This window comes from Arthrobacter sp. 8AJ, assembly GCF_902506025.1.
Classification (GTDB): Bacteria; Actinomycetota; Actinomycetes; order Actinomycetales; family Micrococcaceae; genus Arthrobacter.
In genome coordinates this window covers 870,022-956,581 of record NZ_LR733289.1, presented here as the reverse complement: position 1 = coordinate 956,581, position 86,560 = coordinate 870,022, and the positions used below count along the sequence as shown (strand labels likewise).

The 86,560-nt window shown below is 66.6% G+C and carries 75 protein-coding genes; 28 read left to right on the top strand and 47 right to left on the bottom strand.

Annotated features, from left to right (window positions below):
- From BACI349Y_RS04410 to BACI349Y_RS04385, 6 genes are all read right to left on the bottom strand, one after another.
- Positions 1-302, bottom strand: a 302-nt coding sequence (locus BACI349Y_RS04410; protein WP_159635193.1) for a DUF1961 family protein, incomplete at its 3' end; no start/stop codon positions are given.
- Complete coding sequence (locus tag BACI349Y_RS04405; protein WP_159630806.1) at positions 302-1,030, bottom strand: rhamnogalacturonan acetylesterase; 729 nt, start codon at positions 1,028-1,030, stop codon at positions 302-304. The genes BACI349Y_RS04410 and BACI349Y_RS04405, both read right to left, overlap by 1 nt.
- A gap of 33 nt (positions 1,031-1,063) precedes the next feature.
- Positions 1,064-1,936 (bottom strand): carbohydrate ABC transporter permease, encoded by an 873-nt coding sequence (locus tag BACI349Y_RS04400; RefSeq protein ID WP_159630804.1) that lies wholly within the window; start codon positions 1,934-1,936, stop codon positions 1,064-1,066.
- 2 nt (positions 1,937-1,938) lie between these two features.
- Positions 1,939-2,913: an ABC transporter permease gene (locus BACI349Y_RS04395; protein WP_159630802.1), complete on the bottom strand. Its 975-nt coding sequence runs from the start codon at positions 2,911-2,913 to the stop codon at positions 1,939-1,941.
- Positions 2,914-4,443 (bottom strand): extracellular solute-binding protein, encoded by a 1,530-nt coding sequence (locus BACI349Y_RS04390; protein WP_159630800.1) that lies wholly within the window; start codon positions 4,441-4,443, stop codon positions 2,914-2,916.
- 123 nt (positions 4,444-4,566) lie between these two features.
- The gene (locus tag BACI349Y_RS04385) at positions 4,567-5,235 is read right to left on the bottom strand and encodes a YesL family protein (protein WP_159630798.1); all 669 of its coding nucleotides are present in this window, start codon (positions 5,233-5,235) and stop codon (positions 4,567-4,569) included.
- A gap of 255 nt (positions 5,236-5,490) precedes the next feature.
- Between BACI349Y_RS04385 and BACI349Y_RS04380 the strand changes: the two genes are divergently transcribed.
- Complete coding sequence (locus BACI349Y_RS04380) at positions 5,491-6,696, top strand: Gfo/Idh/MocA family protein (RefSeq protein ID WP_159630796.1); 1,206 nt, start codon at positions 5,491-5,493, stop codon at positions 6,694-6,696.
- A gap of 44 nt (positions 6,697-6,740) precedes the next feature.
- On the opposite strand, the gene BACI349Y_RS04375 is transcribed toward BACI349Y_RS04380, so the two are convergent.
- The 5 genes from BACI349Y_RS04375 to BACI349Y_RS04355 are packed head-to-tail and all read right to left on the bottom strand — an operon-like array spanning position 6,741 to position 11,862.
- A complete protein-coding gene (locus BACI349Y_RS04375; RefSeq protein WP_159630794.1) occupies positions 6,741-8,009 on the bottom strand; it encodes an MFS transporter in 1,269 nt (422 codons plus the stop codon).
- Positions 8,010-8,011: 2 nt separating this feature from the next.
- The gene (locus tag BACI349Y_RS04370; protein ID WP_159630792.1) at positions 8,012-8,644 is read right to left on the bottom strand and encodes a Poxvirus protein I5; all 633 of its coding nucleotides are present in this window, start codon (positions 8,642-8,644) and stop codon (positions 8,012-8,014) included.
- 10 nt (positions 8,645-8,654) lie between these two features.
- Complete coding sequence (locus BACI349Y_RS04365) at positions 8,655-9,572, bottom strand: carbohydrate ABC transporter permease (RefSeq protein ID WP_159630791.1); 918 nt, start codon at positions 9,570-9,572, stop codon at positions 8,655-8,657.
- Entirely contained in the window at positions 9,569-10,522 is a 954-nt protein-coding gene (locus BACI349Y_RS04360) for a carbohydrate ABC transporter permease (protein WP_159630789.1), read from the bottom strand. The genes BACI349Y_RS04365 and BACI349Y_RS04360 overlap by 4 nt, the downstream gene beginning before the upstream one ends.
- A gap of 50 nt (positions 10,523-10,572) precedes the next feature.
- Positions 10,573-11,862 carry an ABC transporter substrate-binding protein gene (locus tag BACI349Y_RS04355; protein ID WP_159630787.1) on the bottom strand — a complete coding sequence of 430 codons (1,290 nt, stop codon included), beginning with the start codon at positions 11,860-11,862 and terminating at the stop codon, positions 10,573-10,575.
- A 176-nt stretch (positions 11,863-12,038) separates the two neighbouring features.
- Between BACI349Y_RS04355 and BACI349Y_RS04350 the strand changes: the two genes are divergently transcribed.
- Both BACI349Y_RS04350 and BACI349Y_RS04345 read left to right on the top strand, forming a co-directional pair.
- Positions 12,039-14,054, top strand: a complete 2,016-nt coding sequence (locus tag BACI349Y_RS04350; protein WP_159630785.1) for a beta-galactosidase — start codon at positions 12,039-12,041, stop codon at positions 14,052-14,054.
- 308 nt (positions 14,055-14,362) lie between these two features.
- Positions 14,363-15,718 carry an HNH endonuclease gene (locus BACI349Y_RS04345; protein WP_328699839.1) on the top strand — a complete coding sequence of 452 codons (1,356 nt, stop codon included), beginning with the start codon at positions 14,363-14,365 and terminating at the stop codon, positions 15,716-15,718.
- A gap of 191 nt (positions 15,719-15,909) precedes the next feature.
- Here BACI349Y_RS04345 and BACI349Y_RS04340 read toward each other — a convergent pair whose 3' ends face one another.
- The 3 genes from BACI349Y_RS04340 to BACI349Y_RS04330 form a co-directional block, all read right to left on the bottom strand.
- A complete protein-coding gene (locus tag BACI349Y_RS04340) occupies positions 15,910-17,298 on the bottom strand; it encodes an ABC transporter substrate-binding protein (protein WP_159630783.1) in 1,389 nt (462 codons plus the stop codon).
- A gap of 252 nt (positions 17,299-17,550) precedes the next feature.
- Positions 17,551-18,495 (bottom strand): carbohydrate ABC transporter permease, encoded by a 945-nt coding sequence (locus BACI349Y_RS04335; protein WP_159630781.1) that lies wholly within the window; start codon positions 18,493-18,495, stop codon positions 17,551-17,553.
- On the bottom strand, positions 18,485-19,429 hold the full coding sequence (locus BACI349Y_RS04330) for a carbohydrate ABC transporter permease (protein WP_159630779.1): 945 nt from the start codon (positions 19,427-19,429) through the stop codon (positions 18,485-18,487). Before BACI349Y_RS04330 ends, BACI349Y_RS04335 begins: the two co-directional genes overlap by 11 nt.
- A 335-nt stretch (positions 19,430-19,764) precedes the next feature.
- Here BACI349Y_RS04330 and BACI349Y_RS04320 point away from each other — a divergent pair, with 335 nt between their 5' ends.
- From BACI349Y_RS04320 to BACI349Y_RS04305, 4 genes are read left to right on the top strand one after another with little or no spacing between them, the layout of a single operon-like run.
- Positions 19,765-21,060 (top strand): ABC transporter substrate-binding protein, encoded by a 1,296-nt coding sequence (locus BACI349Y_RS04320; RefSeq protein WP_159630775.1) that lies wholly within the window; start codon positions 19,765-19,767, stop codon positions 21,058-21,060.
- 55 nt (positions 21,061-21,115) lie between these two features.
- On the top strand, positions 21,116-22,267 hold the full coding sequence (locus tag BACI349Y_RS04315) for an acetylxylan esterase (protein WP_159630773.1): 1,152 nt from the start codon (positions 21,116-21,118) through the stop codon (positions 22,265-22,267).
- Positions 22,264-24,309 (top strand): DUF6807 family protein, encoded by a 2,046-nt coding sequence (locus tag BACI349Y_RS04310; RefSeq protein ID WP_159630771.1) that lies wholly within the window; start codon positions 22,264-22,266, stop codon positions 24,307-24,309. The genes BACI349Y_RS04315 and BACI349Y_RS04310 overlap by 4 nt, the downstream gene beginning before the upstream one ends.
- Complete coding sequence (locus BACI349Y_RS04305; RefSeq protein ID WP_159630769.1) at positions 24,306-25,421, top strand: M24 family metallopeptidase; 1,116 nt, start codon at positions 24,306-24,308, stop codon at positions 25,419-25,421. Before BACI349Y_RS04310 ends, BACI349Y_RS04305 begins: the two co-directional genes overlap by 4 nt.
- An 82-nt stretch (positions 25,422-25,503) precedes the next feature.
- Here BACI349Y_RS04305 and BACI349Y_RS04300 read toward each other — a convergent pair whose 3' ends face one another.
- The 5 genes from BACI349Y_RS04300 to BACI349Y_RS04280 are packed head-to-tail and all read right to left on the bottom strand — an operon-like array spanning position 25,504 to position 31,420.
- Complete coding sequence (locus tag BACI349Y_RS04300; protein WP_159630767.1) at positions 25,504-26,955, bottom strand: aldehyde dehydrogenase (NADP(+)); 1,452 nt, start codon at positions 26,953-26,955, stop codon at positions 25,504-25,506.
- Positions 26,956-26,992: 37 nt separating this feature from the next.
- Positions 26,993-28,096, bottom strand: coding sequence for a mandelate racemase/muconate lactonizing enzyme family protein (locus tag BACI349Y_RS04295; protein ID WP_159630765.1), 1,104 nt, complete (start codon positions 28,094-28,096; stop codon positions 26,993-26,995).
- Complete coding sequence (locus tag BACI349Y_RS04290; protein ID WP_159630763.1) at positions 28,096-29,001, bottom strand: 5-dehydro-4-deoxyglucarate dehydratase; 906 nt, start codon at positions 28,999-29,001, stop codon at positions 28,096-28,098. The genes BACI349Y_RS04295 and BACI349Y_RS04290 overlap by 1 nt, the downstream gene beginning before the upstream one ends.
- Positions 28,998-29,954, bottom strand: a complete 957-nt coding sequence (locus tag BACI349Y_RS04285) for an NAD-dependent epimerase/dehydratase family protein (protein ID WP_159630761.1) — start codon at positions 29,952-29,954, stop codon at positions 28,998-29,000. The genes BACI349Y_RS04290 and BACI349Y_RS04285 overlap by 4 nt, the downstream gene beginning before the upstream one ends.
- A gap of 8 nt (positions 29,955-29,962) precedes the next feature.
- Positions 29,963-31,420: a Gfo/Idh/MocA family protein gene (locus BACI349Y_RS04280; protein ID WP_159630759.1), complete on the bottom strand. Its 1,458-nt coding sequence runs from the start codon at positions 31,418-31,420 to the stop codon at positions 29,963-29,965.
- 355 nt (positions 31,421-31,775) lie between these two features.
- Between BACI349Y_RS04280 and BACI349Y_RS04275 the strand changes: the two genes are divergently transcribed.
- Both BACI349Y_RS04275 and BACI349Y_RS04270 read left to right on the top strand, forming a co-directional pair.
- Positions 31,776-32,810, top strand: a complete 1,035-nt coding sequence (locus tag BACI349Y_RS04275) for a LacI family DNA-binding transcriptional regulator (RefSeq protein ID WP_159630757.1) — start codon at positions 31,776-31,778, stop codon at positions 32,808-32,810.
- Positions 32,811-32,897: 87 nt separating this feature from the next.
- Positions 32,898-34,247, top strand: a complete 1,350-nt coding sequence (locus tag BACI349Y_RS04270; RefSeq protein ID WP_328699838.1) for an alpha-hydroxy acid oxidase — start codon at positions 32,898-32,900, stop codon at positions 34,245-34,247.
- A 23-nt stretch (positions 34,248-34,270) separates the two neighbouring features.
- Here BACI349Y_RS04270 and BACI349Y_RS04265 read toward each other — a convergent pair whose 3' ends face one another.
- Entirely contained in the window at positions 34,271-34,918 is a 648-nt protein-coding gene (locus tag BACI349Y_RS04265) for an ArsR/SmtB family transcription factor (RefSeq protein WP_159630755.1), read from the bottom strand.
- A gap of 69 nt (positions 34,919-34,987) precedes the next feature.
- On the bottom strand, positions 34,988-36,199 hold the full coding sequence (locus BACI349Y_RS04260; protein ID WP_159630753.1) for an acetoin utilization protein AcuC: 1,212 nt from the start codon (positions 36,197-36,199) through the stop codon (positions 34,988-34,990).
- Positions 36,200-36,303: 104 nt separating this feature from the next.
- On the opposite strand from BACI349Y_RS04260, the gene BACI349Y_RS04255 reads away from it, so the two are divergent.
- A complete protein-coding gene (locus BACI349Y_RS04255) occupies positions 36,304-37,737 on the top strand; it encodes a TrkH family potassium uptake protein (RefSeq protein ID WP_159630751.1) in 1,434 nt (477 codons plus the stop codon).
- Entirely contained in the window at positions 37,730-38,416 is a 687-nt protein-coding gene (locus BACI349Y_RS04250; RefSeq protein WP_026265713.1) for a potassium channel family protein, read from the top strand. The genes BACI349Y_RS04255 and BACI349Y_RS04250 overlap by 8 nt, the downstream gene beginning before the upstream one ends.
- A 17-nt stretch (positions 38,417-38,433) precedes the next feature.
- Here the strand turns inward: BACI349Y_RS04250 and proC are convergent, their stop codons facing one another.
- The 5 genes from proC to BACI349Y_RS04225 form a co-directional block, all read right to left on the bottom strand.
- Positions 38,434-39,267 (bottom strand): pyrroline-5-carboxylate reductase, encoded by an 834-nt coding sequence (gene proC, locus BACI349Y_RS04245; RefSeq protein ID WP_159630749.1) that lies wholly within the window; start codon positions 39,265-39,267, stop codon positions 38,434-38,436.
- A gap of 242 nt (positions 39,268-39,509) precedes the next feature.
- A complete protein-coding gene (locus BACI349Y_RS04240; RefSeq protein WP_159630747.1) occupies positions 39,510-40,499 on the bottom strand; it encodes a Ppx/GppA phosphatase family protein in 990 nt (329 codons plus the stop codon).
- Positions 40,500-40,506: 7 nt separating this feature from the next.
- Positions 40,507-40,926 carry an SseB family protein gene (locus tag BACI349Y_RS04235; RefSeq protein ID WP_159630745.1) on the bottom strand — a complete coding sequence of 140 codons (420 nt, stop codon included), beginning with the start codon at positions 40,924-40,926 and terminating at the stop codon, positions 40,507-40,509.
- Between the two features lie 52 nt (positions 40,927-40,978).
- A complete protein-coding gene (gene topA, locus BACI349Y_RS04230; RefSeq protein ID WP_159630743.1) occupies positions 40,979-43,705 on the bottom strand; it encodes a type I DNA topoisomerase in 2,727 nt (908 codons plus the stop codon).
- Positions 43,706-43,828: 123 nt separating this feature from the next.
- Positions 43,829-45,478, bottom strand: coding sequence for a DUF7059 domain-containing protein (locus BACI349Y_RS04225; protein ID WP_159630741.1), 1,650 nt, complete (start codon positions 45,476-45,478; stop codon positions 43,829-43,831).
- Positions 45,479-45,521: 43 nt separating this feature from the next.
- Here BACI349Y_RS04225 and BACI349Y_RS04220 point away from each other — a divergent pair, with 43 nt between their 5' ends.
- Both BACI349Y_RS04220 and BACI349Y_RS04215 read left to right on the top strand, forming a co-directional pair.
- Complete coding sequence (locus BACI349Y_RS04220; protein WP_159630739.1) at positions 45,522-45,998, top strand: hypothetical protein; 477 nt, start codon at positions 45,522-45,524, stop codon at positions 45,996-45,998.
- A 50-nt stretch (positions 45,999-46,048) separates the two neighbouring features.
- Positions 46,049-46,612, top strand: coding sequence for a hypothetical protein (locus BACI349Y_RS04215; protein WP_224027016.1), 564 nt, complete (start codon positions 46,049-46,051; stop codon positions 46,610-46,612).
- A 51-nt stretch (positions 46,613-46,663) separates the two neighbouring features.
- Here the strand turns inward: BACI349Y_RS04215 and trhO are convergent, their stop codons facing one another.
- On the bottom strand, positions 46,664-47,560 hold the full coding sequence (gene trhO / locus BACI349Y_RS04210; protein WP_159630737.1) for an oxygen-dependent tRNA uridine(34) hydroxylase TrhO: 897 nt from the start codon (positions 47,558-47,560) through the stop codon (positions 46,664-46,666).
- Between the two features lie 159 nt (positions 47,561-47,719).
- Here trhO and BACI349Y_RS04205 point away from each other — a divergent pair, with 159 nt between their 5' ends.
- Positions 47,720-48,412 carry a GNAT family N-acetyltransferase gene (locus tag BACI349Y_RS04205; RefSeq protein ID WP_159630735.1) on the top strand — a complete coding sequence of 231 codons (693 nt, stop codon included), beginning with the start codon at positions 47,720-47,722 and terminating at the stop codon, positions 48,410-48,412.
- A gap of 84 nt (positions 48,413-48,496) precedes the next feature.
- Positions 48,497-50,872 carry a DEAD/DEAH box helicase gene (locus BACI349Y_RS04200; protein WP_159630733.1) on the top strand — a complete coding sequence of 792 codons (2,376 nt, stop codon included), beginning with the start codon at positions 48,497-48,499 and terminating at the stop codon, positions 50,870-50,872.
- A gap of 54 nt (positions 50,873-50,926) precedes the next feature.
- Here the strand turns inward: BACI349Y_RS04200 and BACI349Y_RS20395 are convergent, their stop codons facing one another.
- From BACI349Y_RS20395 to BACI349Y_RS04185, 3 genes are read right to left on the bottom strand one after another with little or no spacing between them, the layout of a single operon-like run.
- Complete coding sequence (locus tag BACI349Y_RS20395; RefSeq protein ID WP_159630731.1) at positions 50,927-51,427, bottom strand: Rv3654c family TadE-like protein; 501 nt, start codon at positions 51,425-51,427, stop codon at positions 50,927-50,929.
- A complete protein-coding gene (locus BACI349Y_RS04190) occupies positions 51,427-51,921 on the bottom strand; it encodes a TadE family type IV pilus minor pilin (RefSeq protein WP_328699837.1) in 495 nt (164 codons plus the stop codon). Before BACI349Y_RS04190 ends, BACI349Y_RS20395 begins: the two co-directional genes overlap by 1 nt.
- The gene (locus BACI349Y_RS04185) at positions 51,918-52,052 is read right to left on the bottom strand and encodes a DUF4244 domain-containing protein (protein ID WP_260680545.1); all 135 of its coding nucleotides are present in this window, start codon (positions 52,050-52,052) and stop codon (positions 51,918-51,920) included. The genes BACI349Y_RS04190 and BACI349Y_RS04185 overlap by 4 nt, the downstream gene beginning before the upstream one ends.
- On the opposite strand from BACI349Y_RS04185, the gene BACI349Y_RS04180 reads away from it, so the two are divergent.
- On the top strand, positions 52,051-52,404 hold the full coding sequence (locus tag BACI349Y_RS04180; protein WP_201302545.1) for a hypothetical protein: 354 nt from the start codon (positions 52,051-52,053) through the stop codon (positions 52,402-52,404). The genes BACI349Y_RS04185 and BACI349Y_RS04180 overlap by 2 nt on opposite strands.
- 271 nt (positions 52,405-52,675) lie before the next feature.
- Here BACI349Y_RS04180 and BACI349Y_RS04175 read toward each other — a convergent pair whose 3' ends face one another.
- The 4 genes from BACI349Y_RS04175 to ssd are packed head-to-tail and all read right to left on the bottom strand — an operon-like array spanning position 52,676 to position 56,425.
- Complete coding sequence (locus BACI349Y_RS04175; RefSeq protein ID WP_159635178.1) at positions 52,676-53,284, bottom strand: type II secretion system F family protein; 609 nt, start codon at positions 53,282-53,284, stop codon at positions 52,676-52,678.
- Positions 53,285-53,289: 5 nt separating this feature from the next.
- Entirely contained in the window at positions 53,290-54,045 is a 756-nt protein-coding gene (locus BACI349Y_RS04170; RefSeq protein ID WP_159630729.1) for a type II secretion system F family protein, read from the bottom strand.
- A 32-nt stretch (positions 54,046-54,077) separates the two neighbouring features.
- Positions 54,078-55,388 (bottom strand): TadA family conjugal transfer-associated ATPase, encoded by a 1,311-nt coding sequence (locus tag BACI349Y_RS04165; protein WP_159630727.1) that lies wholly within the window; start codon positions 55,386-55,388, stop codon positions 54,078-54,080.
- Complete coding sequence (gene ssd / locus BACI349Y_RS04160) at positions 55,385-56,425, bottom strand: septum site-determining protein Ssd (RefSeq protein WP_159635175.1); 1,041 nt, start codon at positions 56,423-56,425, stop codon at positions 55,385-55,387. Before ssd ends, BACI349Y_RS04165 begins: the two co-directional genes overlap by 4 nt.
- Before the next feature lie 297 nt (positions 56,426-56,722).
- On the opposite strand from ssd, the gene BACI349Y_RS04155 reads away from it, so the two are divergent.
- Both BACI349Y_RS04155 and BACI349Y_RS04150 read left to right on the top strand, forming a co-directional pair.
- Complete coding sequence (locus BACI349Y_RS04155) at positions 56,723-58,459, top strand: bifunctional 3'-5' exonuclease/DNA polymerase (RefSeq protein ID WP_159630726.1); 1,737 nt, start codon at positions 56,723-56,725, stop codon at positions 58,457-58,459.
- 160 nt (positions 58,460-58,619) lie between these two features.
- Positions 58,620-58,808 carry a YegP family protein gene (locus tag BACI349Y_RS04150; RefSeq protein WP_159630724.1) on the top strand — a complete coding sequence of 63 codons (189 nt, stop codon included), beginning with the start codon at positions 58,620-58,622 and terminating at the stop codon, positions 58,806-58,808.
- A 3-nt stretch (positions 58,809-58,811) separates the two neighbouring features.
- Here BACI349Y_RS04150 and BACI349Y_RS04145 read toward each other — a convergent pair whose 3' ends face one another.
- From BACI349Y_RS04145 to BACI349Y_RS04135, 3 genes are read right to left on the bottom strand one after another with little or no spacing between them, the layout of a single operon-like run.
- Positions 58,812-59,489 (bottom strand): NUDIX hydrolase, encoded by a 678-nt coding sequence (locus BACI349Y_RS04145; RefSeq protein ID WP_159630722.1) that lies wholly within the window; start codon positions 59,487-59,489, stop codon positions 58,812-58,814.
- Positions 59,486-60,280: an endonuclease III gene (gene nth / locus BACI349Y_RS04140; RefSeq protein WP_159635172.1), complete on the bottom strand. Its 795-nt coding sequence runs from the start codon at positions 60,278-60,280 to the stop codon at positions 59,486-59,488. Before nth ends, BACI349Y_RS04145 begins: the two co-directional genes overlap by 4 nt.
- A 44-nt stretch (positions 60,281-60,324) precedes the next feature.
- On the bottom strand, positions 60,325-61,701 hold the full coding sequence (locus BACI349Y_RS04135) for a hypothetical protein (RefSeq protein WP_159630720.1): 1,377 nt from the start codon (positions 61,699-61,701) through the stop codon (positions 60,325-60,327).
- A 408-nt stretch (positions 61,702-62,109) separates the two neighbouring features.
- Here BACI349Y_RS04135 and acs point away from each other — a divergent pair, with 408 nt between their 5' ends.
- Together acs and BACI349Y_RS04125 are read left to right on the top strand one after the other, a co-directional pair.
- Positions 62,110-64,131, top strand: a complete 2,022-nt coding sequence (gene acs, locus BACI349Y_RS04130; protein WP_159630718.1) for an acetate--CoA ligase — start codon at positions 62,110-62,112, stop codon at positions 64,129-64,131.
- Between the two features lie 95 nt (positions 64,132-64,226).
- Complete coding sequence (locus BACI349Y_RS04125) at positions 64,227-64,988, top strand: DeoR/GlpR family DNA-binding transcription regulator (protein ID WP_159630716.1); 762 nt, start codon at positions 64,227-64,229, stop codon at positions 64,986-64,988.
- 6 nt (positions 64,989-64,994) lie between these two features.
- Here BACI349Y_RS04125 and BACI349Y_RS04120 read toward each other — a convergent pair whose 3' ends face one another.
- Positions 64,995-66,011 (bottom strand): LacI family DNA-binding transcriptional regulator, encoded by a 1,017-nt coding sequence (locus tag BACI349Y_RS04120; protein WP_159630714.1) that lies wholly within the window; start codon positions 66,009-66,011, stop codon positions 64,995-64,997.
- A gap of 213 nt (positions 66,012-66,224) precedes the next feature.
- On the opposite strand from BACI349Y_RS04120, the gene BACI349Y_RS04115 reads away from it, so the two are divergent.
- The 6 genes from BACI349Y_RS04115 (at position 66,225) to aroQ (ending at position 74,455) form a co-directional block, all read left to right on the top strand.
- Entirely contained in the window at positions 66,225-68,288 is a 2,064-nt protein-coding gene (locus BACI349Y_RS04115; RefSeq protein ID WP_159630712.1) for a beta-galactosidase, read from the top strand.
- Positions 68,275-69,210, top strand: coding sequence for a carbohydrate ABC transporter permease (locus tag BACI349Y_RS04110; RefSeq protein WP_159630710.1), 936 nt, complete (start codon positions 68,275-68,277; stop codon positions 69,208-69,210). Before BACI349Y_RS04115 ends, BACI349Y_RS04110 begins: the two co-directional genes overlap by 14 nt.
- A gap of 77 nt (positions 69,211-69,287) precedes the next feature.
- Positions 69,288-70,121 (top strand): carbohydrate ABC transporter permease, encoded by an 834-nt coding sequence (locus BACI349Y_RS04105; RefSeq protein ID WP_159635169.1) that lies wholly within the window; start codon positions 69,288-69,290, stop codon positions 70,119-70,121.
- A 77-nt stretch (positions 70,122-70,198) separates the two neighbouring features.
- Complete coding sequence (locus tag BACI349Y_RS04100; RefSeq protein WP_159630708.1) at positions 70,199-71,527, top strand: ABC transporter substrate-binding protein; 1,329 nt, start codon at positions 70,199-70,201, stop codon at positions 71,525-71,527.
- A 123-nt stretch (positions 71,528-71,650) separates the two neighbouring features.
- On the top strand, positions 71,651-73,858 hold the full coding sequence (locus BACI349Y_RS04095) for an alpha-galactosidase (protein ID WP_159630706.1): 2,208 nt from the start codon (positions 71,651-71,653) through the stop codon (positions 73,856-73,858).
- Positions 73,859-73,990: 132 nt separating this feature from the next.
- A complete protein-coding gene (aroQ, locus tag BACI349Y_RS04090) occupies positions 73,991-74,455 on the top strand; it encodes a type II 3-dehydroquinate dehydratase (RefSeq protein ID WP_159630704.1) in 465 nt (154 codons plus the stop codon).
- A 39-nt stretch (positions 74,456-74,494) separates the two neighbouring features.
- On the opposite strand, the gene BACI349Y_RS04085 is transcribed toward aroQ, so the two are convergent.
- On the bottom strand, positions 74,495-75,679 hold the full coding sequence (locus tag BACI349Y_RS04085) for a MarP family serine protease (protein ID WP_159630702.1): 1,185 nt from the start codon (positions 75,677-75,679) through the stop codon (positions 74,495-74,497).
- A gap of 196 nt (positions 75,680-75,875) precedes the next feature.
- On the opposite strand from BACI349Y_RS04085, the gene BACI349Y_RS04080 reads away from it, so the two are divergent.
- On the top strand, positions 75,876-76,553 hold the full coding sequence (locus tag BACI349Y_RS04080) for a Crp/Fnr family transcriptional regulator (RefSeq protein WP_011775987.1): 678 nt from the start codon (positions 75,876-75,878) through the stop codon (positions 76,551-76,553).
- Positions 76,554-76,609: 56 nt separating this feature from the next.
- Here the strand turns inward: BACI349Y_RS04080 and arfA are convergent, their stop codons facing one another.
- The 8 genes from arfA to BACI349Y_RS04040 form a co-directional block, all read right to left on the bottom strand.
- The gene (gene arfA / locus BACI349Y_RS04075) at positions 76,610-78,148 is read right to left on the bottom strand and encodes an arabinosylfuranosidase ArfA (protein WP_159630700.1); all 1,539 of its coding nucleotides are present in this window, start codon (positions 78,146-78,148) and stop codon (positions 76,610-76,612) included.
- A 55-nt stretch (positions 78,149-78,203) separates the two neighbouring features.
- On the bottom strand, positions 78,204-79,100 hold the full coding sequence (locus BACI349Y_RS04070) for a carbohydrate ABC transporter permease (RefSeq protein WP_159630698.1): 897 nt from the start codon (positions 79,098-79,100) through the stop codon (positions 78,204-78,206).
- Positions 79,101-79,102: 2 nt separating this feature from the next.
- Positions 79,103-80,011, bottom strand: a complete 909-nt coding sequence (locus tag BACI349Y_RS04065) for a carbohydrate ABC transporter permease (RefSeq protein WP_159635166.1) — start codon at positions 80,009-80,011, stop codon at positions 79,103-79,105.
- Between the two features lie 97 nt (positions 80,012-80,108).
- Positions 80,109-81,443, bottom strand: coding sequence for an extracellular solute-binding protein (locus BACI349Y_RS04060; protein ID WP_159630696.1), 1,335 nt, complete (start codon positions 81,441-81,443; stop codon positions 80,109-80,111).
- 215 nt (positions 81,444-81,658) lie between these two features.
- Positions 81,659-82,660, bottom strand: a complete 1,002-nt coding sequence (locus tag BACI349Y_RS04055; protein ID WP_159630694.1) for a LacI family DNA-binding transcriptional regulator — start codon at positions 82,658-82,660, stop codon at positions 81,659-81,661.
- A gap of 62 nt (positions 82,661-82,722) precedes the next feature.
- Positions 82,723-83,634 carry an NUDIX hydrolase gene (locus BACI349Y_RS04050; RefSeq protein ID WP_159630692.1) on the bottom strand — a complete coding sequence of 304 codons (912 nt, stop codon included), beginning with the start codon at positions 83,632-83,634 and terminating at the stop codon, positions 82,723-82,725.
- 15 nt (positions 83,635-83,649) lie between these two features.
- Entirely contained in the window at positions 83,650-84,183 is a 534-nt protein-coding gene (locus BACI349Y_RS04045; RefSeq protein ID WP_159630690.1) for a RidA family protein, read from the bottom strand.
- A gap of 1 nt (position 84,184) precedes the next feature.
- Positions 84,185-84,340 carry a DUF4177 domain-containing protein gene (locus BACI349Y_RS04040; protein ID WP_009359196.1) on the bottom strand — a complete coding sequence of 52 codons (156 nt, stop codon included), beginning with the start codon at positions 84,338-84,340 and terminating at the stop codon, positions 84,185-84,187.
- A gap of 37 nt (positions 84,341-84,377) precedes the next feature.
- Between BACI349Y_RS04040 and BACI349Y_RS04035 the strand changes: the two genes are divergently transcribed.
- Positions 84,378-86,560, top strand: a 2,183-nt coding sequence (locus BACI349Y_RS04035) for a transglycosylase domain-containing protein (RefSeq protein WP_201302387.1), incomplete at its 3' end; no start/stop codon positions are given.

Sequence of the window (86,560 nt, the reverse complement as noted above, 5' to 3'; positions counted from 1 at the left end):
GGGCTGAAGAGGTCCTGCCCGCGGTGTCCGGTGGCCGCGAAGAACAGCATGGCCAGGCCCGGCTCGGCGAGCGGGCGGAATTCCCAGCTGATGCGGATGCCGTCCGGGAAGTTCTCCGGGCACCACAACGTCCAGTGCGCGTGGTCGCCGAATTCCTGGTCGTCCAGCGCACCGGAGAGCTCCAGGGAACCCTTGTGGCTGCCGCCGCGCAACGGCCCTTCCGCTACCCATCCAGCCACGTCATCGGGCCCCGCCAGCGGGTTGCTGTAGAGGATCCGCTCCCTAACCGCTGCGGCCCCCACTAGGCGCGTCCCGCCGTCGTACTCATTCCCCAGGTGCCGGCCGGCTCCGCCTCTCCAGCCGGCCCGTACCCGAGCCGGCGCAGCTGCCGCGCCACCTCCCCGGCCACCAGCGAGGCACCGTGCCGGGAGAAATGCGTATTGTCCGCCAGGCCGCCCGGCCAATGCGCATGCTCCCCCGGCGCGAAGTGGCAGAAGAGCTCCCTCGATCCGTCCCGGCCCAGCCGGAGATACAGGTGGCGGGTCCACTCGTTGAGGTCCACCACGGGGACCCCGAGCTCCTGCCCCAGTTCGCGGACCACCTCCGGATAGTCCTCCAGGCTCTCTGCGAGGACGTCCGACGACGGCCCCTCCCCCGGGTGCCTGCCGTCCAGGAAGTGCCGGCGCTCCACGGAGGTGCACAGCACCACTGCCGAGCCCCGGGCGCGCACCTCCCCCACCATGGTTCGCAGGTTGGCCGCGTAGCCGGTGCGGGCGGCCAGGTGCGGCTTCTTCTGGTCGTTGTGGCCGAACTGGATGAGCACGGCATCGTCCGGGCCTGCTTCGGTGAGCAGCTCCGCCCAGAGCCCCTCAGTGCGGAAGGATTCGGTGTCGGCGCCGCCCTTGGCGAAGTTGTGTACCGTGCCCCACGTGCAGGTGAAGGGTGCCAGCTGCGCTCCCCAGCCGCTCATGGGGAACTCGTGCGTGGGACAGTTGGCAACGGTGGAATCTCCGGCCAGCAGGATTTTCATGGTGGTTCTTTCCTTTGATGCCCGCGGGCAGAGTCAGCCTTTGACGGAGCCGATGAGCATACCCTTGGCGAAATGCTTTTGCAGGAACGGGTAGAAGATGAGGATGGGCAGCGTGGCCACCACGATCACGGCGAACTTGATGCCCTGTTCGGGCGGGATGTAGTTGGGATCAACGTTGCCGGTGCCCAGCAGGTCCGAGGCGGCGGTGACCTGGCGCAGGTACATCTGCAGGGTCCACTTGGAGTTGTCGCTCAGGTATAGCAGGGGTGACATGAAGTCGTTCCAGATGCCCACCGCATAGAACAGGGCAAAGGTGGCCAGGACGGGCTTGGACAGCGGCAGCAGGATCCGCCACAGGATGCCGATCTCGGTGGCGCCGTCCATCTTGGCGGACTCTTCCAGTTCGGCAGGGAGCTCCTGGAAGAAGTTCTTGATGATGATCAGGCTGAACGGGTTGATGGCCGCGGGCAGGATCAGGGCCCAGTAGGAGTTCAGCAGGCCCAGGTCCTTGACCAGCAGGAACGTGGGGATCATGCCGCCGGAGAAGACCATGGCGAAGACCACCAGGGACAGGATGACCTGCCGCCCGCGGAGCGTCTTCTTGGCCAGCGGGTAGGCCATGGTCACTGTGAAGGCCAGCTGGACCAGGGTGCCCACCACGGTGACCAGGATGGTGGTCACCAGGGCGCGCACGAACGCCGGAGTGGCAAAAATGTATTCGTAGGAGCCCAGGGTGAACTGCTCGGGCCAGACAAAGAATGCCCGGCGCGTGATTTCGGCTTCGGTGGCAAACGATCCGGCGAAGACGTACACGAACGGCAACAGGGTGATGAGGCCGATCAGGGACAGGAACACGTAGTTGGCGGCGTCAAAGATCCGGCCGCCGCGGGTGTTGTGGATTTTCATGGCTAGAACAGTCCGCTCTGGTTGAATCGCTTGGCCAGCCAGTTGGTGCCGAAGATCAGCACGATGCCCACCAGCGATTTGAACAGGCCCACGGCGGTGGAGTAGCTGTAGGCGCCCTGCGTGATGCCTACGAAGTAGACGTACGTGTCAAAGACATCCGCCACCTCACGGTTCAGCGCGTTGGTCATCAGATAAATCTGTTCGAACCCGGTGTTGAGCATCTGCCCGATGGCCAGGATCAGCATCACGATGATCGTGGAACGGATCGCGGGAAGCGTGATGTGCCAGACGCGCCGGAACCGGCCCGCGCCGTCGATGATCGCGGCTTCGTACTGGTCCTGGTCCACAGTGGAAAGGGCGGCCAGGAAGATGATGGTGCCCCAGCCGGTGTTCTTCCAGATCTCCTGCAGCACGATCAGTGGCCGGAACCAGGCGGGATCTGACAGGAAGTCGACGTGCGTGCCCATGGCGTTGTTCAGGAACTGGAACAGCGGCCCGATGTCCAGGGCAAACAGCAGGAAGCTCAGCGACGCCACGATGGTCCAGGACAGGAAGTGCGGGATGTACACCAGTGTCTGGACCGTGCGCTTGAGGATGGACAGCCGGACTTCGTTCAGCAGCAGCGCCAGGATGATGGTCAGCGGGAAGGCCACCCCCAGGTTCAGGAAGGCCAGGATCAGGGTGTTGCCCAGCAGCCGCGGGAAGTCCGGGTTGGCGAAGAAGTCCTCGAAGTTCCGGAACCCCACCCACGGGCTGCCGTTGACGCCCAGGAACGGGACGTAGTCCTTGAAGGCGATGCTGACACCGTACATGGGGGCGTAGCGGAACACCGCGAAGTACACCACGCCAGGCAGCAGCAGAAGGTACAGCCATTTGTAGTGCGCGAAATGGACGGAGAACCTGCCCCCGTTCCGGGGAGCGGGAGCGGTCCTGCGCGTCCGCTCCCCGGCGAGGGTGTCAATGACAGGGGCTGCCATTTACTTGTTGTCCTGCCAGAGCTTGTTGATTTCTTCCTTGACCTTGTTGCCGCCGCTGGTGTCCCACAGCTTGATGGCATCCTTGAGGCCCTGTTCATCGATCTGTCCGGCCAGGTACTTGATCCGGGCGTCGGCCACAATGTTGTCCAACTGGGCACCCTTGGCCACATAGGTGGCCGAAACGTAGGGTGCGGCCGGGTTGTAGACGGCGCTCTTGAGGTCTTGGGCCATGACGTCGGTCCGCTTGTCGAAGACCTGCTGCTCGTAGTCGGAGGCCTGCTTCACCGGGTAGAACTCGTTGCCGGCAACGTTCATGCCCAGCTGGGCGTAGCTCTTGATGTCGGTGGTGACGGCCTTGCCCTCCGGCGTCTCCGGTTTGATGGTGGCGGCCTTGCCGGCCTCCACCGTAAAGTTCACGCCCTCGATGCCGTTGTTCAGCAGGACCGCAACATCCTTGCCGTTCATGGTGTTGAGGAAGGCCAGGACCTTGTCCAGTTCGGGCTCGCTCTTGACGCTGGCCTTGGGGATCGCAAGGAAGCCTGAGTAGCCGTCGGTGGGGTGGGCGTGCAGTTTGCCGTCCGGGCCTTCGAGGTTGCCCACGAAGCCCACTTTGTTCTGGAAGTTGGTGGGGTCTGCCTGCTTGAAGAGGTTGATGAGCACGCTCACCCGGGAATCGACGTCGACGATGATGCCGCCCTTGCCGTTGAAGAACGGCTCGTTCCACTTGGTGCTGTCGAAGGTGGCGAAGTCGGGGTTGATGAGCTTTTCGTCAACCATCTTCTTGATGAAACGGTCCGCCTCGAGGAACTCGTCGGTTTCGAAGCTGGGAATGAGCTTCCCGTCCCGCTCCGTCCAGCGGTTCCCGGCGCCGTACCATTCCTCGATCAGGTCGTAGGGGCTGTTGGTGCCCAGCGCACCCCACTTGGGGATGGTGATGCCGTAGGTGTCATTGACGCCATTGCCGTCCGGATCCTGCTCGGTGAAGGCCTTTGCCACCTTGTACAGGTCCTCCGTGGTTTTGGGCGGCTGCAGGCCCAGCTTGTCCAGCCAGTCCTGCCGGAACATGACGGCCGCACGCATGGGGGAACGGCCGCGGAAGACGCCGTAAACCTTGCCGTTGACGCTGGCGTTCTTCTGGATGTCCGGGAAAGTGGTCTTGAGGTTGGGGTACTTGTCCAGCTTGTCGGTGAGGTCCCAGAACGCGCCCGCCTGGGCGTTCTTGACGAAGCCGGGTGTTTTGCCCTGGATCACCATGACCTGCGGAATGTCGGATCCCGCCAGCGTGATGTTGGTCTTGTCCTCATAGGAGGCGTTCGGCGCCCAGTTGATTTTGACCTGTTTGCCGGTGAGCTCCTCCAGCTTCTTCTGCACCGCGCCGTCCGCTGCAGGCGGCTGGGCCTCCAGGAACGGGGCCATGATGGACACCGAAGTGAGGGCCGCGGCCGGGGCGTCCCCGCCGCTGCACGCGGTGAGGGACAGCGCCGTGGCCGTTACGACGGCGGCGGCCAGGGAGAGTTTGCGATGGATCATATGTCGTCCTTTTCCACTTCTTTGGGGTTTGTTGGGCTGGCTGGCCCACGGTTTTGATACGTTTCATTCATGCGTCCGCCCAGGGCAGCGCCCACCATCGGCAACCAAGGGCAGGGAGCAGCGTCAGGCGGCGGTGGCCCCCTGCAGGGCGGTGCGCGCGGCAGGCTCCCCCGCTGCGGCCGCCGACTCGTCATTGGCCGCGAAGAAGCGGTCACACAACCAGCCGGTGAGGTAGAGCCAGGCCCCGATGCTGAAGAATGGAACCAGGCCCGGAAGGCAACTGCTGGCGTAAAGTACCGCGGCGGAAACGAAGAGCAGGATGACCGTTCCCGCCAGGTGCCGCAGGGCGAACCGGGACGACATCAGCAGGTACTGGAACAGGGGCAACTCGTACCGGGCATACATGGGGAACACGTAGCAAACGGCCCCCGTCAGGAAGATGGCGGCAACCAGGATGCCGACGGCCATGAACTGCGCCAGGACTCCCCTGCCTCCCGAAAAATAGTTCCAGTTCAGGACAAGGGCCGCCGCGACGGCCATGACCGGGAGCGCCAGGGCGTTGGCCCGGAGGAAGTTCCGGAAGTATGCGGAGGCAAACCCCCGCAGCAGCGGAACAGCATCGCCTGCGGCCCGCTTGCGCACCGCAATCTGTGCCGCGGCGGTGGCCGGACCTGCACCAAAAATGCCAAAACCCAGCAGGGTGAAGGCGATCCACAGCAGGTTCAGGCCGGCGATCCACACTAGCGTGTCAAAAAATGAGTAGGCGCGCGCACTGAAGGTCCCGGACAGCATGGCACGGCTCCCTTCTGTTCTCCATCGTTGCAGAGGCGAAGCGGAAAGTGTCCCGCATCACGCCGGTAATCGGTTTCTCGAAAATGTAAACCCCCTATCCGGCCGCGGTCAAGCGGAACTTTGAATCGTTACATAGCTGGACGGCGGCTTGCCGTTTGCCGCACACTAAAAGGTGGAAAGCGCTTGCTGACTCGATGCACGCGCAGATGATGCCGGTGCCCGCAAGGCGGGAGCCGGTGGGCAGAACGGAGAACCATGGAAACGGCAACGGAAGCCGCCGGCAGCGCCGCCGCGGCTTCAGCAACAACCCCGGCACGGGTTGCACTGGTGGGAGTGCACGGCTTCGGCACCCACCACCTGCGGAACCTCCAGCGCCTGCAGGCGGCAGGCAGTGTCAGCCTGGTCGCCGTGGCGGACCCGCAGCCCCCGGCACCCGGCGCCCTCCCGCCGTCGGCCGCCGTCTACCCGGGGCTCGAGGAGCTCCTCACCGCCACCCGGGACCTGGACCTGGTCATCGTGGCCACCCCCATCCAGACGCATGCCCCGCTGGCCCTGGCCGCCCTGGCCACCGACGCTGAGCTGTACCTTGAGAAGCCACCCGTCGCCTCCCTGGCCGACTTCAACCGGTTGTGCACGGCAGCCGCCAGGTCCGGCCACGGGGTGCAGATCGGCTTCCAGAGCCTGGGCTCGCACGCGCTTGGAGCCATCGAAGAACTGCTTGCCGCCGGGACCATCGGAACACTGGAGGGCATCTCCGCCACCGGCCGCTGGGTCCGGGACCGGGCCTACTACACGCGCTCCCGTTGGGCAGGAAAACGCAGCATCAATGGCGTGGATGTGGTGGATGGCGTGGCCACCAACCCCTTGGCGCACGCGGTGGCAACCGCCCTCCGGATTGCCGGGGCGCGCACCACAGCAGACCTCGCATCAGTGGAAACCGAGCTGTACCGCGCCAATGACATCGAGTCGGATGACACCTCCGTGATCCGGATCCGCACCGCCTCGGGCCTGCCCATCACCTGCGCCCTGACCATCTGCGCCGCGGAGTCCGTTGAACCGTACGTCACGCTGCAAGGTTCGGCCGGCACGGCGGTGTTCCACTACACCGAGGACCGGCTGACGGTGGAGACGGCGGCCGGGCGCACGGAGGAAACCTTCGGCCGGGACGACCTGACGGAGAATCTCCTGGCCCACCGCGGCCACGGCGTTCCGCTGGCCAGCAGCCTGGCGGACAGCGGAGCCTTCATGCTGGTGCTGGAAGCCATCCGGACCGCACCGCCGCCGGCCCCCATCGATCCCGCCTGCGTCCGCTGGGAAGGCGAAGGAGACGCTGCGCATGCCGTGGTGGTAGGCATCGAGGAAGCCCTGGAGCGCGCCGGCCGGCAGCATGCCACGTTCAGCGAAATTGGGCTCCCCTGGGCTGTGGCCGCGCCGGTGGCCTTCGACATCCCTGTGTCCTGATGCGGTTCAGGACCCGGCGGCGCAGCCGGCCGCCGGGTCTTTCACTATCGTGCAGCAACACCCCGGCGCCGTCCGTGGCGCCACAGGAGCAGGCCCACCACGGCCGCGGAGAGCATGCCCAGTCCGCCGGTGACCACCAGCCCGGTCCGGACGCCGAACTGTTCCGTCAACCAGCCCGCCAGGAGGCCGCCGCAGGCGTGGCCGCCCAGCAGGAGAGGAAGGTACAGGGCCATCACCCGGCCGCGGATGGCAGGCCCGGCCTCGAGCTGGACGGCCGTGGCTGCGCTGGTGAGGAACAGCAACGTCATGATGCCCACCACCGCCAGCAGCGCCACAAACAAAACCAGGGTGGGCATCAGGGCGGCCACCAGCTGGGACAGCCCAAAAAGCCCCGCCGCGGCCACAATGCCCCTGCGGCCCATGGTCCCCAGCCGGGCTGCCAGGAGGGCACCGGCCAGGGCGCCGCCGGCGCTGACCATGTTGAAGAGGCCAAAGCCCTCCACGCCGTTGTGCCACACGTCCTGGGCGAAGGCCGCGAGGACCACCGGCCCGTTCATGCCGAAGGCGCCCAGCAGGCCGGCCAGCAGGATGAGGAGCAGCAGGCGCGGGCGTTCACGGACGTAGCGGAAGCCGGCAAGCACCTGCCCGCGGCCCCGCTCGGCGGGTGTACCGGGATGCAGTTCGTGCGGCCGGATGCCGGCGATCAGGCCCAGCACCACCAACCCGATCACTGCGTTTGAAGCGAAGGCCGCGGCCGGCCCTGCCTGCGCGATCAGCACGCCGCCCAGCGCGGGGCCGGCCATGGCACCCAGCTGGGCGAGGGCGTTGTTCAGTCCGATGGCGGGACGCAGGGCTGCGTCGCCCACCACCTCATTGACGAAGACCTGGCGGGTGGGCTGATCAACCGCCGCGGTGATGCCCAGCGCCATGCAGCTGGCGTAAACAACCCAGACCGTAATGGTGCCGCTGGCAGCCCAGGCCGCCAGCCCAAGGCCGAGCAGCACAATGACGGACTGGCACACCATCATGATCCTGCGCTTGGGGAAGATGTCCACCACCAGGCCGGCAAGCGGCCCCACCACGAGCATGGGCAGGAACTGAAGGGCGACGGCGGCCCCCACCGCTGCCGGGCTCCCCGTCAGTTGCAGCACCAGCCAGTCCTGCGCCAGCCGCTGCATCCAGACGCCAAGGCTGCCGGCGAGCTGCATGCCCAGGAAGAGCCGGTAGTTGTGCTGCTTAAGGGGGTGGAACCAGCGCGGCTGGCTGATACCCGGGCGTGCAGACGGTGCGGGGCGGGTGCGGCGGGACGGCACGGTCAGCGTCGGGCGCGGCTGGAGCGCAGTTTCACTGCGGCGGCGGCAAGGATCAGGGTACCGGGGACCACGACAAAGAGCGCGGCGAGCATCCAGACAAACACCACGGCGCAGAACAGGGCGGCCGCCAGGAGCAGGGACCCCGTCCAGTCGCGCAGGGACACGTCCTTACCCACCTGGAGGGCCTGGTGCCAGGTGTCCTTGCCCGTGGCACCGGAAGCCGTGGCGCCGGACCAGGCGGATGCGGTGCGCAGGAGCAGGATGGCGCCGCAGCCGGCGAGTATCAGCGTGGCTGGAAGGACCACTTCGCGGCCCGGCAGCTGCCCCACCCATGCGAGCAGGAGGTTGAGGACAATCACGACGCCGGCTCCCGCCGTCGTGATTCCCAGCTTCCAGCTGCCCGGCAGGGCAGCCTTGAACAGGCTCCACAGCCCCCGGACGGAATCGTCCCTGCCATTGAGGTGCCGTTCAAGGTGCGCGGTCCCGGCCGCGTAGGCGGCGGGGATGGTGGCCAGCGGTATGGACAGCACCAGCACCAGCACCCCCGCCAGGAGGGTTTCGGAGAACAGGGCGAACCGGTTCACCGGGATTGGTTCGTGGCCTGGGGCGGATGTGGTGCTGTCCATGGCGCTCATTGTCCTTTGCCTAGCCCTTCAGTCCCTGGGTGGAGACGCCTTCGACGATGTAGCGCTGGAAGATCAGGAAGAAGATCAGCACAGGCAGCAGGGCCAGGACGGACATGGCGATCATGGCGCCGTAGTCGGAGGACTGGGTCTGGTCCACGAACAGCCGCAGGGCCAGCGGCAGCGGGTACTTGTCCGGGGTGTTCAGGTACAGCAGCGGGCCCAGGAAATCGTTCCAGCTCCAGATGAAGGAGAAGATGGAGGTGGAGATGAGGGCCGGCTTCATCAGCGGCAGCATGATGGATCCGAAGATCCGGGCGTGCCCCGCGCCGTCGATCCTGGCGGCTTCATCCAGTTCCGCGGGCAGGCCGCGCATGAACTGGACCATCAGGAAGACGAAGAACGCGTCCCCGGCCAGGAACTTTCCGATCAGCAGCGGGACGTAGGTGTCCACCAGGCCCAGCTGCTGGAAGATGATGTACTGCGGGATGATCACCACGTGGAAGGGCAGCAGCAGGGTGGCGATCATCATGCCGAAGAACAGGCTGCGGCCGGGGAAGTTGATCCGGGCGAACGCGTACGCCGACACGCTCGCGGACAGGATGGTGCCGACGACGGCGCCGAGGGCCAGGATCAGCGAGTTGGTGAAGAACTGCAGGGTGGACACCCCGCCGATCCCCTCCATGGCGGTCACGAAGTTATCGAAGCTGAAGTTGTTTGACCACAGCGACGTGTTCTGGCCGCCGATCTCCGAGTTGGGCTTGAAGGACGAGGCGATCATCCACAGGCCGGGGTAGAGGACGATGGCAGTGAGGACAAGGGCCACCAGGTGGAAGATGGCGCTCTTGGCCCGTTTGGCTGCCACCGATTCGGATTTCGGGTTGTAGGCCGGGGCGGCGGCGTCCGGTGTGGACTGGGTGGGGGTTGCCGTGGTTGTCATTTTGAATCACCGCTGTAGTGGACCCAGGACTTGGACGTGCGGAAGAAGATCAGCGTGATGATGCCCACCACGATCACCAGCAGCCATGCCATGGCCGAGGCGTAGCCCATCCGGAAATCGCTGAAGCCCCGCAGGTACAGGTAGAGGGTGTAGAAGAGGGTGGATCCGGCGGGGCCGCCGTCACCGTTGGAGATGATGTAGGCCGACGCGAAGATCTGGAACGCGTGGATGGTTTCCATCAGCAGGTTGAAGAAGATCACCGGGGAGAGCATGGGCCAGGTGATGTTGAAGAACTTGCGCACCGGGCCGGCACCGTCCATTGACGCTGCCTCGTACAGCTCACCGGGGATCTGCTTGAGGCCGGCCAGGAAGATCACCATCGGGGCGCCGAACTGCCACACGGTCAGGAGAATGAACATCGGCATGGTCATCGAGGGGTTGCCCACCCAGCCGCCCAGGTTGATCCCGAAGAAAGACAGGCCCTGGTCCACCGGTCCGGAATCGCCGAACATGGCCTTCCAGACGATGGCGATGGAGACGGACGCACCGATCAGGGACGGGGCGTAGAAGGCAGAGCGGTAGAAGCCCTGGCCGCGGCGCTTGCTGTTCAGCAGCATGGCCACCGCCAGTGCCGCCGCGAGCTTCAAGGGGGTACCGAACACCACGTAGCCCACGGTCACGCCCACGGACTGCAGGAAGCGTTCGTCCTGGAACAGGGTGGTGTAGTTGTCCAGGCCGATCCACTTGGGCGGCTCGAACAGGTTGTAGTTGGTGAAGGACAGGTACAGCGAGGAAATCATCGGCCCCACCGTGAGGGCAATGAATCCCAGCAGCCAGGGCAGCAGGAAGGTATAGCCGGCGCGGGCGTCCGAGCCCCGCTGCCGCGACTTGCGCGGCAGCGGGGAACCGGACGACGCCGGGCGCCTGCTCAGGGTTGGAGTTTGAGTCACAAGATCATTCCGTCAGTCGTAAAACCTGGGTGGGAGTGCACGGCGCCGGATCAGGCGTTCTGCTTGATGAGGTCTTCGGCTTCCTTGAACCACGCGTCGACGGCTCCGTCAACCGTGAGCTTGCCGTAGTTCAGGTCGGAGGCGATCCGGCCGAACGACGCTTCCAGCGTGCCGAAGCCAACGATGGGCGGCTCGGGAGCGTCCTTGAGGTACTGCGCAATTGATTTCTCGTAGTCCACCACGAGCTTGTCGGCGCCTTCGAACGTGGTGCCGTCGCGCTGGGTCTTGGAGGCCGGAACGCCGCGGGAGGTCTTGAAGATCTGGCCTACTTCGGGGTCGTTGACCATGAAGTCGATGAAGCGGGCGGCGGCGTCCTTGAACTTGGTCTTGGCACTGGCCACCATCAGCATGGAGGGCTTCAGGAACAGGCCCAGGTTGTTCGGGTCGTCCGACGGCACCGGAACAAGCTTGAGTGATTTGGCCCCGCTGTCGGCCAGGTAGCCCGCCATGAAGTTGTCCCAGGTGACCTCAGACGCTGTGACGTTGGAACCGAAAGGCGACTTGGGCTTGAGCTGGGTTACCCTGTCTTCCGGGACGAGGGCCTGCGTGCCGCGCAGCTTCGAGTTGAGGTTCCACCAGCTCTTCAGGTCGTCCTTGCTGAAACCAAGCTTCCCATCGCTGTTGAAGGCCTGGATGTTCTTCTGGCGGAGCCAGATGTTGAACTGCCACCACACGCCCGTGAAATCCGTGGAGCCGAACAGGGTCCCGTTCCCCTTGTCCCCTACCTCCTTCAGGAATGCCTGGTATTCCGACCAGGTCCAGCTGCCGTCCGGCTCCGCTATGCCCAGGGAGGCGAGTTTGGCGGGGTCGTAGTAGACGGCGAAGGCGTTGGTGCTGGTGGGAATGCCGTAAGTCTTACCCTTGATCTGGCCGGAAGGCAGGAGTGACTTTTCGAAGGCGTCAGTGTTGATCTTGACCGTGCCCAGGTCCAGGAGCTGGTTGCGCTGGCCGTAGTCCCGCAGGTAGGACAGGTCCCACTGCATGACGTCGGGAAGACCGCCGCCGGCCGCCTCGGTGGCGCGCTTCTGCCAGTAGCCGGCGAAGTCCGTGAAGTTGCCGTTGACCTTGATGTCCGGGTTCTTCGATTCGAAGAGGGCAATGGCCTTGCGGGTGCGCTCGGCGCGGTCGTCGTTGCCCCACCAGGTGTAGTTGATGGTGACGGGTTTGTCGGCCGATCCGGTCTGGCCGGAAGAGCTGGATCCGTTCCCACAGGCCGACAGGGCTGCGGCAGATGCGGTGCCGATGGCCACGGTTGTGAGGAAATGCCTTCTGTTGATCACGGGAGCCTCCTTGCTCGATGTGTGTTGCCCTTCCGCTCCGCCTACAACGTGAGTAGTGAGCTGGCTTACACGGCTTCTGAAACGATACAATATCCGCATTCCCGGAATTGGGCAAGCGTTTTCCAAACGTCTGGCCAATGCCCCCGTTCCGCCTTGCGAGCAGACAAAGGAGTCACATGACACAGCAGGAAACCAGCTCCCCTTCGAGCGTTTGGAACAGGGTTGAGGGCCTGGCCTTCGGAGGTGATTACAACCCTGAGCAGTGGCCGGTGAGCATCCGCCTGGAAGATCTGGACCTCATGCGGGAAGCTGGCGTGAACTTCCTCAGCGTGGGGATCTTCTCCTGGGCGCTGCTGGAACCCGCCGAGGGGCAGTACGACTTCGGGTGGCTGGACGACGTGATGGACAACCTCGCAGGGATCGGCGTGAAGGTGGCACTGGCCACCGCCACGGCCGCTCCCCCTGCCTGGCTGGTCCGCAAGCACCCGGAGATCCTGCCGGTCACGGCTGACGGGACCGTGCTGGGACCGGGCTCGCGGCGGCACTACACGCCGTCGTCGTCCGCGTACCGGCGCTACGCCGCGGGCATCACGCGCGTCCTGGCCGAACGGTACAAGGACCACCCCGCGCTGGCCCTGTGGCACGTGGACAACGAACTGGGTTGCCACGTCTCCGAGTTCCACGGGGAGGAGGACGCCGCGGCCTTCCGTGCCTGGCTGGAGCGCCGGTACGGGAACATCGATGCGCTCAATGCCTCCTGGGGCACGGCGTTCTGGTCCCAGAATTACGGTTCCTTTGACGAAATCCTGCCGCCGTCTGTCGCCCCGTCCACGCTCAACCCGGGCCAGCAGCTGGACTTCCAGCGGTTCAGCTCCTGGGCCCTGATGGACTACTACCGGGACCTCGTGACGGTGCTGCGCGAAGTGACGCCGGACATCCCCTGCACCACCAACCTGATGGCCTCCAGCGCCACCAAGTCCATGGACTACTTCGACTGGGCCAAGGACCTGGACGTCATCGCCAATGACCACTATCTGGTGGCCGCTGACCCCGAACGGCACGTGGAACTCGCGTTCAGCGCGGACCTGACCCGCGGCATTGCGGGCGGTGACCCATGGATCCTGATGGAACATTCAACGTCGGCCGTGAACTGGCAGCCGCGCAACCAGCCCAAGATGCCCGGTGAGATGCTGCGCAACTCCCTGGCGCACGTGGCCCGCGGCGCCGACGCCGTCATGTTCTTCCAGTGGCGCCAAAGCTTCGCCGGCTCGGAAAAGTTCCATTCCGCGATGGTGCCGCACGGCGGACGGGACACGCGGGTGTGGCGCGAGGTGGTGGAGCTGGGCGCCGCGCTGAAGCGGCTGGAACCGGTGCGCGGTTCGCGGGTGCAGGCCCGGGCCGCCATTGTTTTTGACTATGAGGCGTGGTGGGCCAGCGAGATCGATTCGAAGCCCAGTATCGACGTGAAGTACCTGGACCTGCTGCGGGCGTTCCACCGCGCCCTGTTCCTCCGCGGGATCTCCGTGGACATGGTGCACCCGTCCGCGTCGCTGGATGGGTATGACCTGTTGCTGGTGTGCACGCTGTATGCGGTTTCGGATCGGAACGCCGCCAACATCGCTGCGGCCGCCGCAGCCGGGGCCACGGTGCTGGTGAGCTACTTCAGCGGGATCGTGGACATGCAGGACCACGTGCGGCTGGGCTGCTACCCCGGGGCATTCCGCAACCTTTTGGGGGTGCGCGTGGAGGAGTTCCACCCGCTGCTTGCCGGGTCACAGCTTAAGCTCAGCGACGGGACGGTTTCCTCGGTGTGGAGCGAGCATGTCCATCTGGCCGGCGCGGAAGCGGTGCAGACCTTTACCGGGTACCCGCTGGAAGGAGTCCCTTCCCTTACCCGCCGGGCCGCGGGTTCCGGGGCGGCCTGGTACCTGGCCACCTTCCCCGATCCCGAGGGCATCGAGGCCGTCCTTGACCGGCTGCTCGCCGAGTCGGGCGTCACGCCGGTTGCCGACGCCGATCCCGGGGTGGAGCTGGTCCGCCGGATGGCCGCCGACGGACAAAGCTTCCTGTTCGCGACCAACCACACGCATTCGGCTGCCTCGGTTTCCGCCACGGGCACCGACCTGCTGACGGGTGAGCCGTTTGCGGGGACCGTTCCGGCCGGGGGTGTTGCGGTGGTGGAGGAGAGCTAGGCACACGCGTTCCGGGACGTTCGACGGCGGCACCCTCCTTTGGGTGGCGCCGTCTGCGTCTTTGTGCGGGTCCCGGGCGGACAGTGGCCACGTTTTCCACATAGGGGCTTTGGGTGGCTGGGATTGTCACACCCTGGTGGAAGACTTTGGTTATGGAAGCGGTTGTGGAGGCGGCGGCAGTACAACAGGGGGTGCGGTGCGCCAGACCTTCCGGTGTTGGTGCCACGCCATACCCGGCCGCCGTGCCTTCCATTGGGGATGTCCTGAACCTGCTCGCCCGGGTCCCGGTGCCTGCGGATGGTGCGGGCATGATCGAGCAGATTCGTGGGTTGGAGGATCTGAAGTCCTTGGCGGGGGCCCGGCAGGCTGAAACCGCCGTGGCGTTTGATTTGTCCCAGCGGCGGGAGCAGGCCGCTGCCGGGGTTCCGGCCGCCGGGCAGGGTGCCGGGGTCGCGGCGCAGATCGCGTTGGCACGGCGGGAGTCCCCAGCCCGGGGATCCCGGTTGCTGGGCCTGGCCACGGCATTGACCGGCATGCCCCATACATTCGCCGCGTTCCGGGCAGGTTTGGTCAATGAGTGGCGAGCCACCCTGATCGTGAAGGACACCATCTGCCTGAGCATCGAAGATCGGGCCGGGGTGGATGAGGAACTCGCCGCCGACACCGGCGCCCTGGACGGCCTGGGCGACAGGGCCATCATCGCCGCGGTCCGGGCCGCCGCGTACCGGCGGGACCCCGCCTCGGTCGCGAAGCGCGCCAGCCGGGCCGTGGGCGAGCGGTGCGTGAGCCTGCGCCCGGCCCCGGACACCATGACCTGCCTGACCGCGCTGCTCCCCGCCGCCCAGGGCGTCGCCGCGTACGCCGCGTTGTGCCGGGACGCCGACACCGCCCGCTCGGCCGGGGATCACCGGTCCCGGGGCCAGGTCATGGCGGACACCCTCGTCGAACGCGTCACCGGCACCCCCGGCGGCGTGACCGGGGTTCAGATCCAGCTCGTCATGACCGACCACACCCTCCTGCAGGCCGGCGCCGAACCCGCACGGCTGCCCGGCTACGGCACCATCCCCGCCGAACAGGCACGAACCATCGCCCTCACAGCTCCTGGTGAGACCGACTCCAACCTCTGGGTCCGCCGGCTCTACACCGCCCCCGGCACCGGCGAGCTGGTGGCCATGGACTCCACAGCCCGGCTCTTCCCGCCAGCACGGAAACGCTTCCTTCAAATCCGGGACGACACCTGCCGGACCCCCTACTGCGACGACGCCCCAATCAGGCACCACGACCATGTCACCGCCTGGCACGACGGCGGCCCTACAAGCACCCGTAACGGCCAAGGCCTCTGCGAAGCCTGCAACCACACCAAAGAAACACCAGGATGGACCGCAAAAGCAGTCCCCGGCCCGCGGCACACGGTAGCGACCACCACCCCAACCGGCCACACCTACCACTCCACAGCACCACCACTCCCCGGCACCGGCATGGGTAAGCTGCTCAATGAACAGCTTCTGCACGGGGAGTCCTCCCCACCCTGCCCTCCGGCACGAACCCTCTCCGTCCAGGTTCTGGGGCGGGTCCTGCCCTCCGAACCGGTCCGGCGTCCGGCTGAACCGGAACGACGACATAACGAGCTTCGGACCAGGCGAAGGGAACGCGCCGCCCCATAAAAGCTGCGCCATGGAACGCGGCTGCTCAATTCCACCACCCCACCCGGGCAGCCTGACAACTGCGCTTTAAACAGCTCTGCCCCGGAAGGAACCATGGGTTCCTTCCGGGGCAGGGCTGCCACCCGCCGTCGGACAATCCGGATGGGGAGGCATCCATCCAGCCTGTCCGGAGCCGTTTGGCGGGGTGGGGACTAGCTGCTGATGGCGGATTTCATTTCGTCGGTGGCCTTCTTTCCGGCATCTTCCGGGGACAGCCGTTCAAAGAGGACTTCGGAGGTGTAGCGCTTGATGATTTCCTGGATGGCGCCCGCACCCTTCGGCGGCGGCGCCGGCGCCTCACCGAGCTCGTCCTTGATCTGGTCGATGAAGTTGACCACCTTGACGTCAGCCGGGGTCAGTTTCGGCTGGATGGCCGCCCGGACCTCGGAGTTGGGGTAGACGCCGCGGTCTGCAAGCAGGGCCTCGCCGGCCTTGACGTTATTGGTGAGGAAGTTGATGAACTTGGCGGTTTCCTGCGGGTGCTTGGTGCGCGATGATGCTGACCAGAACTGTGAGGCCTTGTACCAAAGCTCGGTGTCCGCGGATGATCCGGTCTTGGTGGGGAACCGCAGGATCTTCAAGTCCCCGCCGCTCGCCTTTTCGAGGGCCGGGGCCTGGTTGGACCACCAGAAGGCCATGCCGTTCTTGCCTGTTGCCAGTCCGCTCTGGTCGAGCGGGGCAGCCTCGGCCTCCACCACCTCGGATGCGGATGGCACTGCCTTGTCCTTGCTGAGCTTCTTCAGGAAGGCCCACCACTCGGCGATGTCGCCCGGCTCGAAGCCCAGCTTGCCGTCGGACGTATACAGTGACTTGCCGTCCTGCCGGAGCCAGACTCCCAGGGAAGCCTCGTCCGTTCCGTAGGCCGCCGCGCCATAGGTTCCCTTGGGCGACTTTGCAGTGATTTCGGCGGCGATGCGGCCAAAGTCTTCCCACGTCCACTTGGTGTCGTCCGGAAGTGGGACTCCGGCAGCCTGGAAGACGGCGGGGTTGGCCAGGATGGTTGCGGCATTAATGCCGGCGGCGATGCCGGTCAGGCCTTTTTCGCCCTTGCCTGCGTTCAGTGCTGCCTCATCCAGCTTGGACGTGTCGATGTCGTACTTGGACAGGTCCAGAAGGGCACCCCGGCTTGAGTATTCCGTGATGTACTTTTCGTCCATCTGGATAATGTCGGGGGCATCGTTGGCCGCCACCTGCGTGGCCAGTTTGTCCCAGTAGCCGCTCCAGTCCCCAAACTCCGGCTTGATCTTGATCTTGGGGTTTTCGGCCTCGAACTGCTTGATTGCTTCCTGCGTGAGCTGCGCGCGCTTATCACCGCCCCACCACGAGAAGCGGAGCTCGACGGTGCCGTCCGCACTTTGCGGTGCGGCTCCTCCACCGCAGGCACTGAGGGCCATAACGGCGGCGACGGCGGCGGCAACCGCGCCGGCCTTGCGGGTCCGGACACTGCGGGTGTGAGCACCGCGGCGTTGGGGGTCAGGGCCTGAAGCGGGTGCCCCTGCTGTTTGCTTGGCAGCAGATGCAGGACGGGGAAAAAGCGGCACTGTGTACTCCGATCTTCGTTGATCCAGGTGCGGGTGATGGGTCTCAGCTGTGTGGTTGAGGGGCAAAACTCGGCGGCGGGACAGCAGCCTCCCGGCTGTGCGAAGGTTCCTGAAAGCGCTTTCTGGTACAGATACTACAAGTTCAATACTTGTAATACAAGATGCGTCGTGGCCGGAACCGGGAATGTCTTGCCCAACGGCAAACGGCCCGCCACCAGGGCGGGCCGTTCAGACCGGGATTGTCTTTGAGGGTTACTTGATGCCCGTAGTCGCGATGCCCTTGATGAGGAACCGCTGGCCAAAGAGGAACACCAGGAAGACCGGCAGCAGCGAGACGATGGACATGGCAAACAAGGAACCCCAACTCGTGGCCGACTGGGAATCCACGAAAGCCCGGAGGGCCACCGGAACGGTGAACATGTCCGGATCCGTGAGATAGATCAGGGCACCAAAGAAGTCGTTCCAGGTCCAGATGAAGGTGAAGATGGTGGTGGTGGCCAGCGCCGGCACCATCAGCGGCAGGATGACCCGCAGGAAGATGCGCGGATGGCCGGCACCGTCAATTCGTGCAGCTTCATCGAGTTCGCGTGGAATACCGCGGATGAACTGGACCATGAGGAAGACGAAGAATGCGTCCGTGGCCAGCAGCTTGGGCACCAGCAGCGGCCAGAAGGTATTCACCCAGCCAATCTGCGAGAACAGGATGTACTGCGGGACGATTACCACGTGGAACGGCAGCATGATAGTGAGAAGCATGATGCCAAAGAACAGTTTCTTTCCCGTGAACTGGAGCCGGGCAAAAGCGTAGGCGGCCATGGAACAGGAAACGAGGTTTCCCAGAATGGAGCCGATCACCACGATGGCCGAGTTCAGCATGTAGTGGCCAAAGGGGTGGGTCAGGGCTGACCAGCCGGAGGTGTAGTTGCTCATTTCCAGGCTGTTGAGCCAGAGGCCCGGCTCCCGGAAGATCATCTCGTTCGGCCGCAGCGACGACACCACCATCCACAGGAGTGGATAGATCATCAGCGCGCCGGCCAGGATCAGGATGCCGTGCTTCATGAGTGATTTGCCCCGCTGGGCCCGGCTGAAGGCCAGGGTTCCCCGGGACTCGCGGACCCGCGGCTTGCGGTTGTTAGGCTTGCCGGCACCCGCGGTCTTCTTGTCCGCGGCGGGCAGCGTCTCCAGGTTAGTCGTCATAGAAAACCCAATACTTAGAAGCGATGAAGTTGATGGCGGTAAAGACGCCGATGATGAGCAGCAGCACCCACGCCATGGCGGACGCGTAGCCCATGTCGAACTGGCCGAAGCCCTTTTGGTACAGATACAGGGTGAAGAACATGGTGGAGTCTGAGGGCCCGCCATTGCCGCCGGAGACGATGAACGCCTGCGTGAAGGACTGGAAGGACCCGATGATCTGCAGCACCAGGTTGAAGAAGATGATCGGGCTCAGCATCGGCATGGTGATCCGCCAGAACTGCTGGAGCGTGCTGGCGCCATCCACCTTGGCGGCCTCGTAGTACATGGCGGGAATCTGCCGCAGGCCTGCCAGGAAGATGATCATGGGTGCGCCGAACGTCCAGACGTGCAGCAGGATGATCGATCCCAAAGCGGTGCTGGGGTCCGAGATCCAGCCCGGACCCTGGATCCCGAACATGGCCAGGACCTGGTTGACCAGGCCCGTGGTGCCAAATATCTGCTTCCACAGGATGGCCACGGCGACGGATCCGCCCAGGAGGGACGGCAGGTAGAACACCGAACGGTAGAACGGGAGGCCGCGGAGGCCCTTGTCCAGCACGAGGGCTATGAGCAGTGCAACGGCGAGCTGCAGGGGGACACCGACGAAGACATAGGTGAAGGTGACCCGCAGTGAGTTGTGCAGCCGGGCGTCACTGAGCATCCGGGTGAAATTGTCCAGCCCGGTCCATTCCGGCGGCTGGAGCAGGTTATAGTCCGTGAAGGACAGGTAGAGCGACATCAGCATCGGGCCGATGGTGATGGCCACCAGGCCCACCAGCCATGGCAGCAGGAAGATGTAGGCGGCCTTGTTGTCCCGCCTGTTGGCCTTCTTTTCCTCGGCGGTGACTCTGCCCTTCCGCCGGGTGATGGAGCTGAGCTCACTGATGGCGCTCACCGAAGCTGCTCCGTCCGAGACAGGCACACTGCGTCCGGCACCAGGGCCGGACGGTGCGTCCTCGGGATGTGTTTTGCGGCCATGTGGTCTCCTTTGGTCATCGTGGCCTCCACGTTGCGGTCATCGCCAGGCGATGGGGTGTGCGGCACCTCCGGCACGGTCAGCTGCTGCCGGGAATGGCTGCGGATTCCGGCGCCGCGGGTGCCTTCTAAAATGCGGCTCCGTACCAAAGTAAACGCTTTCTTGACTCCTGTATAGCCCTTTGTTAGTTTTGAGAAACCGTTTTCTGCTGGACGCATCACTCCACCCTAAATGAGAAGCCGAGGGGCACAACAATGAAGTTTGGTCTCAGAAAATCCGCCGTCGGAGTAACCGGCGCCATTGCCGCCCTGGCCATTGCCCTGACCGGCTGCGGCAACAGTCCCCAGGCGGGAAAGGTGGGGACGGCGGAAGATCCCGTCACCATCCGGTTCGCCTGGTGGGGCAATGACTCCAGGGCCAAAACCACGATGGAGGTCATCAAAGCCTTCGAAGCCGCCAACCCCACCATCAAGGTCCAGGGCGAAAACACCGAATACAGCTCCTACTGGGACAAGATGGCCACCCAGATCGCAGGTGGAACAACGCCCGATGTCATTGCCATGAGCGGCGCTTACCCCAGTGAGTACGCCAGCCGCGGCGTCCTGCTGAACCTGGACAAGGTCAAGGACCAGATCGACACGTCGAAGTTCGCGGAAGGCACCGTGGACCTGGGCAAAATCGATGGCAAGCAGTACACCATCACCGCAGGCGTCAATTCCATGTCGATGGTCCTGGACCCCAAGGTGTTTGAACCGGCAGGCGTCCCCATGCCGGATGACGAAAAGTGGACCTGGGACGACTACGCGCAGATCGCCGCCGAGATCACCAGTAAATCCCCTGCCGGCACGTTTGGCACCACCCCCATGGCCAACGACTCCTTCCTTGCGGTCTGGGCCCGCCAAAACGGCGAGGACCTCTACACCGACGACGGGAAGAAAATGGGCATCAGCGAGGACACCCTGACCCGCTGGTTCGAGCTCAACAAGAAGCTGATGGATACCGGCGGCGCCCCTTCCGCATCACAGACGGTGGAGGACGGGTCCGCGCAGCCCGAGATGACCCTGATGGGACAGGGAAAACAGGGCATGAAGATCTCCTGGAGCAACCAGATGACGTCCTATTCCGGGGCGCCCCTGGTCATGGCCAAGCTGCCCGGCGAAAGCAAGCTGACCGGCGCCTGGCTCCGCTCCTCGATGGAATACGCCATCTCATCCAAGTCCGCACAACCCAAGGAAGCGGCCCTCTTCATCAACTACCTGGTCAACAACATGGACGCCGCTTCAAAAATCAAGAGTGACCGCGGCATGCCCGCCAACACCGAACTCAAGGCCGGCATCACTCCCCTGCTGAAGGAAACCCAGCAAAAGGAAGCCGCCTACCTGGACCGCATTGCCGCCCTCAAAGTCCAGGCCCCCAAGCCGTTCCCGGCGGGATCATCGGCAACCATGGAAGTTTTGAACCGTTACAACACGGATGTACTCTTCGGGAAGATCTCTCCGCGCGACGCGGCCAAGGGCATGATCTCCGAGGTAAACCAGAACCTCTCCTGACCGCAGCGCCCCACGGCGGCAGCAGGCAGGACCATCACCGAAAGGAGCCGGCCACATGACTCCAGCACGGCCCAGCGCCATCGCGGGCTATAACGACTGGCCGGCCTACGTAAGAAACAACCCGCGCCATCAGGCCCCAACCGCCGCGGCGCAGGAGCTTTCGGACGCGCTGGGCGTACCGGGCGCGGGCGCACTGCCGGAGGTCACGGTGCACTGGGAGGAAACGTACGACGGCGCCACCACCTCCCAGCTCAGCTGGCAGTTGGGTTTCGGGCCACGGACCACGGGCTGGCTGGTGCGGCCGGCTGGACGTCCTGGTCCCCTGCCGGGCGTCCTGGCTCTCCACTGCCATGGCGGCAACAAGTTCGGCGGCGCGGACCGGCTGGTGGACCTCCCGGAAAGCCACCCGTCGGCGGCCGCCGCCCGTGCCGGGCTCTATGACGGGCGGGCCCTGGCCACGGACATCGCCCGCCGCGGTTTCGCAGTGCTGGCCCACGACACCTTCGCCTGGGGCAGCCGCAAATTCGACCTCTCAACGCCGCCGTGGCGGACCGCCGCCGCAGCGGCGGCGAGGCAGGCGCAGTGGCGGGAGGACGGCGTCGTACCCACCGACGCGGACCAATACAATGCCGCCGCCGGCTTCCACGAGGACACCGTGGCCAAGGCCGCAGGCCTGCTGGGCACCAGCCTGGCCGGTATGGTGGCGTACGACGACCTCGCAGCCCTGGAAATCCTGGCAGCCCTGCCCGGGGTCGACCCGGAGAACCTGGGCTGCATCGGGTTCTCGGGCGGAGGTGGCCGGTCGCTGGCCCTGGCAGCCCTCAGTCCCCGAATCCGGGCCGTAGTGGTGACCTGCATGATGACCACCTTCGAGTCCCTCCTCCCCGCCTACCTGGATGCGCACTCGTGGCTGCTGCAGACCCCCGGGCTGTGGAGGCTGGGCGATTGGCCGGAGCTTACCGGCCGGTCAGCGGCCGCCCGGTTCCTGGTGCAATACGCCCTGGCGGATGAGCTCTTCCCGGAGGACGGGATGCGCCAGGCGCACCACCTGCTGGAATCCCTGCACGCCGGTACGGACAAGTACACAGGCGCCCTTTGGCCCGGGGGGCATATCTTCACTGGGCCCATGCAGGACGAAGCACTCGAATTCCTGGCCCACACCCTGGCCCTCCGGCCCACCTACAACACATCCCAAGGACCGTTATGACCACACAGCACTCCGCCGCCGCGGACCAGCCGCAGCAGCAGGCCGCTTCCCCAGCCGTCCCGCGGGTAGCCCTGGTGGGCGTGCACGGCTTCGGCGAGCGCCACCTTGCCAACCTGTCCCGGCTCGAACAGGCCGGCGCCCTGGAACTGGTGGCCGTCGCCGATCCCAACCCGCCGCAAGCCGGCACCCTCGCCGCCCCGGTGGCTGTGTTCCCCCACCTGGATGGACTGCTTGCCGCCCGGCCGGGGGCCGACGTCGTCATCATTGCCACGCCCATCCAGACCCATGCCCCGCTGGCGATAACCGCGCTGGAAGCCGGGATGGACGTCTACGTCGAGAAGCCGCCGGTGGCCTCCCTGGCACAGTTTGAAGAGGTCCTTGCCGCAGCCCGGAAAAATGGGCGGCTGGTCCAGGTTGGTTTCCAGAGCCTGGGGTCCCACGCGTTGCCTGCCATCACGGAGATGGTGGCTGCCGGGGATATCGGCACCGTCCTGGGCATCAGCGCCACCGGCCAATGGCTGCGGACCAAGGCGTATTTCAAGCGCTCGCGCTGGGCCGGGAAGCGCAGCCTGGACGGCACCGATGTGGTGGACGGCGTGGCAACAAATGCGCTGGCCCACGCCGTTGCCACTGCACTCCATGTCGCCGGCGCCCGCACCCTTGCAGATGTGGCCTCCGTGGAAACAGACCTGTACCGGGCCCACGGGACCGAAAGCGACGACACGTCCGTACTCCGCATCCGCACGGCCAACGGAGCCACGGTGCTGTGCGCCCTGACCCTCTGCGCCCCCGAACAGCTGGACCCCACCGTGACCGTCCACGGAACCCTGGGCGACATCACGCTTTCCTACACAAAAGACGAGGTGGTCATCACCGCTGCCGATGGCGAACGCCGCGAGACATATGGTCGCACCGACCTCCTGGAGAACCTGCTGGACGCCCGCGCCACCGGGGCGCCGCTCCTGTCCGCGCTGCAGGACACCGGCGCCTTTACCGCCGTCCTCGAAGCCATCCGCACCTCCCCCGCGCCCGCCCCGATCGACCCCGGATCCATTTCCTGGGAAGGCGCGGGCGACGACGCCCACCCCGTGGTCCACGGCATCAGCGACCTCATCGGACGGGCCGTCAAAGCGCAGGCAACGTTCGCCGAGCTCGGTGCCCCGTGGGCGCGAGCCATTCCGCCCGTCTGCACAATGACCGTGGACGGACGGCCGGTGGCGGACTGCCAGGACGGCAGCCACATCCGCGCGGTCTCCTCCCCGCGGCCCTACCTGCACCCCGTCATGACCCTGGGCGGCACCGTGGTGACGGACCACCAGCCGCTGGACCACGTATGGCACCTTGGTGCCGGCGTGGCCCTGCAGGACGTGGACGGCGTCAACTTCTGGGGCGGCCGCACCTATACCCGGGAGGCCGGAGCGTACGTCTGGCGCCCGGACCACGGCACCATCAGCGCCACGGCCGTACAGCAGACCGATGCCGCCGGCGGGCACGGGGGCACGCTCCAGGAAACCCTGAGCTGGAACGGCCCGGACGGCGCCCCGATCCTCCTGGAGGAACGCTCCTGGACGTGGTCCGGCGTCGCACCCTCCACCTGGCGCCTGTCCCTTGACTTCGCGCTGTCCCCTGCCGGCAGTACTCCTGTCAGCCTGGGCAGCCCGGGCTCCAATGGCCGCTTTGAAGGCGGCTACGGCGGCTTCTTCTGGCGCCTGCCGGCCTGCGACGCAGCCACGGTCTGGACGCCCGACGGCAGCGGCGAGGCGGAGACCCACGGCAGCGTCACGCGCTGGCTTGCGTGGTCGGGAACGTTCGACGGCGGCCCGGCCACCCTGGTGTTCGTGGCCCCGGAAAGCTGCACGGATCCGTGGTTCGTCCGCGTGGAGGGCTACCCGGGCGTAGGCCAGTCGCTGGCATGGGACGCGCCCGTCATCGCCCAACCAGGCGGGCAAGTCCGGCGGAGCGTCACCGTTTTTGTGGCCGACGGCAACCTGGCCACAGCGGATATCGAAGCACTGATCAACCACCAGGGGGACCCGTCATGACCCAGACAACAACCGCAGCCGCTCCCCCGCAGGAGGCACGCCTGGCTCCCGGGTCACCGGCGGACCGCGCCGTCAAGCGCCAACGGGTGGTGGACATCCTGGACGCCGCCGGGCGCGATTCGCTGCTCCTCACCACCAATACCGCGTTGACCTGGTACCTGGACGGCAGCCGGGTCCACATCAGTCTGGCCGGCGATCCGATCGCCGCCGTGCTGGTGGACCGGGACGGCGACCACCTGGTGACGTTCAACAACGAAGCCGGCCGCATCGCCGCAGAGGAGCTCCCGCTGGGGGTCAACCTGCACACGGTTCCCTGGCACGCCAACCTCCACCAGGCCGCCGCCGCGCTTGGCACTGGTTCCCGGCCACCCCTGGTCGAAGGCGATGTCGCTGCGCAGCTGCGGGCGGCGCGCCAGCAGCTCCTCCCGGCGGAGAGTGCCCGGTACTCGCTGCTTGGCGCCGAGCTGGCCGGCATCATGACGGACGTCCTGTCCGCCGCCCGTCCGGACACCACGGAATTCGGCCTGGCCTCGGCGCTGGCCGCCCGCGTGGTGGCGGCCGGCGCCGAACCGCTGGTACTGCTGTGCAACGGCAGTTCCCGCAGTGGCTTCCGGCATCCGCTGCCGACGCACGCACCCCTCGGCCGGCGCGCCATGGCGGTCGTGTGTGCCCGCCGGGACGGCCTGGTTGCCAACATCACCCGCTGGGTAAGGTTCGACGCCGGCACCCCGGAAGAGCGCGACGCCGAGGCCCGCATCGCCGCAGTGGAAGCGGACATTTTCGACGCCACGGTTCCGGGGGCGCGGCTGGACAGGATCTTTGGGGAGATCCAGTCCGCCTACGTGCGGCACGGTTTCGGGGCGGAGCAGTGGGAGCAACACCACCAGGGTGGTCCTGCCGGTTATGCAGGACGCGACCCCCGGGTCACCACAGATGTCTCCGACGCCGTGGTGCTGGACCAGGCCTTCACCTGGAACCCGTCCGGGCCCGGCGTCAAGATCGAGGACACCGTGCAGCTCACGGAGTCCGGGCTTCACGTCCTCACCGTGGACCCGCGCTGGCCGGCAGCCACGGTGAACGGCCTGGACCGGCCCCTCACCCTGCAGCTGTAGGCAGGCCGCCAGGCACACAGAAAACCCCGGGACCGAGGTCCCGGGGTTTTCCGTTGGTGGTTGGGCTTACGGGTTCCTGGGCCTAGGGAAGCCGCAGTTCGCCGTCCACGCGGCGCGGGACGCGCAGGGGGTTGGCCTCCCGCAAGGCCGGGTGCAGCACTTCTTCCGGGGCGTCCTGGTAGGCCACCGGGCGCTGGAACCTGCGGACCGCCGTGGCGCCCACGGACGTGAACAGCGAGGTTGTGGCCGGGTACGGTCCGCCGTGCTGCTGGGCCCAGTTGACGGCAACGCCCGTGGGCCAGCCTTCGAACAGGACCCGTCCGGCGAGTCCGGCGAGCTGCTCCACCAGGGCCGCGATGTCCTCGCCGGGCTGGGCATGGAGTGTGGCGGTCAGGCTGCCCGGCACCTTGGCCAGGACGGCGGACAGTTCCTCCTGGTCCGCATACTCGATCAGCATGGTGGTGGGGCCGAAGCACTCCTCCAGGAGCTGCTCCGGGCGTTCCAGCACCTTTGCGGCAGTGGTGGAGAAGACCACCGGCGCCGCACCGTTGGCCGCAGCATCCTGGTCCACGCTGCCGCCCACCACGTCCACGCCCTCCACCGACGCAAAGCTGCGCAGGCCGTCCGGGTAGGCCTCGGCGATGCGGCTGGTGAGCATGCCGTGGGCCGGCTTATCCTTGCTCGCCTCCGCAACGGGTGCTGCGAACCCCGTCCCGGCAGGGATGAATACGACGCCCGGCTTGGTGCAGAACTGGCCCGCGCCCAGGGTGAAGGAGCCGGCCAGCCCCGCGGCAAGTTCGGAGGAGCGGGCCTGCAGGGCTGCCGCGGTGATGACCACGGGGTTCAGGCTGCCCAGTTCCCCGTAGAACGGGATGGGGTGGGGGCGTGAGGTGGCAAGGTCGAACAGGGCACGGCCGCCGGGGATGGAGCCGGTGAAGCCCACGGCCTTGATGGCGGGGTCCTGGACCAGGGCTGTGCCCACCTCGCGGCCGCTGACCAGCGCGAACAGGCCCTCGGGGGCACCGACGCCGCGCAGGGCCCCGGACACGATTTCAGCGGTGCGTTCCGACAGGCGCAGGTGCCCGGAGTGCGCCTTGACGATCACGGGGCAGCCGACGGCGAGGGCTGAGGCGGTGTCTCCGCCGGCCACGGAGAAGGCGAACGGGAAGTTCGACGCAGAGAAGACGGCAACGGGGCCGATGGGCTTGAGGATCCGGCGGAGGTCCGGCTTTGGCGGGGTGGCTGACGGATCCGCGTGGTCGATGATGGCCTCCAGGTAGGAGCCCTCGGTGATCACGCGGGCGAACAGGCGCAGCTGCCCCGTGGTCCGGGCCACCTCCCCCGTAAGGCGCGGCACCCCCAGGCTGGTCTCGGCGTCCGCAATGTCCACCAGCTCGACGGCGTTGGCATCCAGGGCGTCCGCTACCGCGTTCAGCCAACCGGCGCGTTCGGCGTCGGTCGCCGCGGCGGAGGTCCTGGCCGCTTCCGTGGCGGCAGCGGTGAGCTCGGACAGGGAAAGGGTTGCAGTTGTCACGTCAGGTACCTGTTCGTCGTCGTTCGGAAAGTAGTGGTCACAGCGCCTCCCGGAAGCGGAGTCCCAGCCCCTGCCGGTCCACCGTCGCCAGCCTGCTGTTATTGAACCGGACCGGTGACGGGCCGGCCAGGAGGCCAAGCTGTTCGAAGGATGCCTCCTCGACGTCCTCCACCATGGTGGGCTCCGCCAGGGTCAGGGCCAGCTGCCCGGACAGTTCCGGCAGCAGGTGCGGCATGACCTTGATGCTGTGGGTCCGTGCCAGCTCCACGATCCGCCGGAACGGGGTGATGCCACCCACCCTGATGATGTTGGGCTGGATGATGTCCACCGCCTCCGCCTCGATGAAATCGCGGAACCGGTAGATGGTGTGCAGGTTTTCGCCCAGGGCTATGGGCACCGGCGATTGTTTCCGGAGCCTCCGGTAGGCCCAGAGGTCGTCCGCGCGGAGGGGTTCCTCCAGCCAGTCCAGCCCGTACCCGGCGAGGACGTCCAGGGCGCGGAGGGTGGTGGGCAGGTCCCACCGCTGGTTCGCATCGATCATGAGCCGGCGGTCCGGGCCCAGCACGGTGCGGACGGCGGCAACCCGTTCTGCGTCCTCACGGAGGTCCGGCTTGCCCACCTTGATTTTCACGGCTCGGTGGCCTGCGGCGACCCAGCGTTCGGTCTGTGCCACGAGCTCCTCCAGCGTGTAGTGCAGGTTCACCCCGGAGCCGTACACCTCCACCGAGTCCTGCCGCTGGCCGACGAAGCCGGTCACCGAGGTGCCGGCACTGCGCGCCTGCGCATCCCAGAGGGCCAGGTCCACGCCTGCCATCGCGATGGTGGTGAGTCCCCCGCCACCGGCCTCGTGCAGCCGCTTCCACAGCGCGTCCCACACCGGCTCCGGCGCAGCCGGAAGGCCGGTGACAAAAGGTGCTATGTCGCAGTCCAGCAGTGCCTTGACTGCCTGGGGACCGATGGTAGGTGTCCAGGAGAAGCCAAAGCCCGTGCCGCCGTCGTCCGTGTGAAGCTCGGTGGCGATGACGTGGTTCTCCGGCGCCTCCACACCCCAGCTGCGGCGCAGCGGAACGGTGAGGAGCCTGGTGGACAGTCCGGTGATACGGGGAACGGTGCGGACGGTTTCCGCCGCCGGTGCGCTCATCAGCGGCCGGCCAGCTCGTAGCCCCTGGCGAGGATGGCCTTGAGCTCCACCAACTGCTCCGCGCTGGGATCCACCAGCGGCGGCCGGACGGACCCGACGGGAAGTCCACCCAGCCGCAGGCCGGCCTTGATCAGGGAAACGCCGAACCCGGGCGTCTGGTCGCGGAGGCGTACCAGGGGTGCGTAAAAGCCCTCGAGCAAGGCGTTGCGCCGGTCCTCGTCCCCGGAGACGTAGGCGTCGTAGTAGGCCTTGGCGATTTCCGGGGCCATGGCAAACGCGGCCGAGGAATACAGCGGGATGCCCAGCCCGCGGTAAGCGCCCTGCGTCAGCTCGGCGGTGAGCAGGCCGTTGAAGAATGCGAAGTCTTCCCGGCCGGAGGCCCTGACAGCGGACACGATCTCCTGGGCCAGGCCCACATCTCCCAGGCCATCCTTGAAGCCGATGACCTTCGGATTGGCAGCGAGCTTGGCCATGGACGCGGCGGTGAACCTGGCGTTGCCGCGGTGGTAGACGATGACCGGCAGGCTGCTGGCATCCGCCACGGCCTCGATGTACGCCACCAGCCCCTCGGTGGGTCCGGTCACCAGGTAGGGCGGAAGTACCAGGAGGGCGTCGGCGCCGGCCTCCTCGGCGGCGCGGGCGGCGGCGAGGGCGTGGCCCAAGGGCCCGCCGGCACCGGCCACCACGGGGACTTTTCCGGCGACAACCTCCACGGCAGCCGCCACCACGGTGCGGACCTCGTCGATGCTGAGGGCATGGAATTCGCCGGTGCCGCAGGCGGGGAACACGCCGCCGGGTCTGAAGGGAAGCCGGGAGTCGATGTGTTCCTTGAGCATTTCCACGTCAACGGCGCCTTCGGCCGTGAACGGGGTGACAGGGAAGAACAGTACGCCGTCGAATTTCATGGTGTCTCCTTGCCTCCGCCGCCGGCGGTAACCAGGGCGGTGGCCTCGTCGTTGAGGGTGGGCTTCAGTTCGGTGCGCCAGCTGCGCCTGGGCTGCCAGCCCAGCAGCTCCCGGGCCTTGGCTATGGAAAATGCGGCGCTGGTGCCGGTCAGGCCGGAGCTCAGCGCGTCACTTCCCGGAAGGAAAGCGGGCATCAGCTCCGCGAGTGGCGCCGTTGCGAGCGCGTCAGCTGCCCCCACGAAGAAGGTTTCCCCGTTGGGAATGCCTTCCATCTTCTGCAGCAGCACGTCCAGGAAGTCCGCAACGTCCCGCGCATCCACATAGTTGAACAGGGCCGGCGCGGAGAGGGCGGGGTCGGCAAGCCGTTCGGCGAGGGTGTGCCCCTGCTGCGTCGGGGCGCCTTCCCATTCTTCCGGCGAGATCACAAAGCAGGGCCGGAACGCTGCATAGCGGATCTTCTCCCCCTGAGCGGCGGCGAACATCTGCACGGTTTGTTCAGCAATGTGCTTGGACAGCGCGTAGGCGTTCCAGGGCTTTGGCGGCGTGCGCTCGTCCAGCGGGAACGACGGCGGCAGCCAGCCGGCCGGGCAGCCGTAACCAAGGACGGTGGGGCTGCTGGCCGTCACCACCTTGGGGACGCCCAGCTCCGTCGCCGCACTGATGACGGCGAAGGCGAGCCGGGTGTTGGTGGCGAAGATGACGTCCTCGGGCGCACTGAACGGTACGGCGATCGCTGCAAGGTGGATGACGGCGTCGGGCCTTGACGCCCCTATCAGCCGCAACGCCTCACCCGGGGCAAGAAGGTCGGCGGTTTCCTGCACGACGCCGGGCGGCAGCAGTTCCGCGGGCACGGCCTCGCGGTCCACCGAGATGACGTGGTGGCCGGCCTGGGCCAGCCCGGCCACCACGCTGCGGCCCAGGCGGCCGGAGCCGCCGGTGACAAAGATCCTCATGGTCTTCCCTACTTCCCGCGGCGGAGATCGACGCCGAGGTCCAGGTCCTCGACCCGTACGGGCAGCGACGTCTCCAGGGACCGGTTCCCGGCGATGCCCACGGACACAGAGCGCAGCCCGTCCAGGTAGCCGGAGGGGCGGCCCAGCGGGTCTTCGCCCGGACCGTTGAAGAGGTCGGAAAGCAGCAGTTCGTCGCCGCCGCCGTGGCCGCCCTCGCCGTTGATGATGGGCACCTCATAGGCAGCGTCCCAGTGGCGTTGGACCACCAGGCGCTCGCCGTTGCGGCGGACTGCGTCCTCTTCCTCAACCGGCGTTGCGCTCGGGTCCACCACGGTCTTCTGGTCGGTGCTGTGCCGGACGGCGGCACGTTCCACCACTTCAAGCTCGGCGCGGCCCTCGGTTCCGTTGACCGCGACCCGGTAGCCCTCCCAGGGGCTGTGGGCATTCAGCGAGTAGCTCAGCCGCGGTCCGCCCTGGTATTCCACCACCAGTGCCAGGTTGTCCTCGATGGTGATGCCACCGGTGAAGACATCCTGGTCGCGGCGGTAGCCGTCGTAGTGCTCGTTGTCCAGGAACAGCGCTTTGAGCCGTTCATCTTCCCTCAGGTCCAGCGCAAAGGGGTCCTTATCCGCAGTGGGGGCATCGGCGTCGGGCGTTCCGCGTTCGGGGCGGGGTCCAAGCCCGCGCTCGGCAGCGTTCTTGTCGCCATAGAACTTCAGCCCACCAGAGGCGAAGACCCGCTCCGGCACGTCGTCGATCCACCAGTTGACCAGGTCGAAGTGGTGGGAGGCCTTGTGGATGAGGAGGCCGCCGGAGTTCTTCTTTTCGCGGTGCCAGCGGCGGAAGTAGTCCGCGCCGTGCACGGTGTCCAGGACCCAGCTGAAGTCGACGGAGGTGACCTTGCCGATCACGCCGCTCTGGATGATTTCCTTCAGCGCGCTGTTGCGTGGCGAGTAGCGGTAGTTGAAGGTGACCACCACGTTGCGGCCGGTCTCGTGGACGGCGTGGACGATGCGGCGGCAGCTTTCGGCGTCAATGGTCAGGGGCTTTTCGACGACGACGTCCGCACCGGCCCGGAGCCCTTCCACGATGTAGTCGGCGTGCGTGTAGTCCGGCGTGGTGACGATGATGCGGTCGATGTTGTTCGCCTGGACGAAACCGGTGAGCTGGGCAGGGTCGAACGACGCCACCGGTCCGGGCGCGCCCAGTTCCTGGATGAGCTTCTGGTAGAACTCCACGCGTCCGGGGTTCACGTCCGAGAAAGCCACCAGCTCGGCGGTGTCCGCGTGCTTGCCGTAGATGGCACGGATGTACATCTCGGAACGGCCGCCGGTGCCGATCAGGGCAATCCGGGCTTTCCCGCCCTTCCGGGCGGCGGTGCCTGCAGCGGCAGCGGTCTCAGCGCCGGCGGCTCTGCCGGTCTCTGAAGCAGCTGCGGCCGACGTGGTCTCGGCTGTGTTGACCATTGGGGTCCCTTTCGAAAAAGCTCATGTCCCGCGGTGGGGCGGCGGTGTTCCGGCAGCGGTACTGTGCTGCACCGTGGCGGAGGGCTGAGAAAGCGTTTTCTCATTGCTCTATAAGAGTTTTATCAACCCGTCGGCAGATCCGTCAACCACTTCCAGAAAAGGAAGAAAGCGGTTTCCCGGCCTTCCACATGCAGCACCGGCAGCGCCGCCGGGAAAACGGCCGGGAAAAGGATAGAAATCGGTTTCCCACTCCCGTATATGCTGTCTTCCAAAGCACCTGCCATGAAGGCCGGAGCCCCTGGACGCCAAGCAGTCCCGGGGGGCGCCGGCCGACGGCGCAAACGAAGGGTTCCCTATGGCCAGGAAATCGGCAAGCGGCCGGATCGGCATCGCGGATGTCGCCGTCAAGGCGGGAGTCTCCCACGCCACCGTTTCGCGTGTCATGAACGGCAACTTCACCGTGGACCCGGACATCGCGGCCAGGGTCCGGGCGGCAGCCGCAGAGCTGAAGTACCAGCCCAACCCGGTGGGCCGCAGCCTGGCGCTGGGCAAGACGGACACCATCGGCATCGTGGTCCCGGACCTGGCCAACCCCACGTTCCAGGCGATCCTCCGCGGCCTGAGCCGGGCCGCTGCGCAGGACGGCTACCGGGTCCTCATTGCAGACTCGTTTGAAGTGTCCAGTGAGGAATCCATCCTGGCGGGTGAAGCGCGGCGGCGCTGCGACGGGCTGGTCCTCTGCGCCCCGCGCATGACTGACGCGGAACTCGAGGAGATTGCACCCTCACTCCACCCGCTGGTGCTGATCAACCGCACCACCACGGCGCCGGGAGTCCCCAGCCTGGTGGTGGACTACGGCCAGGGCGTCCAGGACATCGCCGAACACCTGGTGGAACTCGGCCACACCCGCCTGGCCTTCCTGGCCGGCCCGCCCCGCAGCGCCTCCAATGAGATGCGGCTCAAAGGCCTGGAGACATTCAAGGCAGCCCACCCCGAAGTGGACGTCACCATGCTGGAGGGCGGATCGGACTTCGACACCGGACATGGGGCCGTGGATGCCGTCCTGGCCAGCGGGGCCACCGGAATCCTGGCCTTCAATGACCTGGTGGCCATGGGCCTGATGAGCGGCCTCCATGAGCGGGGCCTGGACGTCCCCGGCGACATCTCGGTGACGGGCTTCGATGACATCCCCTTTGCCAGATATACGACGCCGGCGCTCACCACCGGCGCCGTCCCCATCACCGAGCTGGGCGAGCAGGCATGGCACCAGCTCCGGGCGCTGATCCGCAAGGAAGGGAACGACACCCCCGGCGGCCGCTACCAGCCGCGCCTGGAAGTCCGGGCCAGCACGGGACCGGCAAAGGCGCCGCGCAGCACGGTCCACGGCTGAGCCGTGAAATAACCCCTGCCGGAAGTCCTGACGGCCCGCACCGCCGCGAACTGCCACCGGCGAAGCTTTTGGACCATAGGAGGAGCCATGACCCACACCATCCAGCCCAACAACCCGGAGGCTACCCCGGCTCCGGAGGCCACGGACGTCCCCGCAGCCCCGGCACCTGCCAAGGCTGCGTCGTCGGCTGCCCTTCCCGGTTTGGTGCCTCCAGCACTCAAGCGCCGCGTCCCCAAGTACTCGGACCTGGCGCCCCTGATGCAGTTCAAGAAGCCCGGATTCAGCAAGGCTGCCCGGCTGCAGCGGGCCAGCACCATTTGGGAACTCCGCGACATCGCCAAACGCCGCACCCCGAAGGCGCCCTTCGACTACACGGACGGTGCCGCCGAAGAGGAAATCACCCTCCGCCGCGCCCGCCAGGCTTTCCTGGACATCGAGTTCCGTCCGGGCATCCTGCGGAACGTCTCCAGCATCGACCTCAGCACCGAGATCCTGGGCAAGCCGTCGCGGCTGCCGGTCGGCATCGCCCCCACCGGCTTCACCCGGATGATGCAGTCCGAGGGCGAGTACGCCGGCTCCCAGGCCGCGGAAGCCGCCGGCATTCCCTACACGCTGTCCACCATGGGCACCGCCTCCATCGAGGATGTGGCCGCCGCCGCGCCCAACGGCCGCAACTGGTTCCAGCTGTACCTGTGGACGGACCGGGACCGCTCGCTGGAACTGATCGAACGCGCTGCCAGGGCAGGCAACGACACCCTCATGGTCACGGTTGACACCGCCGTGGCCGGTGCCCGGCTCCGGGACGTCCGCAACGGCATGACCATCCCGCCGGCGCTGACGCTCAAGACCGTCCTGGACGCCTCCTACCGGCCGGCCTGGTGGTTCAACTTCCTGACCCATGAGCCCCTGACGTTCGCCTCACTGTCCCGCTACACCGGCACGGTGGCGGACCTGATCAACTCGATGTTCGATCCCACCCTGACCTTCGGGGACCTGGACTGGCTGCGGGAAACCTGGAAGGGCAAGCTGGTTGTCAAGGGCATCCAGACGGTGGAGGACGCCCGCCGCGTGGTGGATCACGGCGCCGATGGCATCATCCTGTCCAACCACGGTGGACGCCAGCTGGACCGGGCCCCCATCCCGTTCCACCTGCTCCCCGAGGTCAAGCAGGCCTTCGCTGCGGACAACGCCACGGCGGCCATCATGCTGGACACCGGGATCATGAGCGGCGCGGACATCGTGGCGGCGCTGGCCCTGGGCGCCGACTTCACGCTGATCGGCCGCGCCTACCTTTACGGACTGATGGCCGGCGGCCGCGCAGGCGTGGACCGGACCCTGCAGATCCTGGAAAAGGACATGGCCCGCACCATGGCCCTCCTGGGTGTCAGCCGCGCTTCCGAGCTCACCCCGGAGCACGTGCGGCTGCTGGCCAGGTAGGCCCTGCTTCTTCCGGCCGGGCCCTACTTCTTGCGTCCGAATTTCGGCAGGTTGGGGAGGCTGGCCAGCAGGTCGGCCGCCTTGGTGGCCGCCCGGCCAACGGTGCGTCCGATCTGCTGCGGAACGGTGTCGTCGCTCAGCGGGGCGGCTGTCCCGCCAGGAATCACGACGGCGGGGCTCAGCTCGGCGCCTTCCCGCACCAGCAGGGGCGCGGGGACCTCTTCCCGGGGTTTCTGCGACGCCGCCGGCTGCACCGTCCTGGGGGCCGGCGGCAACGAAGCGGCCGCAGCGGCAACGCCCTCCTGCAGGTGGGCGGGGACTTCCGGGGCGGCCTCTGCCTGCGCGGCTGCTGACGGGACTGCTGCTGACTGGTCCGCGCCGGACGGTGCGGCGGCGGCGCTGCCGCCGGTGCCGACGTCGAACGTTTCCAGCCAGCTGGCGATGCCTTCCAGCGGTCCCCGGTTCAAGGCGTAGTACCGCTTCTGGCCCTGCGCCCGCATGCTGACCAGCTGCGCTTCACGGAGGACTTTCAGGTGCTTGGAAATGGTGGGCTGGCTCGCCGCCAGTTCCTCCACCAGTTCCCCCACGGCTTTGTCTCCTGCCCGAAGGGCCACCAGGATGTCCCGCCGGGTGGATTCCGCTATGACGGCAAATACGTCGTCTGTCACCATGCCTCCCACCCTAGCGACATATACGTCTAAAGGCATCAACTATTTCGGCGGCGCGAAGTTCCGGCTTGACTAGTCGAACCAGGGATCCAGTCCGTGCAGCGGGAACACCGCCTTGCGGGTGGCCATGACGGTGCGGTCCACGGCGTCATTGGGGTCGAAGCCCACCTCCCAGGACCGCCACCAGAGCTCCACGTCATCCCCCATCAGGGCGGGCGCTTCCCTGCCGAACTTCTCCATCACGTACTGCCGCCAGTCCGCCGGCACGGGGGTCCGCAGCGGTACCGGCCGCCCCGCGGCGATGGCCACCAGGTGGCTCCAGGCCCGTGGCACCACATCCAGTACGTTGTAGCCTCCGCCGCCGGTAGCGATCCAGCGGCCGCCGCAGTACCTTTCGGCCAAGTGCCCGACGGCGTTCGCTGCCTCGCGCTGGCCGTCCACGCTGAGGTTGAGGTGCGTGAGGGGATCGCTGCGGTGCGAGTCGCAGCCGTGCTGGCTCACGATCACCCCGGGTTCGAAGGCACCCACCAGTTGCGGCACCACGGCGTAGAAGGCGCGCAGCCAGCCGGCGTCGGAAGTTCCTGCAGGCAGGGCGACGTTCACAGCCGTCCCCTCCGCCGCGGGGCCGCCCACCTCGTTGGCGAAGCCCGTGCCGGGAAAGAGGGTCAGCCCCGTCTCGTGCAGCGAGATCGTGAGGACCCGGGGATCGTCCCAGAAGATGTTCTGAGTGCCGTCGCCGTGGTGCGCGTCGACGTCGATATAGGCCACCTTGCCCACCCCGCCGTCGAGCAGTTTCTGCACGGCAAGGGCGGCGTCGTTGTAGATGCAGAATCCGCTGGCGCGCTCCCGGGCGGCGTGGTGCATGCCGCCGCCGAAGTTCACCGCGTGGACAGCCGAACCATCCAGCACGCGCTGGGCCGCCAGCAGCGAACCGCCGGCCAGGCGCGCCGCGGCCTCGTGCATGCCCGCGAATGCCGGATCGTCCTCGGTTCCCAGCCCGCGCGACTCGTCCGGCCGGGAAGGGTCCGTACTGACCCGGCGGACTGCTGCAACGTAATCAGCGGAGTGGACGGACTCCAGTTCCGCGTCCGATGCGACCTCCGGGGCTGCAAGGTCAACGTGGTCCAGGTCGAAGAGCCCCAGGCTGCGGGACAGGCGCGCGGTCAGGTCCATACGCTCGGGCGCCATGGGGTGGCCGGGCCCAAAGTTGTAAGCTGTCATGTCAGGACTCCACGCCACCATCGTTGGCGGCGCGGGCTGGCTGAGTCCGGGCAGGTATGTCATCAATCACAGGCTACCCGAGCCCGCGCTGCCGCCGGCCCGGCCATGGCGCGGGCTTTAGTGGTTTACTACTGAAGGAAGCCGTTTCAACCGAGGAAAACCCACACATGACGCAAAGCCAGTCGAGGCCCCGGACTCCGGCCCCCTGGCACCCCCCGGCGCAGGAGCGGGAGGGCCTCTGGATCTTCACGCGGCTGCGCGACTTCATTGACGACATCGCCAACACCTCCCCCGCACGGCTGGCACTGACCGCGTTCGCCGCTGTGTGCACGGTATTCACCTTCCTGCTGTCCCTGCCCGTATCGTCGGCTGACGGAACACCCACCCCCATCCACCAGGCGCTGTTCACGGCCGTCTCAGCCGTGTGCGTCACGGGGCTCACGGTGGTTTCGACGGCGATCCACTGGTCCTTCTTTGGCCAACTGGTGATCCTGGTGGGCATCTTCATCGGCGGCTTGGGCACGTTGACGCTGGCATCGCTGCTGGCGCTCATGGTGAGCAAGCGGCTGGGTGTGCGCGGCAAGATCATTGCCGCGGAATCCATGAACAACGCCGGCCGCCTGGGCGAAGTGGGCACGCTGCTGCGGATCGTCATCACCACTTCCGTAGTCATCGAGGGCATCCTGGCGCTCGCCCTGGTCCCGCGGTTCCTCACCCTGGGCGAACCGTTCTGGCAGTCTGTCTGGCACGGCGTCTTCTATTCCATTTCGTCGTTCAACAACGCCGGCTTCACGCCGCACTCGGACGGCATCGTGCCCTACGAGACGGACCTGTGGATCCTGATCCCCCTCATGGTGGGGGTCTTCCTGGGCAGCCTGGGGTTCCCGGTGGTGATGGTCCTGCAGCAGAACGGCCTGAACTGGAAGAAGTGGAACCTCCACACCAAGCTCACCATCCAGGTCTCCCTCATCCTGCTTGCCGCGGGCACACTGCTGTGGGCCCTGATGGAGTGGGACAACGCCCGGACCATCGGGCCCATGGCCATCGGCGACAAGATCACCCATTCCCTTTTTGCCTCGGTCATGACGCGTTCGGGTGGATTCAACCTGGTGGACCAGAATCACATGGAATCCACAACCAAGCTGTTGACTGACGCGCTGATGTTCGCAGGCGGCGGGTCGGCGTCGACGGCGGGCGGCATCAAGGTGACCACCATCGCCGTGATGTTCCTGGCCATCGTTGCCGAAGCCCGCGGCGACGCCGACGTTAAGGTGTACGGCCGGACCATCCCGCAGGGCACCATGCGGGTGGCCATTTCCGTGATCGTTGCCGGCGCCACGCTTGTTTCCGTCTCCGCCTTCCTGCTCCTGCAGTTCAGCGGCGCATCACTGGACCGGGTACTGTTTGAGACGATTTCGGCCTTCGCCACGGTGGGCCTGAGCACCGGCCTCAGCGCGGAGGTTCCGCCCGAGGGCGTCTACGTCCTGACAGCCCTCATGTTCGCCGGCCGCGTGGGCACCGTGACCCTCGCCGCTGCACTGGCCCTGCGCCAGCGCAGCCAGCTGTACCACTACCCCGAAGAGAGGCCGATCATTGGCTAGTTCCACAGACGCCCCCCGGCGCCCCGCCCACAATGCTCCGGTACTGGTCATCGGGCTGGGCCGCTTCGGGTCATCCACCGCGGAGCAGTTGGTCAAGCAGGGCCGGGAAGTGCTCGCCATTGAACGGGACCGGAACCTGGTGCAGAAATGGGCACCCCTCCTGACCCATGTGGTGGAGGCTGATGCCACCAACATCGATGCACTCCGCCAGCTGGGCGCCCAGGAGTTCAGCTCCGCCGTCGTGGGCGTGGGCACCTCCATTGAGTCCTCGGTACTGATTACCGTGAACCTGGTGGACCTGGGCATCGAGCACCTCTGGGTCAAGGCCATCACTCCGTCGCACGGCAAGATCCTGACCCGGATCGGCGCGAACCACGTCATCTACCCCGAGGCCGATGCCGGAGTCCGCGCCGCGCACCTGGTCTCCGGGCGCATGCTGGACTTCATCGAGTTCGACGACGACTTTGCCATCGTGAAGATGTACCCGCCGCGCGAGACCGTGGGCTTCACCCTGGACGAGTCAAAGGTCCGCTCCAAGTACGGAGTGACCATCGTGGGCGTGAAGTCCCCGGGTGAGGACTTCACGTACGCCCGGCCCGAGACCAAGGTGTCCTCCCGGGACATGCTCATCGTCTCCGGCCACGTGGACCTGCTGGAGAGGTTCGCGGCCCGGCCGTAGCCGGCCACGCCTGGGAATCAGCCGAGCTGCCTGGTGATCTCCGCTGCCCGGTCGGCGGCGGCGCGGGCGCCGGCGGCAATGATCGCGGGGATGCCCTGTTCGTCAAAGGTGGCAATGGCGCGTTCGGTGGTGCCGTTGGGGCTGGTGACGGCCTTGCGCAGCGCTGCGGGATCTGCCCCGGGCTCGGCCAGCATGAGGCCGGCGCCGGCCACTGTTTCGCGCGCCAGCAGGAGGGACAACTCCCGGTCCAGGCCCAGCTCTTCCCCTGCGGACGCCATGGCCTCGGCAAGGTAGAACGCGTAGGCAGGACCGGAGCCGCTGATGGCCGAGAGTGCATCCACCTGCTCCTCGGGGACCTCAACCACGGTTCCTGCGCCCTGCAGCATGTCTTTGACCATCTGGAGTTGTTCCGGAGTGCAGTGCGTGCCCGGCGAAACCGAGACGACGCCGCGGCCCAGCTTCGCGGGGGTGTTGGGCATGGTCCGGATCACCGGCTGCCCCGCGGGGAGTGCAGCCTCCAGCTGGGCGATGGACACGGCCGCAGCCACACTGACCACCACGGTGTCGGGCGAAAGGGCCGGGCTGATTTCCTTTGCCAGGTCCGCGATGCCCACGGGCTTGACGCCAAGGATGACTACGGCAGATCCCTTGGCGGCCTGTTTGTTGTTGTCAGGTTCTTCCTCGCCGGCGATGGCGGTGATCCCGTGGTACCGCTCGGCCAGTTCCGCGGCGCGACCGGCGCGGCGGACCGTGGCCACCACATCCCCCGGGTCCTTCCCCGCCTCCAGCAGGCCGCCAAGAATGGCTTCGTTCATGGATCCACAGCCAAGGAATGCGATTCGGTTGCTCATGCCTCCATCATTGCAGTTGCGAGGCATTCACAGGCAACTCCCATCTTCAGCGCAGGCAGCACACAACTTGGGGTCCTAACGTAGTTATTACCTCATTGAGGGTGCGAGTGATGCGGCAGGCATGGGGATGCCTGCCAAGGGCACCGGTGGCACGGCAGCAGGTTTTCCCCCATTTTCCTGTTGCCGGCCCCGGTGCTTCCGCTTTTAAAGAACCTGCTGCGAAGCAGGCTGGACCCCTGTGGCTAGACTGCTGCGTCCACCGGCCGGGAAGCGGCAACATGGGGCGCCGGCTCCAGGGGTCCGGCAAAGACCAGCTGGTCCAGGCGCCGCAGGATGAGCCCTTCGCGGAGCGCCCAGGGGCAGATGCGGAGCTTCTTGAACTTGAACACTTCCAAGGCTGCCTCGGCCACCAAAGCGCCGGCAAGGAGCTGATGGGCGCGCGCCTCGGAAACACCGGGAAGGTGCAGCCTGTCTTCCGAACTCATGGCCGAGATCCTCTGGGTCCAGATGCCAAGGTCGGAGGCGTGCAGTTCCCTCTTGACGTACGGCCCTTCGGCGCTGGGGGCGGCACCGGCGATGCGGGCCAGGGAGCGGAAGGTCTTGGAGGTTCCGGCCACCACGTTGGCCCGGCCCAGGCCGTCGAATTCGCGGACGGCAGGTTTGAGCGTGGCCCTGATGTACCGCCGCAGTTCCTTGACGCTTTTGGCCGACGGCGGATCCTCGGCGAGCCAGTCCCTGGTGAGCCGGCTGGCGCCCAGGGGCACCGAGGTGGCTACTTCCGGAAGTTCATCCTGGCCGAACGCCATTTCAAACGAGCCGCCGCCGATGTCCAGGTTCAGGATGGGACCGGCTCCCCACCCGTGCCAGCGACGTACAGCGAAGAAGGTCATGGACGCTTCCTCGCTGCCTGTCAGCTCCTGGAGGGTCACCGTGGTTTCGTGCTTGACCCGGGCCAGGACGGCTGGGCCGTTGGTGGCTTCGCGGATGGCCGAGGTACAGAACGCCAGGAGGTCCTCGGCCTTGTGCCGGGCCGCGAATTCCCAGGCTTCCAGCACGAACTCGGTCAGCTCGTGCTGGCCCTCGTCGCTGATGCTGCCATCCGGTTCCAGGTACTGCACCAGGGACAGCGGCCGCTTATGGGACGCGAACGGGACCGGCTGCGCGCCCGGGTGGGCATCCACCAGGAGCAGATGGACAGTATTGGAACCAATGTCGAGGACGCCTAGACGCATGGGGACATTATTGCTCGTCGGCGCGCTTGAAGTCGCGCCGGATGTTGGCAACGCCCTCGGGGTTGATCTCGAAACCGTAGGCTGCGCCGGGGTTGATCACCATGCCCAGCTCATCGCCGATATTGGCGATGATGGCAGCGCCCTGCGTGCCCAGGACGTTGGGGGCGGCTTCCAGGTACTGCTGGTCCACCCGGCTGGGGTGCGAGAAAACGGCAAGGACGGGGTCGCCGTCGGCGTTGGCAAGGACCAGGGGCTCCACCTGGGAGTCGATGCCCTCAACCGTGTCCGAGCTGATGATGTAGACCTCGCTGTTGAGGAAGGACAGGATGACGTCCACCGGGTCGGCGTCGGGCTGTCCGCCGGTGGCGAGCTTCTCCTCGAGGTCGTTGAGCGGCTGGAGATCCGTGTGCGCGGGCTGTTCAGTCATTCCCCTAGCCGATCACGATACGGTGGCCGGCGCAAACGCGCCGGCCACACGCCTACTTCTTGGCCGTTGCCTTCTTCTTCGCGGGCGCCTTGCGGGTGGCGGTCCGCTTGACCGGGCCCTTGGCGCGCTTCTCTGCCAGCAACTCCACGGCCTGTTCCCGGGTGAGTTCCTCCAGCGAGGTGGCACGGGGAACCGTGATGTTGGTGATGCCGTCGGTGATGTAGGGCCCGAACCGGCCCTCCTTCACCACGATGTTCTTCTCGGATACCGGGTCCGGGCCGAACTCCGCCAGCGGCGGCACCGCGGCACGGGCGCCGCGCTGCTTGGGCTGTGAGTAGATCTCCAGGGCCTGTTCCAGGGTGATGGTGAAGATTTCCTCTTCGGAACCAATGGAGCGGGAGTCAGTCCCCTTCTTCAGGTAGGGCCCGAACCGGCCATTCTGCACCGTGATGAGGTTGCCTTCGGCGTCCTCCCCCAGTGCCCGGGGCAGGCTCATGAGCTGGAGTGCCTCGTCCAGGGTGACGGACTCAACGGTCATCGACTTGAAGAGCGACCCCGTGCGGGGCTTTGCCTTGACGGGCTTTTTCGGCGGCTTGGGCTTGCCGTTCTTGTAGTACTCCACCGGCTGGTTGGCCAGTTCCTCGTCGGTCATCTCAGGGATGATCTCGGTGACGTAGGCGCCGTAACGGCCGTTCTTGGCCACTACGGTGTGTCCCGTATGCGGATCGGCGCCGAGCACGCGTTCTTCCGGGGCCGCCGTCTCCATCAGCTCGATGGCCTTGGCCGCGGTCAGCTCATCCGGAGCCAGGTCCTCGGGCACGTTGGCGCGCGCCGATTCCACGATCTCGCCCGTCTTCGGGTCCACCACGGCGGCGGAGCTTTCCAGGTAGGGGCCGAACTTGCCCACCCGGAGCGTGATCTCGTCGGTGATCGGGATCGAGTTGATTTCCCGGGCATCGATCTCGCCCAGGTTGTTGACGATGCTCAGCAGGCCCGGATCGGAATCCTCGCCGAAGTAGAAGTGCCGCAGCCATGAGGCGCCGGCTTCCTGGCCGTTGGCGATCTTGTCCAGGTCGCCTTCCATGTCGGCGGTGAACTCGTAATCCACGTAGTCGGAGAAATGCTGCTCCAGGAGCCGGATGACGGAGAAGGCGATCCAGCTGGGCACCAGGGCCGAGCCCTGCTTCCGGACGTAGCCGCGGTCCTGGATGGTGGAGATGGTGGAGGCATAGGTGGACGGGCGCCCGATGCCCTTCTTCTCCAGCTCCGCGGTCAGCGATGCTTCCGTGTAGCGCGGCGGCGGGGACGTCTCGTGGCCCACGGCCTGAATGTCCGCGGCCGTCAGGGAGTCATCCTTGGCCACATTGGGCAGCCGGCGTGCTTCGTCGGAGTCGTCGTCGCCGCGGGTCTCGTCCTTGCCTTCCTCGTAGGCGGCGAGGAAGCCGGGGAACGTGATCACGGTGCCGGAGGCGGAGAATTCCGCGTCCCGGCCATCTGCGGAGACGGCACCCAGGCGGATGGTGGCCGTTGAACCCTTGGCGTCGCCCATCTGGGAGGCGACCGTACGCTTCCAGATGAGCTCGTACAGGCGGAACTCGTCGCCGGAGAGCTGCTTGGCGACCTGGGCAGGCGTGCGGAAGGAGTCACCGGCGGGGCGGATGGCCTCGTGCGCTTCCTGGGCGTTGGCGGCCTTATTGGAGTAGACGCGCGGCGACTGCGGAATGTATTCGGGGCCGTACAGTTCGGAGGCCTGGCGGCGGGCTGCCGTGATGGCCTCATCGCTCAACGCGGACGAGTCCGTACGCATATAGGTGATGTAGCCGTTTTCGTACAGCCGCTGGGCGATCTGCATGGTGCTCTTGGAGGAGAAGCGCAGCTTGCGGCCGGCCTCCTGCTGCAGCGTGGAGGTGGTGAACGGCGCGGCGGGACGGCGCGTGTACGGCTTGGTGTCCACCGACCGGACGCGGAAGTCGGCGTTCTGCAGGCCGGCCGCCAGGGACGTTGCCAGTTCCTCGTTGAGGTGGGCCACGTTCCGGGACGTGAGCTCGCCGTTGTCGTTGAAGTCGCGGCCCGTGGCCACCTTGGCGCCGTCCACGGCGGCCAGCTTGGCCTTGAACGAGCCGGACTCGGCGCCGAACTGGCCGGTCAGGTCCCAGTAGGAGGCAGCCTTGAAGGCCATGCGTTCGCGTTCCCGGTCCACCACCATGCGGGTGACCACGGACTGCACGCGTCCGGCGGACAGGCCGCGGGCCACCTTGCGCCAGAGGACGGGTGAGATTTCGTAGCCGTAGAGGCGGTCCAGGACGCGGCGGGTTTCCTGGGCGTCCACCAGGTCCTGGTCCACGTCGCGCAGGTTGCCCATGGCGCGCTGGATGGCTTCCTTGGTGATCTCGCCGAACGTCATACGGTATACGGGCACCTTGGGCTTGAGTACTTCCAGCAGGTGCCACGCGATGGCCTCGCCCTCGCGGTCCCCATCGGTTGCGAGATAGAGTTCGTCGGCGTCCTTGAGCGCGGCTTTGAGCTCGGTGACCTTTTTCTTCTTGTCCGGGGACACCACGTAGTAGGGCTTGAAGTCGTGTTCAATGTCGACGGCGAACTTGCCGACGGAGGTTTTCTTCAGCTCGGCAGGGAGCTCGGACGGCTGCGGCAGGTCCCGGATGTGACCAATGGAGGCCTCTACGATGAAGCCCTCGCCGAGGTACTTGGCGATGGTCTTGCTCTTGGCCGGAGACTCCACAATCACGAGTTTCTTGCCGGTTTTGGCCTTGCTTGGCACGGTGCTCCTACAGAAAAAGGTTGCTGGGGCAGATGAGCCCATGTTCGCCTAGTTCACCATATTTTGGGGAATCGTGCGCATTCATGTGGAAAAGACGGGGCTCTGTTGAGGGCTTGAGGGGGCTTATTCCAAGGCGGGATTTCCGGCCGGGACCAGGAAGCCGTCACGGACCAGGTTGGCCACGTCGGCGAGCAGCGCACCCTGGAAAGTCCCGGCGTCGAACCCCTCCCCGCCGCCCAGGAGGGCCTCCAAAGCCCCGGCGATCTGCCCGGCGGTGAGGTCGCCGTCGCATGCGGACACGAAGCCTGCCAGCTCCGTGCTCATCAAAGTGGTGCGGCGCAGCCCGGCACCCTGCCGGAGCAGGATAACGCCGGGGTGTTCGGCGCCCGGGCGCTGGTGGCGCTCCTCGGTGACGTCCCCCGCCACCAGCAGGTGCGTGGCCGCAAGGTCATGCGCGGCGAGCCAGTCGGCGCGTTCGACGGCGGCACCCAGGTGGGGGCCGATGGGCTGCTCGATGGGGTAGGTGATTTCCTCGAAGCGGCTGATGGCGGCAGCGCGGCCGTCAGCGGGGCGGCGCAGCCAGACCATGCCGAAGCCGATGCCGGCAACATCCCGGGACCCGAAATCGGCAAGGTACTGGGCATACGCCTCCCGGTAGTGCTGCCGGTCCCGGGACTCCGAGGCGTCCCGGAGCCAGGTTTCCGCGTACTGTTCCGGGCTGACCTCTTCACGTTGTATGAACCAGGCGTCCGTGCCCTGCCGCACCCAGGATTTTGGCCGCTCCTCCCAGCTGCTGCCGGCGGCGACTTCCCAGTTGCCCAGCATCTGGGCCCAACCGCCGGGCTCCAAGACGCCGGGCAGGGCGGCCACCAGGGATGCCACGATCCCGTCGCCCGGGAGGCCGCCGTCGCGGTAGGTGAACTGGTCCGCTGCGTCCTCGCCGGGACTGCGCGGGGTGATGACGAACGGCGGGTTGGAGACCACCAGGCCGAACTCTTCCCCGGCCACCGGCTCCAGGAGCGAACCCAGGCGGAGGCTGACCCGGTCCTCGAGGTGGTCCGGGTCGACGGACAGCGCCTCCGCGTTGAGCAGGATGTTGAACCGCGCGTAGGCCAGGGCACGTTCGGAGATGTCGGTGGCGGTCACGTGCTGGCAGTGGTGCAGCAGGTGGAAGGCCTGGATGCCGCACCCTGTCCCCAGGTCCAGCGCGCGCCCGGTGTGGCGGCGGATGGTGGTCTGCACCAGGGTGGTGGATGCCTGCCCGATGCCAAGGACGTGGTCATGCCGGAGCATCCCGGCCTGCTGGTGGGCGGCGAGGTCGCTGGCCACCCAGAGCTCCGCGCCGCCGCTGCCGTCCTCATTCTTGTCCCAGCCGTACGGCCTCAGGTCAGCCTTAGCCGTAAGGAGCCCGGAGCCGGGGACGGGCTGCACCAGCCCCAGTTCAAGGAGACCGTCGGCGCCGGTGCCCGGCAGTGCGGCGTCGAGCGTTTCCTTTTCCTGCGGCTCTGCGAGGAGCCACAAGCGGACGACGGCGGCCAGCGGCGCCGTGCCGTTGTCGGCCCGCACAGCATGCTCAACAGCGAGCACCGCGGGGATGATCTGGTCCCTGTTCAGCGCGGCCGACGCTGCCGGGCCCAGCAGCCGTGCCACGCCGTCAAGCGTGTAGTCGAGCCCGCGCAGGTCCGCGGCGAGGGTGGAAAGCAGCGCGGGGAGGTCGCTTCGGGGAGCGTCGGCAGTGTTTCCGGCGGTGAACTCATAAGGGGATCCAGGCATCGCTCAAGTTTAGTCCGGCGTGGCTGCGGGGTACGGTGGTCACATGCCTTCCCGCCTTCCCCTCCTTCCGCGCGCCCGCACGGCGGCCGCTGTGGTCCGCCGTTCGCTGCCGGTGACGGTGGTGGCCGCGGCTCTCTGCCTGGCCGCGGCGGGGTGTTCACCCGTGAACTCGGTGGAGAATGCGGATGTTCCCAAGTGGCGGGCCACCGCCCTGCCCTCTACGCCGGCGGGTGTCGTGCTCCAGGATTCGGGGAAGATCCTCAACCGGAACCGCATTGTGCAGGAGGCCGCCAGGGTGCCCGCCGGCAGCTATGTACTCACGACGGTGTGCGAAGGGACCGGCAAAGCCTTCTTCGCCGTGTCCCTGGACGGCAAAGCCGTGACGGAAGCAGGAGCAGCCTGCAACGGCCGGCAGGAAACCACCAAAATAACGCTGTCCGCCACCGGACGGGTCGAAATCAGCAGTTCCAGCGTGGACGCTCCGCTGCTCTACGCCTACCAGCTGGCACCGGCGAAATAAGCCCTCTTCCGGCTCTGGCCCGCCGCCCGCTGCGGGCTTAGAGTCGGACTATGCCCAGCGTGCGGGGAATCTCCGCGCCCCTTCCCGAAGGGACAGCACGGGCGCTTCTGGCACCGAAGCCGGGAGCCGCCGTCGCCCTTGGACTGGTGCTTGCGGCAGGTGCACTGGCCGGCTGCGAATATACGTACGACGACGGCAGGGCCGGCAGCGCGCAGGGCACCGGGACTGCTGCCCCGGCGCCTGCGTTTACCCGCGACCCGCTGCAGCAGGATCCGGTGGGCGCGGCGGAGCTGGGTGACTGGGTGTCCCGGGCCCTTCCGGGTACCACCGGTCCCGTGGTCCAGGCCGACGCCGGGCTCCTGGCTGCCGGGGAGGACCGGCTGGTCGCGTCGCCGGTGCTGGACACCGGGACCTATATTTTGTCCATCGCCTGCCGCAGCCAGCGCCGGGTGACCTTCACGGTCCGCACCGAGACCCTCACCTTGGTGGACCTTGCCCTCCGGTGCGGCATCAACCGCGAGAACGTCATTTACCTGTCAACGGACAGTGTCCTCACGGTCCGGGTGGAGGCGAGGACCGCGGCGAACTACGCGTTCCGGGTGCACAGGCTCTAAACCGGGACGACGGGCGGGCATCACGCTCCCCCAGCCCGGTTGCGGTGGGGCTCAGGCCGCCGCGCAGCCGTCCGGGCAGCGGAGCGTCTCCGGGCTGGCGGCGCACTCGGCGCAGTACAGCGTGAGGGTGCGGCAGCTCGGGTTGGAGCAGTTCTCGAATTTGCTGGTGGGCGCCGAGCAGCGGGCGCACTGGCCGATGGTCTTGGCGTCCTCGCTGAATTCCAGGTGCATGCGCTTGTCAAAGACGTACAGCGAGCCCTCCCAGAGCCCCTGGTCCTTGAAGGCTTCGCCGTACCGGACGATCCCGCCGTCGAGCTGGTACACCTCTTTGAAGCCGCGGTTCACCATCAGGCTGGAGAGCACCTCGCAGCGGATGCCTCCGGTGCAGTAGGTCACCACGGGCTTGTCCTTCAGAGAGTCGTATTTACCGGACTCCAGCTCCTTGATGAAGTCATGGGTGGTGGCGACATCCGGTACCACCGCGTCCTTGAAGCGGCCAATCTGCGCTTCGAAGGCGTTCCGGCCGTCGAAGAACACCACGTCCCCGCCTTCCTGTTTCCTGGCTTCCACGAGCTCGTGGAGCTCCTCCGGCTTGAGGTGTTTTCCGCCGCCAACCACGCCACCGGCGTCGACCTTGAGTTCGCCGGGCGCGCCGAAGGAGACAATCTCGTCCCGCACCTTCACGCTGAGCCGGGGGAAGTCCGCCGCGCCGCCGTCGGACCATTTGACGTCGATTCCCCGGAACCCGGAGTACTCGCGGGTGGTCTTGACGTACTGTTTGACGGCGCCGATTTCCCCGCCCACCGTGGCATTGATGCCGTCCTTGGAAATGAGGATGCGGCCGGTCAGTCCCAGCTTTTCGCACAGGGCACGCTGCCAGAGGCGGACGGCGTCCGGGTCAGCTATGGGGGTAAAGCCGTAAAAGAGCACAATCTTGTTCAAAGCCACGTATTTAAGGGTACCGGCTGCTTTAAGGTCAGCGGCTGCGCTGCAGGGCCGGCCCGGGTCCGCGTGCGGCGGCTCGGGCCAGGCCCGGGCGTATCACAATTGCATAAGCACTTCGGCACCCCCTGTTGCTTGTGATCGGGCTGGAATAGTGTTCTTGCCATGAGCCCGGAAACCCTGGTTGAAGACATCACTGGCCTGCTCGAAGTGTGGGTTGCCGGCTGGGCCGGATGTCGCGGCTACCGGACCTCCACGGAGGGCCGTTTCCCCGCTGCGCTCCGCTCTGACACCAGCGGCGAGTGGGAAATTTTCGCGTCCGAACCCACCGATGACGAGTTCGCCGCCCTCGCGGCCAGGACTGCGGAATCCCCGGCGCGGGTACTGACCATTCTTACCAACGACCCCTCACGGTACGCCGCCCTGGCAGCCGGTAAAGGGCTGAACGTCACGTCCGATTCGCAGACGATGATGATCGTGGACATGGAGACGCAGGACGCCGAGGACCCTTGGCTGTCCGACGACGATCTGAGCCTGTCCACGTACGAGCAGGACGGCGTGCATTACGCCGAGGTCCGCTCCGGAGAAGCCCTCGCGGCCAGTGGCAGGGTGTTCGTGGTGGGTGACACCGCAGTGTTCGACAAGATCATCACCGAGCCGGCGTTCCAGCGCAGGGGCCTGGGCAGTTTCATCATGCGTGCGCTGGCGGCCCAGGCCTTCGGGCACGATGTCCGCGCCGGGTTGCTGCTGGCGTCCCTGGACGGGCAGAAGCTCTACTCCCATCTTGGCTGGACGACGGTGGCCCGGGTCCTGATGCTCTCGGCATCCCATGACGGGGCGGACCTCTCCCTGAGCTGAACGGGTTCAGCTGGGCCTGCCGTTTGTTTTCCCCGTTGGCGAACCTCGGGCGGGCGGCACTGTCATGGGTGGAAGAATGGTGGGGTGAACCCCCATGACTCCCTGATTCCTTTACTGGGCCGCGGCCCGGAGCCGGAACAGCTGCGTCATGTCCGCACCATACCGGCGCGGGAGGCAGTCCACGCGCCCTGGCCTGAATGGGTTCATCCGGACATTGCTGCGGCGTACGGGACGCTGGGCATCCTTGAGCCGTACCGGCACCAGGTTGACGCGGCCGGTGCAGCGCATTCGGGCCAGCACGTTGTGGTGGCTACCGGCACTGCGTCCGGAAAGTCCCTGGCATACCAGCTGCCGGCGCTGGATGCGATCCACCGGTCCGAGCTCCGGGTGCTCGCGGACCCGGGCAAGATTCACGACGACGGCGCCGTCACCCTTTACCTCTCCCCCACCAAGGCGCTGGCGGCGGACCAGCTGAACGCCATCCGCGCCCTGAAGCTGCCCACGGTCCGGGCGGAAACTTACGACGGCGATACCGATCCCTCCGCCCGCCGGTGGATCAGGGACCACGCCAACTTCATCCTGGCCAACCCCGACATGCTGCACTTTGGCATCCTTCCCAACCACGCGTGGTGGGCCGGTTTCTTCCGCCGGCTTCGCTACGTCATCGTGGACGAGGCGCACAGCTACCGGGGCGTGTTTGGCTCACACGTGGCCAACCTGATGCGGCGGCTGCGCCGGATCTGCGCCTATTACGGTGCGGGAACGGCGTTCCCCGAGCCCGTGTTCATCGCTGCCTCCGCCACCGCGTCCGAGCCCGATGTCTCCTTCTCCCGCCTCATCGGGGCGCCCGTCAAGGCGGTGTCCCGCGACTGCTCGCCGCACGGGGCCACCACCGTGGCGCTGTGGGAACCGGCGCTGACCGAGGTCAGAGGGGAGAACGGCGCGAAGGAGCGGCGGACGGCCGTGGCCGAAACCTCCGATCTGCTGGCCAACCTGGTATCCGCCCGGGTCCGCACCATCGCCTTCATCAAGTCCCGCCGCGGCGCCGAGACCATCTCCGCGATTACCAAACGGCTCCTCGACGAGGTGGATCCCAGCCTCCCGCAGCGGGTTGCCGCCTACCGGTCGGGGTACCTGCCGGAGGAACGCCGGGCAGTGGAGAAAGCCCTGCGTTCGGGCCAGCTGCTGGGTGTTTCCAGCACGTCTGCGTTGGAACTCGGGATCGACATCTCTGGCCTGGATGCCGTCCTGGTGGCTGGCTGGCCCGGTACGCGGGCATCTTTGTTCCAGCAGATCGGCAGGGCCGGCCGGGCGGGCCAGGATGCCATTGCGGCCTTCGTGGCCAGCGATGACCCGCTGGACACTTTCCTGGTGAACCATCCCGAGGCCATCTTCGACGTGTCGGTGGAGGCGACGGTCTTCGACCCTTCCAACCCGTATGTTCTGGGACCGCACCTGTGTGCGGCGGCCGCTGAGCTTCCCCTGGGGCCGGGCGAGCTGGACCTCTTCGGTCCCACCGCTGAAATGCTCCTGGACCGGCTGGTTGCCCAGGGCTACCTCCGGCGGCGGCCCGCGGGCTGGTTCTGGACCCACTCGCAAAGCGCGGCGGGGATGGTCAACCTGCGGGCAGACGGTGGGGGCCCGGTCAGCATCGTCGACGCCGAGACGGGTTCCCTCCTGGGGACCATGGACTCGCCGCAGACGCACTACCAGGCACACACCGGGGCCGTGTATGTCCACCAGGGCGACACCTATGTGGTGGAGGACCTGAATGAAGACGACCACTGCGTCATGGTCCGCCGGGCCAACCCCGACTACTACACGACAGCACGCGACGTAACCCAGATCGAGGTCCTGGACACCCTGCGGACCATGCAGTGGGGCGACGTGACCGTCCACTTCGGCGACGTGAAGGTCACCACCCAAGTTGTCTCCTTCCAGCGCAAGGCCCTGATCTCCAACGAGGTCCTGGGCGAGGAGCCGCTGGAACTCGGTGCACGGGAGCTCTTCACCAAGGCGGTGTGGTTCGTGGTGGACAACCGTTCGTTGACCGGGGCCGGCCTCATCGAAGCGCAGTTCCCGGGCGCCCTGCATGCCGCGGAGCACGCCGCGATCGGACTTCTGCCGCTGGTGGCTTCCAGCGACCGGTGGGACATCGGCGGGGTGTCCACTGCCCTGCATGCCGACACCGGGGTGCCCACCATATTCGTCTACGACGGGCACCCCGGCGGAGCCGGCTTTGCCGAACGGGGATTCGACAAAGCCATGGTCTGGCTGGCAGCGACCCGCGATGCCATCAAGGCCTGCGAGTGCGATGCCGGCTGCCCGTCCTGCGTGCAGTCCCCAAAATGCGGCAACAAGAACAACCCGCTGGATAAGGCCGCCGCGGTTACCCTCCTGGACGTGCTGCTCAAGGACGCCACAGAAGCCACGCCGGTGGATCTGGAAGCCAGGAGCTGATTCCCCGTCCGGAGACGTGCCCTTCGATGGCCCATCTCCCCCGATTCCCTGGCCCTATGGCGGAGGTCCTGCCCGGGCCCGTCCCGTCGCGGCACCCAGCAGTGCGCGCTCCCCGAGCTCAGTGCGCACCTCAATCGTCTGTCCCGGGCCCGCTGAGCAGCTGAGGACCGTGGCGGACTGCCGCGCCGCCACCTCAACGGCCACCGCGCAGGGATCCCCCGTGGTGATGCCGCGGAGGGCATCCGCCGCGGCGAGAGCTGCCAGGTCCGCTGCTGCTGCCGCCCTGCTCGCGAGCACGGCTGACTGGGCCAGCAGCAGCATGACGGCCATGGCCGTCATGACCACCAGCGCCAGCCCCGCGGCCAGGACCGTTCCCGACCCACGTTCGCGGCCATCTGTGGCGCCTTGTGGACTCTGACCGGGACCAAAATTCCGCCGCCCTCCCCGGGCGTACCGGCGTCTTGTGGCGTGCCGGCGCCCGGGTGCAGCACGACCGGACCCAGCACAGGGATGGCCGGTCCCAATCGTGGGGTGTCGCCGCCCGTGGTCACCCATCACCTGACGCCCCCGGCATCGCCCGATCCGTCGCCGCTGCCGGCGGCGCCGGTCCCCGCAGTCTCGCTGCGTATTGAGGCACGGGCGGTAAGGGTCCATGGGATGGAAGATCCCAGGGGTCCGGGCACCCGGTCAGTGACCGTGACCCTGAACCAGCCACCGTCGGCGGCAACTGTCGCGGACGCCGACCTGCCGGCGAGCATCCTGACGGTCCGTTCCACGGCTGCGGGGTCATCGCCCCTGGCCACGGCCCTGGCGCCGGCCCGGGCTCCCTCTTCAATACGCAGCTGAGTCATGCCCGCGGCGGCTCCGGCGAGCAACATGGCCAGGAGTGCCAGCACGGCCGGCAATGCCACGGCGAACTCTGCCGTTACGGTGCCGCGGGCGTCGCCCGTCTTGCCTGCCTGTTCCTGGTGACCGTAGCTGGAGCCCACACCCCCGGTCACCGCTTCAATAGTCTTCCGGATTGTCAGCAGTCCTGCCGTACGCGTCACGGCAGCGCCAGGGCGGTGCGGATGAGGTTCAGCAGGAAACCACGCACTTCATCGCTGCGGAGGATGAACACGAGCAGCCCGGCAAAACCCACCGCGGCCAGGGTGGCAATGGCGTATTCGGCTGTCGCCATGCCGGCTTCCGAGCCCAGCAACCCTACGCTGCGCCGCATCCTGCGGGTGCGGCCCGCAGCCGGGTACAGCTCCACCACGCTGCCGGGCGGCGGAAAGGACGCCCCTGGAAAGGACGTACCTGAGGCCGGTGCCTGCGGAACGAGTGCGCGACTGACAGTTGTGTTGGAAGCAAGGGCACGGGATGTGGCACGGGATGTGTATTGCGTCCCGACCGCGTTGCCACGGCTGCGGGCCGGCCCCATGGCCATCGGCCTGGGAGCGGTGGCCATCAGCCTGGAAGCGGTGGCCATCAGCCTGGGAGCGGTGGCCATCTGCCTGGAAGCAGCGGGTGCGGACATTCCGGCGGAGTAATTGCGACGGTAGTGGTTGGTGGACATCTGGTTTCCTTTCCATGGGTGCCGGTGGTTTTCCCGGCTGTCTTGACTCTTCCCGGCGGAGTTGTTGGGGGTAAGGGAGGGTGTGGGCTAAGTGGAAAAGCTGGGCTGCTCCGGCGCTGTGGAGGAGGGGACGGACGGCGCGGCCGGCATAGCTGGACCAGGAGCCGGGGCACCGGGACAGGCTGGGAACCGGGGCCCGGGAGCGGCGGGGCTGGCAACGAGCCGGATTGCGAGGAGCCAGCAGGTTAGGAACCGGACGGTACCAGGGCCAGCAACACCGGAACGACACCAAGGCAGATGAAGGCCGGGAGTGAGCACAGGCCCAGGGGAACCACCAACTTCACCCCGAGCGAAGCGGCCCGCTTCTCCGCAGCCCGAAACCGCTCCCGGCGGAGCCTCGCAGCCTGGGCGTACAGAATCGCTGACGACGGCGCGCCCGTGAGTGCGGCGAAGCCCAGCGCGTCCCGCAACTCCAGGACTTCGGGCAGCTGTATAGCGGAGCTGCGCCATGCCGTCTCCCAGTCGGCGCCAATGGCCAGCGCCGAGACCACAGGCCGCAGGGATTCCCGGTACTGCGGGGCAGCCGAAGCAGCCACCAGGTCAAGCGCCCGGCCAATGCCGGCGCCGGCATCGAGCATGGCCGCCACCAGCTCCAGCATCATGGCCGGATCCTTCAGCCCGCTGCCGGAACTCGCTGACGCCCCTTTGGTGGATGCCGTCGGTTGTGCCCCTGCAGCGGCAGGAAGCAGGAAGCGCAGCCGTTGGCGCGGCCTGACGTGGCTGGAACAGGCAAGCCAGGCGCTGGCCGCGAGCAGCAGGAACAACGCCAGGCCGGGAGCCCACCCCTGGGTCATGGCACTCATGCCCCTGCCGCCGCCGAAACCAGCCGGGCAGACCATGCCCTTCCCGTCACGGTGAGGACCACCCCGCCGAACAAGGCGGCCAGTCCCAGGGGTGTTCCCAAGAGGGTAGCGAGGGGATCCACGCCGAGGGCGGCACCGAGTCCAAGACCCATCAAGGGGAGCCAGGTCAGGAGCCGGACGGTGGCTTTGGGCCCTGCGAGAGCCGTCTGCCGGGCCGCGTCTGCGTCATCCTCCGCTTCCAGCTGGGCCGCGAACCGGGTCAGTACGTCGGCGAGCGGACACCCGCTGGCCTCCGCAATGTCAAAGCAGGCGGCCAGCTCCAACCAGGTCCTGGCCTCCCTGTCCCGGGGCTGGAACGCTGTGGAAACCGCGCGCCGGATGGAATCCGAAACGGGAGCTCCAGTCGCGGCGGCAGCACGCGCGGATGACAGAACCGCAGCTGATCCCTCTGACAGCACCGCCCCGGACACGCGTGCACGGTCTTGAAGCCGCTGCCCGTTTCCGCCATCGCCGTAAACCGTCCACAGCTCGTCCCACAACCGCCCCGGCGTCCGTCCGCCCCGGAGCAGTGCCGCCAGCTGCTGCACCACCAGGGTCAGGCCCGGCCCCCGCGACAGTGCCGCGCTCCTGCCGGCCGCCTTTCCACACGGCAGTACCAGGCCTCTCCTGACCCCCTGCGTGTTCTTCCTCCTGCCGGTTGCCGTGCGCAGCCGGGAAACCACGTCCAGGGGCGGTTTGAGGAGCAACAGCATGGCACTGCAAAGAAGCACGATGAAAAGGACCGTCACAGGGTTGCCCCGAGATCCATCCCCAACCGGGCCGCCAGCGCCGGCCACGCCGGACCTGCGACACCTGACTCCTTAATGGCCGGCACCACGGTCAGCCCTGCCGGGCCATCGGCGATGAGTCCAACGCACAGGACTTCCCGGGACTTCGGGGTCCTGCCGACATGGATGACAACGTCGAGGGCGCTGGCGGCCTGAAGCCGCACGGCCTCCGGGCCGAGCCCAGCGAGCGCGCCGAGGGCGTTGAGCCTGGCCGGGACCGCGGCTGCCGTGTTCGCGTGGATGGTTCCGCCACCGCCACTGTGCCCGGTATTCATCGCCGTCAGGAGCTCACGGACTTCAGCACCCCGGCACTCCCCCACCACCAGCCTGTCCGGACGCATGCGAAGCGCCTGGCGAACCAGCTCCCCCAAGTCCACGGCGCCGCCACCTTCAAGATTCCCGTGGCGTGATTCGAGGGCCACCACATGGGGGTGGACAGGGTTGAGTTCGGCCGCATCCTCGATCAGGACCAGCCGCTCTTCCGCGGAACAAAGGCCCAGCAGGGTGGACAGCAGCGTGGTCTTACCGGAACCCGTGGCACCGCTGACCAGGAAACTCAACTTCCTCTCCACTATCCTCTCCAGCACCGTCTGCACGCGCTGGCCGAACATGCCGCCCGTGCGCAGCTCCGCCATGCTGAAAACCCTCTCCCTGCGAATCCGGACGCTCAGCAGCGTCCCGGACGTGGACACCGGCGGCAACACGGCGTGGACACGGTAGCCGCCGGCAAGCCTGACATCGACGCAGGGCGACCCGTCATCCAGGCGGCGCCCGCCTGCAGCCACCAGCCGGCAGGCCAGCGCGCGCAGTTGGGCCTCGCCATCGAACACGACAGGTACGCGCTCGATGCCCCTGCCACGGTCCACCCACACGGAATCGGGAGCGTTAACGAAAATGTCTGTGACGGCAGGATCCCTGGTGAGCTCCTGCAGCGGTCCCAGTCCGTTGAGTTCGGCACTGATCCGTTCCACCGCGGCAAGCGCTCCGGCGGTGCCCAACAGCTTGCCCGTGGCCTGGACAGCTGCAGCGACGCGCGACGTTGTTACCGCTCCAGCCTCGGCCATCATCGACTCACGGACGGATTCCAGCAGCCCGGAATCAACGGCCCGGCCAGTACCGGCTGCCTCACCGGCCCGCGCCTGGCGAACGGCCTGGTTCGCTTCAAGGATCCGGGCACTGCGCCGTGCACCCAGGCCCCCGGACCTTGCAGCGCTGCCCGTATCGGGAGCTGGAGGCGGAGCTGAGGGTGTACCCGACGGCCGCCTCATGCCACATCCCCCGCCTGCAGGTCCTCGCCGAGCCAATCGAGCACCGTGGCGCCGAAATGCCGGATGCTCCGCCGCTTCCCAAAGTCCAGCAGGCGCCCCGCTTCCATGACTACCGGGACGGCCCGCAGTTCGGGGATGCGGCCCCGCACGGGCAACCCTACGGCGTCAGCAATCAGGGAACTGTCCAGCGCAGCGCCTGGCCGGCCCCGCACCAGCAAGGCAGCCTCCACGGGCGGAAGTTCCTGCAGCAGGCGCACCGTTGCGACCGCGGCCTTCAGCTGCGCCGGCACCACCACCATGATCCGGTCGCAGTCCCAGGCCACCGTATGGAGCGGCTCCGCGCCCCTTCCCACATCCACGACGACCAGCTCAAAACCACGGCGGGCAGCATCGAGCACACCCGCTGCGGCGGCAGCAGGGACAGGGACCGGCTGCTCCCGGGTGGCTGGCCAGGACAGGAAGGAAAAACCTCCGGCCACGGGCAGGGAGTCGGAGAGCTGCAGGGGATCAATGCTGCCCCTTGCCTCCGCGAGGTCCGGCCAGCGCAGTCCGGGGGTGTCCTCGGCAGCGAGCGCCAGTTCCAGGCCACCGCCCCAGGGGTCCCCGTCAACCAGCAGGACGCGTGCCCCCAGCCCTGCCGCGGCCTGGGCTATCCAAATGGCGGCGGTGGTTGCGCCCGCCCCGCCGCAACCGCCCGTGATGCCAAGGACCAGGCCGCCGGGGCCCGGCGAGCGTGACCGGCTCAGATGGTCCGCCAGCCAGGCAGCGGCATCGGGCAGCACGGCAACGCGTTCGGCGCCCAGGGCGGCGGCGAGGTGCCAGAGGCTGTCCCCTTCGCCGTCGAGGCCCACCATGACGGCAGGGGTGCGCCGCCGCGGTGGCAGCTCCCGCACATCGCTGCCCACCAGGACGGCCGATGCAGCGTCCCAGTACCGTCCGCCTTCCACTGCATCCGGAACGACGCGCAGCTGGGTTCCGGCGGCTGCCACGATGCGCTCCACTTCGGCGCGGAGGACCCCCGAGGAGGTAACCAGCAGCACCCCGGCCGCCCCGCCCGGTGCTGAACCGCCCGGCGGTGAACCGTCCGGCGGTGAACCGTCCGGCAGCCAGGCTGCGCCGGACGCCGGGTTGTCCGGCAACGCAGCACGGGAGGGTGACCTCCGGTCTGGTGGCCGCCGGAAGGAATCCGTGGCCTGCCCCGGCGCGGGGTGCGGTGCATTCAGCTGGTGCCTGCTCATGCAGCCACTCTGCCGCGGCAACAAAAGCCCGTTAAGGGGCCACCTCCCCTATGTGGACAAACAGGGCCACCACTCCCGGCAGGGCACAATGGGAACATGTACCTGCTGCTTGCCGCCCACCCCCGCGGTGCGGCACTGCAGGAACTGACACAGGCAGGCGACCCCCAACCGGCCAACCCCGGGCCCCGGCTGGTGGCACCCGGCGAGCTTGCCGCCGTCGTCCGTGAACTCGAAGCCCAACGCCCGGGAGGACAGCCGCCCCGGTGGATCTGGCACCGGACGCAGGACTGGTACCCCGCGCTGCTCGCCTCCGGTGTGGAGGTGGAGCGCTGCTACGACGTCACCCTCTGCGGCAACATCCTGGCCTTTTCGCAGTTCAGCGCACATACCGATTACGCCAGGAATACCGACAGGGTCCCGGTGGAGGATCCCATGCTCCCGCCGAAGGCTCTGCTGCCGCCGCGTCCCCCGGCGGACCAGGGAGCGCTGTTCGACGATCCGGGTGCCGGACCGGCCCCGGGGTGGGGACTGGAGGACCTCCGCGCCGAATACGCGGCCCAGCAGGCCGCCCTGGCCGGCGTGGGGACGGAGGAAAACCGCCGGCACCGCCTCCAGCTGCTGCTCGCGGCGGAGTCGGCAGCCGCCATGGTGGCTGCCGAGATGCAGCACGCGGGCGTTCCGTGGCGGGAGGACCTGCACGAACAGATCCTGGTTGACCACCTGGGGCCCCGCCCGACCGCCGGACAGCGTCCACAAAGACTGGAGGCGCTTGCTGCGGAACTGCGTGCCCTGCTCAACTCCCCGGGGCTCAACCCCGACTCGCCGCAGGACCTGATGCGGGCCCTGCACCGCAACGGCATCGAGGTGAAGAGCACCCGGAAGTGGGAGCTCAGGGAGTCCAGCCACCCTGTCATCGAGCCGCTGCTGGAATACAAGAAGCTCTCCCGCCTCCACACGGCCAACGGCTGGTCATGGCTGGACGCCTGGGTGGACGGTGGCAGGTTCCGCCCCGAGTATGTGGTGGGCGGAGTGGTTTCCGGGCGCTGGGCGTCCCGGGGCGGCGGCGCACTGCAGATCCCGCGCCAGGTCCGCGGAGCGGTCCATGCAGACCCGGGCCACAAACTGATCGTGGCCGACGCCTCGCAGCTGGAACCGCGCGTCCTGGTGGCCCTCGCGCAGGACTCCTCCATGGCTGAGGCCGCCCGGGACCAGGACCTGTATGCCGGCATCGCCGCCAAGGGCTTCGGCGGGGACCGGGCCAAAGCGAAGATGGCGTTGCTGGGCGCGATGTACGGCGCCACCTCCGGCGAGGCAGGGCGGCTGATGCCGCAGTTGGCGCGCACCTATCCGCGCGCCGTCGACTTTGTGGAGCGTGCGGCGCGGGCGGGTGAAGCCGGCGGAACGGTGACCACGCGGCTGGGCCGCAGCAGCCCGCCGCCCTCGGAGCGGTGGTTCCTGAGCCAGCGCTCCACCACCGCCGAAGAGCAGCGGCGCGCAGAGTCCATAGCCCGGTCCCGGGGGCGTTTCACCCGGAACTTCGTGGTCCAGGGCTCCGCGGCGGACTGGGCGGCGTGCTGGCTCGCGGAATTACGACGGCGGCTGCGCACCCTTCGGACAGCGGGCACCGGCGGCAGCGGCGGGACGGTCCGGGCCGAGTTGGTCTTCTTCCTGCACGATGAGGTGATGGTGCATGCGCCCGCGGAAAGGGTTGACGCCTGCATCGCCGCCATCGAGGAATCGGCCGTGGCGGCAAAGGAGCTATTGTTCGGGCGGATCCCGGTGGAGTTCCCGGTGAGCCTCGCCGTCGTCGACTCCTACAACCTCGCCAAATAGCGGTCCTGGCGGGCGCCGGATACCTGCCCATGAGATGCAAGGTAACCTACCCGGCAGTAGCTCGACGGGCAGGGTGGCGGACGTTACAGTCGGAGGCGGTGGCTGAAACAGACCGGTCCACACGCTGATGCAACGACGCATACCAGGGAGGTCCCCGTCCATGGCGGGAAGATTTGAAATACACCGCACAGGCGACGAGTCGTACCGGCTGCGGCTCACCGACTCCGAGGGCAACACCGTTGCGGTTTCGCCAACCTTCAAGTCCCTGACCATGCTCCGTGACGGCATCAAGGCCATGCGCGAGAACGCCGCCACCGGCATCGTGGTGGATTTGCGCCAGCAGGCCTGAGGTTTAGACCCCGATCGGATGCAGCCGGTTCCGGTCCCACGGAACCGACCAGCCGAGCTGGTCGAAGAGGCCACTGAGCACAATGCCGGTGAAGCCCCACACCACCACCCCGTTCACCGTGAACGCTGGGCTGTCGAACGTCCGCCCTGCCCGGTGGACGGTGGCCATCACCCGGTTGTCCGGGTCCAGCAGGTCCCGCACCGGGACGCGGAACACCTGGGCGGATTCACCATAGTCCACCACCCGGACCGGCGAGGGTGCCTGCCACCACCCCAGCACGGGCGTCACCAGGAAGTTGCTGTGCGCCAACCCCAGCTCCTGGAGCGTGCCCAGCACTTCCACGCCGCTGGAATCCAGTCCGGTTTCCTCCTCGGCTTCCCGGAGCGCGGCCTCCACCGGAGTTTCGTCCCTGTCGATGCCGCCGCCGGGAAAGGCCACCTGGCCCGGATGGGAGCCCAGGGTGTGGGCGCGTTCCAGGAGCAGGACGTCGAGGTCGGCCGGCGCAAGTGGCTTGCCGGACGCGGCCGGGACGTCGTCAAGAACGCCAAAGAGCATCAGCACCGCGGCCCTGCGGGCGCGTGCCGCATCGACGGTCAGGGCAGCCCAGCGCGGATCAGGAGGGCCTGCCGTTCCGGTTTTGGCCCGCCGGACCAGCCCGGCGAGGTCTTCGCGGGCGCTCACGGGGTCCTCTTCTGGGAAGCCATCCGGATCTCTGCGGCCCGGTGCTGTTCTGCCAAGTACTGCTCCAGCAATGCCTCGCTGCCGGGGGCAAGTTCGTATTTGAGGAGCTTGGCCGCCTTGACGGGGTCGGTCTCGCCCAGACCGTAGCTGGGGCACCAGTTGGCCACCGGACAGGCGCCGCAGGCGGGTTTCCTGGCGTGGCAGACCCGGCGGCCATGGAAGATCACCCGGTGGGACAGCATGGTCCAGTCCCTGCGCTCGAACAGCTCCGCCACGTCCTGTTCAATCTGGACGGGATCCTCTGACTGGGTCCAGCCAAACCGCTTGGCCAGCCGGGCGAAGTGCGTGTCAACGGAGATCCCCGGAACGCCGAAGGCGTTGGCGAGCACCACGTTGGCGGTTTTGCGGCCCACGCCGGGCAACGTGACCAGTTCCTCCATCCGCCCGGGCACCTCGCCGTCGAACTCGTCCACCAGCCGCGTGCACAGTGCCTGGACGTTCTTCGCCTTGGCTCGGAAGAACCCGGTGGGCTTGAGGATGGCCTCAAGCTCCGTGGGGTCCGCCTCCGCCAGGGCACGGGCATTGGGCCACCGCGCGAACAGCACCTTGGTGACCTGGTTGACCGTCACGTCGGTGGTCTGGGCGGACAGGACGGTGGCCACGAGCAGTTCGAACGGATTGCGGAAATCCAGTTCCGCATGGGCGTACGGGTATTTCTCGGCCAGGGCCCTGTGGATGCGCCGCGCCCTCCGCTTCAGCGCCAGGACGGATTCGGACGAGACCACGGGCATCCCTGCGGCCTGGCCGGTCTTGGTGCGGGCCCCGGCCACCGGCGTCAGCCGCGCTCGATGTTGCTGAGGTCGCGCAGCACGCCCAGCCGTCCATCGGTGTGCTGGACCAGGAATTCGTGGCCGCGGTCCTCAAGTGCCAGCACCCAGCCGCCGGGTTCAATCACGAACGCGGGGGCACCGGTGCGGGGGTCGAAGGCGGTGCGGTGCTGGGCAACGGCAAACCAAAAGGCCTCGTGGATCGGCTGCCCGTCCATCTCGTCGTGGCGGCTTGCCGGGTCCACCGTTGCCCCGATGGGCTGCTCGGCGCGGACCTGCTGGTGAACGGCGGTGGCAGCCGGCGGCTCCCACGCCGCCTGGGGGGCATGGGCTGCGGGGACATCCCCGTGCTGGGTCTCCTCCGCAACGGGAGCAGAAGCAGGGCGGACGACGTCGGCTGCCTGGGTGGGCGGCCCGGCGTCCACTTCAGGGGTCCGTTCCGACGTTTCGGGGGCGGGCGCGGACGGCGACGACGCGGACGCGGCAGGCCCGTGGGCACCGGAAGCGGCGGCCGCGGCACCGGCTCCTGCAGCGGCAGCTCCGGCGGTTCCCGCGTTTGATGTCCCGGCGGCAGCCACCGGTACGGCAGCGGTAGCGGGCGGCTGCGCGGAACGGACGGGCTCAGGGCTGTGGCCGGCAGATCCCGGCTGGACAGCGGAGGAGCCGGCACCGGCACCCCCGAAGATGCCGGCGCCCTTGAAGCCGCCCTTGGACTGGTTGGCGCCGGTCTCCGGTTTGGCCGCTTTAGGGGCCCGCGGCTTCCGGGTCGGGACCGCGGCTTCGCGGGCCACGACATGCGCCGGCATCTCGGGCCGGTCCTTGAAGTCACCGGACAGATAGGGCACGAAACGGCCCAGCACCGTGGCAGTGAACAGGATCAGGGAGCCGATCAGGCCCACCAGCAGTGTGGTCCCATATCCGGAGGCCACCGACAGGAAGAAGAAGGCGACGGCAAAGGAAGCCACCACGGAGGCGAACTGGTCGATGGAGAGCGAACCCACGCGGATCCGGGTTGCAGGGGCCAGCCGGCGGGCGGCGAACAGGGCACTGGCGATCAGCGGCAGGATGATGCCCAGCCCCAGGAAGAACAGGTTGTTCAGGTTCCACAGGTTGTACCGGGCACCAAAAAGGGGCAGCAGGGACGCGACAAACAGGATCAACGTCCCGGCGAAAACGGCCAGGTCCCGCACAGTGAACGGACCGAGGACGGCATGGTTGGCGTTGGGGTCGATCTTTCCGGAGGCAGCGTTGCGCCCTGCAGCCTGTCCCTTGGCGGCGCCGGCGGCGGCCGTCGGGTGACCTGGTCCCACAGCGGCGGATCCGGAGCCTCCGGGCCCCGGCTCGGTGTCCGGGGCCGTTCGCTGGCCGAAGCTCTGCTGGTTCATTCTGCTCTCCTTAGCGTGGCGGCACCGGGCCCGGTCCGGACCCGAAAACCGTGCCGTCTTGACATGCGGACCGGGCCCGTCCAGGCACTGTTTGCGCCTGGGCGGAGCGGTCCGAAATGAAGTCACAATTCCATCTCAGCCTAGTCAACAGCCTGGCTGATCACTAGCTGGAGCAGGCCTCCGTGGCCCCGGGAGGAGTAATGAAGACACCATTCACCGCTTAAAAAATGCCGCTCATGGCCGCATGTGTGACGGGGAGCACAGAGGGCGAGCGGCAAGCATTAGGCTAGGTTGCGGAACAGCTCTTTGCGGTACGCCCGCCCGGCTGGAGCCCAATGCCGTGCCACACGGAGGGCCCTGCCGTGCGGGTGTCCCGCGCGGCAAAGATCGATGAATGATGAGGTTCACATGTCCCAGGACACTCCCAGCTCCACGGCCACCGTTCCCTCCGCTTCCGCCCAGCCGGCAGGTCAGCAAGGCCACCAGGGCGATGCTTTTGCGAACCTGCTGCATGAGACCCGGGCCTTCCCGCCCTCCCCGGAATTCGCGGCCAACGCCGTTGTCACCGCCGCCGAGTACGGGGAAGCGGATGCCGACCGGCCGGCGTTCTGGGCAAAGAAGGCCCGGGAACTGCTGACCTGGAACAAGGACTTCACCCAGGCGCTGGACTGGTCCGATCCGCCCTTCGCCAAATGGTTTGTGGGCGGTGAACTCAACGCCGCCTACAACGCCCTCGACCGCCACGTCGAAGCCGGCAACGGTGACCGTGTGGCCATCTACTTCGAGGGCGAACCCGGCGACACGCGGACCTACACCTACGCGCAGCTGACCGAAGAGGTGAAAAAGGCGGCCAACGCCTTCGAGTCCCTGGGCGTGGCCAAGGGTGACCGCGTGGCCGTGTACCTGCCCATGATCCCGGAGGCCGTCATTACCCTGCTGGCCTGCGCCCGGATCGGCGCGGTCCACTCAGTGGTGTTCGGCGGTTTCTCCGCCGAAGCACTGCGTTCGCGGATTGACGACGCCGAGGCCAAGCTCGTTGTCACGGCGGACGGCACCTACCGGCGCGGCAAGCCCAGCCCGCTCAAGGCCGCCGTCGATGACGCCCTGGCCCACGACGGCCACACCGTGCAGAACGTGGTGGTGGTCAAGCGCAACGGCCAGGACGTGGACTGGACGGAAGGCCGCGACCACTGGTGGGCTGACACCGTGGGCACGGCAACGGCCGAGCACACGGCGGTGGGCCACGATTCGGAACACCCGCTGTACATCCTCTACACCTCGGGCACCACGGGTAAGCCGAAAGGCATCCTGCACACCACCGGCGGCTACCTCACCCAGACGGCCTACACCCACAAGGCGGTCTTCGACCTCCACCCGGAAACGGACGTCTACTGGTGCACGGCCGACGTCGGCTGGGTCACCGGACACTCCTACGTCGCCTACGCGCCGCTCATCAACGGCGCCACCCAGGTGATGTACGAAGGAACCCCGGACTCCCCGCACCAGGGCCGCTGGTGGGAGATCGTGGAAAAGTACAAGGTCTCCATCCTCTACACCGCGCCCACCGCCATCCGGACCTTCATGAAGTGGGGTTCGGAGATCCCGGCGAAGTACGACCTCTCGTCGCTCCGCGTGCTGGGCTCAGTCGGTGAACCCATCAACCCTGAAGCCTGGATGTGGTACCGCAAGGTCATCGGCGGCGACAAGGCACCCATCGTCGATACCTGGTGGCAGACTGAGACCGGCGCGCAGATGATTGCCCCGCTCCCCGGAGTCACGGCCACCAAGCCCGGCTCGGCGCAGGTGCCGCTGCCCGGGATCGCCGTGGACGTTGTCGACGAAATGGGCCAGTCCGTCCCGAACGGGCACGGCGGCTTCCTGGTCATCCGGGAGCCCTGGCCGTCCATGCTGCGCGGGATCTGGGGTGATCCGGAGCGCTTCAAGGACACCTACTGGTCCCGGTTCGAGAACATGTACTTCGCAGGCGACGGTGCCAAGAGGGACGAAGACGGCGACATTTGGCTGCTGGGCCGGGTGGATGACGTCATGAACGTCTCTGGGCACCGGCTCTCCACCACCGAGATCGAGTCCGCCCTGGTGAGCCACCCGGCCGTGGCGGAGGCCGCCGTCGTCGGTGCCACGGACGAAACCACCGGCCAGGCCGTGGTGGCGTTCGTCATCCTCCGTGGCGACGCCGCCAACAACGGTGACGCCACCGTCCAGGAACTTCGCAACCACGTGGGCAAGGAAATCGGACCGATCGCCAAGCCCAAGAACATCCTGGTGGTCCCGGAACTGCCCAAGACCCGGTCCGGCAAGATCATGCGCCGCCTCCTCAAGGACGTGGCGGAAGGCCGCGATCCGGGCGACGCCACCACCCTCTCGGACCCGACCATCATGCAGCAGATCGCGGCGTCGCTGCGGAAGTAGCGGTATCCGTTTGGCGACGGCGCTGCCCGGTTTGGGTGGCGCCGTCGCCGTATGCTGGGAGCAACCCTGTAATACCAATGAAGGAACCCGCTAACATGCTTGCAGCTGCCCGACACCAGGCCATTGTGGATGCTGTCCAGCGGGAGCGGGTGGTGCGGGTTTCGGACCTGGCCGCGCAGCTGGGTGTGTCGCTGATGACGGTGCGGCGGGACATTGAGCAGCTTGAAGAGGGCGGGAAACTGGAGCGCATCCACGGTGGGGCGAAACTTCCCGGTGACGCCAGTGCCCATGAGCCCGGCTTCGAGTTGAAATCCACACAGTTGACGGCGGAGAAGCGTGCCATTGCCGTAGCCGCTGCGGGGCTGGTGCAGGAAGGCATGGCGGTCGGCTTGAGCGCAGGCACCACCACGTGGGCGCTGGCCCGGGAATTGACCGGCGGCCCGCGCATCACCGTGGTGACCAATTCGATGCGGATTGCCGATCTTTTCCACCCCGGCGGGTCCACCGTGATCCTGATAGGCGGCGAACGCACGCCGTCGGACGCCCTGGTTGGCCCGATCGCCACCGGGGCCCTCAAGCAACTGCACCTGGACGTCCTGTTCCTGGGCGTCCACGGAATGGATGCAGACGCCGGGTTCACCACCCCAAACCTGCTCGAAGCCGAGACGGACCGTGCGTTCGTGGCAGCCGCACGGAAGACGGTGGTCCTTGCCGACCACACCAAGTGGGGCATGTTGGGCATCAGCTCCATCGCAGCACTCGATGACGTGGACGAGGTCATCAGTGATGCGGGGCTCAGCGCCGAGGCCCAGCGCGTCCTTGGCGAACGGGCCAAGCTGCGTGTAGTGCCCGCGTAAGCGCGGTCAGGCTGATCCGCGCCACATGATGGTGGTCTCGAGGACCCGCGGCGTGCCCGGCAGCCCCTGGAGCTGCGCCAGGACGAGTTCAGCGGCGGTGCTCCCCAAAAGGTCAGCCGGCTGGCGGACGGTGGACAGCTGGGGCCTGCAGCGAAGGGCCCAGCTGCTGTCGTCGAAACCCACAATTCCCACATCCTCCGGAACGCGCCGCCCGGCCTCCTGCAATGCCGTCATGGCTCCGGCGGCTACGGCATCCGAGGCCGCGAAAACTCCGTCCAGGTGGGGAGCGCGCCGGAGCAGTTCCTGCATGCCCTCCAACCCGGCAGCGTAGGTGTACAAGGGGTATTCCACCACCAGGTTGGGGTCAAATCGATCGCCCATCGCGGCCCGGAAGCCGGCAAGCCGGTCCTTTCCTGAGTCGCGATCCAAGGCACTGGCGATCATGCCCACCTGTTCCCGCCCTGTTTCCAGCAGCCTTTTGGTGATGCTCCGTGCGGCCTCAACGTTGTCAATGGCGGCGTACGGCAGCGCGGGCGTCCCTTCCGGGTGGCCGACGAAGGCCGCAGGCAAGCCAATGTCCGCTATGGCTGCCGCAATGGGATCGGACGCGCGCGCTGAGATGATGACGGCCCCGTCAACCAGGCCGCCCCGCAGGTAATCCGCCACCCTGCGGCTGTCACGGTCGGAATCAATGATCAGCGAAACCAGTTGGTAGTCAGCCTTCGACAGCACCTCGTTGGCGCCCAGCAGGATGGAGCCAATATTGGGGTCTTCGAACAACAGCGAGTGGGGTTCGTGAATGATCAGCCCGATGGCCCGGGATTCCTGGGTGACCAGGTTGCGGGCTGCGTTGTTGCGGACGTATCCCACCCGGGCGATGGCTTCTTCGACGGCCTGCTTGGCCTCATCGGAGACGTATTTTTCCCCGTTCATGACCCGTGAAACAGTCCCCCGGGAAAGCCCGGCGGCGTCCGCGACATCGTTGATGGTGGCGCGGCGGGCACGGGTGCGTGTCAGCGACATATTTGTACTGTAGCGGAGTCTGGACGGGGTACGTCCTCCCGCAGGCATTGACACGGCCCTGACCGCCGCCGTACTCTGGGAACGTTCCCAGATGACCTGCATCACTATTTGCGGCGCCTGTCTGGGAACGTTCACAGAGATCGTTGAGACAACAGCGTCCAAGAGCAGGGGCTTCCCCGTCTTGCACGTTTGCCGCAAGCCGAAGGAGCAGGGTTGAGCCCCACCAAAACGTCAGTTGCCGAGCTTTCCGGGAACGGACAGCTCGTTTACGGCTGCGACTACAACCCCGAGCAGTGGGATCCCGCCGTCTGGCAGGAAGACGTCCGGCTCATGAAAGAGGCGGGGGTCAACCTCGTTGCGGTCAACATTTTCGGCTGGGCCGAGCTGGAGCCCTCCCCCGGGACCTACTCCTTTGAACGTCTCGACCAGGTGTTGGATTTGCTGCACGCCAATGGCATCGGGGCCAACCTCGGCACCGGGACCTCGTCCACCCCTGCGTGGCTGACAACCCTGCATCCGGAAATCCTCCCGGAGTCCGCAGCAGGAGTCCGGGCATGGCCGGGCGGCCGGCAGGCATGGTGCCCCAGTTCCCCGCGCTACCGGGAGTATGCCCTCCGGCTGGTGGACGAAGTAGCACGACGGTACGGCACGCACCCTGGAGTACGGCTGTGGCATGTTTCAAACGAACTGGGATGTCACAACGCCCTGTGCTACTGCGACGTCTCCGCCGCTGCGTTCCGCACCTGGCTGACTGCGCGCTACGGCACCCTGGATGCCCTCAACAGCGCCTGGGGCACCGCCTTCTGGTCCCAGCGCTACTCCGCCTGGGAGCAAATCCTGCCCCCGCGAATCACGGTCTCCACCAACAACCCCACCCAGCTGCTCGACTTCCACCGCTTCAGCTCCGACGAACTGCTGGGCTACTACCAGGCGGAGGCGGACGTGCTGGGGAAGCACAGCAGCATCCCGGTCACCACCAACTTCATGGTCGCCGCGCACATCCGCAACCAGGACTACTGGGCGTGGGCGCCCCACATGGACATCATCGCCAACGACCACTACCTGGACCACCGGCTCGAGGACCCCACGGGGGAGCTGGCCTTCGCCGCAGACGCCACCCGCGGACTTGCCCAGGGCGAGCCCTGGCTGCTGATGGAACATTCCACCTCTGCCGTGAACTGGCAGCCCCGCAACATTGCCAAGGCCCCGGGCCAGATGCTCCGCAACTCACTCACCCACCTGGCGCGCGGGGCGGACGGACTCTGCTTCTTCCAGTGGCGGGCCTCCGTCCAGGGCAGCGAAAAATTCCACTCGGCCATGCTCCCCCACGCCGGAACAGACTCGCGGGTCTGGCGGGAAGTCAAAGAGCTCGGCCACATCCTCGAAAAGCTCGCCGGGGTGGCCGGCACCACGGTGAAGGCCGAAGCTGCACTGGTTTTCAGCTGGGAAGCGTGGTGGGCCTACGACCAGGAGTCACACCCTTCCTCGGACGTACGGTACTTGGACCAAGTGCACTCCCTCTACAAAGCGCTCTGGGACAACGGCATCACGGTGGACATCGTGGCCCCCGGCTCTGACCTCTCCGGCTACAAGCTGGCACTGGTTCCCGGACTCTACCTCGTCCGTGAACAGGAATCCGCGGCCCTGACAGACTTTGTCAGCAACGGAGGCCACGCCGTGGTTACCTACTTCAGCGGCATTGTCGACGAAAACGACACAGTACTGACCGGCGGCTACCCGGGCGCGTTCCGGGACCTCCTCGGCGTCCGCTCGGAGGAATTCCTGCCCATGCCGCCCGGACAGCTCCTGCCGCTGGATACCGGAGCCACGGCCGCCCTGTGGGCCGAGGCCCTGCGCCTGGAGGGCGCGGAGGCAAAAGCGTCCTTCACTGAGGGCCACCTCACCGGCACCCCGGCGGTGACCCGCAACCGGTACGGCGCCGGGAACGCCTGGTACATCGGCACAGTGCTCGATCCCCAAGCCCTCCGCGATGTTGTGGCCGGAGCCGCCGCCGAAGCCGGTGTCGCTGTGCAGGTAACCGCGGCAGGGCTGGAAGTCATTGCCAGGTCAGACGCGGAGCACACGTACACCTTCCTTATCAACCACTCGGACGATGAGCACAAATACCCTGCACACGGATACGAACTGATCGCGGGGGAAGAAGTCTCCACCGCCGTCGTCATTCCTGCCGGCACCGTGCGCGTCGTCCGCAGCTTCAGCTCAGCACCCCCAACCACTGGCCGCATCACCGGCCTTAAGGATGATGAAAGTGACTAGACACCAAACTGCTCCGGCAATGGCCGCGGGGGCACCGCCAGCCCGGAAACCCAGGACGTCGGCCGCCCAGCGCCGCGCCGTCCTCCTGTTCGTTGCGCCGTTCGGCCTGCTCTTCCTGGCCTTCTATGCGGTGCCGATCGTCTTCGCCGTGGTCCAATCCCTCCTCACCGTGGAACGCAAGGGCACCTTCGGGCCTCCCCAACAGGTCTTCGGCGGACTCGTCCAGTACCAGCAGGTGTTCCAGAACACCGAATTCTGGGAATCCGTGGGCCGCGTCCTGCTCTTCGGAGTGGTCCAGGTGCCGATCATGCTCGGTCTTGCCCTCCTGTTTGCCTTGCTGCTCGATTCGCCCCTCCTGAAGGGTAAGAAGTTCTTCCGGCTGGCATTTTTCGCCCCCTACGCAGTACCGGGCGTTATCGCCGCGATCATGTGGGGCTTCCTCTACTCCCCGTCGCTTTCCCCCTTCGGCGCCGTTACGTCACAGGTGAACTTCCTCTCCGCGGACCTGGTCCTCTGGGCCATCGCAAACATCGTGACCTGGGTCTACGTCGGCTACAACATGCTGATCATCTACTCGTCGCTGCTGGCCATCCCCACGGAGATCTACGAGGCAGCAAAACTGGACGGCGCCAGCAACCTGCAGATCGCCTGGCGGATCAAGATACCGCTCGTGGTTCCGGCCATCATCCTTACCGGAGTGTTTTCCATCATCGGGACCCTCCAGCTCCTTGCCGAGCCGCAGACCCTTCGCAGCTTCAGTTCCGCCATCAGCAGCACGTTCACTCCGAACCTGGCCGTCTACACAACGGCGTCGGTGCCGAACTACAGCCTGGCAGCAGCGTTCTCCGTGGTGCTGGCGCTGGCCACATTCGTTCTTTCCTTCGTCTTCCTCAAGGCGACCCAGCGGAAGGTTTCCCAGTGAGCGCAGCAACAGCCGTGACCACAACCAAGAAGACGTCCCCCGTATCCGGCAGCCCCCGGGGCCCGCGGCACAGCATCATGTCCCGCGGTGCGGCGATGCTCATCATGGGTGTCTTCACGCTCTACTTCCTGACCCCCATCTGGTGGCTGCTGGTCTCCTCCTCCAAAACGGGAGGGGACATCACCGGCACGGCGCCGCTCTGGTTCACCGCGGACTCCATCCCCACGTTCTTTGCCAACCTTGGCAACCTCTTCACCTACAGCGACGGTGTCTTTGGCCGGTGGCTTCTGAACAGTGCGCTCTACGCCGGCCTCGGCGCCCTGCTGGGCACCGTCATCGCCGCCATGTGCGGCTATGCCTTGGCCAAGTACGAATTCCGCGGCCGGGAGGCCATCTTCAACGTCGTACTCAGCGGCGTCCTGGTCCCCGCCACAGCCCTGGCCCTCCCCCTGTTCCTGATCTTCAGCCAGGTGAAACTGACCAACACCCTCTGGGCCGTCTTCCTGCCCAGCCTCGTCAGCCCGTTCGGCGTCTACCTCGCGCGGATCTATGCCGCTGCAAGTGTTCCCACGGAACTGCTGGAGGCTGCGCGCCTCGATGGTTCCTCGGAAGCCAGGACGTTCTTTACCGTGTCCACCCGCCTGATGGCTCCCGCCCTGGTCACCATCTTCCTGTTCCAGTTCGTCGCCATCTGGAACAACTTCTTCCTGCCCCTGATCATGCTGCGGGACCAGGCCCTGTTCCCGGTCACGCTGGGACTGTACGCATGGAACAGCCAAATCAGCCAGATTCCGGAGCTGCGGGTCCTGGTCATCGTCGGCGCCCTGGTGTCGATCCTTCCGCTCATCGCGACGTTCCTGGCGCTGCAGCGCTTCTGGAGCAGCGGCCTGGGCGCCGGCAGCGTCAAATAACCCCCTGCAGATTCCCCCCATTACACGTCCCGCGGCGCCCCGCCCCGGTACACCCACCCCACTAATAAGGAATAGAAATGCGCGTGCGTTACGGAAAAGCCACTGCCGCCTTTGCCATAGTCTCGGCGCTGTCCCTTGCGGGCTGCTCCAGCGGCGGAAGCACCTCCGCGTCCCAGGACACGTCCTGCAAGCCCTCCTCCGGACCGGTCGAATTGTCATTCACCACCTGGGTACCCGGCATGGACAAGGTGGTGGACCTCTGGAACAAGGACCACCCGGACATCAAGGTGAAGGTCCAGACGGGCCCCAACGGCAACTCGGGCACATACCAGAACTTCTTCAACCAGCTGCAGGCCGGCAACGCCCCGGACCTGGGCCAGATCGAATACGATGCGCTGCCGAACTTCCGGGTCCAGGACGGCCTGGAGAACATAGCCGCATGTGAGGGAGTAGCCGGCGCCAAGGACAAGTTCGTCGACTGGACCTGGGGCCAGGTGACGTTCGGGGAGGACAAGGCCGTCTACGCGATCCCGCAGGACAGCGGTCCAATGGCGATGTTCTACCGGGCCGACCTCTTCAAGGAGGCGGGCATCAAGGTCCCCACCACGTGGGACGAATATGCTGCAGCGGCTGAGCAGATCAGGGCCCGCGGCTCCTACATCACCAACTTCCCCCGCAGCGACGTCAACTGGTTCGCCGGCAATGTCTGGCAGGCGGGCGGGCAGTGGTTCTCCAACGCCAACGACAAGTGGGAAGTCAACCTGACCGGCAAGGAGTCCGAGAAGGTGGCCAACTACTGGCAGAAGCTGCTGGAGAAGGGCCAAGTATCCACCCTTCCCTCCTTCTCCGATGAGTGGAATGCCTCCTTCAACAAGGGCCAGCAGTGGACCTGGGTTTCTGCCGTGTGGGGCGCCTCAACCCTGCAGAGCGGAGCGCCGGATACGGCCGGGAAGTGGGCGGTTGCCCCGATGCCTCAGTGGGAAGCCGGCGGAAAGGCCGCAGGCAACTGGGGAGGTTCCTCCACTGCAGTCCTGAAGGGCTCAAAGCACCCCTATGAAGCGTCCAAGTTCGCCCTGTGGTTGAACACCGATCCCGAGGCGCTGGCGCTGGCCAATAAGCTTGGCGGCCTCTACCCCGCTGCGAAGTCGGCCAAGGACCTGGGCGCCTTCTCCGGCGGCGTGGACTACTTCGGCGCCCAGAAGATATACGACGTCTTCGCCGACGCGTCCTCCAACGTGAACCCCAACTTCACCTGGGGGCCCACCATGACCAAGACGTACACTGACGTTTCCGACGGTTTCGGCAAGGCAACGGGCGGCAGCGGTACCCTTCTGGATGCCCTCAAGAATGGTCAGGCGAAAACCATCGAAGCCCTGAAGTCGCAGTCCATCCCCGTCAAGGAGTAACTGCAGGGCTCCCCATGAGGGAGGATTCCCTCACCAAAAAGGTCACCATCCCCGCGGCCGGCGGGGATGGTGACGTTGTTCCGGTAAACCGCCGGCACAGTCGACATCCCATTAGGAGAAGTGATGGACCCCCTGTACCTCCGTTCCGCCGGCACCAGCCTGCTGGTCAGCTTCGACAGCGGGGAGGCCGAGGTCATCCACTGGGGCGCCGACCTGGGAGCAGACGTGCCGGACCTCGGCATCCTGGGCGCTCCGGTGGGGCATTCCTCCATTGACGCCCACGTTCCAGCCGGCCTCCTCCCCTCGGCCGCTTCCGCCTGGCGGGGCCGGCCTGCCCTGCGCGGCCATCGCATCACCGCCGGCGCCGCCGGCTTCGACTTCTCGTCCCGCCTCCGCGTCACCTCCGTGAACACTGAGGGTGCCGCCGCCACCATCGTGCAGGCCGACGCCGACGCCGGGCTCAGTGTCTCCTCCTCCCTTAAGCTTCACGACGGCGGCCTGCTGGAACTGCGCCACACCGTCACCAATGACGGCACCACCCCGTTCCAGGTGGACGAGCTGGCCACCGTCCTCCCGGTGGCACCGGACGCCGTCGAACTCCTGGACCTGACCGGGCGCTGGTGCCGGGAACGCCACCCGCAGCGGCACCGGATCCAGCAAGGCACGTGGGTCCGGACCGGACGGCACGGCCGCACCGGCCACGATTCCTCCCTGCTGTTCGCCGCCGGCACCCAGGGGTTCGGCAACCGGCATGGCAAAGTCTGGGCGACGCACCTGGCCTGGAGCGGCAACCACGAACAGTTCGCGGACACCATCGGTGACGGCCGGACCATGATCGGCGGCTCGGAGCTGCTGGGCCCCGCGGAAGTCACCCTGGAACCGGGTGGCAGCTACACCACCCCGGCACTGTTCGCCGCCTACTCGGACCGCGGCCTGGACGGCATCACCGAAGCCTTCTACAGCTGGTTCCGCTCCCGCCCCCACCACGTGCTGCCCGCCGCGTCCACCGGCCTGCCCGCAGGCAAACCGCGCCCCGTGGTGCTCAACACGTGGGAGGCCGTGTACTTCGACCACGACCTGGACACGCTGATTGAACTGGCGGAGTCCGCGGCCGGCCTGGGCGTGGAGCGCTTCGTGCTTGACGACGGCTGGTTCCGGGGCCGCCGTGACGACCACGCCGGGCTGGGAGACTGGTATGTCGACGGGACCGTCTGGCCGGACGGGCTGGCCCCGCTGATCAACGCGGTCACCTCGCGTGGCATGGAGTTCGGGCTGTGGGTCGAGCCGGAAATGGTGAACCTGGACTCGGACGTGGCCCGGGCGCATCCGGACTGGATCGTGGGCCCCTCCGCCGCCGCGCACAAGGACGGCGGCCGGCTTCCCCTGGAGTGGCGCAACCAGCACGTCATCGACCTGGTGAACCCGGAGGCGTGGCAGTACGTCTTTGACCGGATCGATGCGCTCCTGGCCGGGAACAACATCAGCTACCTGAAGTGGGACCAGAACCGTGACCTGGCCGAACACGGCCACGCCGGCCGCCCCTCGGTCCACGCACAGACCCTGGCCGCGTACCGCCTGTTTGACGAGCTCCGGAAGGCCCATCCCGGCGTGGAAATTGAGAGCTGCTCTTCCGGCGGCGGACGTGTCGACCTGGGCATCCTGGAGCGGACCGACCGTATCTGGGCTTCCGACTGCAACGACGCGCTGGAGCGGCAGACCATCCAGCGCTGGACCGGTGCGGTGGTTCCGCCCGAATTGGTGGGCAGCCACATCGGCCCAACCACCTCGCACACCACGGCCCGCACCCACGACCTGTCCTTCCGGGCCATCACGGCACTGTTCGGTCATTTCGGCATGGAGTGGGACATCCGAAGCGTCCAGGGCAAGGACCGCGAAGAGCTGCGGCGCATCGTGGGGCTGTACAAGGAGCACCGGGGCCTGATCCACAGCGGCCGCCGGGTCCACGCCGACCTCGCCGACGACTCATTGCTCCTGCACGGTGTGGTGGCCGGTTCTGCCGGGGACGGCATCGACGTCCAGGAAGGGACGACGGCGGCGCTGTTCGCCCTGGTCAGCACGCGCACCTCGGCAGCGGAGGCACCGGGCCGCATCGGCATCCCGGGGCTCGACGCCGGCCGCAGCTACCGGGTGGAAGCGCTCTTCCCCACCACGGACGACGCCGACCATGCCCACACGTTCACGCAGGTCGAGCCGCCCGCCTGGCTGTCCGGCGGCGCAGAGGCCAGCGGCAGGTTCCTGGCAGAGGTGGGGCTGCCCATGCCCATCCTCAACCCGGAGCACGCAGTACTGCTGAAGGTCACGGCCCTGTAGCAAACCCAATACCCCATCGATTGCTCCGTAGGTGTCGTTTTGGAGCTTCAGAACGACAAGTACTCAGCAGTCGATGGTGTATGCCGGCGTAAGAATGCGCGGCGGGGAGGGCCAACCGATAGATTTGCAGGCATGACTGAAGCCTCCTCCACCGTCGAAGCCGGCCGCGGCACCATCCTCGTAATCAATGGCCCCAACTTGAACATGCTGGGTACGCGGGAGCCGGAAAAGTACGGCACCTCCACCCTTGCCGACGTCGAACAGCTGGCTGCGGCCGCCGGGAAGAACCACGGATTCGCCGTGGAGTGCGTCCAGTCCAACCATGAAGGCGTCCTGTTGGACGCCATCCACGCAGCCCGGGGCGCCGCCGTGGGAATCGTCCTGAACGCGGGCGCCTTCACGCACACCTCCGTGGCACTTCGTGACGCCCTGGCAGCCGTGCAGCTTCCCGCCGTCGAGGTTCACATCACCAACGTGCACCAGCGGGAGGAATTCCGGCACCACTCCTACCTGTCGCCGGTCTGCGCGGCAGTAATCGTGGGTGCTGGAGTGTTCGGCTACAAGCTCGCCATCGACTACCTGGCAGAGGTCCTCTAGCCGGACGGACGGGGCGCCCTTACTTCTGGATGCAGTGCCCTATTTCTGGATGCACTGACCGGAGGACACGGGGGAGGCCAGCGACGGCGCCTGCTCCGCGACGGGGTCCAGGTCATTCATGGTGATGGCGAACCCCACCTCGGCGTCCGAGGTTGCCTTGGCGAAGATTACGCCTGCCACCTGGCCGTCGGTGGTGAGCAGCGGGCCGCCGGAATTGCCCGGCTGGACGTCCCCGGCAAGGCGGTAGATGTCCTCCGGCGCGGGATTGTTGCCGTAGATGTCCGGGACCAGGACGGTGGCAATGTCCTGGACGGTGGCGGGCTTGGACTGGAACGGGCCGCCGTGCGGGTACCCGGCGAACGCAGCCTGGCTGCCGCCGGGCAGGTCGCGGCTCAGTTGCAGCGGCTGGGACGGCAGGTTGTCCACGGCCAGGACTGCAAGGTCGCGCCGGGTGTCGAAGTAGACCACGCGCCCGGGCATGGCCCCGCCGTCGGGCATTTCCACCACCGGCTGCGACACGCCGGCCACCACGTGCGCGTTGGTTACCACGCGGTCTTCCGAGACGACGAACCCACTGCCGGTCTGGTTCTGGCCGCATTCATAGGCCGTGCCTGCGATCCTCAGGACGGACTGGGCAGCCCGGTTGAGCGCGGGTGTATTGGTGCTGGTGTTGGGCACCTGGACGGCCTGGCCCTGGTCCAGCCCTTCGAGCAGGGTGGGAATGCCGTTGCCGATCACCGTGGACCGCAGCTCCGCCATGGTGGCCTTGACCGGGGTGGGCGTCAGCCCGTCGATGAATCGGATCACCTTGGACTCAGCCAGCTGCTGGGACACCACGGGCACGCCGAGCGAGCTGACGCTGAATGCCAGCATGGACATCACCAGGGCGGACACCACAAGGTTCAGCGCCCCGCCCACCAGCCGGTCCACCGCCCGCAGCGGCCTGATCCGCACCACGCCGCGGAGTTGGCGCCCCACCATGGTTCCCAGGCCATGCCCCAGTGCCATCAGGACGACGGCGGCAGCGATGATGGCGGTGAGCCTCCACCCGGAGTCCTCAACGAAGGTGCTGACGAGCGGGACGGCAAAGAAAGCGGCAATGGCGCCGGCGGCAAAGCCTGCGAGGCCGCCGACTGTGACCAGGAACCCATTGCGGAGGCCGTAGACGAGGTATGACAGCAGCGCCAGGATCAGGACAATGTCCAGGACAGTCAGGCCGACCACAAAGGCTCCTTATTTACAGTTGAACCACCATTCTAGTGGCGGACGCTGACAATCTTCTGTGGGGTGCAGCGGCCTCCGGCGGACCGCCGGCGGGCTGCCTGCGGGCGTTTCCCATGCCAAGTTCGTCACAGAACCTTGAAAATTCTGAAACAATGGCAAAAGCGCCCACAGCCGATACTTTTACTCAGGAGATTTCATGGACATCGAGGTACTGCGCCGAGCACCCCTTTTCGCCACGCTCGACGACGACGCATTCCGGCTGCTGACGGACGAACTCACCGAGGTGGACCTTTCCCGCGGCGCATCGGTGTTCCGCGAAGGTGACCAGGGTGACCAGCTGTACTTCATCGTCTCCGGCAAGGTGAAGCTCGGCCGCACGTCCCCGGACGGCCGTGAGTCGCTCCTGGCCATCCTCGGCCCCGGCGAGCTCTTCGGCGAGATGGCGCTGTTTGATCCCAGCCCCCGCACCGCCACCGCCACCGCGGTGTCCGAAACCCGGCTGGCCGGGCTCAAGAACGAGAGCCTGAACGCCCTGCTGCGCACCCGCCCCGAGGTCTCGGCCCAGCTGCTGCAGGCCCTGGCCCGCCGCCTGCGCCGCACCAACGACTCCCTCTCGGACCTCGTCTTCTCGGACGTCCCGGGCCGCGTGGCCAAGGCCCTGCTGGACCTTGCCGACCGCTTCGGCCGCCCGGCCACTGACGGCGTCCTGGTGGCGCACGAGCTCACGCAGGAAGAACTGGCGCAGCTGGTGGGCGCCTCCCGCGAAACCGTCAACAAGGCCCTGGCCGAGTTTGTCCAGCGTGGCTGGCTCCGGCTCGAGGCCCGCGCCGTGGTGATCCTGGACATGCAGCGCCTCCGCCAGCGCTCCCGCTAGGACCGTAAAAAAGGCCGCCCCACGGGGCGGCCTTTTTTGTTGCGCAGCTGCGGGAGTCAGTTCTTCACCACGTCCAGTTCGACGACGGCCCACGACAACGCAGGAAGGCTGAGCCGCAGCTCAGAGCCGTTTGCCTTGGCACCCTCCAGCGGCTTCAGGCCCACGCGGTCCTGGTTGTCCTGGTTGTTGATGGTGAAGCGGTCACCGCCGTCAGGGATTTCCAGCACTTCCGCCCTGACCACCCGCTGCGCGTCGAAGCCCCGCAGGCTGACCTCCACGTCCGCCGCCTCCTCGAGCCCGCGATTGGCAAGGAACAAGGCCACCCGGCCCGTCTCCTCGTTCCAGGTGGCGCTCACATCGACCAGGTCCGTATCGCCAAACCGGGTATTGGCGTACTTGTCGGAGTCGACGGACAACCGCAGGATCTGGCCCTTCGCCAGTTCCGCCATCCTGGAGAACGGGTGGAAGATCGTTTGCCGCCAGGCCGGACCGTTCTCCTCGCTGAAGATGGGGGCGATGACGTTGACCAGCTGCGCCTGGTTGGCGATCTTGACCCGGTCGCCGTGCCGGAGCAGCGAGTTGAGCAAAGTTCCGACGACGACGGCGTCCGTCACGTTGTACTTGTCCTCGATGACCCGGGGGTGCTCACGCCAGCCGGCCTTGGACACGTTGTGCGGCTGGTCCTCCGTGTCCAGGCCCCGCTGGTACCAGACGTTCCATTCGTCGAAGGACAGGTTGATGTGCTTCTTGTGCTTGCCCTTGGCGCGGACCGCGTCTGCGGTGGCAATGACCGATTCGATGAAGTAGTCGGCGTCCACTGCGCTGGCCAGGAAGCTGCCGACGTCCCCGTCGTGCTCCTGGTAGTAGGCGTGCAGGGAAACATAGTCGACTTCGTCGTAGGCGTGGGTCAGGACGGTCTGCTCCCAGGCTCCGAACGTGGGCATCCGCGAGTTGGAGCTTCCGCAGGCCACCAGTTCGATGTCCGGGTCAACGAACCGCATGGCCTTGGCCGCCTCCTGGGCCAGCCGGCCGTACTCCTCTGCCGTCTTGTGGCCGATCTGCCAGGGGCCGTCCATTTCATTGCCCAGGCACCAGAGCTTGATGTTGAAGGGGTCCTTGTGGCCGTTTTTGGCGCGCAGGTCCGAAAGGCGGGTGCCGCCCGGGTGGTTGGCGTATTCGACGATGGCGCGGGCTGCGTCCACTCCCCGGGTTCCCAGGTTGATGGCTTCCATGATTTCGGTACCGGCCTGGCGGGACCAGTCCACGAACTCGTGGAGGCCGAAGGCGTTGGTTTCCAGGGTGTGCCAGGCCCCGTCAAGCCTGCGCGGCCGGTCTTCGCGGGGGCCAATTCCGTCTTCCCAGTCGTAGCCGGAGACGAAGTTGCCGCCGGGATAGCGGACCACTGTGGCGCCAAGCTCCTTGACGAGTTTGAGGACGTCCTGGCGGAAGCCGTTTTCGTCGGCCTCCGGGTGGCCCGGTTCGTAGATGCCGGTATAGACGCAGCGGCCCATGTGCTCCACGAAGGAGCCAAAAAGGCGCCGGGGCACTTCGCCGATGGTGAAGTCGCGGTCGAGGGTGATTCTGGCGCGGGACATAAGAATGATCTCCTTGGTTGAACGTCAGGCAGGTGGTGGAAAGCGACGGTGGGCGTCAGGTGCCGGCGAGTCCCGTCGTCGCAACGCCCTTGATGATCTGGCGCTGGAAGAACAGGAAAAGCAGGATCAGCGGCAGGGCCGCGAGCAACGCGGACGCCATGTTCTGGGCGTACTGGATGCCGTAGGCGCTCTTGATGGTCTGCAACCCCACGGGGAGGGTCAGGACGGACCCGTCGTTGGTGGCGATGAACGGCCAGAGGAAGTTGTTCCAGGCGCCGATGAACACGAAGATTGCCACGGCCGCGAGGATGGGGCGGGACAGCGGAAGGATGACCTGGAGGAAAATCCGCATCCGGCTGGCGCCGTCCATGACCGCGGCTTCTTCGAGTTCGCGCGGGATCTGGTCGAAGAACTTCTTGAGCACAAACACCATGGCGGGATGGATGACCTGCGGCAGGATGATGGCCCAGGAGGTATCGATCATATGCAGTGCCACCATTTGGTAGAACAGCGGGATGATCAGGACCGGCGGGGGAACGATGATGGACGCGATGATCACGGTCATCAGGACCTTCTTGCCCCGGAAGTCGATGCGGGACAGCGCGTAGGCCACCAGCGCGGAAATGACCAGCGTGATCACTGTGATGGCCGCCGAGGTGTACAGGGAGTTCCAGGTCCAGAGCGGGATGTTGCCGTCCTGGAACACCTTGACGAACGCATCGGCGGTGAAGCCCGACGGCGGGATCCAGCTGATTTTCGGAGCGGCGGCATCAGTTTCGCTCTTGAAAGCGGTGGCGGTTGCCCAGGCAAAGGGCACCATCCAGAGGACGGCCAGCAGGGCGGCGACTGCCAGGACCGCAACGCGGCCGGGGCTCATCCTGCGGCCGTTCCTGCCGCCGGCGGACGGCGTGGCCGTGGAGGGAACAGGGCGGGCGAGGGTTTCAGTTGCCATGGCTATGCACTCCTGCGGCGGGTGATGAGGAACTGGATGACCGAGACAGCCACGATCAGTCCGAAGAAGATGTAGGAGATGGCTGCCGAGTAGCCCAGGCGGTATCCGGTAAAGCCGGTTTCGAAGATGTACTGCACCACGGGCCGGGTGGCGCCGCCGGGGCCGCCGGCTGTCATTTGGTAGACCTGGTCGAAAATCTTCAGCGAGGCCAGGATCTGGAGGAGCACGATCATCACGGTGGTGGGGGCCAGCTGCGGCAGGGTGATGGAGAAGAACTGCCGCCAGGCACCGGCGCCGTCCAGCGACGCCGCCTCATAATGCTGGGCGGGGATGTTCTGCATCGCCGCCAGGTACAGGAGGAAGTTGAAGCCCACCGTCCACCACAGTGTGGCGATGACGATTGCCCACATCGCGACGCCGGGGTCGTTCAGCCACGCAACTTTCGGCAGCCCTATTTTGGCCAGCGAGTCGTTGATCAGGCCCAACTGGGGGTTGTACATCCAGGTGAAGAACAGGGAGACAACGGTGGAGGCCAGCAGGTACGGGGCAAAGTAGGACAGCCGCCACAGCCATTGCGCGGGCAGTCCGACATTGACCAGGGCGGCCATCACCAGGGCGACGACCACCAGCGGGACGGTGCTGATGACCGTGAAGTAGAGGGTGTTGCCCAGCGAATGCCACATGTCGGAGTCGGCGAGGGCTTCGCTGTAGTTCGCCAGCCCAATCAGGCTGTCGTTGGCGCCGGTAAGGGACTTGCCGGTCAGGCTCATGTACAGCCCGTAAAGGAGGGGCCAGACGAGGAAGACCAGGAAGAATGCCAGGAACGGTGCGGCGAAGGCCCAGCCGTTGAGGTTGTCCCTGCTTCCCTGGGAACGGGACCCGGCGGTCCTGGACCCCGCCTGCCTGGACATTCTTTGGCGGGACAGCCCGGGCAGCGAACCCGCCGGACCCTCGCTGCTGTGTGAAGTTGCTACGGAACTCATTTGGACTCCTGTGTCGCTTGGCGGTTCAAACCGGGTTGGGACGGGAAAGCAGGGTATTGGTGCGCCGCACGAAGGCATCCCAGCCATCAGTTGCCTTGTCGCGGCCGAGGAGCACGTTCTGCACGGTCTCCGCAAAGTACGTTTGCCAGTCGGAGCCCGATCCGCTGAACCAGGCCTCCGGGTCGTAGGCGATGATGTCTGCGGCGTTGGCGTAGTGGATCTGGGGCGTGAGTTCGCGGTAGGCCTGGGATTGCACCACCGGCTGGAAGGCGGGGATATGCCCTGCCTCAGCCCAGGACAGCGAGCCCTTGAGGATGTCGCTGACGAATTTGTAGACGTCGCGGCGCTTGGCGTCGTCGACGTTCAGCTGCCGGGGAAGCACGAAGGAATGCGAGTCAGCGTAGGCGGCCGGCGTTCCAAACAGCGTGGGGATGGTGGCGGCGTCAACGGGCAGGTTTGCCTTCTTGAAGGTGGGCAGCTCCCAGACCCCGCTGAAGAGCATGCCTGATCCCCCGCGGGCGAATTCCGCGATGCCGGTGCTGATGTCGCCGCTTTGCGCCGCGATGGTGTCATCGAACAGGGAGGTCATGAATTCCAGGGACTCAACGGCGGCCTCGTTGTCGGCCACCATTGGCTTGCCGGGGGTCAGTTCCATGCTTGCCCCGTGCTGCCGGTAGAGGGTGTAGAAAAGGCGCCACATCTGTGACCCGCTGCCGAGGTACCCGAAGGACAGACCGTGCGCCTGGGTCACTTTCTGCATTTCACGCGCGATGCTGATGAATTCCTGCGGGGACTTCGCTTCCTGCAACTGCCCGTTGCTGCCAAGCAGTCCTGCCTTTCCCGCCACGTCACGGTTGTAGAACATGACAAAGGGGTGCGAATCCAGGGCGATGGAGAAGACTTTGCCGTTGTTCTGGCTCTTGTCCCAGATCCTGGGCGCGAAGCTCTGGCTGGTGACGCCGAACTCTGACAGCAGGTCCAGGTCCCATGGGTCGATCAGGCCGCCGGGCGCATAGCCGGGAACGCGGCTGGCATGCATGATGGCCAACTGCGGCGGACGGCCGCCGGCCGATGCCATGGCCAGCTTGGTGTAGTACGGCGGCCCCCAGGCAAGAACTGTCGGGTGCACCTTGAACGCGGGGTTGGCGTCGTTCACCTTGCTGATCATGTTCTGCATCTTGATGCCGTCGCCACCGGACAGGAGATGCCAGAACTGGATGTCCCTGGGGGCCGCGGCGGAGGCATTTCCGCCGCACCCGGACAAGGCCGCCGCGGCGAACACGCTTCCCAACGCTGCGCTTCCGGACAACAGCCGGCGCCTGGACAGTTGCCTGTCGTCGAAAAAATCAAACTGCTTCACCCGTCACTCCTTTGGATGGGTCCGCTGAAAGTCATTCCGTTGCCACAACCGTTGCTGCCGGGTGTCCCTCATCGCAGTCCCGCAAGCTCCGGTGTGACGCACGCCTCACATTACATCGATGTAATGTGTCCCGCAACGAAAATTGTTAGCGTTCGCAAAGTGATTCCGCTGTCTCGCTTCGACGCCACGCCAGTGGCAGGCGCTGCGCGCAGGGCCTAGGAAGAGGTGCTTTCCCGCTCCACGACTTCGTAATCGACGGCCACCACCCGCTGCGGGCCCTCGCGGTCCTGCATGCGTTCGGTGAGGAGCCGCAGGGCCTCGCTGGCCACCCTGCGCTTGTCGAACGAGACTGTGGTCAGTGACGGCACCGCGTACTTCGCATCCGCGATGTCGTCGAAACCCGCAACGGCCACATCGTCGGGAACCCGAAGGCCGCGCTTCCACAACACGCTCAGGGCACCGATCGCCATGGAATCGGTGAAACAGAACAGCGCCTCGGGCACCGGGTGCGCGTCAAGGTAGGCGGAAAGAGCATGGGCTGCCGTATCCGGGCTCCACTTTTCGCACGGGATGATCAACGAGTCGTCCCAGGGGATGCCGAGTTCGCCAAGCGCGGCCTGGTACCCGCGGGTGCGGAGGACGGCTGCCGCGGAGCCCCTGCCCTCGGCGGCGCCCAGGACCGCGATACGCCGCCTGCCCGTCCTGCCGAGCGCCAGTGTCATGTCACGGGCGGCGGCGACGCTGTCCACCCACACACGGTCGGCCAGCTTCTGGGACACTTCCCCAAGCAGGACCACGGGGGGCAGGGCGACGCCCACCTTGACGGCACTCTCGTCCAGCACCACGGGGTTGAGGATCAACCCGTCTATCAGGTTGGAGCGCGCGCGGGACATCAATTCGTACTCGCGGGTGGGATCGGATCCCGTCTCCTCGATCTGCACGCTCCAGCCCTGTTCATGGGCTACTTCCACCACGCTGTGCGCAATTTCGGCAGAATACGGCGTGGCCAGGTCCGGCAATGCCAGGGCAATGACGCCAGACCTGCCGTTGCGCAATCCCCGGGCCGAGAGGTTGGGCACGTAATCCAGTTCCGCCATGGCCTGCTCCACCTTGAACCTGGTGGGGGCGCTGACGGGAACAATTCCGTTCATGACGTTCGAGACCGTCTTTGGCGAAACCCCGGCGAGGCGCGCGACGTCCTTGACCGTTGCGCGCAAACGCGCCCCCTTGCTCCCGGTGTGGTTTTGCTGACGAGTTTATACTCCGGCCCGGCGAAGCATCAGCGCTCGCGCTGGTGGTCCCCCGCCACGGTCTTGGCCGCTTCGACTTCAAGCATGAGCCTGCCGTCCTCTTCGACCAGGACCGGCTGGTACACGTGCGGCTTGCGCTTGTAGCTCAGATACGCGATGCAGCCGTTGGCCGTCGCCATCTTCTCGAGCATGATCTCGGAACCCGGCACAAGCAGTTCACCCAGGGGCCGGCCCACGGTGTTCTCCTGGCCTGCCTCGTCACCGAGCTTGCTGGTGTTCCGCTCGTGGACCACCTCCGCGGCGTTCACCCACCTGCCCCACACGCCTTTGCCCTCAAGCAGCGACGGTTCCTGGCCAAGCGGCTGGGTGGCTGCAAAGTAGCGGGTGTCGAACCTGCGGTGTGCAAAGTCGGGGCTGCGCCAGTTGACCAGGGACTTGAGCAGGTCGGTGCGCAGGGAGAGCCCGCGCTTGCCCAGCACCTGGGCCAGGGTCTTCTCCTGGTCCGCAACCGCAACGCGTGCACGCATCCATTCGGAGGTTGAGGTGGCTTCGACCGTGTTGGACATGTCCGGGCCGGCCAGCAGGATGCCTGTTTCCTCGAAGAGCTCCCGGATGGCGCCCACCACGTGGCGCCGCGCCAGCCCGACGTCGTCCGTTCCCATCTGCTCAGCCCAGTGCTGCGGCGACGGGCCCAGCCAACCCATGGGCTCGTCGTCGGACGGGTCAAGGGACCCACCGGGGAACGCGAGGACCCCCAGCGGCGAGGAGCCGGGCCGGTAACCCAGCCACGTCTCCAGGCCGGTGGGGGAATCACGCAGGAGGACTACGGATGATGCGTAACGGGCGGCCCTGGGGGTCCGCTCGCCGTGTTCGAGCCAGCTTTGTGCTGCCCCTTCAAGATCCTGGGGCAGTGCAAAAAGGCGTCGTGCGAGGTGAGGCAAGGGAAGTGTCCGGTCTTAGCTGAATTCGGCGATCAGCTCGACCTCTACGGGAGAGTCGAGCGGAAGAACGGCAACGCCGACGGCGGAACGTGCGTGCTGCCCGGCGTCGCCAAGGACGCGGCCCAGCAGTTCCGAAGCGCCGTTGACAACCGCGGGCTGGCCCGTGAACGTCGGGTCCGAGGCGACGAATCCCACAACTTTGACGATGCGGGTGATGCGGTCAAGGTCCCCGATTACGCTCTTGACGGCAGCCAGTGCGTTGACCGCGCAGACAGCCGCGTAGCGCTGGGCGTCCTCCGGGGAAACGGTGGGTTCGTCGGCGAACCCTTCCGTACCGGCGGACACCTTGCCCGTAGCTTCGAGTTTGCCGTTAATAAACGGCAGCTGGCCCGAGGTGTACACGTGGCTGCCGGAGACGACGGCAGGGACGTAGGAGGCTACCGGGGCGGCAACCTCGGGAAGGGTGAGGCCAAGTTCGGCGAGGCGCTGTTCGACGGCGGATGCCGGCGCCGTTGCGGCGCTGGACTGGGCTTCTGCGGGGGTGCTCATGCTACTGCTTCTCCCTCTTGAGGTAGGCGACAAGGCCGTTGCCGTCAGGTCCGGGGACTACCTGGACGAGCTCCCAGCCGTCCTCTCCCCACTGGTCCAGGATCTGCTTTGTGGCGTGGATGATGAGCGGAATCGTCGCGTACTCCCATTTGGTCATGAGAGAAAGCGTAGCCCTTGCCGGTAAAGTGGAAAACATGGCGACTCGCAACAACCCCTTATTCGACACTGCCACCACACTGGGTAAGATCCTTCTTTTCCTTGGTGTGAGCGCGATTTGCGGTGTCCTCGTGGCGGGCCTGCTGGTCCCTGCCGCCGCCGTCTCCGGCAGCGCGGCAAGCGGTTCCATCGATTTCTTCGATTCCCTTCCGGCGGAACTGAAGGTTGATCCGCCGAGCCAGACCACCAGGATCCTGGCTGCCGACGGCAGCGAGATCGCCAGCGTGTACACAGAGAACCGCACAAAGGTTCCGCTGGACCAGATTTCGCCGAACATGAAGAATGCCATCATCGCGGTGGAGGACAGCAGGTTCTACGAGCACGGCGGTGTGGACACCACCGGCATCCTCCGCGCGCTGGTCGCCACCGCCCGCGGCAACAAGCAGGGTGCGTCCACCATCACGCAGCAGTACGTCAACAACGTCCTCAACGCCAACCTCGCAGCCGCCGGCGAAGAGGACCAGATCAAGCTCAACGGCGTCAACAAAGGCGTGGGCGACAAGCTCCGCGAAATGAAGCTCTCCATCGCGCTGGAGAAGGAGTTCACCAAGGACCAGATCCTTGAGGGCTACCTGAACATCGTGTTCTTCAACCGTGACGCCTACGGCATTGAAGCGGCGTCCCACTACTTCTTCAGCACCACCGCCAAGGACCTGACCCTGCCGCAGGCGGCGCTCCTGGCAGGCCTGGTAAACAGCCCGTCCGCGTTCGATCCGATCACAAACCCGGAGAAGTCCAAGCAGCGCCGTGACCTGGTGCTGGGCCTGATGAAGGACCAGAACAAGATCACCGCGGAGGAGTACCAGGCCGCCGTGGCCACGCCGGTGGAGCCCAAGGTGACCCAGCCGAAGCAGGGCTGCGCCTACGCCGCTTCCGCCCCGTACTTCTGCGACTACATCCTGCACCTGCTGGAGAACAACCCGGCCTACGGAGCGGACGTCAAGGAACGCCAGCGCCTGATCTACGGCGGCGGCCTGACCATCACCACCACCCTTGACCCCAACGCCCAGGCCACGGCCCAGGAACAGGTCAACGCCGCCACCGGGGCCAACCCCGATAAGTGGGGCTCCTCGATGGTGTCTGTGCAGCCGGGTACAGGCAAGATCGTCTCGATGGCCCAGAACACCACGTTCCTGCCCGGCCAGGGCTTTGATTCCCAGTTGAACTTCAATGTGGACAAGCTGGACAAGGACGGCAACGACCTCAACGGCGTGGGCGGTTTCCAGCCCGGATCCACCATGAAGCCCTTCACCTTCGCCGAGTGGCTCAATGAGGGGAAGACCATGAACACGGTGGTCAACGCAGCCCAGCGCGTCTATCCGCTCAACTACCCGTGGAAGAACACCTGCGGCAAGGTCAACGGCGCGTACAACACGGCGCAGAAGTCCTTGGGCGCTGCGGACGACCTCCAGAACGCTGAGCCGCAGTGGTACCGCCCGCTCACCGTCCTTGAGGGCCTCTACAACTCCATCAACACCGTGACGTTCGCGTCGGCAGCGCAGCTGGACTTCTGCGGCATCCAGAAGATCGTCGACGCCGTGGGCCTGCACAGCGGACTGCCCTCGGCAGACGGCAGCGAACCGCACCCCAAGGTGGACATGATGACCTTGGGCAACCTGCTCGGTTCCACCCAGACGTCACCGCTCACCATGGCCAGTGCATTCGCCACGTTTGCGAATGACGGCAAGTACTGCGAACCCATCGCCATCACCTCGGTTGTGGACGCCACCGGCAAGCAGCTCCCGGCGCAGTCCAGCAGCTGCCGCGATGCCATCAAGCCCGAGGTTGCCCGCGGCGTGAACTACGCGCTGCAGGAAGTCATGAACCAGGGCTCCGGCTCCCTGATCCGGCCGCGCCTTTCGACCAAGACCAGCTTCCCCATCGGCGCCAAGACCGGTACCTCCAACAACAACGGTTCCACCTGGGTTGTCGGCCACACCACCGGCCTGGCCACTGCCGCCTGGTTCGGTGACCCCCTGGGCGGTCAGAGCCGCGCGGGACAGAACATCACCGTCAACGGCAAGTTCTACCCGGGCATCGACGGTTACATGATCGCCGGGCCGATGTTCTCCAACTTCATGACCAAGATCGCTCCGGCGTACGGGACCAACCCGTTCCCCGCGCCCCCGAGCAACATGATCAACGGCACCACCCGCAACAC

Coding starts and splice junctions, on each gene's coding strand:
- BACI349Y_RS04405 (WP_159630806.1), bottom strand. CDS start 1,030: ATGAAAATCCTGCTGGCCGGAGATTCCACCGTTGCCAACTGTCCCACG.
- BACI349Y_RS04400 (WP_159630804.1), bottom strand. CDS start 1,936: ATGAAAATCCACAACACCCGCGGCGGCCGGATCTTTGACGCCGCCAAC.
- BACI349Y_RS04395 (WP_159630802.1), bottom strand. CDS start 2,913: ATGGCAGCCCCTGTCATTGACACCCTCGCCGGGGAGCGGACGCGCAGG.
- BACI349Y_RS04390 (WP_159630800.1), bottom strand. CDS start 4,443: ATGATCCATCGCAAACTCTCCCTGGCCGCCGCCGTCGTAACGGCCACG.
- BACI349Y_RS04385 (WP_159630798.1), bottom strand. CDS start 5,235: ATGCTGTCCGGGACCTTCAGTGCGCGCGCCTACTCATTTTTTGACACG.
- BACI349Y_RS04380 (WP_159630796.1), top strand. CDS start 5,491: ATGGAAACGGCAACGGAAGCCGCCGGCAGCGCCGCCGCGGCTTCAGCA.
- BACI349Y_RS04370 (WP_159630792.1), bottom strand. CDS start 8,644: ATGAGCGCCATGGACAGCACCACATCCGCCCCAGGCCACGAACCAATC.
- BACI349Y_RS04365 (WP_159630791.1), bottom strand. CDS start 9,572: ATGACAACCACGGCAACCCCCACCCAGTCCACACCGGACGCCGCCGCC.
- BACI349Y_RS04350 (WP_159630785.1), top strand. CDS start 12,039: ATGACACAGCAGGAAACCAGCTCCCCTTCGAGCGTTTGGAACAGGGTT.
- BACI349Y_RS04345 (WP_328699839.1), top strand. CDS start 14,363: ATGATCGAGCAGATTCGTGGGTTGGAGGATCTGAAGTCCTTGGCGGGG.
- BACI349Y_RS04335 (WP_159630781.1), bottom strand. CDS start 18,495: ATGACGACTAACCTGGAGACGCTGCCCGCCGCGGACAAGAAGACCGCG.
- BACI349Y_RS04320 (WP_159630775.1), top strand. CDS start 19,765: ATGAAGTTTGGTCTCAGAAAATCCGCCGTCGGAGTAACCGGCGCCATT.
- BACI349Y_RS04315 (WP_159630773.1), top strand. CDS start 21,116: ATGACTCCAGCACGGCCCAGCGCCATCGCGGGCTATAACGACTGGCCG.
- BACI349Y_RS04310 (WP_159630771.1), top strand. CDS start 22,264: ATGACCACACAGCACTCCGCCGCCGCGGACCAGCCGCAGCAGCAGGCC.
- BACI349Y_RS04305 (WP_159630769.1), top strand. CDS start 24,306: ATGACCCAGACAACAACCGCAGCCGCTCCCCCGCAGGAGGCACGCCTG.
- BACI349Y_RS04295 (WP_159630765.1), bottom strand. CDS start 28,096: ATGAGCGCACCGGCGGCGGAAACCGTCCGCACCGTTCCCCGTATCACC.
- BACI349Y_RS04290 (WP_159630763.1), bottom strand. CDS start 29,001: ATGAAATTCGACGGCGTACTGTTCTTCCCTGTCACCCCGTTCACGGCC.
- BACI349Y_RS04285 (WP_159630761.1), bottom strand. CDS start 29,954: ATGAGGATCTTTGTCACCGGCGGCTCCGGCCGCCTGGGCCGCAGCGTG.
- BACI349Y_RS04280 (WP_159630759.1), bottom strand. CDS start 31,420: ATGGTCAACACAGCCGAGACCACGTCGGCCGCAGCTGCTTCAGAGACC.
- BACI349Y_RS04275 (WP_159630757.1), top strand. CDS start 31,776: ATGGCCAGGAAATCGGCAAGCGGCCGGATCGGCATCGCGGATGTCGCC.
- BACI349Y_RS04270 (WP_328699838.1), top strand. CDS start 32,898: ATGACCCACACCATCCAGCCCAACAACCCGGAGGCTACCCCGGCTCCG.
- BACI349Y_RS04265 (WP_159630755.1), bottom strand. CDS start 34,918: ATGGTGACAGACGACGTATTTGCCGTCATAGCGGAATCCACCCGGCGG.
- BACI349Y_RS04260 (WP_159630753.1), bottom strand. CDS start 36,199: ATGACATACCTGCCCGGACTCAGCCAGCCCGCGCCGCCAACGATGGTG.
- BACI349Y_RS04255 (WP_159630751.1), top strand. CDS start 36,304: ATGACGCAAAGCCAGTCGAGGCCCCGGACTCCGGCCCCCTGGCACCCC.
- proC (WP_159630749.1), bottom strand. CDS start 39,267: ATGAGCAACCGAATCGCATTCCTTGGCTGTGGATCCATGAACGAAGCC.
- BACI349Y_RS04240 (WP_159630747.1), bottom strand. CDS start 40,499: ATGCGTCTAGGCGTCCTCGACATTGGTTCCAATACTGTCCATCTGCTC.
- BACI349Y_RS04235 (WP_159630745.1), bottom strand. CDS start 40,926: ATGACTGAACAGCCCGCGCACACGGATCTCCAGCCGCTCAACGACCTC.
- BACI349Y_RS04225 (WP_159630741.1), bottom strand. CDS start 45,478: ATGCCTGGATCCCCTTATGAGTTCACCGCCGGAAACACTGCCGACGCT.
- BACI349Y_RS04220 (WP_159630739.1), top strand. CDS start 45,522: ATGCCTTCCCGCCTTCCCCTCCTTCCGCGCGCCCGCACGGCGGCCGCT.
- BACI349Y_RS04215 (WP_224027016.1), top strand. CDS start 46,049: ATGCCCAGCGTGCGGGGAATCTCCGCGCCCCTTCCCGAAGGGACAGCA.
- BACI349Y_RS04205 (WP_159630735.1), top strand. CDS start 47,720: ATGAGCCCGGAAACCCTGGTTGAAGACATCACTGGCCTGCTCGAAGTG.
- BACI349Y_RS20395 (WP_159630731.1), bottom strand. CDS start 51,427: ATGGGTGACCACGGGCGGCGACACCCCACGATTGGGACCGGCCATCCC.
- BACI349Y_RS04180 (WP_201302545.1), top strand. CDS start 52,051: ATGCCGGCTTCCGAGCCCAGCAACCCTACGCTGCGCCGCATCCTGCGG.
- BACI349Y_RS04185 (WP_260680545.1), bottom strand. CDS start 52,052: ATGGCGACAGCCGAATACGCCATTGCCACCCTGGCCGCGGTGGGTTTT.
- BACI349Y_RS04175 (WP_159635178.1), bottom strand. CDS start 53,284: ATGACCCAGGGGTGGGCTCCCGGCCTGGCGTTGTTCCTGCTGCTCGCG.
- BACI349Y_RS04170 (WP_159630729.1), bottom strand. CDS start 54,045: ATGCTGTTGCTCCTCAAACCGCCCCTGGACGTGGTTTCCCGGCTGCGC.
- BACI349Y_RS04165 (WP_159630727.1), bottom strand. CDS start 55,388: ATGAGGCGGCCGTCGGGTACACCCTCAGCTCCGCCTCCAGCTCCCGAT.
- BACI349Y_RS04155 (WP_159630726.1), top strand. CDS start 56,723: ATGTACCTGCTGCTTGCCGCCCACCCCCGCGGTGCGGCACTGCAGGAA.
- BACI349Y_RS04150 (WP_159630724.1), top strand. CDS start 58,620: ATGGCGGGAAGATTTGAAATACACCGCACAGGCGACGAGTCGTACCGG.
- nth (WP_159635172.1), bottom strand. CDS start 60,280: ATGCCCGTGGTCTCGTCCGAATCCGTCCTGGCGCTGAAGCGGAGGGCG.
- BACI349Y_RS04135 (WP_159630720.1), bottom strand. CDS start 61,701: ATGAACCAGCAGAGCTTCGGCCAGCGAACGGCCCCGGACACCGAGCCG.
- acs (WP_159630718.1), top strand. CDS start 62,110: ATGTCCCAGGACACTCCCAGCTCCACGGCCACCGTTCCCTCCGCTTCC.
- BACI349Y_RS04125 (WP_159630716.1), top strand. CDS start 64,227: ATGCTTGCAGCTGCCCGACACCAGGCCATTGTGGATGCTGTCCAGCGG.
- BACI349Y_RS04120 (WP_159630714.1), bottom strand. CDS start 66,011: ATGTCGCTGACACGCACCCGTGCCCGCCGCGCCACCATCAACGATGTC.
- BACI349Y_RS04110 (WP_159630710.1), top strand. CDS start 68,275: ATGAAAGTGACTAGACACCAAACTGCTCCGGCAATGGCCGCGGGGGCA.
- BACI349Y_RS04105 (WP_159635169.1), top strand. CDS start 69,288: ATGTCCCGCGGTGCGGCGATGCTCATCATGGGTGTCTTCACGCTCTAC.
- BACI349Y_RS04100 (WP_159630708.1), top strand. CDS start 70,199: ATGCGCGTGCGTTACGGAAAAGCCACTGCCGCCTTTGCCATAGTCTCG.
- BACI349Y_RS04095 (WP_159630706.1), top strand. CDS start 71,651: ATGGACCCCCTGTACCTCCGTTCCGCCGGCACCAGCCTGCTGGTCAGC.
- aroQ (WP_159630704.1), top strand. CDS start 73,991: ATGACTGAAGCCTCCTCCACCGTCGAAGCCGGCCGCGGCACCATCCTC.
- BACI349Y_RS04080 (WP_011775987.1), top strand. CDS start 75,876: ATGGACATCGAGGTACTGCGCCGAGCACCCCTTTTCGCCACGCTCGAC.
- arfA (WP_159630700.1), bottom strand. CDS start 78,148: ATGTCCCGCGCCAGAATCACCCTCGACCGCGACTTCACCATCGGCGAA.
- BACI349Y_RS04070 (WP_159630698.1), bottom strand. CDS start 79,100: ATGGCAACTGAAACCCTCGCCCGCCCTGTTCCCTCCACGGCCACGCCG.
- BACI349Y_RS04065 (WP_159635166.1), bottom strand. CDS start 80,011: ATGTCCAGGCAGGCGGGGTCCAGGACCGCCGGGTCCCGTTCCCAGGGA.
- BACI349Y_RS04045 (WP_159630690.1), bottom strand. CDS start 84,183: ATGAGCACCCCCGCAGAAGCCCAGTCCAGCGCCGCAACGGCGCCGGCA.
- BACI349Y_RS04040 (WP_009359196.1), bottom strand. CDS start 84,340: ATGACCAAATGGGAGTACGCGACGATTCCGCTCATCATCCACGCCACA.